Source organism: Actinomadura geliboluensis (assembly GCF_043197915.1).
Classification (GTDB): Bacteria; Actinomycetota; Actinomycetes; order Streptosporangiales; family Streptosporangiaceae; genus Spirillospora; species Spirillospora geliboluensis.
Genome location: NZ_JBICUA010000001.1, coordinates 110910 through 221980 on the forward strand (window position 1 = coordinate 110910; position 111071 = coordinate 221980).

The window sequence follows — 111071 nt, forward strand, 5'->3', positions numbered from 1 at the left end:
CTCGCCGCCGACCTGCTGCTGCTCGCCCGCATCGACGCCGGCGAGCGGCCCCCCGCCCGGCCGGTCGCGCTCGGCCGGCTCGTCCGGGACGAGCTGGACCGCCGCGCCCCCGGCGACCGCGTCGCCGTCCAGGCGTCGATCGAGGGGGACCCGCAGGTCATGGGCGTCCCGGGACGGCTGGCCCGGGTGGTGGGCAACCTGCTCGACAACGCGCAGCGGCACGCGGACGCGGCCGTCCGGCTGTCGCTGCGCGAAGAGGCGGGGTCGGCGGTGCTGCGCGTCGCCGACGACGGGCCGGGGGTGCCGCCCGCCGACCGCGAGCGGATCTTCGAGCGGTTCGTCCGGCTGGACGACGCCCGCAGCCGCGACGAGGGGGGCGCCGGGCTGGGCCTCGCCATCGCCCGGGACCTGGTCGCGGCGCACGGCGGGAGCCTCACCGTCGGCGAGGCCCCCGGCGGCGGCGCGCTGTTCGAGGTGCGGCTGCCGGCTACTTGAGGAGCTGGCGGGCCATCACCATGCGCTGGATCTGGTTGGTGCCCTCGTAGATCTGGGTGATCTTGGCGTCGCGCATCATCCGCTCCACCGGGAACTCCCGCGTGTACCCATAGCCCCCGAGGAGCTGGACGGCGTCGGTGGTCACGTCCATCGCCACATCCGACGCCAGCGCCTTACAGGCCGAGGAGACGAAGGTCAGGTCCGCGACCTTCTCACCGCTCATCGCCCGCTCGGACTTGATCGCCGCGTGGTAGGTCAGCTGCCGGGCGCCCTCCAGCCGCATCGCCATGTCGGCCAGCATGAACTGCACACCCTGGAAGTCGGCGATCGGCTTGCCGAACTGCCGCCGCTCCTTCACATACCCCAGCGCGAAGTCCAGCGCGCCCTGCGCGATCCCCAGCGCCTGCGCCGCGATCGTGATCCGCGTGTGGTCCAGCGTCGCCAGCGCCGTCTTGAACCCCGTGCCCTCCACACCGATCAGCCGGTCCGCCGGGATCCGCGCGTCCTCGAAGATCACCTGCCGGGTCGGCGACCCCTTGATCCCCAGCTTGCGCTCCTTGGGCCCGAACGACACCCCCGGATCCGACTTCTCCACCACGAACGCCGAGATCCCCCGCGCACCCGCAGAAGGGTCGGTGACCGCCATCACCGTGTAGTACTCCGACACCCCCGCATTGGTGATCCACATCTTCGCGCCGTTGAGCACCCACTGCTCCCCGTCACGCACCGCACGCGTCTTCATCCCCGCCGCATCCGACCCCGCATCCGCCTCCGACAGGGCATAGGAGAACATCGCCTCCCCCCGCGCGACCGGAGCCAGATACTTCTTCTTGAGCTCCTCACCGCCGGCCAGCAGCACCGGCACCGTGCCCAGCTTGTTCACCGCCGGGATCAGCGACGAGGACCCGCACACCCGCGCGACCTCCTCGATCACGATCACCGTCGCCAGCGCGTCCGCTCCGGCGCCCCCGTACGATTCGGGCACGTGCACCGCATGCAGATCGTTGGCGACCAGCGCCTCCAGCGCCTCCTGCGGGAACCGGGACTCCTCGTCCACCTCCGCCGCGAAAGGAGCGATCTTGGCCTCGGCCAGCTCACGCACCGTGCGCCGCAGCAGCTCATGCTCCTCCGACGGCGCATACGCCGGGTAGTCGCTCATGTTCCCTCCACCTGCCCCACCGATACTTTGACGACAAATATTTTAACGACAAAATAATTCACGGCTCGCACTCCGGTCAAGGCGCCTCAAAGATGCCGGAGCAGCTTGGCGAGCGCCGGGTTGTCGTTGCCGCGCCGCCAGGCCAGGCTCAGCTCGACGGGGTCCGGCCCGGCGAGGTCGACGGGCCGGAACCGCAGCCCCGCGTAGCGGAGCCGGGACGCCGCGGCCGGCACCAGCGCGACGCCCCAGCCGCAGTTGACCAGCGCGAGGATGCTGTGCACCTGGCTGAGGTACTGCGCGTACACCGGCGAGACGCCCGCCTGCCGGAACACGCTGATCACCAGCTCGTGGAAGTAGCGGGCCTCGACGGGCGAGTACATGATGAACGGCTGCCCGTCGAAGTCGGCCAGCGCGAGCGGGCCGTCCCCCGCGGCGAGCGGATGGCCGTTCGGGACGGCCGCGAGCAGCGCCTCCCGCTCGGCGGGGCGCTCCGCCAGGTCCGGGTCGGTCACCGGCGGCCGCAGGAGCCCGAGGTCGAGGCTCCCCTCGGCGAGGGCGCGCACCTGGTCACGCGTCACCATCTCCCGCAGGACGACGCCGACGTCCGGCAGCGCCGTCCGCGCGACCCCCAGCAGCCGGCCCAGGGTGGCGTAGGCGCTCGCCGCGGTGAACCCGACCGTGATGCTCCCGGCCTCCCCCGCCGACACCTGCCGGACCGACATCGCGACGTGGTCGGCCTGCTGGAGCAGCCGGCGCGCCTCGACGAGGAACGCCCGCCCGGCCGGGGTGAGCCGGACGGACCGGTTCGTCCGGTCGAACAGCCGCACCTTCAGCTCGTTCTCCAGGAGCTGGATCTGCCGGCTGAGCGGCGGCTGCGTCATGCGGAGCCGCTCGGCGGCGCGGCCGAAGTGCAGCTCCTCGGCGACGGCCACGAAGTTCGTGAGCTGGGTCAGCGTGAACATCGATTCCCTGCGGGTATCAGTAGATGCCTTTTTCGTGTTGGACCTGGATCAATCGGCCATCCTAGCCTCGGGGCATGACGCAGACTGCGCCCGAAGAGATCGCGACGCGGCTCGGGTCCGGGCTCCTTTCGTTCCCCGTCACGCACTTCCGCGACGACCTGTCCTTCGACGAGCCCGCCTACCGCGACAACATCGGCCGGCTCGCCGGGTACGGCGTCGCCGGCCTGTTCGCGGCGGGCGGCACGGGCGAGTTCTTCTCGCTCGCGCCCGGCGAGGTGGGCGCGGTGGTGCGCGCCGCCGTCGCGGAGGCGCCGGACGGCCTGCCGGTGATCGCGCCCGCCGGGTACGGGACGGCGGCGGCCGCGGCGATGGCGCGCGAGGCCGAGGAGGCGGGCGCCGACGGGGTGCTGCTGTTCCCGCCGTACCTGACCGAGGCGTCGCAGGAGGGCCTGATCGCGCACGTCCGCGCCGTCTGCGCCGCGACCCGCCTCGGCGTGACGCTCTACAGCCGCGCGAACGCCGTCTACCAGGACGCGACGGTCGCCGCGCTCGCCGAGGCGTGCCCGAACCTCGTCGGGTTCAAGGACGGCGTCGGCGACCTGGAGCTGATGACGCGGATCAGGTCCCGGCTCGGCGACCGGCTCGTCTACATCGGCGGGCTGCCCACCGCGGAGACGTTCGCCCTCCCCTACCTGGAGATGGGCGTCACCACCTACTCCTCGGCGGTCTTCAACTTCATCCCGGAGTTCGCGCTCGCGTTCTACGCCGCCGTCCGGGGCCGCGACCGGGACGAGGTGGCGCGGCTGCTCGCGGAGTTCGTCCTGCCGTACTGCGACATCCGCAACCGCCGCAAGGGGTACGCGGTCAGCATCATCAAGGCGGGCATGCGGATCACGGGCCATTCGGCAGGGCCCGTCCGGCCGCCGCTCACCGACCTGACCGACGAGGAGACCGCCGAACTCGCCGAACTCGTGAAGCGAGTGCGCTGAGATGACGGCCGTCCCCGCCGGCGCGGCGACGCTCGACCGGATCGCCTGGATCGAGCTGTCGTCGGTGACGCTGCCGCTCGCCGTCCCGGTCAGCGACGCCAAGGTGCTGACCGGGCGGCAGCGGCCGATGACCGAGGTCGTGTTCCTGTTCGCCGAGATCGGCACCGCGGACGGCCACGAGGGCATCGGGTTCGGCTACTCAAAGCGCGCGGGAGGCCCCGGCCAGTTCGCGCACGCCGCCGAGGTCGCGCCCGCCCTCATCGGCGAGGACCCGAGCGACATCGGCCGGCTCTGGACGAAGCTGGTGTGGGCGGGCGCGTCCGTCGGCCGCAGCGGGCTCGCCACGCAGGCGATCGCCGCGATCGACATCGCGCTGTGGGACCTGAAGGCCAGGCGGGCGGGCCTGCCGCTCGCCAAGCTCCTCGGCGCGCACCGCGACTCCGTCCGCTGCTACGACACCTCCGGCGGCTTCCTGCACGCGCCGCTGGAGGAGGTGCTGGAGAACGCGGAGGCGTCCGCCGCCGCCGGGATCGGCGGCGTCAAGATCAAGGTCGGCCATCCCGACCACGCCGAGGACCTGCGCCGCGTCACCGCCGTCCGGGAGCGGCTCGGCGACGCGTTCCCGCTGATGGTGGACGCGAACCAGCAGTGGGACCGGCCCGCCGCGCGGCGGATGGGCCGCGCCCTGGAGGCGTTCGGCCTCACCTGGATCGAGGAGCCGCTGGACGCCTACGACGCCGAGGGCCATGCCGCGCTCGCCGCCGCGCTCGACACGCCGATCGCGACCGGCGAGATGCTGACCAGCGTCGCCGAGCACTGCGAGCTCATCGCCAAGGGCGCCGCCGACGTCCTCCAGCCGGACGCCCCGCGCATCGGCGGCATCACCGGCTTCCTGAAGCTCGCGACGCTCGCCGACCACCACCATCTGCAGCTCGCGCCGCACTTCGCGATGGAGATCCACCTGCATCTGGCCGCCGCCTACCCGCGCGAGCCGTGGGTGGAGCATTTCGACTGGCTCGCCCCGCTGTTCAACGAGCGGCCGACCATCGAGGACGGCCGGATGCACGTCCCGCCGCGTCCGGGCCTTGGCATCACCCTCACCGACCGGGCCCGCGCCTGGACGACGGCCCGCGTCCGCATCGACGCGCCCGCGTAGGAGATGGCTGCCGGAGCAGGGTTCGAACCTGCATGACGTGATCCAGAGTCACGCATCCTGCCGATTGGATGATCCGGCATGGGTGCCCGCGGGCGGGCGGTGGCGTCCGCCCGCCTCGGGCACGTGCAGAACCGGCCGGGGGTCGTTACTCCCGCCGGGCCCAGTCCAGAGCCGCACCCGGGAATCGAACCCGGTTTTCCTGGGTGGAAGCCAGGTGCCTCACCATTTCGACCTGTGCGGCTTGCGGCGGAACGAGAAGCGTTCCGCCGGGGTGGATCGGGCCGGACTCGAACCGGCAACCTCCCGCTTGCAAGGCGGGCGCTCTTCCCATTGAGCTACAGACCCGTGACGAACATGAAAAGACCGCCGGAAAGGTCATCCTGGCGGCCTCCGGAGAACCTTCGCGGTCCTATCCGGAGACGCCTCCGACGGCGGCGGCGCCTCGCCGCTGCCCGGCACCGGAGCGCCGTGACACCGGCCCGCCGCTGGTCGTGGCCATCCTCACCGCTCCTTCCGCCGTTTCCGTTCGGTTTGACACTCCTAGGGTGCGGGATGTCGCGCCTGCGCGCAAAGCTTTTTTTCCGGCAAAGGCTCGCCCCGGGCCATATCGGAGGAATGGCCCGGGGCGGACGTGCGGATACCGCGGTTCTACCGGTGGGTGCGGGTGCGGCGCCCGGGGGTCAGGAGGCGCTGCAGAACCCGGAACGGGAGGGTCACGATGCTGACGATCGTGCCGATGATGGCGCTGAGCGCTGCACTGATGCGGCGCATTGTGGTTCACTCCTTCAGGTCGTCCTATACGACCCGTACCCCCCTATCGAGTTTTACACCGGCTTTGCTCCGACGATGACCGTGGCATAGAACTCCTCCGACGTCCGGACGGCGGCGGACAGCCCGCCCCGCTCGACGGCGGCGACCGCGTCCGGGACCTGGCGCTCGCTCGTCTCGAACAGCAGGTGGCCCCCGGCGACCAGCCACCGCGCCGCCTCGGCGGTGACGCGGCGCAGCACGTCCAGGCCGTCGGAGCCGCCGTCGAGCGCGACCCGCGGCTCGTGGTCGCGCGCCTCCGGGGGCATCAGCGCGACGTCGTCTGTCGGCACGTAGGGGACGTTGGCGAGCAGCACGTCGACGCGGCCGCGCAGCGCGTTCGGCAGCGGGGCGAACAGGTCGCCCTCATAGGCGTGGCCGCCGAGCGGGGCGATGTTGGCGCGGGCGCAGCGGACGGCGGCGGGCTCGACGTCGGCGGCGTGCAGGGCGTACTCGTCCAGGCCGGCGACGAGCGCGGCGCCCAGCGCGCCGGAACCGCAGCACAGGTCGACCACGACCGGGCGCGGCGGGGCGAGCGCGGCCGCCTCCCGGACGAGGAACTCGGTGCGGCGGCGGGGCACGAACACCCCCGGCTCGACGGCGATCCGCAGGCCGCAGAACTCCGCCCAGCCGAGGACGTGCTCCAGCGGCAGCCCGGCGGCGCGCCGGTCCACCATCGCGGACGCGTCGCCGGGAGTGCGGGCGGTGGCGAGGATCAGCCGCGCCTCGTCCTCGGCGAACACGCAGCCGGCGGCGCGCAGCCTGGAGACGATCGCGGACTCGGTGAGGGGTGTCGTCATGGGGTTCCGGACTGTACAACACCGCCCTCGTCCCAAGCAGGGGCCGCGTGGCCCGACAATGGAGCGTTGTCCAGGAGGCGGAGGCGCGGGGTGTCGGAGAGGGCGGACGGTCTGCGGGCCGACTGCGCGAGCTGTTTCGGCCTGTGCTGTGTCGCGCTGCCGTTCGCGCGGTCCGCCGACTTCGCGGTGGACAAGGCCGCGGGCGAGCCGTGCCGCAACCTCCTGGCCGACTTCCGCTGCGGCGTCCACGCCGACCTGCGGGGGCTCGGCTTCCGGGGCTGCACGGTCTTCGACTGCTTCGGCGCGGGCCAGAAGGTGTCGCAGGAGACCTTCGGCGGCCGGGACTGGCGCGCGGACCCCGGCGTCGCGCGCCGCATGTTCGCGGTGTTCCCCGTCATGCGGCAGCTGCACGAGCTGCTCTGGTACCTCGACGAGGCGGCGGCGCTGCCCGCCGCCGGCCCCGTCCGCGCCGAGCTGCGGCGCGCGTTCGAGGACGTCGACCGCCTCACCCGGGGGGATCCGGCCGCGCTCGCCGAGGTGGACGTCCCGGCCGTGCGGGAGAAGGCGAACGCGCTGCTGCTGCGCGCGAGCGAGCTGGCCAGGGCCGCCGCCGTGCCGGGCCGCAGGCGGGAGCGGCGGGGCGCCGACCTCATCGGGGCGCGGTTGAGGGGCGCCGACCTGCGCGGCGCGAACCTGCGCGGCGCCTACCTGATCGGGGCCGACCTGCGCGGCGCGGACCTGCGCTCGGCCGACCTGATCGGCGCGGACCTGCGGGACGCCGACCTGCGCGGCGCGGACCTCACCGGCTGCCTCTTCCTCGTCCGGGCGCAGCTGGACGCGGCGCGCGGCGACGCCGCCACGCGGTTGCCGGACGCGGTCGGACGCCCGGCGCACTGGTGACCCGCGCGCCCTGATCTTGTTTAGTTCCCGGGTCAAGGGGCATTGTCGCAGCGCACGTCATCGGGGGGTCACGTGGCGCGGGTGAGATGGTGGGGTACGGGGCTCGTGGCGCTGGCGCTGCTGCTCCTCGCCGCGGGGCTCCCGCTGCTCGACAAGGCCCTCGGCAGCGGCGGCAGGCCGGTCGCGGCGGGCACGGTGCTGTCGGTGGGGGCCGAGCGCGACGGCGTCCGGCCGGTCACGTTCACGGTCCCGTCCTCGGGCTGGGTGCTCGACCGGGCCGAGTCCTCGCTGACCAGCGACATCGAGCTCGCCAACGCCGGGGTCGGCCTGTACGTGCGGGTCGTGGTGCCGCTGGCGCCGCTGGACGCGCGCGAGCTGTGGGACGGCCTCGGCCGGATCGTCGCCGCCGGCGGGCGGTCGCGGCTGCGCGCGGGGCCCGTCCCGATCACGACCGCGCACGGGCTGACCGGGCTGACCGGGCGGCTCGCCGGACGCGAGCGCGTCGGCATGGCGACCGTGTTCGCGCGGGCCACGCTCGGCGCCACCGTGACGGCGTCGGGGCCGCCGGAGGCGTTCGCGCGGCTGGCCGCGGAGGTCGACGCCCTGGTGCGGACGCTGCGGATCTCGGCACCGCCATGACCCGCCGGCCCGCGTTCTGGCTGTGGGCGGCCGCGTGCCTGCTCGGGGCCTGGACCGCCTTCCGCGGGATCGGCGCGCAGGTCGCGGCGTTCCCGGCGGGCGCGATCCTCGGGTTCGCGCTGCTGGCCCCGGCGCTGGCCGCGGGCGTGTGGGCGCTGCGGCGGCTGCATCCGATCCGGTCGCTGCCGCTCGGCTACGCGCTCATCACGGTGGCGTGGGGCGGGCTCGCCGCGTTCGGTCTCGCGCTGCCCGCGAACTCGGCGTTCCAGGCCGTCCTCGGCAAGACGGCGGGGCCGGGGTTCACGGCGGTGTGGGGCGCGGCGATCGCCGCGCCGGTCGACGAGGAGGTCCTGAAGCTGCTCGGGGTCGTGGTGCTGGCGCTGATGGCGCCGGCCGCGGTCCGCGGGCCGCTCGACGGCTGGGGGTACGGCGCGCTCGCCGGCCTCGGCTTCCAGTTCGCGGAGAACTTCCTGTACGTGCTGAACACGATCGTGCTGACGGGCGCGACGCAGGACGCGAACGCGGCGCTGTTCACCTTCGGCAGCCGGGTGGTCGGCGGGGCGTGGTGGAGCCACTGGGCGATGACGGCGGTCGGCGGCGCGGGCCTCGGCTGCCTGCTGGGGAGGGCGACCCGGACGAGCGCCGCGATCGCGGGGGCGGCGTTCGTGCTGTCGATGGCGCTGCACTCGTGGTGGGACGCGCCCGTCCTGTCCGGGGTGGCGCTGCTGCCGGTGAAGGGGGCGCCGATCCTGCTCGCCGCCATCGTCACGTACCGGCTCGCGCGTCGCCGGTACCTGGCGCATTTCCGGCGGACGGTGCACGCGGAGACGGCCCGGGGCGTCCTCATCCCCGGCGAGGGGCACGTGCTCGCGTTCCGCAAGTGGCGCCGCAAGGAGCGGTGGGGCGTGCCGGCCGGGGAGCCGCGCCGGCTGCTCGCCCGGCTGCGCGCCGACCAGCTGGCGCTCATCGAGGACGGGCTCGGCGGGCTGGAGCCGGACCCGCTGGCGGCCGACCGGCTGCGGGCCGACATCATGCTCGCCCGGCACCAGCTCAACTCGGCCGCGAACCCGCGCGCGGCCTGACCGCGCGGTGCCCGGCCCCGCCAACGCGAGGGGCCCGCAGGCGCCCGCGCGGCGGCGTTTGCGGTAACCCCGCTCGGGTACCCGCCCAGCGAAATTGCTGCTCGGGCCTTGGGGAGAAGTGCGCGATGGCGGGACGGAACGGCCGGTCGAGGTCCGCGCGGGCCGGCGACCTGGTCCAGGGTGTCAACGACCGGCTCGGCTCCACCTCGTTCCTGAGCCAGAACATCAGGAAGGCGTTCCCGACGCACTGGTCGTTCCTGCTCGGCGAGATCGCGCTCTACTCGTTCATCATCCTGGTCCTGACGGGCGTCTACCTCACGCTGTTCTTCAAGCCGAGCGGCGGGGTGCAGGTCTACGACGGCTCGTACGCGCCGCTCAAGGGCGTGCGGATGAGCGACGCGTACGCCTCCACGCTGCACCTGACGTTCGACGTGCGCGGCGGGCTGCTGATGCGGCAGATCCACCACTGGGCGGCGAACGTCTTCCTCGCGGCGATCGTGGCGCACCTCATGCGGATCTTCTTCACCGGCGCGTTCCGCAAGCCGCGCGAGATCAACTGGGTGATCGGCGTGTCGATGTTCGCGCTGGCGCTCGCCGAGGGGTTCGCCGGCTACTCGCTCCCGGACGACCTGCTGTCCGGCACCGGCCTGCGGATCTTCCAGGGGATCCTGCTGTCCATCCCCATCGCCGGGACCTACCTCAGCCTGTGGGCGTTCGGCGGGCAGTTCCCGGCGAGCGAGGAGTTCATCCCGCGGCTGTTCACGGTGCACATCCTGCTGATCCCGGGGATCCTGATCGCGCTGGTCACCGTCCACCTGATGATCCTGTGGCACCAGACCCACACCCAGTGGCCGGGCCGGGGGCGGCGGGAGATGGCGGTGAGCGGCGAGAAGACCTTCCCGAACTTCGCCGCCCAGAGCGCGGGCTACTTCCTGTTCACGTTCGGGGTCCTGGCCGGGCTGGCGACGCTGTTCCAGATCAACCCCGTCTGGCTGTACGGGCCGTACGAGCCGAGCGAGGTCTCCTTCGGCTCGCAGCCGGACTGGTACGTCGGATTCCTCGAAGGCTCGCTGCGCATCATGGCGCCGCTGTCGACGACCGTCGCCGGGCACGACATCTCCTGGAACGTGCTGCTGCCGGCGGTCGTCCTGCCGGGGATCTTCTTCACGCTCATGGGCCTGTACCCGTTCGTGGAGCGCTGGGCCACCGGGGACGAGCGCGTCCACCACCTCCTGGACCGGCCGCGGAACGCCCCCACCAGGACGGGGATCGGCGCGGCGGCCGCCGCCTGGTACATCAACCTGCTGGCGGCGGGCGGCAACGACATCATCTCCAACACCTTCAAGATCCCGCTGTTCTGGACGACGTGGTTCTTCCGCGTCGGGTTCTTCGTCGCCCCGGTCCTCGCGTTCGTCGTCGCCCGGCGCGCCTGCCTGAGCCTGCAGCGCCGCGACCTGCAGACCCGCCGGGAGGGCGTGGAGAGCGGCCTGATCTCGCTCAGCCCGGAGGGCGGCTTCGAGGAGCGGCACGAGGTTCCGGCGCGGGACGCGGAGGCCGTGCTGCGGACCCGGCGGCCCGGCGAGCTGGTCGCCCCCTACCCGGACCACATCATCCCGCTCCCGACCCCGGACCGCGCCCGCACCCAGGTGCGGACCCGCGCCAACCGCTTCTACCTCGACTACCAGTCCGAGTCGTACGGCGGCGGCCAGGGCGACCTGGAGAAGCCGCCTCAGGAGGGCGGCGGCTCGAAGGACGGGAGCGGCTGACCCGCGGCGTCCGGCCCGCGCCGGTCAGGACTTCCCGGGCGGCGGCAGCGCGGGCTCGGCCTCCTGAGGCGGCTCCAGCGCCGGGTAGTGCAGGTCGAACGCGGGGCGCACGGAGCGGATCCGGGGCATCGACGTGAAGTTGTGGCGGGGCGGCGGGCAGGACGTCGCCCACTCCAGCGAGCCGCCGGTGCCCCACGGGTCGTCGGTGCCGACCTTCTCGCCGTGCCGCCACGTCCGCAGCACGTTCCACAGGAACGCGAACGTCGAGGCGCCCAGGATGAACGAGCCGATGGACGAGACGAGGTTCAGCGTCGCGAACTGGTCGGGGTAGTCGGCGTAGCGGCGCGGCATCCCCTCGGCGCCCAGCCAGTGCTGGACGAGGAACGTCGTGTGGAACCCGATGAACAGCGTCCAGAAGTGCAGCCTGCCCCAGCCCTCGTGCAGCATCCGGCCCGTCATCTTCGGCCACCAGAAGTAGAACCCGCCGAACATGGCGAACACGACGGTGCCGAACAGGACGTAGTGCAGGTGGCCGACGACGAAGAAGGAGTCGGTGAGGTGGAAGTCCATCGCCGGCGAGGCGAGGATGACCCCGGTCAGCCCGCCGAACAGGAACGTCACGAGGAACCCGAGCGCGAACAGCATCGGGGTCTCGAACGTGAGCTGCCCCTTCCACAGCGTCCCGACCCAGTTGAAGAACTTGATCCCGGTCGGCACGGCGATCATGAAGGAGGTGATGGAGAAGAACGGCAGCAGCACCCCGCCGGTGGCGAACATGTGGTGCGCCCACACCGTCATCGACAGCCCGGTGATCGAGATCGTCGCGGCGACCATGCCGAGGTAGCCGAACAGGGGCTTGCGCGCGAACACCGGGAGGATCTCGGTGACGATCCCGAAGAACGGCAGCGCCGCGATGTAGACCTCGGGATGGCCGAAGAACCAGAACAGGTGCTGCCACAGCAGCGCGCCGTGGTTGGAGGCGTCGTAGATGTGCGCGCCGATCTTGCGGTCGGCCTCCAGCGCGAACAGCGCCGCGGTCAGCACCGGGAACGCGATCAGCACCATCAGGCTGGTCAGCAGCACGTTCCAGGTGAAGATCGGCATCCGGAACATCACCATGCCGGGCGCGCGCATCGCGATGATCGTGGTGATGATGTTCACCGAGGTGAGGATCGTCCCGAAGCCGGACAGGATCAGCCCCATGATCCACATGTCGGGGCCGAGGCCGGGCGAGTACGCCTCCGACGTCAGCGGCGAGTAGGCGAACCACCCGTAGGCGGCGGCGCCGCCCGGCATGATGAACGACGCCATCACCATCAGGCCGCCGAACAGGAACAGGTAGTAGGTGAGCGCGTTCATCCGCGGGAACGCCACGTCGGGCGCGCCGATCTGCAGCGGCACCAGCACGTTCGCGAACCCGGCGAACAGCGGCGTCGCGAACAGCAGCATCATGATCGTGCCGTGGATCGTGAACAGCTCGTTGTAGGTGTGGTTGCTCACGACCTGCCGGCCGGGCTCCAGCAGCTCGGCCCGCATCAGCATGGCCATGACCCCGGCGGCGAGGAAGAACAGGAACGACGTCGTGAGGTACAGGTAGCCGACCATCTTGTGGTCGGTGGTGGCCAGGATGTGGCCGATCTTGGTACCCATGCGGTGGCGCGCGAGCGCCTCGGCGACGCTCGCGTCGTCCCTGCCCTGTACAGCCGTCATCGACGGCCCTCCTCCCGCGTCGGAGCCCAACGGGGCACTTGCCGCAGGGGCGCCGTTCAAACGGCCGGGCGCCGGCCGTCAGATCTCGTCGCCGCGGTCCAGCTCCTCCTCGACGGGCGAGCGCTCGGTGTGCCGCATCGGCTCGCCGAGGCCGGGCTTCTGGTGGTGGCGGCGCTGGTGGTCGCGCTCGGTCGGGGTCCGGCCGGGGTCCGGGTCGAGCGGTACCGACCGCAGCACCTCGGCCACGCTGCCGTACGTGCCGAGCGGCAGCGACGACACCGCGCGCTCGGCGTCCATCTCCGGCCGCCTCTCGTGCACGTGCTCGACGATCCGCTGCTTGCTCGCCGGGAACGGCAGGTCCCCGAGCAGCTCCTCGATCTCGCGTGCGTCGGCGAGTCCCATGGCGTGCCCCCCTGGTCCGGTGTGCTCCCCCTGATCGCGTGCGCCGCGGCGCGGTCCTGCCCGCGGAACTGCCCGCCGGGCCGCGGGCCAAACGGCGGGGACGCCGGGGCGCTCACCCGATCCGGAGCCCGGGCGCGGCGGCCCCGGACCGCAGCGGCAACGCGGCGAGCGCCGGGGTCCGGCGGGGTCCCTCCGCCAGTTCGCCCAGCCGGTCCAGCATGATGCCCTCGCGCAGCGCCCACGGGCAGATGTCGAGGCGGTCGAGGCCGAGGACGTCCATCACGCCCTCGGCCACGATCGCGCCCGCGAGGATCTGGTGGGCGCGCGACGCCTTCACGCCGCGCAGCCGCGCCCGCTCCTCGTCCGGCAGCTTCGCCAGCCGGGGGATCCAGCGGTGCAGGTCGCGGCGGTCGAGGCGGCGCTCCCGGAACGGCCCGGCCTTCGCCTTCGGCGCGCCGCACAGCCGGGCGAGCTGGGTGAAGGTCTTGGACGTCGCGACGGCCCGCACCGGGGCCGGGCGCGCGGCGATCCCGGCGGTCGCCTCGGTGAGCACCGACCGCACGTGCGCCGACAGCGCCCGGCGGACGCGCTTGCGCACCGGCGGGCGGGGCGGCAGGTGGTGCCGGGTGAGGCGGCCCGCGCCGAGCGGCAGCGACAGCGCGATGTCCGGTTCCCGGCCGGCGCCGTAGGCGAGCTCCAGGGAGCCGCCGCCGATGTCGGCGAGCAGCATCGGCCCCGCCGACCACCCGTACCAGCAGCGGGCCGCGAGGAACGTCAGCCGCGCCTCCCGCTCGCCGGTGAGGAACCCGAGCTCGACGCCGGTGGCGGCGCGGACCTCGGCGGTGACGTCGGCGCGGTTGGCGGCGTCGCGCAGCGCGGACGTCGCGAACGGGACCAGCTCGGCGACCCCGAGGGCCGCGGCGGCGGCCGCCGCCTCCCGCACCGCGGCGATCAGCCGCCCGACCGCGGGCCGCCCGATGACGCCGTGCCGGTCGGTGGCCTCGGCCAGCCGGACCGGGCTCTTCACCGACCGGACGGGCAGCGGCGGGTGCCCGGGCTCCAGGTCGGCGATCCGCAGGTGCGCCGAGTTGGAGCCGATGTCGAGCACGCCGAGACGCAGGGGGCCGTCGTCCATGCGACTGCTTTACCCCGCATTGACCTCCTCAGTCCGGCGACGTTTCGGCCCGCCCGTCGGGGTAGGGCGGCCAGGGAGACGGGGCCACCGCCGCTGAGGAGGACCAGATGAAGGCCGTCACCTGGCACGGCAAGCGCGACGTCCGCGTCGACAGCGTGCCCGACCCGGAGCTCAAGGAACCCGACGACGCGATCATCCGGGTGACCTCGTCCGGCATCTGCGGGTCGGACCTGCACCTGTACGAGGTGCTCGGGCCGTTCCTCACCGAGGGCGACATCCTCGGCCACGAGCCGATGGGCGTCGTCGAGGAGACCGGGCCGGACGTGGCGCACATCAAGCCGGGCGACCGCGTGGTGATCCCGTTCAACATCTCGTGCGGGCGCTGCCACATGTGCGGGATGCAGCTGTACGCGCAGTGCGAGACGACGCAGGTGCGCGAGCACGGGATGGGCGCGGCGCTGTTCGGCTACACCCGGCTGTACGGGCAGGTCCCGGGCGGGCAGGCCGAGTACCTGCGGGTGCCGCAGGCGCACTTCGGGCCGATCAAGGTGCCGGACGGCCCGCCGGACGAGCGGTTCGTCTACCTGTCGGACGTGCTGCCGACCGCGCGGCAGGCCGTCGAGTGGGCCGCGATCCCCGAGGGCGGGTCGGTGACGGTGCTCGGCCTCGGCCCGATCGGGCAGATGGCCGCCCGGATCGCCCGGCACCGCGGGCACCGCGTGATCGCGGTGGACCTCGTGCCGGAGCGGCTGGAGATGGCGCGCCGGCACGGCATCGAGGTGATCGACTCCGACGCAGCCGACGACGTGCCGGACGCGGTGCGCCAGCTCACCGGGGGCCGCGGCACCGACTCGGTGATCGAGGCCGTCGGGATGGAGGCGCACGGCTCGCCGGGCGCGAAGCTGGCGCAGACCCTCACCGGGCTGCTGCCGGGCAACTCCGCCGCGCCGCTGATGTCGCGCGTCGGGGTGGACCGGCTCGCCGCGCTGACCACCGCGATCGAGATCGTCCGCCGGGGCGGGACGATCTCCGTCATCGGCGTGTACGGCGGCATGACCGACCCGCTGCCGATGCTGCGGATGTTCGACAAGGGCGTCGGGCTGCGGATGGGCCAGGCGCACGTCAAGCGGTGGATCGACGAGTTGCTGCCGCTGGTGTCCGACGACGCCGACCCGCTCGGCGTGATGGACCTCGCCACGCACCGCTGGCCGCTGGAGAAGGCGCCGCGGGCGTACGAGATGTTCCAGAAGAAGCAGGACGGCGCGATCAAGGTGCTGCTGCAGCCCGGCGCGTGACCCGTCCCGCCGGAACGGTCCCGGACGGATGATCGCGGACGGGTGATCGCGGACGGGTGATCGCGGACGGGGTCCGCGCGGCCTAGGCTTTCGGGACGCCCCCGGGGGCGTGCCGATCACCCGAGCCTGGAGGTGGGCCCGATGCACCCGTTCCGCGCGGCCGTTGAGAAGGGCGACCTCGACGCCCTCCCGGCGCTGCTGGCCGAGGACGTCACGTTCCTCAGCCCGGTGGCGTTCGCGCCGTACGAGGGGCGGGCCGCCGTCTCCGCGATCCTGCGCGCGGTGACCCGGGTGTTCACCGATTTCCGCTACGTCCGGGAGATCGGCGGCGGCCGCGACCACGCGCTCATGTTCAAGGCGCGGGTGGGCGACCGGGAGGTGCACGGCTGCGACTTCCTGCACCACGACGACGCCGGGCTCATCGACGAGTTCTGCGTGATGGTGCGCCCGCTGTCGGGGGCCCGCGCCCTGTCGGACGCGATGGCGGTGGAGTTCGCGAACGTCCGGCGGGAGATGGGCCTGGCCTGATGCGGCCCGCCCCTGAGACGACTCCGCCTCACCGGACGAGTCCGAGGACGGTCCAGCTCGCGAACGCCGACAGCGTGTACAGGGCGGGCGCGGCCCACCGGGTGCGCCCGCGCGCGAACGACACGGCGGCGAGCGCCGGGACGGCGAGCGGCACGAACGCGGCGGCCGTCCACACCCCCGTCTGCGCGGAGAGGCCGAGCAGCACCGTCGACAGCACCGGCGCGGCCAGAACGCACGCCACCGCGCCGCCGAGGCCGAGCGTCGCCGTGTAGGTCCGCTCCCCCGGCCGCGGCGCGCGGGTGGTCTTTCCGGCCAGTTCCGCGTGCCCGGCCGCGAGCACCGCGACAAGCACTGCGGTTAACGCGGATGGGTCCGCGCCGTGCCCGGCCGCGTCCAGGTACCCCGCGTACAGGTAAAGGTGCAGCAGGACGGGCACGGGCAGGCTCACCAGCAGCCCCGCGAACAGCCCGTCCGGGCGGGGCCGCCCCCAACGCAGGTGGACGCCGAGCACCGCAGCGGCGTAGCCGAGCTGGGCAGCCAGAATGCAGGCCCGCCACGGCCACGCCGCGTGCGACGCGACGAGCACGACGGCGCCCGCTCCGTACAGGACGCCCAGGTCGCGGACGCGCACCGCGCCCGCCGGCAGCGGGCGACCGGGATGGAAGCGCCGGTCGTAGTCGACATCGCGGATGTCGTCGAGGGCCCGCATGAGGAGCAGGTCGGCGAACAGCGCCGCCGCCGCGCGCCACGCCAGGTCGGCCGGGTCGACGGCCAGTGAGAGGTCGCCGAACCGGCGCAGGATCGCGGCGAGGCCGGTCTGGAGCTCGGCGCGGGCGTGGTGGACGCCGAGGCAGCGGTGCCTGCCGTGCCCGAACCCCAGGTGCGGGTTCGAGGACCGGGCCGGGTCGAAGGCGCCGGCGGCGGGGAAGGCCGCCGGGTCGCGGTTGGCGGCGTCGGTGAGCGGGACGACGACGTCGCCCGGCGCCAGCGGCGTCCCCGCCAGCTCGGCGGCGGCGGTGACGACGTGCGGCCGGCCGCCGGTGCCGGCGAGCCAGGTCCAGCGCACGTACTCCTCGGCCGCGGCCGGGATCAGCGCCGGGTCGGCGCGCAGCCGGGCGGCGAGCCGGGGCCGCGCCGCGAGGTCGAGGACGCACAGCGCGAGGAGGTTCGCGGTGCTCTCGCCGCCCGCCATCAGCAGCCCGGCCCCGAACACGGCGGTCTCCTCGTCCGACAGGTCGGAGCCGTGCACGAGGGCGGTCAGCAGGTCGTCGCCGGGGAACGGCCGGCGGGCGGCGACCTGCTCGGCGAAGTAGCCGCGCATGCCCTCGTGCGCCGCCGCCACCTCGGCGTCCGGGTGGTGCCCGGCCGACATCATCGCGCTCGCCCAGGGCAGCAGCAGGCCAAGGTCGGCGGTGGGGACGCCGAGCATGCCGCAGACGACCGCGTACGGGAACGGCGTCGCGAACCGGGCGAGCAGGTCGGCGGGCGGCCCGCCCGCCGCCATGCCGTCCAGGAGGCGGTCGGCGACGGCGGCCATGCGGGGCCGGTCCGCCTCGGCGCGGCGGGCCGTGAACCACGCCCGGACGGCCCGGCGCCGCCGGGTGTGCGCCGGCGGATCGCTCGCGGCCAGCGCCAGCGACGCCGGGGTCCGCGCGAACAGGGTGCCGCCCCGCCACGCCTCCCGGCTGAACCGGTCGTCGGACAGCACCGTCCGGACGTCGGCGTGCCGGGTGGCGAGCAGCGCCTCCCGGCCCGCCACCACGGCCGGGACCAGCGGGCGCGCGTGCAGGCGCCGCAGGTGCCCGGCGTCCAGCGGGACGCCCGGGCGGTGCGGCAGGGGGAAGTCCATCGGTCTCCTTCAGGCGCTCAGCGGCGGGGGCAGCGAGGTCTCCTCGGCGCGGCGGCCCTCGCGCTCCAGCCGGCTCAGCCGCGCCGAGGTGAGGGCGGCGCGGAACAGCTGGATGCCGCGCGCCGAGCTCGGGTCGACGCCGGACAGGTCGCGGATGCGGTCCAGCCGGTAGTGCAGGGTGCGGCGGTGGATCCACAGCTCCCGGGCGGCGCGCTCCCGGTCGAGGTTGCAGGCGAGCAGCACCTCCAGCGTCCGCCGCAGGTCGGTGCCCGCGTCGAGCGGCTTCAGCACGGCGGCGAGCCGGCCGCGGATCGCGGGCTGGTCCAGGATCGCCAGCTCGACCAGCAGCTCGTCCGCCCGGTAGGGGCGGTCCTCGCCGTCCGGGATGGCCTTGACGGCGGTGAGCACCCGGGACGCCTCCTCCAGCGCGTCCGGGATGCCGGCGAGGCCGCGCCGCTGCGCCTGCGCGGCGTGCACCGGGCCGCGGGTCCAGGAGACGAGGGACGCGGTGAACTCGGCGGCCCGGCTCTCCGCGCACAGCTGGTCGGCGGCCGGGAGCAGCACGATGAGGCCGGACAGGTCGCCGGAGTACAGCACGCCGTCCCAGCCGTCCAGCCGCTCGCTCGCCCGCTCCCAGCACGCGTCCGAGGCGGGGGCCTCGCACAGCAGCACCAGGTAGCCGGGCGCGAGCCGGACCCCGGCCGCCTCGGCGATGACGCCGGCGGGCGCGCCGTCGATCAGGGTCTCGGCGAGCAGCCGGCGCAGCGGCCGCGACGCGCCGCCCGCGCGCGGCGCCTCCGCGTAGCCCTGGATGCACGCCTCCCGCGCGCCGATGGCGAGCCGCGCCGCGTGCGCGGTCAGCTCGGCCATCTCGGCGAAGTGGCCGGGCGGCGCGACCGTCCAGCAGGTGCGGGCCGCGGCGGCGAGCGCGAGGTCCCACACCTCCGACAGCACCGGCAGCGGGATCGCCTGCCGGGCGGCGAGGACGCCGAGGTCGCGGAACCGGCCGAGGTCGTCGGCGGGCAGCGGCTCGCCGGTGAGGACGAGCCCGATGAGGCGGGTGCAGGTCTGCCCGCGGCCGCCGAACATGGGGCCGGCCGCGCGCCGGATCGGCAGGTAGGCGGGGTGGCCGTGCAGGGCCTCGCCGACCGCGCCGGCGACCCGCGGGCCGGTGGAGAGGAGGATGTCGGAGAGTCCGCCGGGAGCGGTCATCGGCGTCTGCTCCCTAGGCCGCGGCCAGCCGGAACCTGGGCAGGTGGCCGACGGTCGCGTCGACCAGCCCGTGCAGCTCCCGCACGCAGCCCGGTTCGCCGCCGAGCCGGTCGAGCAGGCCGTGCGCCCGCTCGATCAGCGGCGCCACGGACGCCGCGTACCCGTCGATGACCTCCTCGTCCAGCATCCGGTCGGCCAGCTCGGCGCGCGCGGCCGCGCACCGGCGGGCCGCGGCGTGCAGTTCGAGCGCCTCGCGGCGCCGCCCGGCGGGCAGCTCGCGCAGCAGGTGGACGAGCAGGTAGGTGGCGGTGCCGTTGGCGAGGTCCTCGTGCCGCCCGGACGCGAGGTCGCGCTGGTCGTTGACGAGCTGGCGCAGCACGCCGAGCGACCGCCCGAACGCGCGCCAGCCGGCGACCCGGCCGCGGTCCGCGCCGGCCAGGCAGGCGGCGGCCGCGGCGGCCATCCCGTACGGCGCGCCCGTCTTGCCCTCGTAGCCGCGCAGCACCGACGCGGGCGTGGCGACCGCCGGGCGCTCGGTGAGGTCGCGGAGCTGGCCGTCCACGGCGTCCAGCCAGCAGCGCGACAGCTCCTCCCCCAGCGCGGCGCGGGTCGCGGCGGGCACCGGCAGCCCGGCGAGGAGCCGGGCGGGCAGGTGGCCGCCGACGGCGAACGCGGTGAGCGCCCGCTTGCCGGCGGCGACCCGGTCGGGCACGCCGGCCGGGCCGGGCGCGTCGGTCAGGTCGTCGAGGTGGCGGGCGGACGCCCACCAGAGCAGGTGGACCACCGCGATCGGCGCCGCCGGGCCCGGCTCGCCGGTCTCCGCGCCGTGCGCCAGCAGCGGCAGCGTGACCATGCCGTGCAGGCCGGGCCGCGAGCCCTTCGCGCGGACGAGGTCGAAGAACTCCAGGAGGAACTCCGACATGGCGCCGCCGACCATCTCCCGGCCGTCGTCCAGGCCCATCGCCAGGCCCTCGGCGAGCAGCTCGCACAGCCGCGCGATCTCCACCTCGACCTCGGCGATCGCCCGCTCCTGGGCGGCCTTGCCGAACACTCCTTCGTCCACGTGCCAACTCCTCTGGTGCTGCGGGGTGTGTGCGGGCCGCGCCGGGGGCCTCCGGCGCGGCCCGTCATCGGCGGGCGCGCCCGTCCAGGACCCGGACCGTGCCGGCGCGCCCGTCCAGCTCGATCCAGGCGCCGTCCGGGATGCGGGCGACGGCGCCGCCGACCGCGACCGCGGCGGGCACGCCGAGCAGCCGTCCCGTGACGGCGGTGTGCGAGAGCAGGGTGCCGCGCTCGACGACCAGGCCGGACGCGGCGATCATGAGGGGAAGCCAGCCCGGGTCGGTCTCCCGGGCGATGAGGATCCGGCCGGCGCAGCCGGCGGGCGGGACGCCGGGGTCGAGGACGACCTTGGCGCGGCCGCGGACCGTCCCGCCGCCGGAGCCGAGCCCGCGCAGCACGTCGCCGTCCCGGCTCTCGGCCTTCCCGACCGGGCGGGCGCGGGCCAGGGCCGCCGCCACGGGCACCGCCGCCGGGACCGACAGCAGCGGGGGCGGGGGCGGCGCGTCGCGGTGCCGGCCGCGTTCGGCGCGCCGCACCGCCGCGAGGCCGCGCAGGACGTCCGGGCCGGCGCCGGGCAGGGTGCCGTCGAACGCGCCGAGGACCTCCGAAGCGGTGAGGTCGAGGACGTCCATGGGGTCGTCGAGCATCCCGGCCTCGGCGAGGTCGGCGCCGAGCCGCCACAGGATCGTGCGGGACAGCCCGAACAGCTGCGTCCGGCAGAACCTGGTGTCCTCCCGGGTCCGGACCAGCGACCGCAGCAGGGCGAGCAGGGCGCCGAGGACGGCGCGGCGCGCCGGGTCGCGGCAGGCCGCCCGCAGCCGCCGCCGGGCCTCGGCCGCCGCGCGCGCCTCGTCGGCGCGGCCGCCCTCGACGGTCGCGCCCCGCCGGACGAGCGGCGCGAGCGTCGCGGCGAGCATCCAGGGCCGCTGCCGGGGCGTGGGCGCGTCGAGCTTGAGGTCGTGCACCGCGCGGTCGCCGTAGCGGCGCAGGTAGGCGCGGGCGGCGGCGGCCACGGGCGAGCCGTGCCGGCCGGCGGCGACGTCGTCCCAGACGGCGCGCAGGGCCCGCGCGTCGGCGGGGTCGGCGGCGAGCAGCGCCGCCTTCAGGCCGGGGATCCCCGCGGCGCGTTCGGCGAGGGCGATGGCGGCGCGGGCGGCGGCGAGCGAGCGGTTCTCGCGGCCGCCGCACAGCAGGCCGGGCAGCAGTTCGGGCCCGGCGTCCGCCCAGCGGCGCAGCAGCGCGGTCGTCGCGCGCAGGACGAGCAGTCCGTAGACGCCGTTGGCGAGGGTGACCCCCCAGCGGGCGGACGCCTCCGCCCACACCCGCCGGTAGAGGGCGATCAGCTCCTCCGGGGACCGCTCGGCGAGCGGCCGGGCGGCCGGGTCGTGGACGTCCGCCATGACGCCGTCCCACCAGCGCAGGAACCGCGCGGTCGCGCGGCGGTGCCCGGCCGCGCGGACGGCGAGCCCCGGCAGCGCGGCGGCGACCCGGGCCCGCGACCGGCGGCGCTCAGCGCGGACCTCGCCGGTGATGCCCATGCCCTCCTCCCAGCCGGCGCGGACCAGGTCGAACACCGGCAGCCGGCCGTGCAGCTCCTGCCAGTCGTCCAGCCGGTAGTAGACGCGCCCGCCGAGGTGCCCGACCATGCGCGGCAGCCGGTGCGCGTCGGCGCGGAGCCGCCGCGCGGGCACGCCCATGCGCCGGTACAGGTCGGTGAAGGCCAGCTCGTAGAACATGCGCGCCTGGGAGTAGGTGAGCGCGCCCGACACGCCCGGGAAGCTCTCGGTGATGTTGTGGTCGCCCCAGTGGACGCGGGGGCCGGTGTCCTCGGGGTTCGCGGCGAGCGGCCGCGCCTGGACGAGGTGGACGGCGCCGTCCGGGGTGAACGTGCCCTCGATGTCCTGCGGGCGGCCGAAGTGCGCTTCCACGCGGGCGGCGAGTCCGGCCACCCGGCGGGCCTCCTCGTCGGTCAGCACGGGGGCGTCCTTGAGCGCCGCCGGCACTTCCCCCGCCCTCGTGCCAGTCTCGCCGTCCGCCGGCGGGCCCACCATGCGCCGCTTGGCCACAACCTCGGTACGGACCTCGTCCGTCACCGGATCGACGAAGAAGTGGTCGACGTCGGCCTTCTCCTGGACGACGCCCTCGCCGATCCCGTGCGCGGCGGCGATGACGTGGAGCCGCGCCCCGTCCCGGGGGTCGCGGGTGAACGCGACGAACGAGCGGTCGCCGCGCACCATGCGCTGGACGCCCACGGCGACCCTGGCGCTCGCGGGGTCGACGCCCCGGAGCGTCCGGTACTGGACCGCCTCGGGCTTGAACGCCGACGCCCAGCAGCGCGCGACCGCCTCCAGCAGCCCGTCCCGGGGGACGTACAGGAAGCTGTCGCTCATCCCGGCGTACGGGTCGCTCTCGGAGTCCTCTCCCCCGCCGCCGCTCCCCGGCACGACGCAGGCGCGGACGGCCGCCGTGCCGCCGGCGCCGATCCGCTCGTCGAACGCCTCCAGCAGGGCGGCGGCGAGGTCGCCGTCGGGGACGGCCTCGGCCAGCGCCGACGCCGCCGAGGCGCACCAGTCGGCGACGGGCGCGGCCGAGGCCGGCGGGAGGTCCAGCGCGCCGAGCGCCCGGTCGAACTCCCCCGCGGGCAGGCAGAAGAAGTCCGGGACGGGCAGCCCCGCCGCGCGCAGCGCCTCCAGCCGCGCGAACTTGAGCCCGATCTCGCCCATCGTCACCACACTCCCGGCAGCAGGCGGGGCGTCGCGGCGGCGTACCGCGCGTAGCCCGGGACACCGCGGAGCGCCCGTTCCTCGACCCGGATCCGCCCGGCCACGGCCGCGGCGAGCAGGACGAGCGCCGGAACGGTCACCGGGCCGGGGAAGAAGGCCGTGACGCCGAGGTTGGCGAGCAGCATCCCCGCGTACGCCGGGTGCCGGACGGTCCGGTACGGCCCGCCCGTGACGACCCGGTGGCCGGCCTGCCGCGCCACGTGGTGGGAGTAGAACCGGCCGAGCGCGCGGATCGCGGCCTGCCGCAGCGCCACCCCGGCCGCGAACACCGCGCAGGGCAGGAGCAGCCACGGCGTCCAGCGGTCCCAGGGCGCGGGCCGCAGCGACGCGCCGGCGACCAGCAGGACGCGGGCCAGCGCGTACGGGAGCAGCGTGCGGGAGTCGGCGGGCGGGGCGGCGGAGCGGCGGAAGGTCACCGGCGCCTCCAGGAGCAGCCAGCCGAGGTAGCCGGCCAGCAGCCCCGCCGCGACCTGCCCCACCGCGCCGCCCCGGCCCGCGTGCAGCGCGATGCCGCAGGCCAGGACGGCGGCGCCCGCCGCGAACAGCAGGCGCGGCGCGAGCGTCACGAACCTCACGGTGCCGTTCACCGGGCCCGGGTCCGCGCGTACTGCTCCGGGTCGACCGCGTACGCCTCATAGGTGAGCGACCCCAGGACGGCGCCGGTCGCGGCGTCCGCGAGCGTCGCCGCGCAGCGCGACCGGCGGCCGGCGGGCCGCGCGCTGAGCCAGCGCAGGACGAGTGGGACGTCGCGGCCGACCCGGTACGGGACGTCCGCCCGCAGCGCCACCCACAGCAGCGTCGCGTCCATGGGCCGGCCGTGCTCCGCGTGCTCCAGCATCGTGGCGAACTGCCGGCCCGCCTCGACGATCTCCACGGGGCCGCGGGGCGCGGCGGGCGCGCCCGCCGGCTGGAGCACCGCCGACTCGACCACGGCCCGCCCACGCCGCACCGGCTCGCCGACCAGGACGTTCTCGGCGCGCTGCCGGTGCACGAGCCCGGCAGCCGCCCGCCGGGCCGGCGCCGGAGCGGGCCCATCGCCCGGAGCCGCCGGGTCCGCGTCCGTGAACGCGATGGAGCCGCCGCACACCTCCCGGCCGGCCTGCCGCGCGGCGACCGTCCAGGCGCGGTTGCGGCCGGGGACGGGACGGCACGCCAGCGTCGTGCCGCGGTCCAGCTCGCAGAAGCGGGTGAAGTCCAGGCCGGCGACGACGCGGCCCGGCGGCCGCCCGCGCGCCCGCAGCCCGTCGGCGCGGGCCGCCAGTTCCAGCAGGCCGCTGAACAGCAGCATGCCCGGCACGTGGTCGAGCGGATGGTCGAAGTAGAAGGGATCCGACTCGTCGACGACCAGCTCACGGAATCGCTCGATAACGGACGCGGTCATGGGCTCCCCTCCAATTACCCGCCCCTGGGCCTTCGGCTCCGCCTGCCGAAAACGCCACCTGACGCCGTTCTCGGGAAGGGGCGGATATGTCGACCGGACGGCCGTCATCTTGCTACAGAAATGCGCACGGCTGAACTGCACCCCTGGGCAGTCCGGGCCGCCGCGGGCTGCCCAGTCCGGCAACCCGGCGGCCCCGCGGGGGCGCCGTACACGGCCTTCCCGGGCCGGAAACCGCATGTCAGCGTCCGCTTGCAGGGCGCGCGCCGGCGGTCGGCCGGGCCGACCGCGCACGTCACCCGGCCGCAATGCGGAGCGATAGCGGCGCGTTTCACCGCGCCCGCCGAAGCGTTTTACCGGGCCGGTCGAACAAGATACATTTTCAAAACATCGTTCAAATCGGCACGGATACCGGACGCCCTGTGAGATAGCCCACAAATAATTGGCGGAATGCGGCCATGCGGAAGGCCCGGCCCGGGGGCGGCAGGAGTCCCCCGGACCGGGCCCGGTCCGTGCGGCGGGTCAGGCGGGCACGTGCGCCTTGGCCCGCGTCCAGTGCCGGTGCGCCGCGACCGCCTCGACCAGCTTGCGCGGGAACTCGGCCGACGCGCCCTCGCCCGTGACGACGCCGGCGTCGCTGACGACGTCGCCGTCGGCGAACCGCACCCCGGTGATTCCGGCGCGCTCCAGCAGCCCGATGCCCGCGTCGAGGGCGCCGACGGCCTTGCAGTGCACGAACGCCTCGGCGACGAAGTGCACGGCGTCGCCGTCCTGCGCGAGGGTCCGCACGCTCTCCTCGCCGCCCGGCACGAACACCGCGTCGTAGAGGACGGACGCGACCGTCGGCATGGCCCGGGTGACCTCGACCTGGCCGCCGTTGGCCGCCTGGACGAAGCCGTCCTCGGCGGCGAGGACGTCGCAGACCGCGCCCGCCTCGGTGAGCGCGTCCCCGACCGCGGTGACGGCGGCCGAGTCGACGCCGTCCGCCGCCAGGATCGCGACCTTGCGGCCCTGGACGGACTCCGCCGGCGAGTTCGCCTGGCTGAGCGCGGGCGAGCTGCGGCCGTGGTTGGCCGTCGCCGGCGCCTCCGGCGGCGCCACGCCGACGCCCTTGGCGACCTGGACGGCGAGGTCGTGGTCGACGTGGTTGAGGTGCGCGACGACGCCCTCCCGGATGTGCTTGTGGTCGCACTTGCCGAGCTCGAAGCGGAACGCCCCGACGATGTGCTCCTTCTCCCAGTCGGCCATGCTGTTCCAGAACAGCGTCGCCTGGGAGTAGTGGTCGGCGAAGCTCTCGCTCCGCTTGCGGATCTTTCGGCCGTCCACCCGCTCCTGGTAGTGGCTGAACGAGCCCGCGCCGCCGACCGCCGGGCACCCGCCCGACAGCGAGTTCTTGTGGTAGCTCGCCTGCCCCTGGTGCAGGTCCATCTGGTGGTAGCCGTCGCGGTGGTGGTTGCGCACCTCGGCGACCGGCCGGTTGACCGGGATCTGCGGGAAGTTCGGCCCGCCGAGCCGGATCAGCTGCGTGTCCAGGTAGGAGAACAGCCGCGCCTGCAGCAGCGGGTCGTTGGTGAAGTCGATGCCGGGCACGACGTTGCCGAGGTGGAAGGCGACCTGCTCGGTCTCGGCGAAGAAGTTGTCGGGGTTGCGGTCCAGCACCAGCGTGCCGACCGGCCGCACCGGCACCTCCTCCTCCGGAATGATCTTGGTTGCGTCGAGCAGGTCGAACCCGAACCGGTGCTCGTCCTCCTCCGGCACCAGCTGGACGCCGAACTCGTACTCGGGGAAGTCGCCGTCGTCGATCCGGTCCCACAGGTCGCGCCGGTTGAAGTCGGGGTCCTTGCCCGCGATCTTCTGCGTCTCGTCCCAGGCGAGCGAGTGGGTGCCGAGCTTCGGCTTCCAGTGGAACTTCACGAACGTCCCGGCTCCCCGCTCGTTCACCAGCCGGAACGTGTGGACGCCGAACCCCTGCATCATCGCGAAGCTGCGCGGGAGCGCCCGGTCCGACATCAGCCACATCATCATGTGCATCGTCTCGGGCTGCAGCTGCACGAAGTCCCAGAGGGTGTCGTGCGCGGACGACGCCTGCGGGATCTCGTTCGGCGGCTCCGGCTTCACCGCGTGCACGAAGTCGGGGAACTTGATGCCGTCCTGGATGAAGAACACCGGCATGTTGTTGCCGACGAGGTCGAAGTTCCCCTGCCGCGTGTAGAACTTCGTCGCGAACCCGCGGACGTCGCGCACGGTGTCGGCCGAGCCGCGTGACCCGGCCACGGTGGAGAACCGCACGAACACCGGCGTCGTCAGCGAGGTGTCGGTGAGGAACTCGGCGGTGGTGTAGTCGGCGAGCGACTCGTGCAGCGTGAAATGGCCGTACGCGCCGGCGCCGCGCGCGTGCACCACCCGCTCGGGAATGCGCTCGTGGTCGAAATGGGTGATCTTCTCGCGCAGATGGAAGTCCTCCATCAGCGACGGCCCGCGCTCCCCCGCGGAAAGCGAGTTGTCGGTGTCGTCGACCCGGATCCCCTGGTCGGTGGTGAGCGCGGTACCCTCCGGACTCACCCGCCGGCGGTCCAGCTGCTCCTGTTTCCGGTCCGCCCGGTCGGCGGGATCAGCCATGTTCCAGCTCCCTCAACGGTGAATGGACACGTGGGGGCGGCTACCCCCCGATCCGGGCGGCATGCGCGCTTTGACCGGAACTTGATTTCCGTCCTCCGCACCCCTTCCACGGCGATTCCACGGGCGCTTGTCAACGGGCTGACAAATGCGGTGGCGGACGGTGCGGGCGGCTGAGTGTCGCGGATCACGCCGGGTGCCTACGTTGGGACGACCGGGCGGTCTGACCGCCCGGAGAACGACGCTTTCGCAGCGGGTGAGCGGGAGGTGGCGAGGTGACCGCGGCATTCGAGGACGCGCACGCCGGATCACCGGTCCTGGCGGGCCTGACGGAGGAGCCGTGGCGCGACGTCCCGGCGGAGGAGGCGCGCTGGATGCGGCCCCGGCTGCCGGAGCTGCTCGGTGTGATGGTCGCGGGCGTGCTGCGGCACGTCCCCGAGTACGACCGGCCGGGCGACGCGGCCTACTGGCGGGTCGCCGAGGCCGCGGTCGCGCAGGCCATGGAGCACTTCGTGCAGATGATCGCCGACCCGGACACCTCGTGGAAGGAGGTGTACCAGGTCTTCTTCGACGTCGGCTACGGCGAGGCCGTCGAGGGGCGGAGCCTGGAGCACCTGCAGAACGCGATGCGCGTCGGGTCGCGGATCGCCTGGCGGCACCTGGCGGTCGAGGCCGAGCGGCTCGGCCGCCCCCGCGCGCTGATCACCCTGCTCGCGGAGGCGAACTTCGCCTACCTGGACGCGCTCGCGTCCGCCGCCGCGCACGGCTACGCGCGGGCCCGGGAGAAGGCGGCCGGGGAGCGCGAGCAGCGCCGCGGCCGGCTGCTGTCCCTGCTGCTGTCGGACCCGCCGGCGCCGCCGGAGGTCGCCCGCGAGCAGTCGGCGCGGGCCGGCTGGCCGCTGCCGCGCCGGCTGGCGGTGATCGTGCTGCGGCCGCGGCCGGGCAGCGGCGGCGAGGGCCCGGCCGGGCTGCCGCCGTCCCTGCTCACCGGGCTGGACCACGGCCGGCCCTGCCTGATCATGCCCGACCCGGACGGGCCGGGCCGGCTCGACGAGCTGGCCGCGACGCTCGCGGGCTGGACCGGCGCGATCGGCCCGTCGGTGCCGGTGGAGGAGGCGGGGACGTCGCTGCTGTGGGCGCGGCGCGCGCTCGACCTCGCCCCGGCCGCGCCCCACCGTCCGGCCGGGGGCGCCGGTTCCGGCGCCCGCGGCGGGCGGGCCCGGCGCGGCGGGGTGCTGGTGCGGGCCGAGGAGCACCTGCCGAGCCTGCTGCTGCGCGAGGGCGGGTCGCTCGCCGCGATCGTGGCGTCCCGGCGGCTGGCCCCGCTGGACGAGGCGGGCCCGCGGCAGGGGCTGCGCCTCGCCGTGACGCTGCTGGAGTGCATGAAGCACGGCTTCAACGCCACCGGCGCCGCCGAGGTGCTGTGCGTGCACCCGCAGACCGTCCGGTACCGGCTGGCGCAGCTCCACGGGATGTTCGGCTTCGACATCGAGGACCCGGAGATCCGGCTGGAGATGATGCTCCTCCTGCACACCTGGATCCAGCGCCGCGGCGGCTGAGCCGGCCCCGGGCGGCCGCCGCCCCCGCCCGCCGCGCTTCCGCCGCCCTCCTCCCCGTGTCCCATCCATGGCGGGGGCCCGAATCCGCTACGGTCGGGGTCGCCGCGCAGGCGAGGGGCGCCGCGCGGCGAGGGGAAGGAAGACACAGAGCACATGGCCGAGAAGGTCATTCGCGTGGACGACATCGACGGCTCCGAAGGGAGCGATGTCGTAAAGCGAGACTTCGAAGTCTTGGGTCGGACGTTCACGATCGACCTGAGCGATGACAACTACAAGCGGCTGAACGAGATGCTGGACGCCCTCGCGCCCTTCATCGAGAACGCCGCGGAGGTGAAGCCCGCCGGGAAGGGCCGCAAGTCCCGCACCGCGAAGATCAAGGGCTACACGAACGGCGATGTCCGCGAGTGGGCATTGCGTCAGCACATCGAAGTCTCCGAACGTGGCAAGATATCGGATGAGGTCTATGCTGCATTCATCGAGGCACATCCGGACGCGAAGCCGGACGCATAGCTAGAGGGAGTCCCCGCATGGCACAGAAGGTCGAAGTCCTTCTCGTCGACGACATCGACGGTGGAGAGGCTGACGAGACCGTCAGCTTTTCCCTCGATGGGACGTCTTATGAGATCGACCTGAGCAAGAAGAACGCCGCCAAGCTGCGCAACGGCCTGGAGCCGTTCGTGGCCAGCGCCCGCAAGGCGCGCAAGACCACGGGCCGCGCCGGCCGCGGGTCGCGTACCGCGGGCAGCCGCGAACGCTCCGCCGAGATTCGCGAGTGGGCGAAGAACCACGGCATCAAGGTCAATGAGCGGGGCCGTATCCCCGCCAATGTGATCGAGCAGTACGAGGCCGCGCACTAGCGGACCGCGCGCCGGCGGCGTTCCGGCACGGCACGCAGGGGCCGGGGTGGAATTCTCACCACCTCGGCCCCTTGGTTGCGCACCGGGCAAAACGCTATTAGGGGATAATGCCGGTAATAGCACAAGACATCGCAATAGGCTGCCGGCGGGCGACGACCGGCGGCCGATAGGGGGCGTACCGGTTGGCACCTGTGACGCGACGGGAGCGCATCCGCTACTGGTTCGACCGGACGATGTCGAAGGGGACGCCGGCCCTCATCGGCTGGCTCGGCCTGGCCTCGGTGGCGCTGGTGCTCGTGGTGGCGACCGCGGCGGTCGTCATCGCGCCGCGCGACACCGACGAGAACGGCGACTGGCCCGGCATGGTGTGGCGCAGCCTGCTGCGCACGCTCGACCCCGGAACCATGGGCGACGACACCGGCACGGGCCCGTTCCTGGCGCTGATGCTGACCTCCACCGTCGGCGGCATCTTCATCGTCAGCTCGCTCATCGGCGTCCTCACCACCGGCCTCGAAGCCAAGATCGGCGAGCTGCGCAAAGGCCGGTCGCGGATCGTCGAGCACGACCACACCGTGCTGCTCGGCTGGTCCGAGCAGGTCTTCACGGTGGTCGCCGAGCTGGTCGAGGCCAACCAGAGCAAGCGCAGGTCGTGCGTGGCGATCCTCGCCGACCGCGACAAGGTCGAGATGGAGGACGCGATCCGCGCCCGCGTCGGCGACCTCGGCCGCACCCGGATCGTGTGCCGCACCGGCAACCCGCTGAAGGTCGCCGACGTGGAGCTGGTCAGCCCCGGCACCGCCCGGTCCATCCTCATCGTCACCCCGGAGGTCGCGGACGCCGACACCCGCGTCATCAAGGTGCTGCTGACGCTCGGCGCCCGCACCTGGGGGCGGCACCGCCCGCACGTCGTCGCCGCCGTGCACGACTCGGCGAACCTGCCCGCCGCCCGGCTCGCCGGCGGCGAGCGCGCGCACGTCATCGACGCCGACGACGTCGCGATCCGGCTCATCGTGCAGTCGCACCGCCAGTCCGGCCTGTCCCAGGTCTGCACCGAGCTGCTGGACTTCGCCGGCCACGAGTTCTACATGCGGCCCGAGCCGGCCCTCGCCGGCGTCCCGTTCGGGGAGTCGCTGTCGGCCTACGACCTCGGCGTCCCCGCCGGGCTGCGGCGCGCCGACGGGACCGTGCTGCTCAACCCGCCGATGGACACCGTGATCCGCGCCGACGACGAGGTCATCGTGCTGGCCGAGGACGACCTGCTGATCAGGCTCGCCGGCGGCCCGCCGCCGCCGGTGCGGGAGGAGGCGATCAGCACGGCCGTCGCGCGGGACCCGGTGCCCGAGCGGACGCTGATGCTCGGCTGGAACCACCGCGCCCCGAAGATCATCGAGCTGCTGGACGAGTTCCTCGCGCCCGGTTCGGAGCTGGTCGTCGCGGCGCCGCGCGAGGACCCGACCGGGCAGCTCTCCGAGCCCGCCAACCTCAAGGTCGGCTTCGTCCGGGCCGAGCCGACCGAGCGCCCGTCGCTGGAGTCCCTCGACGTCGGCGGGTACCAGAAGGTCATCGTGCTGTCGGACGCGGGCCACGACCCCGACACCGCCGACGCCCGCACCCTCGTCACCCTGCTGCACCTGCGCGACATGGAGGACGCCCTGGGCGACCCCGGCACCCCCGGCGGCGACTCCGTCTCTCGTGGGGGGACGACCCCCCACACCCCCCGGAACGACCCGTTCGCGATCGTCAGCGAGATAAACGACGACGCGAACCGCGAGATCGCGCAGGTCACGAAGGCCGACGACTTCGTGGTCAGCGAGAAGCTGATAAGCCTGATGCTGACCCAGCTGAGCGAGAACCGGCACCTGTACGACGTGTTCGTGGACCTGCTCGACCCCGCCGGCTCGGAGATCTACCTCAAGCCCGCCTGCGACTACCTGGTGCCGGGCGCGGCGGCCGACTTCGCGACGCTGATCGAGTCGGCGCGGCGGCGCGGCGAGGTCGCGCTCGGCTACCGGCTGACCGCGCGGTTCCACGAGCCGCCCGGCTACGGCGTGGTGCTCAACCCGGACAAGACGGCCCCGCTCACCCTGGCCGCCGACGACCGCGTCATCGTGCTCGCCGAGAACTGACCCCGGCGCCCCCGGCGGGCGGGACCGGGCCGCGGCCGGCGCGCACCGCGCCGGGGCCGTCCGCGCGCAGCGCCCGCTCGGCGCGCCGGGCGTCCGCGGCCATGCCGCGGACCTCCGCCGACGCCAGCTCGTCCGCGGCGGTGCCGGCGAGCAGGTCCCGGTAGCGGGCGTTCTGCTCCGGCAGGCCGCGCAGCACCAGCGCCTCGTGGTAGGCGTCGTCGGCCTCGGCGGCGCGGCGCGCGTAGTCCTCCAGCGCCTCGATCCGCCCGGTGACCGAGCGCACCGACAGGTCCAGGGCGCGGTCCTGCGGCTCCAGCAGCGCCCGGACGCCCGGCGAGAGCCGCCCGGGCTCCTGGGCGCGGCGCTCGCGGCGCAGCCGGGTGTGCTCGGCGAGGGCGTCCGCGATGGCCCATTCCTGCCTCGGCAGTACGACCGCGTTGTTGATGTCGTCCAGCAGCCCGGCGCCGTTCGCCCGCGACCCGAGGACGGCGTCGACCGCCCGCTGGGCGCGGACGAGCAGCCCCGCGGCGGGGCGGTCGAAGTCGGCGGGCAGCAGGTAGGAGCCGTGGTGCTCGCGGGCGGCGCGCGCGGCGGGCGGCTCCCCCAGGTGCCGCAGCGCCCCGGCGACCCAGCCGGCGAAGCTGACGCCGGCGAGGACGGCGGCGGCCTGCACCTGGCCGAGCAGCAGCAGGACGACCTGCACCGCCGGCGTGAGCATCATGGCGAGGACGGGCAGCCGCCCCCACCGCCCCGCGCGGCCGAGCAGCTCGCCGTCGTCGGGCGCGTCGAGGAAGCACAGCCGCAGCCAGCCGCCCGGCAGCACGCCGTAGAAGACGGCGAACGCCGGGATCCACACCAGCCGCGCCACGACCGCGGCCGCGCTCAGCCGGGGCGGCGGGGGCGCGGGCAGGCTCGCCGGGACGAGCCGGTCGGGCGCCGCGGCGAGCAGCGCGCGGGCCTCGGTGCCGAGGGCCGGGTCGAACACCGGGCGGGGGCGGGCTTCTCCGGTCATCGTCACTTCCCTCCCTACTGTCCCGGGATCCGGACGGCCCCGGCTAGTCCTGCAGCTCCGCCCAGACCTCGCGGTCGCGTTCCGCCGTCCAGATGCGGGGGCGCTCGACGCCGTCCATCTCGTCCCAGAGCCGGGCGACGTCGAAGGGCAGGCAGTGCTCGAAGATCGGCCAGTGGCCGTAGGCGGGCGCGAGGGCGGCGCGGACCGCGGTGAAGGCGTCCTTGCGGGTGCCGCCGCCCCGCCGGACCCTGCCGACCTCGTCGAGCATCACGGCGAGGAAGTCGCGGGTCTGCGCGACCGCGGCGCGGGCGGCGTCCCGGCCGTGCGCGACGGCGCCGCGCCCGCCGACGAGGGTCTCGGCGCCGAAGGAGTCGACGTGGTCGAGGGTGCCGGCCGCCCACTCGCGGTGGAAGGCGTCGCCGGTGTAGAGCGCCGCCTGCGTCTCGACGAGGTCGCCGGCGAACAGGATCCGGTGCCGGGGCAGCCACGCGACGATGTCGCCCTCGGTGTGCCCGCGCCCGCAGTAGGCGAGGTCGAGGTCGCCGCGGCCGCCGCCGAGGTCGATGGTCAGGGTGCCGGTGAACGTCACCGACGGCCAGGTGAGGCCGGGGATGCCGTCCGGGTCCTTGAACAGCCGGGGCATCCGGCCGAGCTCGGAGGCCCAGTCCTGCTTGCCGCGCTCGGCGATCAGCGCGCGGGTCAGGTCGTGCGCGATGACCACCGGGGCGCCGAACGCGCTGGCGCCGAGCGTCCGGACGGCGTGGTAGTGCGACAGCACCAGGTAGCGGACGGGCTTGTCGGTGTGCTCGCGCAGCACCGCGAGCCAGTCGCGGGCGGCGGCCGGCGTGGCGAGCGCCTCGAAGCAGACCAGGAAGTCCTCGCCCTCGACGGCGCCGACGTTCGGGTCCCCCTCGGCGGTCAGCGCGTACACCCCGTCGGCCAGGACCTCCAGCGTCGGGGTCTTGTCGCCCAGGTCTGCGGACGACGCGAACGGTCTGGGCATCGGCCCCCCTCGCACTCGTGGCCCCGGCTCGCGCCCTCGCGGGCCGGTTCCGCCCGTGCACGGGTTCATTCCATGCAGAGGTTCATTCCACGCAGAGCGGTCGATAACCGTCCGGGAATCGGGAGAGACGGCGTCCCGCCGGGGTAGGGAAGATCGTGGACGACGGGCGCCGGACGGCGGCGCGGCGGAGGGAGGGCCGGGTGAACGGCGCGCTCGGGCTGCTGGCGGTGCTCCTGCTGACGGCCGCGACCGGCTACTTCGTGGCGCAGGAGTTCGCGTTCGTCACCGCCGACCGGCCCGTCCTCGCCCAGCGGGCGGCCGAGGGCGACCGGGCGTCGGCGCGGGCGCTGCGGGTGATGGGGCGGCTGTCGTTCATGCTCTCCGGGGCGCAGCTCGGCATCACGGTGACCGCGCTGGTCGTCGGGTTCATCGCCAAGCCCGCGCTGGCCGACCTGCTCGCCCCGGCGCTGCGCGCGGCGGGGGTGCCGGACGCGGCCGTCGGCGGCGTCGCGGTGGCGGTCGGCTTCGCGTTCGCCACCGTGATCCAGATGGTGCTCGGCGAGCTGTTCCCCAAGAACTTCGCGCTGGCGCGGGCGGAGCCGCTGGCCCGCGCGCTCGCCGCGTCCACCCTCGTGTACCTGGCGGCGGCGGGCCCGCTGATCAGGCTGTTCGACGCGTCGGCGAACCGGCTCGTCCGCGCGGTCGGCATCGAGCCGGTGGAGGAGCTGCACCACGGCGCGACGCTGGAGGAGCTCGGGCACATCATCGGCGAGTCCGGGGAGCAGCTCCCGGCGGGGCAGGTCGACCTGCTGGAGCGGGCCCTGGTCTTCTCCGACCGCGACGCCGAGGAGGTCATGGTGCCGCGGGTCGACGTGGTGACCGTGCAGGCGTCCGCGCGCGCCGCCGAGCTGAGCGACATCGTCTCGGCGAGCGGGCACACCCGGTACCCCGTCCTCGGCGAGGGCGTCGACGACGTGGTCGGCGTCGTCGGGCTGGCGGAGCTGATCACGCTCGGCACGCGGGAGGCCGCGCGGGTCCGGGTCGCGGAGATCGCGCGGCCGCCGGTGCTGCTGCCGTCCTCGCTGCCGCTGCCGGAGGTGGTGCTCCGGCTGCAGGGCGCGGCCGAGCCGATGGCCTGCGTGGTGGACGAGTACGGCGGCTTCGCCGGCATCGTCACCTGGGAGGACGTCGCCGAGGAGCTGGTCGGGGAGATCGCCGACGAGAACGAGCCGGGCGAGGAGCTGGCGATCCGGACCGGCGAGTGGTGGACGACCGACGCCGGGCTGCGGATCGACGAGGTCGCCCACGAGACCGGCATCGCGCTGCCGGAGGGCGACTACGAGACCGTGGCGGGGCTGCTGCTGAAGCGGCTCGGCCGGGTGGCGCGGCCCGGCGACGTGGTGCGGGTGGACATCCCGCCGACCCGGCTGGACGAGCCGCCCCGCACCGCGGTCGTCGAGGTGCTGACGGTCCACCGGCACGTGCCCGAGCTGATCCGCGTCCGCACCGTCGAGACCGCCGGGGAGGACCGGTGAACCTCGCGCTGGGCGCGCCGGTCACGCTGGCGCTGCTGGCCGGCAACGGCTTCTTCGTCGCCACGGAGTTCGCGCTGGTGGCGGCGCGGCGGCCGCGGCTGGAGCGGGCCGCCGCGCGCGGCGGGCGGGCGGCGGGCGCCGCGGTCGCCGGGATCGACGAGCTGTCGCTGACGCTCGCGGGCGCGCAGCTCGGCATCACGATGTGCTCGCTCGGCCTCGGCCTGGTGTCCGAGCCGGTGTTCGCGGGGGCGCTGACCCCGCTGTTCCACACCGCCGGCCTGCCGGGGGGCGCCGCGCACGCGGTCGCGTTCGTGCTGGCCCTGGCGCTGGTGACGTTCCTGCACATGGTCGTCGGCGAGATGGCGCCGAAGTCGTGGGCGATCGCCGACCCGGAGCGCTCCGCGACCGTGCTGGGGCTGCCGTTCCGCGCGTTCGCGACCGTCGCGCGCCCGCTGCTGGCGGTGCTGAACGGCGCGACGAACCTGCTGCTGCGCGCGGTGGGCGTCCGGCCCGCGGACTCGCGGGAGGTGTCGCGCACGCCGGAGCAGCTGCGCAGCATCGCGGAGGAGTCGCGGCGGCTCGGGCTGATCGCGGAGCGCGAGCTGACCCTGCTCACGACCGCGCTGGACGCGCCGCGCGTGCCGCTGGCCGGGCTCGTGGTGCCGGTCTCCGACATCGTGTCGGTGCCGGCGACCGCGTCCCCGCAGGAGGTCGTGGACACCGCCGCCCGCAGCGGCCACACGCGCCTCATGCTGCGCGACCCGGACCGGCCGGGCGCCGCCCGCATGGTGCACGTCCGCGACGCCTATCTGGCCCGCGCCCGGGGCGCGGCGACGCCGGCCGGGCGGCTGGCGCACCCGGTCCCGGCGATGCCGGTCGGGACGCCGGTCGGGGAGGCCGTCGCGATCCTGAAGTCCCACCACAGCCACCTCGGCCTGGCGGTGGCCCCGGACGGCGGCATCGCGGGCCTGGTCAGCCTGGACGACCTGCTCACCACGCTGCTGACCGTCCGCTGAACCGCCGACTCGCGTCAACATCGGTTGACACGGCCCATGATGTCAACCTACATTGACGCCATGAGCGATGGAGTGACGCTCGCCCAGGAGGCGAGCAGCCGGGACCCGGCGGTGGGCCTGCGGGCCGTGCGGGCGCTGCGCGAGCTGGCCGAGCGGCTGGAGGCGCTGCAGGTCGCCAGCGCCCGCGACCAGGGGTGGTCCTGGCAGGAGATCGCGGTCTGCCTCGGCGTGAGCCGGCAGGCCGTCCACAAGAAGCACGGCGGCGGGCGCCGCCTTCTCAAAAAGGAGCAGTGAGGGATGTTCGAGCGTTTCACCGACGGCGCGCGGGCGGCGGTCACCGGCGCCCAGGCGCAGGCGCGGGCCCTCGGCGCCCCCTTCATCGGCACCGAGCACCTGCTGCTGGCGATCGCCGACGGCGGTGACGCCATGGCGCGCCTGCTGGACGGGCACGGGCTCACGGCGGAAGGTCTGCGCGCCCGCCTCGCCGGTATGAGCCGGTCCCCACTGGACGCCGACGCGCTGAAGAGCATCGGCATCGACCTGGACGCCGTCCGCGCGGCGACGGAGGCGAGCTTCGGCGCGGGCGCGCTGGACTCCCCCGCCGGGGCCCGGTGCGGCGAGAAGGGCCATCTCCGGTTCACCCCGAGGGCCAAGAAGTCGCTGGAGCTGAGCCTGCGGCACGCGATCCGGCTCAAGCAGAAGCGCATCGAGAGCGGGCATATCCTGCTCGGCGTGCTGCACGACAAGGAGTTCATGGCCGCACGGCTGGTCACCGGGGCGGGCGTGGACGTCGGTGAACTGCGCGCCGGCGTCGAGCGCGCGCTCGCCTCCCGGGCCGCCTGATCAGCCGCCGAGGCGGCCGGAGAGGGCGGCGACGCAGGCGGCCCTGCGAGCCGGATCGTCCGGGAAGCGGCGGCGGCACTCGGCGGCGACCCAGGACGGCGTGGCCGGGCGCGCGGTGCGCGGCTTGCGCGCCTTGTGCCTCGGGTGCCGCACGGGCGGGCGGGGACGCGCCTTGCGGGGCGCCGGGCGCGGTGCGGCGGAACGGGGGCGCGCCCGCTTCGGGACGGCCCGCCCGCCGGGCGCCCGCTCGCGTTCCCGGTCGGTGGTGGTCACCGGGCCAGGCGCCGGCGCCTGCGGAGGCGCCGAAGCCGGGGGCGGGGGCGGCGGCGGTGTGGCGGCGTCCGGCACGACCGTGCGGGCCGGGGCCACCGGTTCCGTCCAGGAGCCGACCGCGAAGAACCCCGCCCCCATGGCGAGCGCGGCGACGGCGACGGGCAGCCACGGCGTCCGGAGCACCCGGCGCCGCACCGGCGGGCTCGGCTCGGCCCGGGTGAACCCGGCGGGCGGGAGGCTGGAGGAGAGGCGCACCCTCCGATGGTCACGCTGAGCAGTCGTCCGGACACGGAGAATCGCCCCGACCGTTGCCAGCTTGATACACACTCCGGCCCCGCACGTGGTCATCGCGTGACCCGGGCCGTCCGGCAGGGCACGCCGGGCGAGGCCCCTGCTAATTTCTTGGACGTGCCCAACGCTCCCGGCCGGCGGATGGGGCCGCTGTACGCGGCCGGGTTCACCACCGCGTTCGGGGCGCACGGGATCGCCGCCAACCTGGGCGGCTTCTCCGACGACGCCGTCACCTCCCTGCTCGTGCTCGGCGGGCTGCTGGCGCTGTACGACGGCGCGGAGGTGGTCCTCAAGCCGCTGTTCGGCACCCTCGCCGACCGGGTCGGCGCCCGCCCGGTGCTGCTCGGCGGCCTCGTCGCCTTCGCGGCCGCGTCCGCGCTGTACGCGGTGGCCGGCAGTCCCGGATGGCTGTGGGCGGCGCGCCTCGGCCAGGGAGCGGCGGCCTCGGCCTTCTCCCCCGCGGCCTCGGCGCTGGTTGCCCGGCTCAATCCGGACGCCAAGCTCGGGCGGGCGTTCGGGAGCTACGGCTTCTACAAGTCGATCGGCTACACCCTCGGCCCGCTCCTCGGCGGGGTGCTGGTGTGGGCCGGCGGCCTGCGGCTGCTGTTCGCGACCCTGGCGGTGCTGGGCGCCGCCGTCGCGGTGTGGGCCGCGCTCGCCGTCCCCGCCGTGCCGCCGCTGCCGAGGGCCCGGCAGACCGTTCTCGACCTCGCGCGGCGGCTGGCCGACCCCGCGTTCCTCGGCCCGACCGCCGCCCTCGCCGCCGCGACCGCCGCGCTGTCGGCCGGTGTGGGGTTCCTGCCGGTGTCCGGCCGGGCCGCCGGGCTCGGCAGCATCGCCACCGGCGCCGCGGTGTCGGTCCTCGCGGCGTGCGCGGCGGTCGTCCAGCCCTGGACCGGGCGCGCCCTCGACGCGGGGCGCGTGAGCGCCCGCACCGGCGTCCTCGCCGGGCTGGCGGTCACCGCCGCCGGGCTGGGGTGCGCCGCGCTGCCCGGCCTGCCCGGCGTCCTCGCGGCCGCGGTGCTGGTCGGCGCGGGCACCGGGCTCATCACCCCGCTCGGGTTCGCCGCGCTCGCCGCCCGCACGCCCTCCGCGCGCATGGGCCAGACCATGGGCGCCGCCGAACTCGGCCGCGAACTCGGCGACGCCGGCGGGCCGCTGCTCGTGGGGGGCGTCGCCACCGCGGCCGCCCTCGCCTACGGCTACGCCGCGCTCGCCGCCCTGCTCGCCCTCGGGGCGGTCCTCGCCCTCCTCGCCGCCGTACCGCGGCCGGCCCGGCGTGACCGCGGCTAGCCGGCCTGGACGACCGTGAAGCGGCGCAGCGCGAGCGCCGGGTTCTTGGCCCGGACGGCGGCGATCCGCTCCGCCGAGACCTCACCGGACACGACGCCCGGGTCCTCCCCCAGCCCGGCCGCGACCACGCCCATCGGGTCGGCGATCATGCTGTTGCCGGCGCCCATCGGGGCGCACTGGCCGGCGGCGGCGACGTAGACGGTGTTCTCGATCGCGCGGGCCCGGACCAGCGTCCGCCAGTGGTCCTCCTTCAGCGGCCCCGGCACCCAGGCCGCCGGCAGCGCCAGGACGTCGGCGCCCGCGTCCACGATCCGCCGCGTCACCTCGGGGAACCGGACATCGTAGCAGGTCTGCATGCCGAACGTGACGCCGTCCACGGCGAACGTCTCCGGCTCGCCGATGTCGCCCGGCCGGACCAGCGCCGACTCCTCGTACCCGAACGCGTCGTACAGGTGCAGCTTGCGGTACTCGGCCACGATGCCCCCGCCGGGGCCGACGGCGACGAGCGTGTTGGAGAAGCGGGGCGCCGGGCGGAGCTCGTCCGCTGACTCGCGGTGGGCGGGGGCCGGAGGACGGCCGGGATCGTCCAGCCGCTCGTTCACGCCCGCGACCAGGTGCACGCCGTACCGCCGCGCCAGCGCGCCGAGCCCGGTCGTGAACGGGCCGTCCAGCGGCTCGGCGGAGTCGACGAACCGGCCGTCCAGCTTCGGCGCCGTGAACATGGCGAACTCGGGGAACACCACGACCTTCGCGCCGCGCCCGGCCGCCTCGGCGGCCAGCCCGCCGATCGCCGCGAGGTTCTCGTCCTTGTTGACGCCGGGCGCGAACTGCGCCACCGCCACCTGCACCATCGCTGCCTCCCCTACATCCGGTCGACGCCGGTCACCCGGATCACGGCCTCGCCCTCCTGGTCGGAGCCCGCGAGGTCGACCTCGGCGCTGATGCCCCAGTCGTGATGCCCCTCCGGGTCGTCGAACACCTGCCGGACCCGCCACAGCGCGTCCTCCGGCACCTCCTCGATCCGCAGCAGCTTCGGGCCGCGCGCGTCGGCGCCGGTGAGCAGCTCGTCGTGCTCGGCGAAGTAGCCGTCCATCGCGTCGGCCCACGCGTCCGCGCCGAAGTCGGGGTCGAGGTCGCCGAGCTCGCCGTACCGCTCCAGCGCCGCCAGCTCCACCCGCCGGAACAGCGCGTTGCGGACCAGCACCCGGAACGCCCGCGCGTTCGCGGTCACCTTCGTGACCCGCTCCTCGATCGGCTGCTCCAGGTCGCCCTCGTCGGCGGGGTTCGCGAGCTGCTCCCACTCGTCGAGCAGGCTGGAGTCGACCTGCCGGACCAGCTCGCCGAGCCACTCGATCAGGTCGATCAGGTCATCGCTCTTGATGGACTCCGGGACGGTCTGCTGCAGCGCCTTGTACGCCCCCGACAGGTACCGCAGCACCAGGCCCTCGGCCCGCGCCAGCTCGTAGAACCCGATGTACTCGGTGAACGTCATCGCGCGCTCGTACATGTCGCGGACGACCGACTTCGGGCGCAGCGGATGGTCGCCGACCCACGGGTGCCCGGCCCGGTAGATCTCGTAGGCGGCGTCGAGCTCGTCCTCCAGCGGCTTCGGGTGGTCGACGTCCTGGAGCAGCTCCATCCGCTCCTCGTACTCGATGCCCTCGGCCTTCATCTCCTGGACGGCCTCGCCCCGCGCCCTGTTGACCTGCGCCGCGAGGATCTGCCGCGGGTCGTCCAGCGTCGCCTCGATCACCGACAGGACGTCCAGGGCGTAGGACGGCGACGCCGGGTCGAGCACCTCGAACGCGGCCAGCGCGAACGTCGACAGCGCCTGGTTGAGCGCGAAGTCCTCCTGGAGGTCCACCGTGACGCGCGCGTACCGGCCGAGGTCGTCGGGCTCGGGCAGCACCTCCACGACCCCGCCCGCGAGCAGCGACCGGTAGATCGCGATGGCCCGCGAGATGTGCCGCCGGCGCGCCGCCGGCTCCTCGTGGTTGTCGGTCAGCAGCCGCTTCATCGCCTGGAACGCGTTGCCCGGCCGCGCGATCACCGACAGCAGCATCGCGTGGCTGACCTGGAAGCGGGACCGGAGCATCTCCGGCTCGGCCTCCTGCAGCTTGGCGAAGACGTCCTCGTCCCAGCCGACGAACCCCTCGGGCGGCTTCTTGCGCTGCACCTTCCGCCGCTTCTTCGGGTCGTCGCCCGCCTTGGCGAGGGCCTTCTCGTTCTCGACGACGTGCTCGGGCGCCTGCGCGACGACGAACCCGACCGTGTCGAACCCGGCGCGCCCCGCCCGCCCGGCGATCTGGTGGAACTCCCGCGCCCGCAGCCGCCGCACCCGGTGCCCGTCGTACTTGCTCAGCGCCGTGAACACCACGGTCCGGATCGGGACGTTCACCCCGACGCCGAGGGTGTCGGTGCCGCAGATGACCTTCAGCAGCCCGGCCTGCGCGAGCCGCTCCACCAGCCGCCGGTACTTCGGCAGCATCCCGGCGTGGTGCACCCCGATCCCGTGCCGGACGAACCGCGACAGGTTCCGCCCGAACTTGGTGGTGAACCGGAAGTTGCCGATCAGCTCCGCGATCCGCGCCTTCTCCGCCTTGGTGCACACGTTGATGCTCATCAGCGCCTGCGCCCGCTCGATCGCCGCGGCCTGCGTGAAGTGCACCAGGTAGATCGGCGCCTTCTGCTCGGCGAGCAGCTCCTCGATCGTCTCGTGCAGCGGCGTCACCCGGTAGTCGTAGATCAGCGGGACGGGCCGCTCCGCCGAGGTCACCAGCGCCGTCGGCCGGCCCGTCCGCCGGGTGAGGTCCTTCTGGAAGAACGTGACGTCGCCCAGCGTCGCCGACATCAGCAGGAACTGCGCCTGCGGCAGCTCCAGCAGCGGGATCTGCCACGCCCAGCCCCGCTCGGGCTCGGCGTAGAAGTGGAACTCGTCCATCACCACCACGCCGATGTCGGCGTCGGCGCCGTCCCGCAGCGCGATGTTGGCCAGCACCTCGGCCGTGCAGCACACGATCGGGGCGTCGGCGTTCACGCTGGCGTCGCCGGTCATCATCCCGACGTTCTCGCGGCCGAACATCTCGCACAGGTCGAAGAACTTCTCCGAGACCAGCGCCTTGATCGGCGCAGTGTAGAACCCGACCTGCTCCTTGCCGAGCGCGGCGAACAGCGCCCCCGCCGCGACCAGGCTCTTGCCCGACCCGGTCGGGGTCGACAGGATCACGTTGGCGCCGGACACCACCTCGATGAGCGCCTCCTCCTGCGCCGGGTACAGGGTGATCCCGCGCCCCGACACCCACCGCTCGAACGCCTCGAAGAGCGAATCGGCGTCAATCTCGTTTCCGGAGGGAAGCTCATCGATAAGGCTCACCCCTCCATCCTGCCCCCGATCGCCCACTGCCCGTGCCGGTGGGCGTCCCGCGCTCACACCAGCGCGTGGCCGTACGCGGCCGCCAGGGGCTTGAGATCGGGTTCGCCGTACAGCGCGCGCATCTCCTGGAAGACCTGCTCCTTGCCCGCGCCGAACCGCCGCACATGGACGGCATAGGTGTCGGCCGACACGAAGACCGGCGGATTGGTCTTGCTGTGGAACTTGTCGGCGTACATCACGAGCCGCTCCTCGCCGGTCTGCGCGACATAGTCGCCCGGCGGCAGCGGGAGCGCCTGCCGCTCGATGTCGTCGCGGGTCAGCCCCATGCCGGTGTGGCAGGAGCAGAACCGGCAGATCACCTCGGGGAAGCCCTCGTCGCGCAGCAGCTCATGCCCGAGCACACCGTGCCGGACGTACCCCTTGAAGTCGATCTCCCCCGCGGCGTCGTAGAGCCGGTACACCCCGATGTCGTGCAGCAGGCACCCGGCGCGCACCAGGTCCGCGTCGGCGTCGAACCGGCCGTCGGCCATGATGCGCTCGGCGATCTCGCACACGATCGCGCAGTGCGTCCAGACCAGCTCGAACGCCTCCCGCCCCGGCGCGCACCTCTCGTGCAGCGCCCGGATCTCCGCGTCACTCGGAACCCGCATCCCGCAAGCCTAGATCGGCTCGCGCGCCGGGCCGGGCGCGCGAGCCGGGAAGCGGGGATCAGGCCGAGGTCTCGGTGCGGTCGCCGCCCCAGAGGGTGTGGAACGAGCCGTCCCGGTCGACGCGGCGGTAGGTGTGGGCGCCGAAGAAGTCGCGCTGGCCCTGGGTGAGCGCGGCCGGCAGCCGGTCGGCGCGCAGCGAGTCGTAGTAGGCGAGGGCCGTGGAGAAGCCGGGCGCCGGGATGCCGAGGCGGGCGGAGGTGGCGACGACGTCGCGCCAGGCGTCCTGCGCGTCGCCGACGGCCGCGGCGAAGTGGTCGTCGGTCAGCAGCGTCGGCGTGTGCGGGTCGGCCTCGTAGGCGGCGCGGATGCGGTCCAGGAACTCGGCCCGGATGATGCAGCCGCCGCGCCAGATGGTGGCCATCGCGCCGAGGTCGATGTCCCAGCCGTACTCGGCGCTGCCCGCCTGGATCTCGTGGAAGCCCTGCGCGTACGCGACGATCTTGGACGCGTAGAGCGCCTTCTCGACCGCGTCGGCGAAGCCGGCGCCGGCTCCGCCGGTGCGGGACGGGCCCGGCAGCCCCTGCGCGGCCTCGCGGAGGGCGGCGTGGCCGGAGACGGAGCGGGCGAACACGGCCTCGGCGATGCCGCCGACCGGGACGCCGAGGTCGAGCGCCGTCTGCACGGTCCAGCGCCCGGTGCCCTTCTGCTCGGCCTGGTCCAGCACGACGTCGACGAACGGGCGGCCGGTGGACGCGTCGGTGTGCGCGAGGACCTCGGCGGTGATCTCGATGAGGTAGGAGTCGAGGCGGCCGGCGTTCCAGGTGCGGAAGACCTCGGCGATCTCGGCGGGCGCGAGCCCGGCGGCGTGCCGGAGCAGGTCGTAGGACTCGGCGATCAGCTGCATGTCGGCGTACTCGATGCCGTTGTGCACCATCTTCACGAAGTGGCCGGCGCCGTCCGGGCCGACGTGGGTGCAGCAGGGCGTGCCGTCCACCTTGGCGGAGATGTCCTCCAGCAGGGGGCCGAGCGCGGCGTAGGACTCGGCGGAGCCGCCCGGCATGATGCTCGGGCCGTGCAGCGCGCCCTCCTCGCCGCCGGAGATGCCGGTGCCGACGAAGTGCAGGCCGCGCTCGCGGAGGGCGGCCTCGCGGCGGCGGGTGTCGAGGAAGTTGGCGTTGCCGCCGTCCACGATCATGTCGCCGGGCTCCAGCAGCGGCGCGAACTCGTCGATCACCGCGTCGGTCGGGGCGCCCGCCTTCACCATGATCACCAGCCGCCGGGGGCGCTCCAGCGACGCGACGAACTGCTCGGGCGTGTCGGCGGGCAGGAACGTCCCCTCGTCGCCGAACTCCTCGACGAGCGCCTTGGTCCGGCTCGGCGTGCGGTTGTGGACGGCGACGGCGTGCCCGTGCCGGGCGAGGTTGCGGGCCAGGTTCCGGCCCATCACCGCCAGTCCGGTGACCCCTATTCGCGCCTTCTGCATTGGCTCACTCCTCCTCGTGTGCGACCCTGACCGAGGGGTTGTACGCGGGGCATGATCCCTCTGTTCGAGTGCCGGACCGGTGTGCCCGGGCTCGGCGCGGGAACGGGTCGCGCGGTACAGATCATCGTCAACCTTCACTTCGATGGTGACATTCCAGGGGGTGCGGATGCTGGGACTGCCGGACGAGGCGGCGGCGTGTCTCTTCGATCTCGACGGGGTGCTGACCCGGACGGCGTCCGTCCACGCCGCGGCGTGGAAGGAGATGTTCGACGGCTACTTGCGGGAACGTTCCGAACGGACGGGCGAGCCCTTCACCGAGTTCGACCCGGTGCACGACTACGGCCGGTACGTCGACGGCAAGAAGCGCGAGGACGGGACGCGTTCGTTCCTGGAGTCGCGGGGCATCACCCTCCCGGAGGGCGATCCCGGCGACCCGCCGGAGAAGGAGACGGTCCGCGGCCTGGGCAACCGCAAGAACGCGCTGGTGCTGAAGCTGATCGAGGAGAAGGGCGTCGAGACGTTCGACGGGTCGATCGACTACGTCCGCGCGGCGCGCAAGGCCGGGCTGAGGACGGCGGTGGTGTCGTCGAGCGCCAACACCGTCCAGGTGCTGGCGACGGTCGGGATCGCCGACCTGTTCGACGCGCGGGTGGACGGCGTCGTCGCCGCCGAGCGGCACCTGCCCGGCAAGCCCGCCCCCGACATGTTCCTCGCGGGCGCGCGGGAGCTGGGCGTCGAGGCGGCGCGGGCGGTGGTGTTCGAGGACGCGCTCGCGGGCGTGCAGGCGGGCCGGGCCGGCGGGTTCGCCTATGTGGTGGGTGTCAACCGGGTCGGCGACGCGCACGCGAAGGCGCTGGCCGAGCACGGCGCCGACGTGGTGGTCGACGACCTCTCCGAGCTGCTGGAGGGCGAGTGACGGAGCTGAAGGGGCAGAGCGCCGCCGACCGGCCGGTGTTCATGGTGGAGCCGTGGTGCGTGCGCGAACCGGAGCTCCGGCTGGACCGGCTGGCCCAGGGCGAGTCGGTGTTCGCGCTGTCCAACGGCCATCTCGGCATGCGCGCCAACCTCGACGAGGGCGAGCCGCACGGGCTGCCGGGCACGTACCTGAACTCGTTCTACGAGCAGCGGCCGCTGCCGCACGCCGAGACCGCCTACGGGTACCCGGAGTCGGGGCAGACGGTCATCAACGTCACCAACGGCAAGGTGATCCGGCTGCTGGTGGACGACGAGCCGCTCGACGTGCGCTACGGCCGCGTCCACCACCACGAGCGGGTGCTGGACATGCGCGAGGGCACGCTGACCCGGCAGGTGGAGTGGACGTCCCCCGCCGACAAGACGATCCGGGTCACCTCGGTGCGGCTGGTGTCGCTGACGCAGCGGGCGATCGCGGCGATCTGCTACGAGGTCGAGCCGGTGGACGGCTCGGTGCGGGTGGTCGCCCAGTCGGAGCTGGTGGCCAACGAGGCGCTGCCCGGCGGCGGCAAGGACCCGCGCGCCTCGGCGATCCTGGACAGCCCCCTCGTCAGCGAGGAGCACTTCGCCAACGGCACGAAGGTGCTGCTGCTGCACCGGACGCGGCGCAGCGGGCTGCGGATGGGCGCCGGCATGTCGCACGACATCGAGGGCCCGGAGTCGATGCGGGTGGAGACCGAGAGCGCCCCCGACGTGGGCCGGTTGACGGTCGCGACCCGGCTGGAGCCGGGGCAGAAGCTGCGCATCGTCAAGTACATCGCCTACGGCTGGTCGAGCCGCCGGTCCCGGCCCGCGCTGCACGACCAGGTGGTCGGGGCGCTGGCGGGCGCGCGGCAGACCGGCTGGGAGGGCCTGCTCGCCGAGCAGCGCGCCTATCTCGACGCGTTCTGGGAGGGCGCGGACGTCGAGATCGAGGGCGACGCGGAGATCCAGCAGGCGGTCCGGTTCGGGCTGTTCCACATCCTTCAGGCGGGCGCGCGCGCAGAGCGCCGCATGATCCCGGCCAAGGGGCTGACGGGTCCGGGCTACGACGGGCACGCGTTCTGGGACACCGAGACGTTCGTGCTGCCCGTGCTGACCTACACCTCCCCCAGCGCGGCGGCCGACGCGCTGGCCTGGCGGCACATGACGCTGCCGCTGGCCTGCGAGCGCGCCCGGCAGCTCGGCCTGGACGGCGCGACGTTCCCGTGGCGGACGATCCGCGGCCAGGAGTGCTCGGGCTACTGGCCCGCCGGGACGGCGGCGTTCCATATCAACGCCGACATCTCCGACGCGATCGTCCGGTACGTGGACGCGACGCGGGACGAGCAGTTCGAGCGGGAGATCGGCCTCGACATCCTGGTGCAGACGGCGCGGCTGTGGCGCAGCCTCGGCCACCACGACGTCGGCGGCGTGTTCCGCATCGACGGCGTCACCGGCCCGGACGAGTACAGCGCGATCGTCGACAACAACGTCTACACCAACCTGATGGCGCGCCGGAACCTGCAGGAGGCCGCCGAGATGGCGATGCGCCATCCGGACGTGGCCGACCGGCTCGGGGTGAACGCCGAGGAGGCCGCGTCGTGGCGGGACGCGGCGGCGGCCATGCTGATCCCCTACGACGAGCGGCTCGGCGTCCACCCGCAGAGCGAGAGCTTCACCAACCACGCCCGGTGGGACTTCGCGTCCACCAAGCCCGACCACTACCCGCTGCTGCTGAACTACCCGTACTTCGACCTGTACCGCAAGCAGGTCGTCAAGCAGGCCGACCTCGTGCTGGCCCTGCACCTGTGCGGGGAGGCGTTCACCGACGAGCAGAAGGAGCGCGACTTCTGCTACTACGAGGGGCTCACCGTCCGCGACTCCTCGCTGTCGGCGCAGACGCAGGCGGTCGTCGCGGCGGAGGTCGGGCAGCTGGAGCTGGCGCACGACTACCTCGGCGAGACCGCCCTGATGGACCTGCACGACCTGAACCGCAACACCCGCGACGGGCTGCACATCGCCTCGATGGCGGGGGCGTGGAGCGGTCTCGTCGCCGGGTTCGGCGGGATGCGGGCCGGCAAGGGCGAGCTGAAGTTCGCGCCGCGGCTGCCGGGCGGGATCAGCCGGCTGACGTTCCGGATGCGCTACCGCGGCAACCTGATCAAGGTCGGGGTGACCGCAGAGGAGGCCCGCTACGAGCTGCTGGACGGCCCGGGCCTGCCGCTGTGGCACCACGGCGAGCGGTTCACGCTGGGCGACGACGCGGTGGACCTGCCGATCGAGCTGATCCCGGCGCGCCCGGCGCCGACCCAGCCGGCCGGCCGCGAGCCGGCGCCGCGCCGGTTCGACCCGCACGTCCGGGCCCAGCGCCGCCGCTAGCTAGCGGGCGGCCGGGTCGCTCTCCGGGGCGCAGGGCGCCGCGCACTCCGGCGGCGGCCCGTCCGGCGCGCTCCCCGCCGCGCCCGAGGGTGCGGCGGGGCCCGGGGCGTCGGCGGCGGCGGTGCGCCCGGTGAGGAGCCGGCGCGGCCCCGGCCCCTCGTCGCCGAGCCGGTCGTAGGGGTTGGCGAGGGCGCACTTCTTCAGCGACAGGCAGCCGCAGCCGATGCAGTCGGTGAGGTCGTCGCGGAGCCGTTCCAGCTGCCGGATGCGGGCGTCGAGGTCGCCGCGCCACAGCTCGGAGAGCCGCGCCCAGTCGGCGACGGTCGGAGTGCGCTCCTCGGGGAGGGTGGCGAGCGCGTCGCGGATGTCGCCGAGCGGGATCCCGACGCGCTGCGAGACCTTGATGAACGAGACCCGGCGGAGCGTGTCGCGGCTGAACCGGCGCTGGTTGCCGGCCGTCCGGCGGCTGCTGATCAGGCCCTTGGACTCGTAGAAGTGCAGCGCCGAGACGGCCACGCCGCTCCGTTCGGCGAGCTGCCCGACGGTCAGTTCGTGCACCCGGTGCTCCAGCCGCGTCATGGCCCGCATCCTATGCGGCCTCGACCGCGGTCCAGCTGCCCGGCCGGGACGGGCCCGCCGGTCAGCGCGGGTAGGGGGCGCGCGCCCCGCCCATCCGCTCGGCCGTCCGGCCCAGCTGCCGGAGCCGGAACGCGGCGCCGAGCAGGGCGGCGCCCGACAGGATCGCGAGGAGCCCGATCAGCCAGACCACCGCGATCGCGCCGGAGACCGGCCAGGCGAACAGCAGGATGCCGAACAGCAGCGAGATCGCCCCGGTCAGCACGTACGCCCATTCGCCGCGCAGCTCCCGGCGCAGCGCCACCGCGACGATGATCTCCAGCAGGCCGGTCGCGACCGCCCACGCGGCGATCAGCATCAGCAGGACGAACGCGGTGATGCCCGGCCACACCAGCGCGGCGATGCCGAGCGCGATCCCGGCGACCCCGGACACCGCCAGCAGGCCGCGCGGGCCGCCGGTGGTGCCGCGGAACGCCTGCGTCACAGCGACGACGCCGTCCGCCAGCGCGTACGCGCCGAACAGCAGCACCAGCGCGAACACGGTGATGCCGGGCCAGACCAGCGCGACGATGCCGAACAGGATCGCGAACGCGCCGCGCACCGCCAGCACCCACCAGTGGCGCGTCATGAGGTCGAACATGCGGGGCCTCCCGGGTCGGACTTCTCCCAGTGCTAGCCCCTGCACGGTCGCGGCAGCGCCAAGGCCGGGCGCGGACTGCGTAAAGTCCGCGCCCGGCCCCGGTGTCACGCGGGTGCCGTGCGGCGGGTCAGTGCTCCAGGCGGCGCACCAGGTCGTTGTACTCGTCCCACAGCGGCTGCGGCAGGTGGTCGCCGAACTTCTCGAAGAACTCCGGCACGAGCGCGGCCTCCTGCTTCCACACCTCGGTGTCGACCGACAGGAGCGTCTCCAGGTCGGCGTCGTCGATGGTGAGGCCGTCGGTGTCGAGCGCCTCCCGGGTCGGCAGGTGGCCGATCGGGGACTTGGCGGCGTCGGCCTTGCCGTTGAGCCGCTCGACGATCCACTTCAGCACGCGGCTGTTCTCGCCGAAGCCGGGCCAGATGAACTTGCCGTCGGCGTTCTTGCGGAACCAGTTGACGTAGTAGATCCGGGGCAGCTTCTCCGGGTCGGTGGCCTTGCCGATGTCGAGCCAGTGGCCGAAGTAGTCGCCCATGTTGTAGCCGCAGAACGGCAGCATGGCGAACGGGTCGCGGCGCAGCTCGCCGACGGCGCCCTCGGCGGCGGCGGTCTTCTCGGACGCGATGTTGGCGCCGAGGAACACGCCCTGCTGCCAGTCGAAGGACTCGGTGACGAGCGGGACGGCGGAGGCGCGCCGGCCGCCGAACAGGATCGCCGAGATCGGGACGCCCTTCGGGTCCTCCCACTCGTCGGCGATGATCGGGCACTGCCCGGCCGGGGTGGTGAAGCGGGCGTTCGGGTGGGCGGCCGGGGTCTGCGACTCCGGCGTCCAGTCGTTGCCCTTCCAGTCGGTGAGGTGCGCGGGCGGCTCGTCGGTGAGGCCCTCCCACCACACGTCGCCGTCGTCGGTGAGCGCGACGTTGGTGAAGATGCTGTTGCCCCACAGGGTCTTCACGGCGTTGGCGTTGGTGCTCTCGCCGGTGCCTGGCGCGACGCCGAAGAAGCCGGCCTCCGGGTTGATCGCGTAGAGCCGGCCGTCGTCGCCGAACCGCATCCAGGCGATGTCGTCGCCGATGGTCTCGACCTTCCAGCCGGGGATGGTCGGCTCCAGCATGGCGAGGTTGGTCTTGCCGCACGCGGACGGGAACGCGGCGGCGACGTAGCGGGTCTCGCCGGTGGGCGGGGTCAGCTTCAGGACGAGCATGTGCTCGGCCATCCAGCCCTCGTCGCGGGCCATCGTGGAGGCGATGCGCAGCGCGTAGCACTTCTTGCCCAGCAGGGCGTTGCCGCCGTAGCCGGACCCGTAGGACCAGATCTCCCGGGTCTCGGGGAAGTGGGTGATGTACTTGGTGGAGTTGCAGGGCCACTTGACGTCCGCCTGGCCGGGCTCCAGCGGCGCGCCGACCGAGTGGACGGCCTTGACGAAGGAGCCGCGCTCCTCGATGAGCCGCAGCGCGCCCGCGCCCATCCGCGTCATGATCTTCATCGACACGGCGACGTAGGCGGAGTCGGTGATCTCGACGCCGAGCTGGGAGATGCTGCCGCCGAGCGGGCCCATGCAGAAGGGCACCACGTACATGGTGCGGCCCTTCATGCAGCCGTCGAAGAGCCCGTTCAGGGTCTCCTTCATCTCGCCGGGCGCGATCCAGTTGTTGGTGGGACCGGCGTCCTCCTCCTTCTCGGAGCAGATGAACGTGCGGTCCTCGACGCGGGCGACGTCGGTGGGGTCGGACGCGGCGTGGAAGCTGTTCGGCCGTTTGGCCGGGTCGAGGCGGGTCAGCGTGCCCTGTTCGACGAGGAGGCCGGTGAGCCGCTCCCACTCCTCGTCCGAGCCGTCGCACCACTCGACGCGGTCCGGCCTGGTCAGCTCGGCGATCCCGCGCACCCACTCAATCAGTTCGGTGTGGCCGGTTGGGGCCTGGTCGAGGCCGGGGACCTGGATGGACACGGGCTACTCCTTCAGCTGTTCGCAGGATCTTTGCATGATGAACAAGACCCGACGTTTTTGCCATTTGGTCTGGACCAATCACGTCCGCTTTTGCGGGGCTATGCCCGCTTTGTGATTGTTCTCACGCGAAACCGGACGTGATGCCCGCCACCTCCCCGTACGTCCCCGCGAGCCGCCTCAAGCTGGGTAAACGTGGGTCTCCGTGGCCTTGACAGCGGCCCACACAGCCGTCCCCTCCGACAATTCGAGTTCCGCGACGGCGGCCGGAGTCACGTCCGCGACGGCGTCGAAAGGCGGCCCGGAGAGGCGCACCCGGACCCGGTCCCCGTGCCGTTCGACCGCGGCCACGCGGGCGCGCCACAGGTTGCGGGGGCTGCCGTCCGGACGCGTCCGGTACAGCGCCACCGAGGACGGCGCGAAGGCTATGAAGACCTCACCGCCGGGAGAGTCCACCGTGTCCAGGGTCGCGCCGCCGTCGCCGATCGCGACCGTCCCGCCCTCGGCCCGTCCCCGGTACAGGTTCAGCCCGACGAGCCGGGCCACGTAGTCGGTGCGGGGACGGCGCGCGACGTCCGCCGGCGGGCCCTCCTGGACGAGCCTGCCGCCCTCGACCACCGCGATCCGGTCGGCCAGCACCATCGCGTCCAGCGGGTCGTGGGTGACGAGCACCGCCGCGCCCGCGAACCCAGCGAGGTGGCGGCGCAGCGCGGCCCTGATCTCCAGCCGGGTGTGGGCGTCGAGGGCGGCGAGCGGCTCGTCCAGCAGGAGCAGGCCCGGGTCGACGGCCAGCGCGCGGGCGAGCGCGACCCGCTGCGCCTGCCCGCCCGACAGCGCGCGCGGGCGTGCCTGCGCGTACTCCGCCAGCCCCACCCGCTCCAGCCAGCCGGCGGCGATCCGCCGCGCGGCGCGGCGGCCGAGGCCCCGGCAGCGCGGCCCGAACGCGACGTTCTCCAGCACGGTGAGGTGCGGGAACAGCAGGTAGTCCTGGAAGACCATGCCGATGCGGCGGCGGTCCGGAGGCAGCGGGCGCAGGTCCTCGCCGTCCAGCCGGACGTGCCCGCCCGCCATCGGGACGAGCCCGGCCAGCGCGCGCAGCGCGGTGCTCTTCCCGGCGCCGTTCGGGCCGAGCAGCGCCACGACCTCGCCGGGCGCGGCGGCGAGCGGCAGGTCAAGGTCGAACGCCGCGCGCCGCACCACGAGCCGCGCGTCCAGCCCCTTCACGTGGACCCCACCCAGCGGTCCCGCAACGCAGCCAGGACGATCACCGACACCGCCAGCAGGACGAGGCTGAGCACGATCGCGGCCTGCGGATCGGTCTCCAGCGCGAGGTAGACGGCGAGCGGCATCGTCTGCGTCCGGCCCGGGAAGTTGCCCGCGAAGGTGATCGTCGCGCCGAACTCCCCCAGCGCCCGCGCCCAGCACAGCACCGCGCCCGCCGCCACGCCGGGCGCGACGAGCGGCAGGGTGACCCGGCGGAACACCGTCCAGCGGCCGGCGCCGAGCGTGGCCGCGGCCTCCTCGTAGCGCAGGTCGGCGGCGCGCAGCGCGCCCTCCACGCTGATCACCAGGAACGGCATCGCGACGAACGTCTCGGCCAGCACGACGCCGGCGGTGGTGAACGGGAACGTGATCCCGAACGCGTCGTCCAGCCACCCGCCGACCAGGCCGCGCCGCCCGAGGACGAGCAGCAGCGCGACGCCGCCGACGACCGGCGGCAGCACCAGCGGCACCGTCACCAGCGCGCGGACGAGCCGGACGCCGGGGAACCGGACGCGGGCCAGCGTCCAGGCCAGCGGGACCCCGAGCACCACGCACAGGCAGGTGGCGAGGGTGGCGCTGAGGAGCGACAGGCGCAGCGCGTCCAGCACCTGCGGCTGCGCGAGCCGGGTGCCGAGCGTCGACCAGGGCGCGCGGACGAGCAGCCCGAGCAGCGGCAGCACCAGGAACGCCAGCCCGGCGAGCGCGGGCAGCAGCAGGACCCACGGCGGCCGTCCCGGCAGCCGGTCGGCCTCCCCCGCCGGCCTCACGGCGCCTCGAAGCCCGCCCCGGCCAGTGCCGCCCGCCCCCGCTCCCCGAGCACGAGCGCGATGAACTCCTTGGCGAGAGCGGAGTTCGGCGCCTTGGCGACCTCGACGATCGGGTAGTCGTTGACGGCCTTCGCCGCCTCCGGGAACTCGATGGCCCGGACCCTGCCGCCCGCGGCCTCGGCGTCGGTGCGGTAGACGAGCCCGGCGTCGGCCTCGCCCAGCCCGACCTTGGTGAGGACGGCCTTGACGTCCTTCTCCCGCGACACCGGCCGCACCTCGACCCCGGCCGCGCCGAGCGCGGTCTTCGCGGCGGCCCCGCACGGCACCTGCACGGCGCACAGAACGACCTTCAGCCCGGGACGGGCGAGGTCGCCGACCGCGGCCACCTTGCCGGGATTGTCCGCGGGGACGGCGATGACCAGGCGGTTCCGGGTGAAGACCCGGGGCGTCCCGGCGGCGTCTCCGGCGTCGGTCACCGTCTTCATCGTGGCGGGGTTCGCGGACGCGAACACGTCCGCCGGGGCGCCCTGCGTGATCTGCTGCGCGAGCGTCGAGCTGCCGCCGAAGTTGAACCTGACCTTCGCGCCCTGATGCGCCCGCTCGAACTCCTTGCCGAGCGCGGTGAACGTCTCGGTGAGCGAGGCCGCCGCGAAGACCGTCAGCGTCCCGCCGCCCTTCCCGCCGCCGCTCGTCCCGGACGTCCCCTCATCGACGTCTCCGCAGCCCGCCAGGGCCACGAGCAGGAGGGCCGCCGCCGACAGCGTCTTCTTGATCACGATGCCCCCGGTTCCGCGACCTCGACCACGACGTTCGTCGACTTCACCACCGCCTCGGCGACCACGCCCACCTGGAGGCCGAGGTCGTCGGCGGCCTCGCGGCTCATCAGCGACACGACCCGGAACGGGCCCGCCTGGATCTCCACCTGCGCCATCACCCCGTCCCGCACGACGTCGGTGACGATCCCCCGCAACCGGTTGCGCGCCGAGGAGAACCGCTCCGGCTGGTCGGACGGCGGCGGCCCGGCCCCGCGCGCCTGGTCCCGTACGAAGGCGGCGAGCTCGGCGCCCGGCACGAGCCGGTGGCCGTGCTCGTCCCGGGACGCGGGGAGCCGCCCGCCGTCCACCCAGCGGCGGACCGTGTCCGCGCTGACGCCGAGCAGCGCCGCCGCCTCGCTGATCCTGAACGTGGTCACGGAGGCAGCCTAGCCAACCGCAGATACAAGGGGAAGCGCACCCAATGTCAGGATGTTGCGACCCGAATGGGCATTCAGGGCTTGCATCTGCGGTCAGCGTCCGTCCAGCAGGACCTCGGCGATCATTCCGAGGTTCGCCCAGTCGACCGGCGGCTCCCGCCGGAGCCGCCCGAACGTGGTGACCTCCACGTAGGTGCGCTCCCCGTCCGCCGCCACCCCGTGCGGGCCGGACGCCCGGAGCCGCTCCAGCTCGTCCGCCGTCACCTCGGCGGAGAACAGGTGCGCGCGGTGCGCCGACAGCGTCGCGTTCACCTGCCGCGCCCCGTGGGCGCGCAGCCGGCCGGGCGCCAGCGCCAGCCCGGTCTCCTCGGCGACCTCCGCCAGCGCCGTCCGCACCGGCCCTCCCCTCCCGGACCCGCCCGGCGCCTCGCGGACGAACCCGGCCGCGCACGGGCTGCGGAACTCGCGGACGAGCACCACCTCCGTGTCATCGAGCGTCGCGCCGCGCCGGTACAGGACGACGACGGAGACGTCCGGCCGCCCGATGACGACCTCGTTGTCCTTCACCCGGTCCTCGGCGGTGACGCGCACCCGGACGTGCAGGCCCCAGCACACGTCGAACCGGAACACCACCCGCGCGCCGAGCAGCACGTTGCCCGCGTCCCGCTGCCCCGCGTACCAGGACTGGAACGCCTCGTCGCGCCACAGCAGCAGCGGCACCTCCCGCTCGCCGCCCGACCGGGGCGCGCCCGCGCCGATCCGGTCGAGCGCCGCCGCGACCGTCCCGCCCAGGTCCGCCGCCGTGGGCACCCCGAACTTTGCGGCGTAGTGGAGGAGGTAGCGGTTGCCCGGCGCCTCCGGCGGTGCGCCGAACACCACCCGGCCGCTGTCGTGCCAGGCCCCCCATTCGACGTTCGTGGTGAACGCGGGCATGGTGGCCGGGTCGCGCGGCACCCAGAACACCACCTCGTCGGACAGGTGCAGGCAGCGCTCCTCCCAGTCCACCTGCCCCTCGTAGTCGGGGTAGCGGCCGCGCCGGTCCTCCGGGACGAACACCACGAGCCGCCCCGGCTCCCGCCACCGGCGGCCCAGCTCGGCGATCGCGTCCGGCCTCCAGGACGGGACGCCGGGCGAACGCGGGGTGGGGCCGGCGAGGAAGACGGCCGCGTCCCACCGGTCCGGCGGCTCCTCGCGCGCATAAACGACCGCAATGCCGCTTTCCATGGAAATACTCCCTTATTGGCCATGTATGGGTCTTTGAGCCGTGTGGGTCGCCCCCCACCGGGTAAACGGTGACTCAAACAGAATCCGGACACGCCCGGTCAGGAGGATTGATCATGACTGGGATCATGCGAGCACCTCGCACCCGGGGCGTCCTCAGCGGCGTCATGCTGATCCTGCTGGGGCTGTGGGGCGGCCTGCTGCCCTTCGTCGGCCCCTACTTCGGCTTCGGCTTCGCACCAGACAGCACCTGGGTCTACACCACCGACAGACTCGTCCTGAGCATCGCCCCGGCGGCCGCGACCGTCCTCGGCGGGCTCATCCTGCTCTTCAGCGCCAACCGCGCGGTCGCGATGTTCGGCGGCTGGCTGGCCGTGCTCGGCGGCGCCTGGTTCGCCGTCGGCCCACTGATCGCCAGGCTGTGGGACGTCACGGGCATCGGCCTCCCCCTCGGCACCGGGCGGGGCCAGATCATCGCCGAGCAGCTCGCCGGCTTCACCGGACTCGGCGTGGTCATCGTGTTCTTCGGCGCGCTCGCGCTCGGCCGGTTCGCCGTCCTCGGCGCGCGGGAGGCCGCGCGGACGGCCGGCGGGGCCGGAGCCGGAGCCGGAGCCGCCGGCGGGGCGACCGCCACGCAGCCGATCGCGCAGGGCCGCTACGCGCGGGACAACCAGACCGGCCGCGTGCCGCAGCAGCCGCAGGCAGGCCACGACGAGCCCATCGCGGGCAAGCGCCGCCACGAACGCTAACGGCGGTTGCGGCTGCGCATGTTGCGGACCGCCTTGGTGGTCTCGTAGCTCCCGCGCTCGTCGTCCGTCCGCACGTCGTCGCGGTCGGTGAACATCGCCACGAAGGCGATCAGCAGGCCGACGCCGCCGATCCACGGCTCCCGCCAGGCGAAGCTGAGCGCCACGCAGGCGACAGCAACGGAGATGAGCAGCAAGAGCTTCACGTCGCACCCCTCGACCGCGCCCTGATGCCCGGGGGCCCCGGGGCCCTCCGGACGTCCACCACGTTCCGTTGCGGATCCCCGAGTAATGGAAGACTTACTCGGCGTCCGTAGGAGCATCCTGACATGCCGCGGCCCGTCCGGGAAAGATCCTGGACGGGCCGCGCGCCGAATATTTCGCTATTTGCGGTTCTTGCCGCGCTTCTCGCGGATCTTCATCGTGATGTCGAGCGGGGTGCCGTCGAAGCCGAACTCCTCGCGCAGCCGCCGCTCGATGAACCGCCGGTAGCCCTCCTCCAGGAACCCGGAGGTGAACAGCACGAACCGCGGCGGCCGCACCCCCGCCTGCGTCGCGAACAGCACGCGCGGCTGCTTGCCGCCCCGCACCGGGTGCGGGTGGGAGTTCACCAGGTCGGCGAAGAACTGGTTCAGCTTCGACGTCGGGACCCGCATCTCCCAGCCCGCCAGGGCCGTCTCGATGCCCGGCACCAGCTTCTCCACGTGCCGGCCCGTCTTCGCGGAGATGTTCACCCGCGGCGCCCAGCGCGCGTTGTGCAGCTGCCGGTCGATCTCGCGCTCCAGGTAGTGGCGGCGCTCTTCGTCCAGCAGGTCCCACTTGTTGTAGGCCAGCACCAGCGCCCGGCCCGAGTCGATCACCATCGAGATGATCCGCAGGTCCTGCTCCGCCAGCGGCTGGTCGGCGTCCACCAGCACCACCGCGACCTCGGCGCGCTCCAGCGCCGACTGCGTGCGCAGCGTCGCGTAGAAGTCGGCGCCCTGGTTCTCCCGGTGCCGCCGCCGGATCCCGGCCGTGTCGATGAACCGCCAGGTCTCCCCGCCCAGCTCGATCAGCTCGTCGACCGGGTCGCGGGTCGTGCCCGCCACCGAGTCCACGACCGCGCGGTTCTCCCCCGCCAGCTTGTTCAGCAGGCTCGACTTGCCCACGTTCGGACGGCCGAGCAGCGCGATCCGGCGCGGCCCGCCCGCCTCGCCGAACGTCTCCGCCGGCGGCTCCGCGGGCAGCGCCTCCAGCACCGCGTCGAGCAGGTCGCCGCTGCCGCGCCCGTGCAGCGCGCTCACCGGGTGCGGCTCGCCGATGCCGAGCGACCACAGCAGCGCCGCGTCCGACTCCGCGCCCGCGTCGTCGACCTTGTTGGCGACCAGCACCACCGGCTTGCCGGCCCGGCGCAGGATCTCCACCACGGCCTCGTCCACGTCGGTCGCGCCCACGGTCGCGTCGACCACGAACATCACCACGTCCGCCAGCTCGACCGCCAGCCGCGCCTGCTCCGCGATCGCCGCGGCCAGGCCGGACGAGTCGGGCAGCCACCCGCCGGTGTCGACGACGGTGAACCGGCGCCCGCTCCACGACGCGTCGTAGGCGACCCGGTCGCGGGTCACGCCCGGGACGTCCTCCACGACGGCCTCGCGGCGGCCGAGGATCCGGTTGACGAGGGTGGACTTGCCGACGTTCGGCCGCCCGACCACCGCCACCACCGGCGCCGGCCCCGCGTCCGCGGCGACGTCCTCGACGACGTCCACCGTTTCGATCTCGTAATCGCTCACTGCCCTGTCCCCGGGGCGGCCCTCAGGCCGCCCCCTCACTCATGCTCTTTGGCGAGGCGGACGACCGCCTCGATGACCTCGGCGAGGCTCAGCTCCGTCGAGTCGATCTCATGCGCGCCCGCCGCCTTCGTCAGCGGCGACGCCTTCCGAGTGGAGTCCAGCCGGTCCCGCCGCGCCTGCTCGGCCCGCGTCACCGTCACCGACGCCCCCGGGTCGGCCGCGAGGTCCTTCGCCCGGCGCGCGGCCCGCGCCTCCTCACTGGCCGTCAGGTACACCTTCACCGCCGCGTCCGGCGCGACGACCGTGCCGATGTCGCGCCCCTCCACCACGATCCCGCCGGCCCCGATGATCTCCCGCTGCAGCTCGACCAGCCGGGCCCGCACCGCCGGGACGGCGCTGACCGCGCTGACCGCGTTCGTCACCTCGCGGGTGCGGATCGGCCCGGACACGTCCGCGCCGTCCACCATGATCGCCGGCGCGTCCGGATCGGTGCCCGACACGATCTCCGGCTCCTGGGCGCGCGCCGCCACGGCGGCGCCGTCCTCCACGGGCACGCCGTTGTCCAGCATCCACCACGTCATGGCGCGGTACATGGCACCGGTGTCCAGGTACCGCAGCCCGAGCGCGCGGGCCGCGCCCTTGGACGCGCTGGACTTGCCCGAACCGGAGGGTCCGTCCATGGCGATGACGAGCGGCACGATCGCTCCCTCTCTTCGTCGTCGGAGCACCCGCCGGCCCCGGGCCGGCGGACGAGCACGGGCGGACCCCCGCCGCACGGCGCAGAGCCCCCCGATTTCCCCCGGCGAACCAGGCTACCGGTCCCCGGAGGCCCCCGGCACCGACCAACCCCGCGCACGCAGCTCGGAGGCGAGGCGGTCGGCGGCCTCGGGGACCACCGCCAGTTCCAGGACGCCCAGCGGGCGGCCCGGTGAGTGCTCGATCGTCACGTCCTCGATGTTGACGCCCGCGATGCCCGCCGCCTGGAAGATCATCGCCAGTTCGCCGGGGCGGTCGGGGATGACGACCTGGACGGTCGCGTAGGCGGGCTGGTCGCCGCCGTGCTTGCCGGGGATGCGGGAGCGGCCCGCGTTCCCGCGCAGCAGCAGGTCCGCCACGTGGGCGGCGGCCTCCTCGCTGCCGTCGCGCAGCAGCGACGCGGCCACCGCGAGATCGGTCGCGACGGCCTCCAGCACGTCCGCGACGGGCTGGGAGTTCGCCGACAGGATGCCGATCCACAGCCGCGGGTCGCTCGCCGCGATCCGGGTGACGTCCCGGACGCCCTGCCCGGCCAGGCCAAGCGCGACGTCGTCGGCGCCCGTCAGCCGGGCCGCGACCGCCGCCGACACCACGTGCGGGCCGTGCGAGACGAGCGCCACGGCGCGGTCGTGCTCGGCGGCGTCCACCCGCACCGGCATCGCGCCGCACGCCTTCGCCAGGCCCGTGACGGCGTCGACGGTCTCCGGCGTGGCCTCGGCGGGCGCGCACAGCGCCCACGGGCGGCCGAGGAACAGGTCGGCGCGCGCCGCGCTCGGCCCGGACCGCTCGCTCCCGGCGAGGGGGTGCCCCGCCACGAACGTCGTCAGGTCGCACCCCAGCTCCGCCGCCTGCGCCAGCGGCAGCGCCTTCACGCTCGCCACATCGGTGTAGGCGGTCGCGAGACCGCGCTTCTGCGCGTCCAGCAGCGTCACCGCCACCGCGGCCGGCGGCACCGCCAGCACCGCCAGGTCGGCGGGCCCGTCGTGCGCCCCGTCCGGCAGCGCCTCCCCGGCGCCCAGCTCCACCGCCAGCGCCAGCGCCGCCGCGTCCCGGTCGGTCAGCAGCACCTCGGCGCCGCGCTCGCGCATCGCCAGGGCGATCGACGTCCCGATCAGCCCCGTCCCGACGACGACGATGCGCCGCGCCACCACGTCCTCGCTCACGCCGAAAACCCTACTGCGCCCCGCCCACTGCCTCGCTCCGCTCGGGCGCTACTGCGCCCCGCCCACTGCCTCGCTCCGCTCGGGCGCTACTGCGCGATGTCGAGCCGGAGCGCCGTCGCACCGCGCAGGTAGACGTGCTGGACGTCCGAGCGGGGGCGGGCGGTCTCGATGTGCGCCATCAGCCGGATCACCCGGGGCAGCGCGCCGGGCACGCCGATCTCGGTCGCGCACAGCAGCGGCACCTCGTGGAAGCCGAGCTTGCGGGCGGCGAGCGCCGGGAACTCCGCCGTCAGGTCCGGTGTCACCGTGAAGATGACGCTGATCACGTCGTCGGTGCTCAGCCCGTTGCGGGCCATCACCTCCGCGACCAGCTCCGTCGTCGCCTCCAGGAGCTGCTCCCGGTCGTCGGCGTCGATCTGCGTCGCCCCGCGGACCGCGCGTACCGCCACAGTCGTCCTCCCCTTCCCGTGTCCCTAGAGCCCGACGGCCTTGTAGAGCTCGCCGATCTCCCGCACGCTCAGCGCGCGCATCCCGCCCGGCTTCAGCGAGCCCAGCTTGATCGGGCCGAACTCTATGCGGGCGAGCTGCTGGACCGGGAACCCGACCTCCTTCAGCAGCCGCCGGACGATGTGCTTGCGCCCCTCGTGCAGCGTGATCTCCACCAGGACGCGCCGCCCGACCTGGTCGAAGACGCGGAACCGGTCGGCCTTGGCGGGCCCGTCCTCCAGCGTCACCCCGGCCTTCAAGCGCTTGCCGAGGTCGCGCGGGATCGGGCCGTGGATCTCCGCCAGGTAGGTCTTGTCGACGCCGAACGACGGATGCATCAGCCGGTGCGCCAGCTCCCCGTCGTTGGTGAGCAGGATCAGCCCCTCGGTGTCGGTGTCGAGCCGGCCGACGTGGAACAGCCGCTCGGGGACCTCCACGTAGTCGGCGAGGGACTTGCGGCCCCGCTCGTCCGACATCGTGGACACCACGCCGCGCGGCTTGTTGATCGCGTAGTACCGCATCTCGGCGCGGGTCTCGACGCGCTTGCCGTCCACGTGGATGACGGCGGTCCGCGGGTCGACGCGCTCGCCGAACCGGAACACCTTCTTCCCGTCGACGGTGACGCGGCCCTCGCCGATCAGCTCCTCGCAGTGGCGGCGGCTGCCGACCCCGGCCTCGGCCAGGACCTTCTGCAGCCGCACGCCCTCGTTCTCACTCACGGAAATCCTCAATCGTCCACTATGTCGTCGGGCAGGTCGTCCGGCAGGTAGGGGGCGAGCTCCGGGAGCTCGTCGAGGTCGCGGAGCCCGAGCCGCTCCAGGAAGTACCCGGTCGTGCGGTACAGGTGCGCCTGCGACTCCGGGTCCTGGCCGGCGTCCTCGATCAGGCCGCGCAGCGTCAGCGTCCGCATGACGCCGTCGCTGTTGACGCCGCGGATCGCCGACACGCGGGCGCGGCTCACCGGCTGCCGGTAGGCGACGACGGCGAGCGTCTCCAGCGCGGCCTGCGTCAGCCGCGCCTGCTGCCCGTCGGTGACGAACCGCTCCACCACCGGGGCGCACACGTCCCGGGTGTAGAACCGCCACCCGCCGGCGACCTCCCTGAGGTCGAACCCGCGGCCCTGCTCGGTGTATTCCGCGGCCAGTTCCCGGAGCGTCTCCGCGACCTCGCCGCGGGGGCGCTCCAGCAGCTGCGCCAGCATCATCTCGGTGACCGGCTCGTCCACCACCAGCAGGATCGCCTCGATCGAGGCGCGCAGCCCCGGGAGCTCCGGCGCCGGCGCGCCGGGGTCCTCACTCATCGTCTCGCCCGTCTCCCTCGTCTCGCGCGCCGTCCTTCTTCGGGGCGCCCTCGTAATCGTCGCCCACCTCGACGTCGCCGTCGTCGGCGCCCGTCCAGATCACGTGCAGCTCGCCGAGGGGCTCGTCCTGCTCGAACAGGACGGCCTGCTCCCGGTACAGCTCCAGCAGCGCCAGGAACCGCGCGACGACCTCGTAGGTGCCCTCCGCGTCGGCGGCGAGGACGCGGAACGTCGTGCGGCGCAGCCGGCGCAGCAGCGCCACGACGATCGCGGCCTGCTCCTTCACGCTGGCCTTCGGCTGGTACATGTGCTCGACCGACACCGCGGGCGGCGCCTTCGGGGCGAGGGCCTTCGCGGCGAGTCGCGCGAACTCCTCGGGGCCGAGGCCGAGCAGCACCTCCGGCAGCAGGTTCGCGAACCGCGGCTCCATCGGCACCAGCCGCGGGAAGCGCCGGCCCGCCTCGGCCATCCGCGCGGCGAGCACCTTCGCGACCTCCTTGTAGGCGCGGTACTGCAGCAGCCGCGCGAACAGCAGGTCGCGGGCCTCCAGCAGCGCCAGGTCCTCCTCGTCGTCGACCTCGCCGGACGGCAGCAGCCGGGCGGCCTTCAGGTCGAGCAGGGTCGCGGCGACCAGCAGGAAGTGGCTGGCCTGGTCGAGGTCCCACTCCCGGCCGTAGGAGCGGATGTGCGCGATGAAGTCGTCGGTGACCTTGTGCAGCGACACCTCGGTGATGTCGAGCTTGTGCTTGGAGATCAGGCCGAGCAGCAGGTCGAACGGGCCCTCGAAGTTGTCCAGGTGGACGCGGAAGCCCTGCTGCTCCCCGTCCTCCCGCCCCGGCTCGGGCGGCGTGCCGTCCACGTCGCTCACGGTGGCGGAGGACTCCTCCCGCGCTGTGCTCACCGGCCACATCGTCCCATGCCCGGCGCTGCGCTCGCACCATCGGCGGTCACGGGCGGTGACGGGGCGCTACCGCCCGGTCATCCGGCGGACGAGCCCCTCGGTGTAGGCGCGGGTGAAGGTGTCCGCGGGGCCGGTGATCTGCACCTGCCCGGCGGTGATGGCCTGCATCACCTGCGCGGGAGGGGAGATGAGCGTCCCGCCGATGAGCATGCCCATCCGGCCGCTCGGCGACTGGCTCGCGAACCCCTGCGCGGCCTTGCCGGTCAGCGCGGCGAAGCCGGGCCGATCGGCGTCGGTGAGCGTCAGCTGGACGGTCCAGCCCGTCGCGCCGCTCGCCGGGTCGGGCGCCGCCGCCTTCACCGCCTCCAGGCGGCGCACGGTCAGCTCGTCGGCGCCGAAGGCGTAGCAGGACGCGTCGCCGGCGACGGCGCTGGCACCGGGCCGGCACGGTGGCTGGGACACCTCGGCGACCAGCGAGAACGTCAGCGGCTCGCGGAGGTCGACCGGCCCGGAGGACGCGGCCGCCCCGGAGTCGTCGCCGCCGAGGGTGAGGACGTAGGCGACGGTGCCGGCGATCAGCAGCAGCGCTGCGGCGGCCGCGGCGATCAGCACGAAGACCAGCGGCCCCGACCCGCGGCGGGGCGCGGCCGGCGGCGGCGCGCCGGGCGGCGGGCCGTACGGGATGGGCGGGGGGTGTCCCATGTGCGCTCCGTCAGGGGGGTCGGGGAACGCCGGGCCGGATCACTCCGCCTCGGCCCACCGCACGAGGACCTCGCGGGCGAGGCTCCGGTAGGCGTTCGCCCCCATCGAACTGGGGTCGAAGAACGTGATCGGCTCGCCGGCGACGGTGGCGTCCGGGAACCGCACCGTCCGGTTGATGACGGTGTGGAAGACCTTGTCGCCGAACGCCTCGACGATGCGGCCGAGGACCTCGCGGGTGTGCAGCGTCCGCGAGTCGTACATCGTGCCGAGGACGCCGTCGATGACCAGCTCCGGGTTGATCCGGCCCTGGACCTTGTCGATCGTCTCCATCAGCAGCGCGACGCCGCGCATCGCGAAGTACTCGCACTCCAGCGGGATCAGCACGCCCTCGCTGGCGGCGAGCGCGTTGACCGTGAGCAGGCCGAGCGACGGCTGGCAGTCGATGAGGATGTAGTCGTAGTGCGGGATCGCCGACTTCAGCGCGCCCTGCAGGATGTACTCGCGCCCGACCTCGTGGACGAGCTGGACCTCCGCGCCGGACAGGTCGATGTTGCTCGGCAGCAGGTCCATCCCGTCGACGCCGGTCTCGATGACGACGTCCTCCCACTCGGTGTCGTGCTCGAGCAGCAGGTTGTGGATCGTCACGTCGAGCTGGCGCGGGTCGCCCTTGCCGAGGCCGACCGACAGGGCGCCCTGCGGGTCGAAGTCGACGAGCAGCACGCGGCGGCCGTACTCGGCGAGCGCCGCGCCCAGGTTGATCGTCGTGGTGGTCTTGCCGACGCCGCCCTTCTGGTTGCAGACGGCCACGATCCGCGCGGGCCCGTGCTCGGCCAGGGGTTCCGGCTCGGGGAACACCGGCACGGGTCGCTGAGTGGGCCCGAGGGCCCGGCTCGGATCGGTCTCTATGGTGGCGGAGGAAAGGACTCCCTCCGCACCGTCTGTGCTGGTCACCAGATCCCTCCCCGGCGGCCCGGAAATGCCATCCAGAACGGGGACTCTAGGGCCGTCCACCCCGGGCCACAAGCCGACGCGCGCCGAACGTCGCGATTTGTGCCGCGACCGGTCCGTCCCGTTCCTCCCCGAATGCGCACCCCCGGTCAGCTCCTCGCGCGGGGGTGCGAGGTCGCGTAGACCTCCCGCAGCAACTGCGCCGTCACCAGCGTGTAGACCTGCGTCGTCGTCACCGACGCGTGCCCGAGCAGCTCCTGCACGACGCGGACGTCGGCTCCCCCGTCCAGCAGATGCGTCGCGAACGAGTGGCGCAGCGTGTGCGGCGACACCTCCGACAGCTGCGCCCGGTCGGCGGCGGCGCGCAGCACCATCCAGGCGCCCTGGCGCGACAGCCGCCCGCCCCGCGCGTTGAGGAACAGCGCCGGGCCGCCGCGCCCCGCCCCGGCCAGCTCGGGCCGCGCCCGCACCAGGTAGGCGTCCACGGCCTCGCGTGCGTAGTCGCCGATCGGCACGACCCTGGCCTTGCCGCCCTTGCCGGCGACGCGGGCGATCCCGTCCCGCAGGTCGAGGTCGTCGACGTCCAGGCCGACGGCCTCGGAGATCCGCGCGCCCGACCCGTAGAGCAGCTCCAGCAGCGCCCGGTCGCGCAGGCCGCGCGCCGCGCCGCGGTCGCCGGACGGGCCGGCCGCCGCCGCGAGCAGCCGCTCCACCTCCGGCAGCGAGATCGCCTTCGGCAGCCGGCGCGGCGGCGTCGGCGGCTTGACGTCGTGCGCGGGGTCGCGGGCGGCGAGGCCCTCCCGCAGCGCGAACCGGTGCAGGCCCCGCACCGCGACGAGCGCCCGCGCCGCCGACCCCGCCGACAGCGGCGGATGGTCCGCGTCGCCCTCCCGCAGCCCGAGCAGGAACGCGCGGACGTCCTCCTCCGTGATGTCGCCGATGCCGGCGCGGCCGCGCGCGTCCTGCGCCCGCGCGTAGCGGCGCAGGTCGCGGCGGTAGGAGCTGAGCGTGTTCGCGGCGAGGCCCCGCTCGACGGCCAGGTGCCCCAGGTAGGACCGCACGGCCGAGTCGAGCGCGGAGGCCGTGCCCGCGCCGTGCGCGGCGCTCCGGGGGGACGGGCTCGGGGACAGTGCGGCACCTCGTTCCGGCCGGGGACTGCGGGGTCCCGCCCATCATGCCCCGTCCGGCGGCCCGAGGGGGACCTCCGCGGGCCCGGCCCCCGGGCGCGCCGCGGGCCCGGCCCCCGGGCGCGCCGCGGGCTCTGCCCCGGGCGCGCCGCGGGCTCAGGCCTCGGGCGCGTCCGCGGGCCGCAGGTCCCGGAAGCCGGTGTCGCGCGCAGCGCGCAGCGCCAGCACCCCCATGCAGGCGACCATGTTGTGCAGGTCGCCGGCCAGGACCTTGCGGACGGCCTCGTCCAGCGGCACCCACACGACCGGCATGTCGGCCTCCTCGTGCACCCGCTCGAAGTCGATCTCCTCGGCGGGCACCTCGGTCAGGCCGCGGGCCAGGAAGATCCGGACCCGCTCGTCGGCCATGCCGGGCGAGGTGAACACGTCGACCAGGGTGTCCCAGCGCTCGGCGCGGTACCCGGCCTCCTCCAGCAGCTCCCGCTCGGCGAGCGCGCGCAGCGGCTCGCCGTCGACGTCCCGCAGCCCGGCGGGCCCCTCCCACAGCAGCATCCCCACCGGGTGCCGGTACTGCCGCAGCAGCAGCACCCGGTCGCGGTCGTCGAGCGCGATGACGCCGACGGCGCCGATGTGCTCGATCACGTCGCGGCGGACGATCTCGGTGCCGTCGCCGCGCGGCATCTCCACCCGGTCCTGCCGGACGCCGAACACCGGCCCGCGGAACGCCGCCGACGACCCGGCGACGGTCCAGCGCTCGGGCCGGTCGCGGACGTCGCCGACCCCGAGGCCGCCGCTCACGCGTCGCCCGCGCGCTGCTCGGAGTAGTCCAGGGCGGCGGCGACCAGCCCGGTGAACAGCGGGTGCGGGCGCGTCGGGCGGGACCGGAACTCCGGGTGCGCCTGCGTGCCGACGAAGAACGGGTGCCGCTCGCGCGGCAGCTCCACGTACTCCACCAGGCGGCCGTCCGGGGACAGGCCGGAGAACCGCAGCCCCGCCTCCTCCAGCCGGTCGCGGTAGGAGTTGTTGACCTCGTAGCGGTGCCGGTGCCGCTCGGACACCTTCGCCTCGCCGTACAGCTCCCGCACGACCGAGCCGTCGGCGAGGTCGGCCGGGTACAGGCCGAGCCGCATCGTCCCGCCCATGTCGCGCTCCCCGGCGACGACGTCGAGCTGGTCGGACATCGTCGCGACGACCGGGTGCGCGGTGGTGGCGTCGAACTCGGCGCTGCCCGCCTCGGCGAGCCCGCCGAGGTTGCGCGCCGCCTCGATCACCATGCACTGCAGGCCGAGGCAGATGCCGAGCAGCGGGATCCGGTTCTCCCGGGCGTGCCGCACCGCGCCGAGCTTGCCCTCGATGCCGCGCACCCCGAACCCGCCGGGGATGAGCACGCCGTCGACGCCGTCCAGCTCCCGCTTGGCGCCCTCGGGGGTCTCGCAGTCGTCGCTCTTCACCCAGCGGATGCGGACCCTGGCGTCGTTGCCGAACCCGCCGTGCCGCAGCGCCTCGGTCACCGACAGGTAGGCGTCGGGGAGGTCGATGTACTTGCCGACCAGCGCGATCGTGACCTCGCGGGCGGGCTTGTGGACGCGGCGCAGCAGCTCGTCCCAGGCGCCCCAGTCGACATCGCGGAACGGCAGGTCGAGCCGCCGCACCACGTAGGCGTCCAGGCCCTCGGAGTGCAGCACCTTCGGGATGTCGTAGATGGACGCCGCGTCCACGGCCGACACCACGGCCTCGCGGTCCACGTCGCACATCAGGCTGATCTTGTGCTTGAGCCCGTCGGTGATCGGCCGGTCCGACCGGCACACGATCGCGTCGGGCTGGATGCCGATGGAGCGCAGCGCGGCGACCGAGTGCTGCGTCGGCTTGGTCTTCAGCTCCCCGGACGGGCCGATGTAGGGCAGCAGCGACACGTGCAGGAAGAAGCAGTTCTCGCGGCCGATCTCGTGCCGGATCTGGCGGACCGACTCCAGGAACGGCAGCGACTCGATGTCGCCGACCGTCCCGCCGACCTCGGTGATGACGATGTCGACCTCGGTGTCGTCCGCCATCCCGCGGATCCGGTCCTTGATCTCGTTGGTGATGTGCGGGATCACCTGCACGGTGTCGCCGAGGTACTCCCCGCGCCGCTCCTTGGCGATCACGTTGGAGTAGACCTGCCCGGTGGTGACGTTCGCGGACCCGTGCAGCTCGGTGTCGAGGAACCGCTCGTAGTGCCCGATGTCGAGGTCGGTCTCGGCCCCGTCGTCGGTGACGAACACCTCGCCGTGCTGGAACGGGTTCATGGTGCCGGGGTCGACGTTGAGGTACGGGTCGAGCTTCTGCATGGTGACCCGGAGGCCGCGAAGCGTGAGAAGCCGCCCCAGGCTGGACGCCGTCAGTCCCTTGCCGAGGCTGGAGGCGACACCGCCGGTGACGAAGAGATGCTTGGTAGGACGTGATCTACCAGTGGCTGCCGAAGGCAAGAAGGCGCTCCCGTGGTCGTGATGAGGCGGACGAGCTCATCGTCCACGGGCCACCAGGATAACAAGTGTCCAGGCCTGGGCGGGCGCGACCCTGGAGAACTCCCCGCCCCGCAGGGCACGAAGCGCCCCGACCCGGGCCGGGTCGGGGCGCCGTCGCGTGCTGGAGGGCCCTACAGGCGCGGGGTGGCGGCGCTGGGCATGATCGTGCGGAGCTGGCGGGTCAGCTCGTCGATCAGGGAGCGGGCCTGGTCGGCGGCCTGGCGGGCGGCGTCGCGCTCCTGGGACAGCTCGGCGATCTGGGCGCGCTGCTCGGTGACGGCCTGGGCGAGCTGGTCGACCCACTGGTCGCGTTCGGCGAGCTTCTCGGCGATGGCGTCGCGCTCGGCGGCCATCTGCCGCATCCCGGTCACGGCCTTGTCGCGCTCGCGGCCGGCCTGGTCGGCGCGGCCGCGGGCGAGGGTCAGCTCGGACTCGGCGCGCGCCTGGGCCTGGACGGCGGCCTCGCGGGTGCGCTCGGCGGCCTCCCTGGCCTTGGCTCCGGCGTCGCGCTCGCGCTCGGCCTTCTTGGCGGCCTCCAGGGACTGCGCGGCCGTGTCGAGGGCCTGCTGGCGCTCGGCCTCGGCGGCCTCGGCGCGGCCGGCGGCCTCCTGGACGCGGCGTTCGGCGTCCTGCGCGCGGCGCTCGGCCTCCTGGGCGCGGCGCTCGTTCTCCTGGGCGCGGCGCTCGGCGACCTCGGCGCGGCGCCGCGACTCGTCGGCCTCCTTGCCGGCGGCGACGACCGCGTGCTGGAGGTTCTGCGCGGTCATCTCGGCGTCGGTGACCTTGGCGCGCAGCTGCGCCAGCTCCGCGTGCGCGTTCTCCAGCGCGCGGGACAGCTCGGCGGCCTGCTCGGCGACGCGGTCGCGCTCGGCCTCGGCGGAGCGGCGCCCGCCGACGGCGTCCTCGACGGCGCGCAGCGCGTCGTCGCGGGCCTCGCTCATGGCGTCGCGCTGCTGAATCGCCTGGCGGACCGTGGCCTCGGCCTCGGCGACGCGGCGCTCGGCCTGCTCGATCTGGGCCTGGACCTGCTCCATCTGCGCGCGCGCCTGGTCGGCCTGGGCGCGGGCCTGGTCGGCCTGGACCCGGCCCTGCTGGGCCTGGTTCCACGCCGCGGCGGCGTCGCGCTGCGCGTTCTCCTTCTCGGTCTGGAGCGCGGCGATCTGCGTGACGGCCTCGTTCTGGACCTCGGCGGCGCGGCGTTCGGCCTCGGCGACCTGGCGCTCGGCCTCGACGGCGCGGCGCTCGGCCTGCTCGGCCTGGCCGCGGGCGCGCTGCACCTCGCCCCAGGCGGCGGCCGCGTCGCGCTGCGCCGACTCCTTCTCCTGCTGGACGGCGGCGACCTGCGCGGCGGACTCGTTCTGGGCCTCGGTGACGCGGCGCTCGGCCTCGACGGCGCGGCGGTCCGCCTGCTCGGCCTGGCCGCGGGCGCGCTGCACCTCGCCCCAGGCGGCGGCCGCGTCGCGCTGCGCCGACTCCTTCTCCTGCTGGACGGCTGCGATCTGCGCGGCCGTCTCGGTCTGCGCCTCGCTGACCTTGCGCTCCCCGGCGGCGAGCGCGTCGCCGATGAGGTCGGCCATCTGGCGCAGCCGCTCGACGATGTCCCAGGGCTGGGCCTCGGGCTGCTCGGCGTCGGGGCGCACCATCTCGCCGGTCTGGCCGTGGCGGCCGCCGCCCTGCCCGGGCTTGGCCATCTGGATCGGCTGCTGCGCGGCCGGCAGGGCCGGCGGCGCGGCCTCGTGCGGGCGGCCCGGGTCGCGTCCCATGGCGGGCCAGGGCGCCGCCGCGTCCGGGACGCCGCGGTTGCCGCCCGATCCGTTCAGCTCGCTCACCGTTCTCCTCGCCTCACGGCCGGGAGCCCGGCGACCGGCATGGCGCCGCCCGGCCTGCTCGCCGCTTTCCTCGGACGGCTCGTCACTTCGCTCACGTGTCTCCTCGCCCGGCGGCGCGGGGCCGCGTTCGCGGGGGTCGTTGTGCACATCTCGTTCGCTCCGCTGCCGGCCCTGTGGCTCCTCGCTTCGCTCACTGAAGGCACTCTAGTCCCGACCAGCGGAGCGTTTGCCCAGTTTGGGGTTTACTTTCTCGACTCCCCTGCGGCGTTCCCGCACGAAGACGCCCAGATGGCGGCCGGTACGAGCCGTCCCACGGTGCCGCGGGTCACATCGGGCGGACGGGCGGGGCGGGTGGGACAATCGCGCCTCATGGAGCTTCGCACCCTGTATCCGCCGATCGAGCCGTACGACTCCGGGCTGCTCGACGTCGGCGACGGCGACGAGATCTACTGGGAGGTCTGCGGGAACCCGGACGGCAAGCCCGCGGTCATGGTCCACGGCGGCCCGGGGGCCGGGTGCAGCCCGGCGCACCGCCGGCAGTTCGACCCGGAGGCGTACCGGATCGTCCTGTTCGACCAGCGCAACTGCGGGCGCAGCGTGCCGCACGCGAAGGACCCGGAGGTGTCGCTGGAGGCGAACACCACCTGGAACCTCGTCGCGGACATGGAGCGGCTGCGCGAGCACCTCGGCATCGACCGCTGGCTGGTGTTCGGCGGGAGCTGGGGCAGCGCGCTGTCGCTGGCCTACGCCCAGACCCATCCGGACCGGGTGAGCGAGCTGGTGCTGCGCGGCATCTTCACCCTGCGCCCGTTCGAGTTGTACTGGTTCTACCAAGAAGGCGCGTCCCTGCTGTTCCCCGACCTGTGGGAGAAGTACGTCGAGCCGATCCCCGAGGACGAGCGGGAGGACCTCATCTCGGCGTTCAACGAGCGGCTCAACTCCCCCGACCGGGAGGTGCGGGTCGCGGCGGCGAAGGCGTGGGCGACCTGGGAGGGCTCGACGATCACGCTGCGCCCCGACGCGGAGCTGGCGGCGGGGTTCGGCGAGCCGGACTACGCGGTGGCGTTCGCCCGCATCGAGAACCACTACTTCGTCAACGAGGGGTTCTTCGAGGACGAGCAGCTGATCCGGGACGTGGACAAGATCCGCCACATCCCGGCGGTGATCGTGCAGGGCCGCTACGACGTGTGCACGCCGGCGGCGACGGCGTGGGACCTGCACCGCGCGTGGCCGGAGGCCGACTTCCACCTCGTGGACGACGCGGGCCACGCGTTCAGCGAGCCGGGAATCCTGCACCGGCTGATCGAGGCGACCGACCGCTTCGCCGCGCGGCACGGTAAAGACACGGTTTAGAACGAAATGAGCCGGTCAAGATAGCGGCTTGCCCGGCAAAAAGAACGGCACGACGGTCCCGCGAGAAGCGGCCACTCCCTAACGTGGCAGTCAACCGGGCCGATATGCGGCCGGGGTCGGCCCCCCACGGCGGGCCCCGGCCGGCGCCTCCTCAGTCCGAAACCCGCGATCTCTTACTCATCGGCAACCCACTCCTTACCGCGTGGTCAGTGATCCTGCCCCTTGAAGGCAACCAGGTGCGGCCTCCCAGGGCCCGCCCCAACGCCGTGGTCCCCATCCGCCCCAGAACGCCCGCGACCGGACGACCTCTGGCGATGCGACGTGACGCCCGCCGCACCCCGCGCGTTGACACCGAATCTAAGTGACTTACCTCACACAACCGATACACAAAACCCCTCCCGGGGCGACGCCGGAACATTAAGCTGACGTTCAGGAAGCGTCCTGGGTGCTTCCGCGATCAGTTCGGCAGTACCTCCTGCGTATCAGCGGGAAAGGCCGACCACCGCCCGCGCGGCGCCCATTCGAATTGCACCGAATTCGGCAAAGCCCTTAACCCTACCCAGCGCGATGCGCGGCTAAACATCCCGCCGATAACATTCCTCTGCGATCACGGCGCGAGATTCGCTAAGTTGCCTGGACATGGCAGCGCAACCCCTGGAATCACCGACCCGACGCCCGGACGCGAACGAGACGAACGCGGAAGTGCAACTCCAGGAGCCGAGCCTCTCCGATGGCCCGCGGCTGTGGCGGATCGCCCGGGACTCACAGGTCCTGGACGTCAACTCGCCGTACAGTTACACGCTTTGGTGCCGCGATTTCGCGGACACTTCCGTGGTGGCGCGCGACGGCGCCGGCCCGTGCGGTTTCATCACCGGCTACGTCCGCCCGTCCCGGCCGGACACGTTCTTCGTGTGGCAGGTCGCCGTCGACCGCGAGCACCGCGGCCAGGGCCTGGCCCGCCGCATGCTGGACCGCCTCGCCGACCGGCTCGCGCCACGCGGGCACCGGTACATGGAGGCCACGGTGACCCCGGACAACACCGCTTCCACCGCGATGTTCGAATCGTTCGCCCGGGACCGCGGGTGCGAGGTCGCCCGCAGCCCGCTGTTCGGCGCGGAGCACTTCCCCGATGGGGGACACGAGCCCGAGGTGCTCTTCAGGATCGGCCCGATCGCCGCCGCGAACTGACCCACTCCACCCCCCATCCGCTCCCCCACTCCGACTGCCTGGGAGGCAGACATGGACGCTTTCGCCCGCCTGGAATCGGAAGTCCGCGGCTACTGCCGAGGGTGGCCCACGGTGTTCACCACCGCGCAGGGCAGCCACATGACCGACGAGAACGGTAAAACGTACCTCGATTTCTTCGCCGGTGCCGGCACCCTCAACTACGGGCACAACAACCCGCAGCTGAAACGCCGGCTGCTGGACTATCTCGCCAGTGACTCCATCGTGCACAGCCTCGACATGTACACCGCCGCGAAACGGGAGTTCCTGGAACGATTCAGCGAGTACGTCCTGCAGCCGCGGGGGCTGGACTACAAGGTCCAGTTCCCGGGCCCGGCGGGCAACAACTCGGTCGAGGCCGCGCTGAAACTCGCGCGGAAGTACACCGGCCGCGAGACCGTCGTCAGCTTCACCAACGCCTTCCACGGGATGACGCTCGGCGCGCTCGCCGTCACCGGCAACTCGATGAAGCGCACCGGCGCCGGCGTGCCGCTCGGCCACGGCGTGGCCATGCCGTACGACAACTACCTGGACGGCCGCACCCCGGACTTCCTGCTGTTCGACACGATGCTCGACGACAGCGGCAGCGGCCTGGACAAGCCCGCCGCCGTCATCGTCGAGACCGTGCAGGGCGAGGGCGGCATCAACGTCGCCACCGCCGAGTGGCTGCGCGGCCTGCAGGACCTGTGCCGCCGGCACGACATCCTGCTCATCGTCGACGACGTCCAGATGGGCTGCGGCCGCACCGGCCCGTTCTTCAGCTTCGAAGAGGCCGGGATCACCCCGGACATCGTCTGCCTGTCCAAGTCGCTCAGCGGCTACGGGCTGCCGTTCGCGGTCACGCTCATGAAGCGGGAGCTGGACGTGTGGGACCCGGGCGAGCACAACGGCACCTTCCGCGGCTTCAACCCCGCGTTCGTCACCGCCGTCGCCGCGCTGGAGGACTACTGGACCGGCGACGACATGGAGAAGCAGACCCTCGCCAAGGGCCAGCAGGTCGAGCGCGCGCTGCAGGACATCGCGCTCTCGCACGCCGGCGCGGTCGACTCCGTCCGCGGCCGGGGCCTCGCGTGGGGCCTGGTGATGAAGGACCCCGAGACGGCCCCGAAGGTGTGCGGCGAGGCGTTCGCCCGCGGCCTGCTGATGGAGACCTCCGGCCCCGAGGGCGAGGTCGTCAAGCTGCTGCCGCCGCTCACCACGACCGAGGCCGAGCTGGCGCACGGCCTGGAGATCATCGCGGACTCGGTCGAGGCCGTCCGCACGAAGGTCGCGGTCTGACCGCGCCGTAGCGCCCGGCACCGCACCGCACCCGGAACCACCGCCGCGCCCCCGGCACCACTGGAAAGAGGAGTTTCATGATCGTTCGTTCCCTTGACGAGATCGTCGGCACCGAGCGCGACGTGCAGGCGCCGACCTGGTGCAGCCGCCGGTTCGTGCTCGCCAAGGAGGGCGTCGGATTCTCGCTGCACGAGACGATCCTGTACGCGGGGACCGAGACGAAGATGTGGTACGCCAACCACATCGAGGCCGTCTACTGCATCGAGGGCCAGGGCGAGCTCACCAACGACGAGACCGGTGAGAAGCACGACATCAGGCCCGGCGTGATGTACCTGCTCAACGGCCACGAGCACCACACGCTGCGCGCGCACACGGACGTCAAGACGGTGTGCGTCTTCAACCCGCCCTGCACCGGCCGGGAGGTCCATGACGAGAACGGTGTCTACCCCCTGCTGACTGAGGAGGACGCATGAGCATCATCGAGTCCCATCCGACCATCGACGACGCCTACCCCACCCGGAAGGCCGCCGAGGCGGCGCTGCTGTACCGGCAGGACCCGGTCGTGCACGGCGGCCCCGAGGACGGGCCCATCGACGGCGCCACCCTCGACGCGTTCGAGGCCAACGGCTTCCTGTCGGTCGACCAGCTGCTCGCGCCGGAGGAGGTCGAGGACTACCGCGCCGAGCTGCGCCGGCTGTCCTCGGACCCGGAGGTCCTGGCCGACGAGCGCACGGTCACCGAGCGCGGCTCCGACGAGGTCCGCTCCATCTTCGAGGTCCACCGGATCAGCGAGGTGTTCGCCGGCCTCGTCCGCGACCCCCGCGTGGTCGGCCGGGCCCGGCAGATCCTCGGCTCGGACGTCTACGTGCACCAGAGCCGGGTCAACTACAAGCCGGGCTTCACCGGCAAGGACTTCTACTGGCACTCCGACTTCGAGACCTGGCACGCCGAGGACGGCATGCCGCGCATGCGCGCGGTGAGCATATCCATAGCGCTCACCGAGAATTTCGTGCACAATGGCGGGCTAATGATTATGCCTGGCTCGCACAAGACCTTCGTGGCCTGTGTCGGGGAGACCCCGGACGACCACTACAAGGAGTCGCTGCGCGGCCAGGAGATCGGGACGCCCGACCCGAACAGCCTGTCGATTCTCGCGGACAAGCACGGAATCGAGCTGTTCACCGGCCCGGCGGGCTCCGCGACCATGTTCGACTGCAACTGCATGCACGGCTCGAACGGCAACATCACCCCCTTCCCGCGCTCCAACGTGTTCATCGTGTTCAACAGCGTTGAGAACACGTGCGTCGAGCCCTTCTCGGCTCCCGCTCCCCGGCCGACGTTCATCGGCGCACGCGATTTCAGCCCGGTGCTCGACTGACCGGCTGACAACAATTCGATAACCCCGACCGTTCGCCCCGCGCACGCGGGGGGCCGTTTACCACCGGCCCCCCGCGTGCGCGTGGCACACCCGACAGGAGTTCAACGATGACTTCTTCGAGACGAGACTTCCTCCGCACCGCCGTGCTGCTGTCCGCCGCGGCGCCGCTTGCCGCGGCGGGCTGCTCCACGACGGATCCGGAGAAGGAGAAGGCGGGCGGCGGCACGCTGCAGAAGGCCAAGGACTCCGGAACCATCACGGTGGGCTTCGCCAACGAGGCGCCGTACGGCTTCACCGACAAATCCGGGAAGCTGACCGGTGAGGCGCCCGAACTGGCCCGCGTCATCTTCAAGAACCTCGGCATCGACGAGATCAAGGGCGTGCAGGTCGACTTCGGCGGGCTGATCGCCGGGCTCAACGCCAAGCGGTTCGACGCGATCGCCGCCGGCATGTTCATCAACCCGGAGCGGTGCGCGTCCGCGGCGTTCGCGAACCCCGAGTACGTCGCCAAGAGCGCCTTCATGGTCAAGGAGGGCAACCCGAAGGGGCTGAAGAACGAGAAGGACCCGGCGGCCAAGGGCGTCAAGGTCGGCGTCCTCACCGGCGCGGTCGAGGCCGGCTACGCCGAGAAGAGCGGCGTGAAGAAGGGCGACATCAAGACCTACGCCGACCAGGCGAGCGCCTACGAGGGCCTCAAGGCCGGCCGCGTCGACTGCATCTGGCTGACCCGCATCTCGCTGGCCGACCTGCTGTCCAAGCACCAGGGCGAGGGCTTCGAGGTGACCGAGGCGTTCATCCCGGTCATCGACGGCAAGGAGCAGTTCGGCGCGGGCGCGTTCGCGTTCCGCAAGGCCGACTCGGACCTGCTGACCGCCTGGAACGGCGAACTCGACAAGCTCAAGCAGCAGAACGGGCTGCTTCCGGTCCTGCAGCCCTTCGGTTTCACCCAGGCCGACATGCCCGGCCCGGACGACACCGCCGCCAAGTTCTGCAAGGGCTGATCGCGCGTGTCCGACGTCCTCGACAGCTACCCCCAGTGGCTGGACGGCGCGTGGGTCACGGTCCGGCTCACCCTGCTCGGCGGCGCGCTGGCGCTGGTGCTCGCCCTGCTGTTCGGCATGGCGGGCACCTCGCGCCACGCGTGGGTGCGCGTGCTGAACCGGTTCTACGTGGAGTTCTTCCGCGGCAACGCCACGCTGGTGCTGCTGTTCTGGTTCTTCTACGCGCTCCCGCTCATCGGCCTGCGGTTCACCACGATGTTCGCGGCCGTGCTGGCCCTCGGCCTGAACGTCGGCGCCTACGGCGCGGAGGTGGTGCGCGGCTCGATCAACGCCGTCCCGAAGGCGCAGTACGAGGCCACGATCGCGCTGAACTTCACCCCGTTCCAGCGGATGCGGCGCGTGCTGCTGCCGCAGGCGTTCGCGCTGATGCTGCCGCCGTTCGGCAACCTGCTCATCGAGCTGATGAAGGGAACGGCGATCGTGTCCCTGGTCGGTCTCGTCGACCTGACCCGCGTGTCGAAGAACATCCAGGGCAGCACCGGCGAGACCGTCGCGGCGTTCACGATGGTGCTGGTCCTGTACTTCGTCATCGCGCAGGTGCTGCAGCTGTTCGTCCGGTACGCCGAGCGCCGCGTGGACCGCATGCTCGGCCGCCGGCTGCCCGCTGAGCCGTCCCTCGGGACGGTCGCGGCGGGCGCCCCCGGAGCGGGGGTGGCCGGCTGATGAGCTGGGACTGGCAGTACTCCGGGGACATCCTCCCCGACCTGCTGAGCGGGCTGCGCTACACGGTCGTCGCGACGCTCGGCGGCTATGTGATCGCGATCGTCCTCGGGCTGGTGTGGACGCTGCTGCGCCGCACCCCGAGCAGGGTCTTCAACCAGACGATCCGGTGGATCACCGAGTTCATCAGGTCGACCCCGCTGATCCCGCAGCTGTACTTCGTGTTCTTCGTGCTGCCCGCGTGGGGCATCACGATCGGGTCGCTGACCGCGGGCATCATCACGCTCGGGGTCCACTACTCGACCTACACCGCCGAGGTGTACCGGGCCGGGATCGCGGACGTGCCGAAGGGGCAGTGGGAGGCGTGCACCGCGCTGAACCTGCCGAAGTCGCGGGTGTGGCTGGACGTGATCCTGCCGCAGGCGATCCGCCGCGTGATCCCGACGCTCGGCAACTACCTGATCGCGATGTTCAAGGACTCGCCGATGCTGCTGGCCATCAACGTCGCGGAGCTGCTGTTCTCGGCGTACAAGGTCGGTTCGCAGAGCCTGCAGTTCCTGGAACCGATCACGATGGTCGGCCTGTTGTTCGTCCTCGTCAGCGTCATATCCTCGATACTCGTCCGCCGCTTGGAGAGGCGTTATGCCACCACCTAACACACCGGAAGTGCCGAAGGACGCAGCGGCAGACACCGCGTCCGACGTCGTCCTGGAGAAGGGCGCCTCCACCGGGAAGGACGCCGCGCCCGAGGGCGTGCCCGCCGCGGACCTGCCGCACGGCGCCGCGCCCGGAATCCGCTTCGAGAAGGTGGTCAAGCGGTTCGGCCCCAACGTGGTCCTGCGCGAGCTGGACTTCACGGTGGCGCCGGGCGAGCGCGTGACGCTGATCGGGCCGAGCGGTTCGGGCAAGACCACGATCCTGCGGCTGCTGATGACGCTGGAGAAGCTCGACGAGGGCCTCATCTGGATCGGCGACGAGACGCTCTGGCACATGGAGCGGGGCGGCAGGCGCGTCCCGGCGAACCAGAAGCACCTGCACGAGATGCGCAAGCAGGTCGGCATGGTGTTCCAGCAGTTCAACCTGTTCCCCAACATGAACGTGCTGCGCAACCTCACCGAGGGGCCGGTGCGGGTGCTGGGGGTGCCGAAGGACGAGGCGGTCGAGCGCGCCAAGGGCCTGCTCGACATGGTCGGCCTCGCCGACAAGGAGAACGCGCACCCGACCCAGCTGTCGGGCGGCCAGCAGCAGCGGGTGGCGATCGCGCGGGCGCTCGCCATGCAGCCGAAGGTGCTGCTGCTGGACGAGGTCACCTCCGCCCTGGACCCCGAGCTCGTCGTCGGCGTCCAGGACCTGCTGCGCGACATCGCGCGGCAGAGCGACCTCACGATGCTGTGCGTCACGCACGAGATGGCCTTCGCCAAGGACATCTCCAACCGGGTCCTGATGTTCGACCAGGGCCAGATCGTCGAGGAGGGCCCGCCGGAGCAGATCTTCGGCGAGCCGTCCGAGCAGCGCACCCGGGACTTCCTCCAGGCCGTCCTGGCGTCCTGAGCGGATCTCCGGCCCGCCGCCCGCGTCCCCGTCGCCCCGGGGACGCGGGCGGCACTTGTTTCGGCCGTACTCGTTTCGGCCGTAGGCGTCTCGGCGGTGCCCGTCTCAGCGGACGCCGGGCCAGGCACCGGCGACGAGCCGCGCCCAGTCGAGGGCAGAGGCGCCGGCGCCGTACTGGCGGGCGATCTCGGCCGGGAAGCTGCCGAGCGGGGCCTTGGCGGGCTCGCGGGCGATCTGCTCGACCATGGTCTCGGTGAGGCCGGCGCCCGGTGCGAGGCGCGGGAACGCGGTGTGCGCGCGGTCGGTAAGGCCGCCCGGGAGGGCGTCCGCGCCCATGCCGACGACGTCGGCGCCGCTGCCGGCGTGGGTGAGGGCGATCTCGGGGCGCATCCGCTCGGCGATGCCCCTGCTGGTGTGCAGGGCGATGGCCTCCCAGACGACGCGGGCCCGCTCGCCGTCCAGGCCGTGGCCGGTGAGGAACCGCGCGGCGGTGTCGGCGCCGTCCACTTCGAAGCGCCCGCCGCCGTCGCCCTGCTCGGTGAGGCCCATGTCGTGCAGGACGGCCGCGAGGAACAGCACCTCGTCGTCGTAGTCGGCGCCCGGCCGCACGCCCCGCGCCTCCCCGAGCGCGCGGCCGAACAGGTAGGTGCGGACGCTGTGGTTGGCGAGCGCGGCGGGCGCCGTCGCGAACACCAGGTCGTAGGCCATGCGGGTCAGGTCGGTGTCGGGCAGTGCGAACTCGGCGAAATGGTCGGACACGAAGACTCCTTCTTAGCTGCCGCTGGGGAACGCCACTGATCGTCCGCCGCCGGGCGGCGGCCCGGCCAGTGTCCGGATTGCCGATATGCGCTACGTTCTGGCCATGCATGTGGTGGCGGTGCTCGCGCTGGACGGTGTCGTGGCGTTCGACCTCGCCGTCCCGGGCCAGGTGTTCGGCGTGACCACCGCGTCCGGGGGCGCTCCGCTCTACGAGACGCGGGTGTGCACGCCGCCGGGCGGCGCGGCGACGTCCGCGGCGCTGGGGCGGATGCGGGTGGACGCCCCGTTCGGCCTGGACGCGCTCGCCGCCGCCGACACGGTCGTCGTCCCCGGGCACGAGGACGTGCGGTCCGACCCGCCCGCCGAGGTCCTGGACGCGCTGCGCCGCGCGGCCGGGCGCGGCGCGCGGATCGCCTCGATCTGCGTCGGCGCGTTCGTGCTGGCCGCGGCCGGGCTGCTGGACGGCCGCCGCGCCACCACGCACTGGCGGTACGCCGGGGCGATGGCCCGGCGGTTCCCGGAGGTCGAGGTCGATCCGTCGGTGCTGTACGTGGACGGCGGGCAGGTCCTCACCTCGGCGGGCGTCGCGGCCGGGATCGACCTGTGCCTGCACCTCGTCCGCCGCGACCACGGCTCGGCGGCGGCGGCGCGCACCGCCCGCCGGATCGTGATGCCGCCGCAGCGGGACGGCGGCCAGGCGCAGTTCATCCGGCACGAGGACCCGCCGGACGGGGGCGCCGCGCTCCAGCCGACGCTGGCCTGGCTGGAGGCCAACCTGCACCGGCCGCTGACGCTGGACGACATCGCGCGGCAGGCGTCGGTGAGCGTCCGGACGCTGACCCGGCGGTTCCGCGAGCAGGCGGGGACGACGCCGCGGCAGTGGCTCGCGCGCGCCCGCGTGCACCGGGCGCAGCAGCTCCTGGAGAGCACGGACCTGCCGGTCGAGCGGGTCGCGGCCGAGGCCGGGTTCGGCTCGCCGGTGACGCTGCGCGCCCATTTCGCCCGGCAGGTCGGCGCGTCCCCGCTGGCCTACCGCGGCGCGTTCCGCGCCCGCTCCTGATCACCCCGCCCGGTTCCATACCGAACGTCGTTCTGTACGGTGGCACTTACGGACGAGGAGAGCGAGGCGATGGGCACTTCGAGGGGCACTTCGATCGCCGGGCTCGGGATGACCGAGCTCGGCAGGGTGTACGGGCGCAGCCCGCGGCGGCTGGCCGCGGACGCGGTGCGGCTCGCCGCCGCCGACGCGGGCCTGGCGCTCGGCGACCTGGACGGGCTGCTGGTCAGCCACGGCATGGGCGGCTCCCCCGGCATCGAGCTGGCCGGCACCCTCGGGCTGCGCGACCTGCGGCTGCTGTCGCAGGTCAACGCGTTCGGCGCGACGGCCGGGGCGATGGTGTCGTATGCGGCGTCGGCCGTGCTCAGCGGCACCGCGACCACCGTGGCGTGCGTGTTCGCGGACGCACCGCTCAAGCCGAAGCAGTCGGCGGGCTCGGCCTACAACCGCGACGCCCGTGAGTGGTACGGGTTCGGCGGGATGACGGCGGCGCTCGGGCTGCGCAGCGTCAACTCCTACTACGCGCTCGCCGCGCAGCGCCACATGGCCCGGTACGGGACGACCAGCGAGCAGCTCGGCGCGATCGCGGTGGCAACGCGGGAGTGGGCGTCGCGCAACCCGCTCGCGCAGATGCGCGACCCGATCACGCTGGCGGACCACCAGAACTCGCGGTGGGTGTCCGAGCCGCTGCACCTGCTGGACTGCTGCCTGGTCTCCAACGGCGCCGTCGCGGTCATCGTGACGAGCGACGACCGGGCCCGCGACCTGGCCCGGCCGCCCGTCCACCTGTGGGGCTGGGGGCAGGGGCACCCCGGGCACCGCAAGGAGCGCGGCAGCGACTTCGGCCTGACGACCGGCGCGGCCTCCTCCGGGGCGACGGCGATGAAGATGGCCGGGATCACCCCGTCCGACGTGGACGTGTGCGAGCTGTACGACTGCTACACCTACACGGTCCTGGTGTCGCTGGAGGACTACGGGTTCTGCGCCAAGGGCGAGGGCGGCGCGTTCGCCGCGTCGGGCGCGCTCGGGCCGGGCGGGTCGCTGCCGACCAACACCGGCGGCGGGCAGCTGTCGGCGTACTACATGTGGGGCATGACGCCGCTGTCGGAGGCCGTGATCCAGGCGCGCGGGGACGGCGGGGAGCGGCAGGCGCCGGCCACCGACGTGATCCTCGTCAGCGGGAACGGCGGCATCCTCGACCACCACTCCACGCTGATCGTCAGCCCGCACCGGAAGGGGGCCTAGCCGATGGAGATCGGCGTTCTGCGGCGGGACGGGCGCACCGACCCGTTCTTCGACGGCACCGCGTCCGACCGCCTCGTGATCAAGCGCTGCGAGGCGTGCGACCAGTGGTTCGCGCCGGACGCCGCCGGCTGCCCCGGGTGCGGCGAGGAGGACCTCGGCTGGGCCGAGGCGAGCGGCGCCGCGACCCTGGTGACCTGGACCGTCCTGCCCAAGGACCCGCCGGCCTTCCTGGCGCTGGTCGAGCTGGCCGAAGGGCCGTGGCTGCACGCCCGGCTGGACGGCGTGGCGGGGGCGGACCTGCGCGAGGGGCTGCCGCTGTGGGCCGTGTTCGAGCATCCGGACGAGGGCGAGTCCTACATCCTGTTCCGGCCCTGACCGGCACCGGCCTCCCGGGCCCCGGCCGGCACTGGACCGAATGACGTTCGGTCCATTAGCGTCGGGGCATGAACACCGAGGTCTGCGAACGGTTCGGCATCGAGTTCCCGCTGTTCGCCTTCAGCCACTGCCGCGACGTCGTCGCCGCCGTCACCAACGCCGGCGGATTCGGCGTCCTCGGGGCCGTCGCCTACACCCCCGAGCGGCTGGAGGAGGAGCTGCGCTGGATCGACGACCACGTCCACGGCCGCCCCTACGGGGTGGACGTGCTGGTCCCCGGCAAGATCGACAAGGCGGCGGAGAGCGGCGGCGGCCTCGACGCGATGCTCGCCGCGGTCCCGGACGAGCACTGGACGTTCCTCACCGGCCTGTTCGAGAAGTACGACGTGCCGCTGCCCGACTTCGACAAGGCCAGGCGGTCCAACTCGCGCGGCGGCACGCAGGTCACCAAGAAGGGCGCCACCGAGCTGATCGACGTGTCGCTCGCGCACCCCATCGGGCTCATCGCCAGCGCCCTCGGCACCCCTCCCCCGCTCATGGTGGACAAGGCCCGGGAGGCGGGCGTCCCCGTCGCCGCGCTGGTCGGCACGTCCGAGCACGCCCGCCGCCAGGTCGCCGCCGGCGCCGACCTGATCATCGCGCAGGGCGGCGAGGCCGGCGGGCACACCGGCGAGATCTCCACGATGGTGCTCGTCCCCGAGGTCGTCGACACGGTCGCGCCGGTGCCCGTCCTCGCGGCGGGCGGCATCGCCACCGGCCGGCAGATGGCCGCCGCGCTCGCGCTCGGCGCGTCCGGCGTCTGGTGCGGCTCGGTCTGGCTCACCACGGAGGAGGCGGAGACGTCCCCGGCCGTCAAGGAGAAGATGCTCGCCGCCACGTCCCGCGACACGATCCGGTCGCGGTCGCGCACCGGCAAGCCCGCCCGGCAGCTGCGCTCCGCCTGGACCGAGGAGTGGGAGGGCCCCGCGTCCCCCGGCCCGCTCGGCATGCCGCTGCAGATGATCGTCGCCGAGGGCGCGATGCGGCAGATCACCAAGGTGGCCGAGTCCGGAAACCCCGGCGCCCGCGCGCTCGCCAACTACTTCGTCGGCCAGTGCGTCGGCCTGATGAACACCGTCAAGCCCGCCCGCCAGGTCGTCTACGACATGGTCGAGGACTTCGCGAACGCCGTGGAGCGCCTCAACCGCATCACGAGCGAGGACTGACCGGGGACGCCCCTTGGCGTCGACGGTGGTCATGGTCGCGTACACGATGTCGCCGATGCAGGCGTCGAACTGGTCCTTGATCTCGGCGAACAACGTCGCTTTCGTGGCCACTGCTCTTCCCTTCCTGCTCAGGCGGCGGTCTTGGCCGGCTCTGCGCGCGTGCTTCCGCTGGTGGACGCTTCGTCCGGGGCGGCGGGTGCACGGAGGCCGAACGCGATCACGACCGCGCCGAGTGCCGCCGCCGCGGCCGGGACGGCCAGGGCGGTCCGCAGCGCGTCCAGGCCCGTGCCGGCGGCGACGCTGACGGCGGTGACGGCCGACAGCCCGAGCGCCGTCCCGAACTGGAAGGACGTGTAGAGCAGGCCGCCCGCCAGGCCGTGCTCGCCCTCCTCGACACCCTCGGTCGCCGCCATCGTCAGCGGCCCGTAGCACAGCGAGAAGGCCAGGCCGAGCAGGACCAGCGACGGCAGCATGGCGGTGTAGGCCCAGTCGGCGCCGACGGGCAGGAACAGTGCGTACCCGGCCGCCGCGAGCAGCATCCCGCCGAACAGGACGCGGGTGTTGCCGAAGCGGTTCACCAGTCGCGGGGTCAGCGTGGGCGCGAGCACCGTGTCGACGCCGATCACCAGCATGGCGAGGCCGGTCTGCATCGTGCTCCAGCCGCGCACCTCCTGGAAGTACAGGGTGGCGAGGAACTGGAAGCCCGCGAACGCACCCAGGAACAGCAGCGCGGCCACGTTCACCCGCACCAGCGGGACCGTCCGCAGGATGCCGAGCCGCACCAGCGGCGACCTCGACCGCCGCTCGACCGCGGCGAACAGCCCGAGCAGCGCCGCGCCCGCCGCGAAAACGGCGGCTGTCGGCCATGCGCCCTCGCCGGGATTCTCCAGCCGGACCACCCCGTACGCCAGCAGCAGCATCGCCCCCGTGACGGCCAGCGCTCCCGCGATGTCGAATCCGCCCTCGGCGCGCGCCGCATCCGTGCCGCGGAGCAGGACCAGCGCCGCCACCAGGATCAGCGCCGCCATGATGACCGGCGCGAAGAACACCCACCGCCAGCCGAAGGACGCGAGCACGCCGCCGGCGACCAAGCCCAGCGAGAACCCGCCCGCCGCCGTCCCCGCGTACACTCCGAGCGCCCGGGTGCGCGCCGGGCCCTCGGGGAAGGTGGAGGTGACCAGCGCCAGCCCGGCAGGCGCCATGAAAGCGGCGGCGACGCCCGTGACGAACCGCGCGGCCAGCAGCATCCAGCCCCCGGTGGCGAATCCGCCGACGCCGGAGAAGACCAGGAACACCGCCAGCCACAGCAGGAACATCCGCCGGTGCCCCAGCAGGTCGGCGGCCCGGCCGCCCAGCAGCATGAATCCGCCGTAGCCGAGCACGTACGCGCTCACCACGCCGCTCAGCATCCCGGTGGACAGCCCCAGGTCGGCGCGGATCGACGGCAGCGCCACGTTCAGCATCGCGACGTCGATCCCCTCCAGGAAGATCGCGCCGCACAGCACCATCAGGACGCCCCACGCGCGTCCGCTCATCCGCACACTCGAATCGGACATCGTCGCCCGGCTCTCCTTCGACGGGGAACCGGTCCCGGAGCGGTTCCCCGAGTGCCCGCCGGTTCCCTCTTGTAACCGGCAACATCGTCGGGCACCATCGGTGAGCATGGAAGACGGCACTTCCGGGTCCCTCGGTTACTGCGGGGATACCGGCATCGACGACGACGTTCTCCAGTGGGACCAGCGCGCCGACTGCGAGGTGCGGCAGATCCTCGACCGCGTCGCCGACAAATGGTCGCTGCTGGTGATCGCGCTGCTCGACAAGCGGAGCCTCCGCTTCACCGAGCTGCGCCGCGCGATCGACGGTGTCAGCCAGCGGATGCTGACCCGCACGCTCCGGCACCTGGAACGCGACGGCCTGGTGAGCCGCACGGTTCACGCGACCGTCCCGCCGCGCGTGGACTACCGGCTGACGCCGATGGGCGCGACCCTGCACAGCACCATCAACGCGCTGGTCGTCTGGACGGAGGAGCACCAGAACGCCATCGCCGCGGCCCGCGCCGCCTACGACGAGCGCGCCGCCGCCGAACAGGCCGCCGCCGAACGCGAAGCGGCCGAACGCGACGCCATCGCCCGCGCCGCGCTGCCGACCCGGCGCTAGTCCAACCGGAGGGGCGGCGGCCCGGGGAACCGCATCCACACCACCGTCCGCTCCCCGTCCGGCCGCACGCCCCACTCCAGGCTCAGCGCGTCGATGATCCGCAGCCCCCGCCCGTCCTCGGCGAGCGGATCGTCCCGCATCACCGGCCGCGTCCCGCCCGCCCCGTCATCGGCGACCTCGGCGACGACGTCCCCGTCCATCACGGAGAACAGCACCGTCACCCTCCCCCGCCGCCCCGACGCGGTGTGCTCGACCGCGTTCGTGAACGCCTCGTTCACGCACGTCTGGACGTCCCCGAGCGACGGATGCCCCTCCCCCAGCATGTCCCGCGCGAAGAGGCGCACATGCTTCGCCGACCGCTCCACGCCCGGCAGCGTGAGCGCCGCGATGACCTCGCTGATCGCCATGAAGATCCCTTCTCTCGGGACTCAGGCTCCAAGCACGGCGCGACGGCCGCACCACGTTCCGTGTTCTCCGAAAGGACCCCTCACTGAAAATTCAGCGCTCTCCCGTTTTCCGGACATCCGACTCCGTAGCGTGACACTCTGATCACATGTCGGAAGCGACCCTGTCCACGACGCGCCGCCGCAAGATCGGACGAGTGCTCCGCCGACTGCGTGAGGAGTCCGGATACACCCTCAAGACCGCCGGCGCGCACCTCGAACGCTCCCCCTCGTCCCTGAGCCAGATCGAGAACGGCGTGCAATGGCTGCGCCTCCGCGACCTCGGCTTCATCCTCGACCGGTACAACGTCCCCACCGACCTCCGCGCCGCCCTCATGACCCTGGCCGAACAAGACCGCCAACCGGGCTGGTGGGACGCCTACCGAGACCTGGTCAGCCCCGAGGCCCTCGACCGGGTCTCCCTGGAATACGACGCCTCCCGCATCATCACCACGGAGACCACGTTCATCCCCGGCCTCCTCCAGACCGAAAGCTACGCCCGCGCCGTCATCCGAGGTCTCACCCCCAAGCACCCGGACGCCACCTTGGAGCGCTACGTGGAATTTCGTCTGGCAAGGCAGCAGATACTGTTCGGCGGATCACCGGCAATTCTCGAGGTCATCCTCGACGAAGCAGCGCTTCGCCGGATGCGCGGCGGCCGCAATGTGATGCGCTCTCAACTTCGGAGACTGTTGAACCAGGCGGAACTCGACAACGTGCTACTCCACGTCCTGCCTCTGGCCGTTGACGCAGGTCCGGCGTATGTCGGCCAGTTCCAACTGCTGGACATCGGCGCGCCGATACTCAGCACGACGCTAACGGATCACCCCACTGGCCAATGGCTCATAGAGGACGACGAGCAGGTCGATCAGTACCGGAGAATCTTCGAGGAGGTCCGGTCGGCCTGTCTTCCAGAAGCGGCCTCGCTCGACATGATCCACAGCATAATGTCGGAGCTATGAGAGGCTCAGATCTTCCGCACACGACCTGGCGCAAGAGCAGCCGCAGTGGTTCCCAGGGAGGCGACTGCGTCGAGATAGCGGGCGCCGACCAGGGGGTGGCGGTGCGGGACTCCAAGGATCCGGACGGCCCCGTCCTCACCTTCGCTCCCCGCGCCTGGAACGATTTCCTCACCAAACTCAAGGACCGGCATTCCTCCTTGTAGATGCGGGTGGCGGGGGCGCTTTACCGGGTGTCCTCCGCCAGGTGCACGAGAGCCGGCCCCCGCGAAGCCGGCGCTCCACCTGCGTGTTCCCGACCTGCAATCAGCCCTCGCACCGGTGCGACCACGCACCATACGGTCCCCTGGCGGACGGGCATCACGTGCCGCCGTGGCCGGCGTCCGCCTTAGGCCGGTCGGCCTGGCGGGCGAGCTGGACGGTGGTCCAGGCCAGGCCCATGAGGGCGAGCGCGGTCACGAGCATCCATTCGTCGATGAGGTCGACGGTGACCGGGGCCAGGTTGACCGACCTGCCCAGGGCCCCGAAGGCGATCACCGGCCACAGCACCGCGACGAAGCCCTCAAGGACGACGGCCGGCCCGAGCAGTGCCCCGAGCGGCCTGCGGGACGGCGTTCCGGCGAGCAGTGGCCTGTTCACCGCCGTGAAGGCGAGCATGAGCGCGGCCGCGCCCGCCAGCCAGGCGAAGACCATGCCGTACCCGACGTCGGCGGTCCCGGAGTACCACAGGTCCGCCGCGATGGGGATCCGTCCCACCGGCGCCGCGAGGAGGGCCGCCAGGTCGACGACGACCACACCGGCGAGGACGAGCACGGGCCGGTGCGGGAGGCTCCACAGCCATGCCGAGAGGGCGATCAGAAGCACCAGCAGCCCCATCAGCCAGTACGGGCCTTCCTCCAGCACGACTTTCGCCCCCATCCCGTCGTGGAGCTGGAACGGCAACAGGAGGGTGCCGGCGACGGCGGTCCAGGCGCAGGCGAGAGCGCCCCTGGCGGCGACCGGACGGCGGCTTTCGTGCGCGGGCCCCGGAGCTGACGGACGATTAGGGGCAGTAGGCCGTTCGCCGCCATCGGCCACGGCGGTGAGCAGGGCGCGGGCCTGTGCGGGAGTCAGCCGGGCGGCGGGATCTTTGCGGAGCAAGCCGGTCAGGAGTCGCGCGAGCGGCCCGCCGCACGCGGGTGGGGGCGGCTCCTGTGTGGCGATGGCGATGAACAGGGCACTGTGGGTGGGGGCGGTGAACGGCGGGCGGCCCTCCACCGCCGCGTACAGGGTCGCGCCTAACGACCACAGGTCAGAGGCGGGCGTGGCAGGGTGGCCGTGCACCTGCTCGGGCGACATGTAGGCGGGCGTGCCCAGCACCGCGCCCGAGCGGGTGAGCGTGGCGTCGCCCTCCACCGCGGCGATGCCGAAGTCGGTGAGGACGACCCGCTCCCCCTCCAGCAGCACGTTGGCGGGCTTGACGTCGCGGTGCACGATTCCCTGCGCGTGCGCGGCCGACAGGGCGTCCAGCATCGCCAGGCCGATTGCGGCCACCTGCCGCGCGGGTAACCGCCCCTGTTCCGCCAGCAGCCGCTCCAGCGACCAGCCCCGGATCAGCTCCATCACGATCCACGGGCGGCCGTCCTCGCCCATGACCCGGTCGTAGACGGTGACGATGGCCGGGTGCCGCAGCCGGGCGGCGGCCCGGGCCTCGCGCTCCATCCGCGCGTACCACACCGCCCGCTCCTGCTCGGTGACCTGCTCGGGCACCCGCAGTTCCTTGATGGCGACCTCGCGGTCGAGGTCGGCGTCATGGGCCCGCCACACCGACCCCATGCCGCCCTGCCCGATCCGCCCGAGGTTGCGGTAGCGGCCCGCCAGCACCCCTTCACGGTCCCAGCTCACGATCAGAATTTACCGCGCCCTCCCCGACGGGACCGGGTCGAAGGCGCGCTGCCGTGGGCGGGGCGGTGCCAGGATTGCCGGTGCGGGACCGGACGACCGTCGAGGAGGCGCCATGGCCGAGGATGCTCAGGGGTGGGGCGGGGAGCTGTGGGCGGCCGCCGATCTGCTCACTCCGATGGCGATCCGGGTGGCGGCGACGCTGCGGCTGGCCGACCACATCGCGGGCGGCGCGCGGACGGTCGAGGCGCTCGCCGCGGCGGCGGGCGCCGAAGCCGACGCGCTGGGACGGCTCATGGGGCATCTGGTGACCGCCCGTGTGCTGGTTCGCGAGGACGACGGCGCCTATGAGCTGACTGACCTGGGCGAGCAGCTTCGCGATGACCATCCAGGGGGCCTGCGGGTCTGGCTCGACCTGGAAGGGGCCATCGGGCATGCCGATCTGTGCTTCACCGAACTGCTCCACACCGTGCGCACCGGGGAGCCCGCCTTCCCGCGTCGTTTCGGCCGGACGTTCTGGGAGGACCTGTCGGCCGACGCGCGGCGTGCGGCGTCGTTCGACGCGTTGATGGGCGGGCGGCTGGCGGAGGAGGCGCCCGTGCTGGCCGCCGCCTACCCCTGGGGCGGCCTCGGTCGCGTGGTCGACGTGGGCGGCGGCGACGGGAGCCTGCTGATCGCCCTCCTTCGCGCCCACGAAGACCTGCGCGGAACGGTGATCGACCTGGCCGGGCCGATCGCGCGCGCCAAGGCGGCCATCGCCGGGGCCGGGCTGGACGACCGGGCCGACGCCGAGGCGGGCAGCTTCTTCGACCCCCTTCCCGCCGGGGCCGGCGGATACCTGCTCTCGGGCGTCCTCCACGACTGGGACGACGAGCAGGCCGCGCGGATCCTGCGGCGGTGCGCCGAGGCGGCAGCGGGGACGGGGAAGGTGCTCGTGGTGGAGCACGTCGCCAACGTCGAGGGCGACACGCGGGACACCGAAGGCGACCTGCGGATGCTGTGCTACGTCCGCGGCAGGGAGCGCACCCTGGCCGAACTGGGCGAGCTGGCCGCGTCGGCCGGTCTGCGGGTCGGCTCGGTCAGGCCGGGCGGGCTGCACTCGATCGTCGAGCTGGAGCCGTCCGGCTGACCGGAGGAACGCTCCCACGCGGACCGGCGGGTGATCGCCGGCGCGGCGCCGTCCGGGTCCAGGGGAGCCCTGGCAAGCGTCCGGCCGGAGGGGTCGTGGGACGATGGCGCCGTGTCCGTGATGCCGGAGCCCATTGCGGCCGACGCGCCGGGAGTGATCTCCCGGCCACTGCTCACGCAGTGGTGGCTCGACCTGGCGTTCGTCCACTGGGCCGTGGAGCCGCGGCGGGTCGCGCCGCTGCTGCCGGACGGCGTCGAACCCGACACGCTGGACGGGGTCACCTATGTCGGCCTCGTCGCCTTCTGGATGGACCGGGTCGGGTGGCTCGGGCTGCCCGGCGTCCCCTACCTCGGGACGTTCCCGGAGACGAACGTCCGGCTGTACTCGGTGGACGCGCGGGGGCGGCGGGGCGTGGTGTTCCGGTCGCTGGACGCCTCGCGGCTGCTGCCCGTGGCGATCGCGCGGGCGGTGTTCCGGATGCCGTACCAGTGGTCGCGCATGTCCGTCCGGGCCCGCAAGGACGTCGTCAGCTACACCAGCTCACGGCGGTGGCCCGGGCCGCGCGGCGCCTACAGCCGGATCGACGTGCGGATCGGCGAGCGGGTGGCGAAACCGTCCGAACTGGAGCATTTCCTCACCGCGCGCTGGGGCATGCACAACGAGGTCTTCGGGCGGGTGCGGTTCCTGCCGAACGTCCACCCGCGTTGGCCGCTGCACCGGGCGACGCTGCTGCGCTGCGAGCAGGACCTCGTGGCGGCGGCGGGGCTGCCGGGGCCGCTGGGCGAGCCGGTCAGCGTGCTGTACTCGCCGGGCGTGCCGGTGCGTTTCGGCCTGCCCGACGGCTGATCACTCGACCGGAGGGCCGGGGAAGCGCATCACCGGGTTGCTGCGGCCCGCGAGCAGCAGGACGAGCACAATCCCCGCGGCGGCGTAGCAGCCGAGCACGATCAGAGGCCGGGCCAGGTCGTTGCCGTCGAAGTAGACGGCGTTCCGGACCGCCTCCGTCCCGGCCCAGTTGGGCAGCCACGGGCCGACATCCCGCCAGAACCCCGGCAGCATCTGCAGCGGCCACGGCCCCCCGGCGGCCGGGTTGCCGAGCACGACGAACACCACGATCGCCAGTGCCGTCCCGATGATGCCGAGCAGGCTCTCGGCGGCGGCCGTCGCGACCGCGATGGCGAACACGCAGAGCGCGCCGACGCCGGTGAGCAGCCAGGGGTGGCCGGGCAGGTAGCCGTAGCCGGTCTCCACGATCAGCGTCCCGGCGGCGCCGACGGCCGCCGAGTACACCGCGAAGGCCAGCAGGCGGACGACCGCGTCGCGCGGCGTCCGGGCCGCCATCCCCCGGTAGAGGCCGACGATCGCGGCGACGAGGTAGCCGCTGACGATCCACGCGATCACCAGGTAGAACGGGACGAGCCCTTCGGAGTCCCCGGGGTCGGCGGGCACCACGTCCTGCACGGCCAGGGTCTGCCCGCTGGACGCCGCGACCTGCGCGAACGCGCCGCGCAGCAGGCCGCTGGTGGCCGGGCCGAAGGCGGTGGTGACGAGCAGCCGGCCCTGCTGCGGCACGTAGGCGCCGTAGACGTCGCGGTGGCGGATCGCCCGCCGCGCGGACTCGGCGGTCGGGTACGCGCGCGTGTCGAACTGGTCGCCCCGGCGGTCCAGCGCGGCGCCGACACGGGCCGCGGCGTCCGGCGGGCCGACCACGGCCACCGGCAGCCGGTGCGGGTGCGGCGCGTGGAGCCCGCCCACGTAGGACGCGATGAACGCCGCGCCGAGCAGGAAGACGGCCGCCATGAACAGGGCGGTGACCGGATAGGAGACACCGCGTTCGGGCTGAGGCGAGCCGGTCATTGCCTATGGCTACCCTGCCGTCACGATACGTAACTGCGGTTGCGCGCGCGGGGTGCGGATGCTTTTATAAATGCACATTCATTTATTAATGGGGGTGCGATGGCGGGGCGGCCGAGGGGCGTCGGCGACGCGGCGATCCTGCGGGCGGCGGTCGAGGTGATCGGACGGGTCGGACCGGCCCGGCTCACCCTCGCCGCCGTGGCAGGCGAGGTGGGGGTGGTGCCGGGCACGCTCGTCCAGCGGTTCGGGTCCAAGCGCGGGCTGCTGGTGGCGCTGGCCGCGTCCGCCGTCCGGGACGCCGACGCGCTGCACGAGCGGGCGAGGGCGGGGCACGCGTCGGCGCTCGCGGCGCTCGACGCCTTCGCGGTCGAGGGGATGTCCGAGATGTCCACGCCGGAGCGGTTCGCGAACCACCTGGCCTTCCTGTGCGCGGACCTCACCGACCCCGAGCTGCACGAGCACGCCCTGGCCGTCCACCGGGCGCAGTGCCGCGTGATCGAGCTGCTGCTCGGCGAGGCGGCGGCCGGCGGCGAGCTCCGCCCCGGCACCGACACCCGCGCCCTGGCCCGGACGATCCGGGCCGTCGTCGCGGGAACCGGCCTGAGCTGGGCCCTCGACCGCGAGGGGACGCTGCCGGAGCGGCTCCGCCAGGAAATCCGCGCCGTCCTCGCACCGCACGTCCGCGAGGACGCGCCGCACCTCCGCACGGGCAGGGAGGAACCATGGGGATACTGACCGGGCGTACTCGGAGTCCCCCGCCTATCTCGGACGGGCGGTCGCCGCCCTGGCCGCCGACCCGAACATCATGGACAAGTCGGGCCGGGCGCTGGCCACCTGGGGTCTCTACGAGGAGTACGGCTTCACCGACGCCGACGGCACGCGACCGGACTTCGCCGCCCACTGGGCCGAGGCGCTGGTGGACGAGTACGGGCCGCTCGGCGACCCGCTATAGCCCGCCGATGACGAGGCGGCCGCCCCGCACGGCGACGTCCGTCCCGAAGGCGCGGCAGGCGGCGGTGAACCGCTCGGTGATCCAGGCGTGGTCGGCGCCCTCCGCGCACTCCGTGCGGGCGAAGTCCAGCCGGAGCGGCACCGCCTCGAACCGGGAGGGCCGCCCTTCGTCCACGGTGACCAGGAACAGCAGGCCCAGGTCGTTGCGGAGCATCGGATCGACGATGTAGTCGTCGATGAAGTCGCCCATGTCGAACACGACCGGCGGGGCCGCACCGTGGAACACGTGCGCCGAACTGCCCGCGACGAGCGACGCGCCGGCGTCCACGAGGCTCCGGGCCGCCCGGCGGACGTAGCGCGGCGGCTCCGAGGTCATGTTCGGGCCCCAGTGCGGCATGACGAGCACGGTGCCGACGCCGTCCCGCAGCTCGCGGATCCGCCGCGCCAGGTCGTCCGGGACGCCCTCGCGCAGATCGGTGAAGGCGACACCGGGGCGGTCGGGCCCCGCGGCGAAGTCGGCCGGGTGGTCGGTGACGCCCACCACCGCCACCCGCGTGCCCCGCGCCTCCAGCACGGCCGGCTCCTCCGCCGCCGCGAGATCCTCTCCGGCGCCGATCGTGCGGATGCCCGCCCGCTCCAGGAGATCGACCGTGTCCGCCAGCGCGTCGGCGCCGTAGTCGAGGGCGTGGTTGTTGGCGAGCGTCACGCAGTCGACGCCCAGCTCGGCGAGGACGTCGACCGCGTCCGGCGGGGCCCGGAAGTGGAAGGGCTTGCCCGGGGCGTCCCAGGGCCGCCCCCGGTCGGAGACGCAGCACTCCAGGTTCAGCAGCGCCAGGTCCGCCTCCGCGAACGCGTCGCGCACACCGCCGGAGAACAGGCCGTGCGGGCCGGACTCGGCGATCCGGATCCCCACACCGCGCCCGAGCATGGTGTCCCCGGCGAGCGCCACCGTGATGGCCATCGGGTCCTCCCTCGACGGGACGTCCCCTCCCAGCCTACGAACCGCGCGCTCCCCCGCTAGGACAGCGGGCGGCCCGGGCCCTTCTTGATCTGCTCGATGAACAGCTGCGCGAGGGCGTGCTGGCCGGAGACCGTCGGGTGGTAGCTGCGCGGCTCGGCCTCCAGGGCGGGCAGCTTCAGCGCCAGGCCGTTCATGTAGGCGTTCTGGCTGCCGACCTCGTGCCCGGCGAACGCGCCGTAGGCGTCGACGAACTCGACGCTGCCGGGGGCGCGCGTGGCCGCCTTGCGGGCGTCGGCCTCCGCGACCGACTGCCGGATCAGCTGCCCCAGCTCGTAGGCGCGGGCGTTCAGCCAGCGCTGGTCCGACACCGTGATGTTGTCCGCGTCCACGCCGCTGACCTCGGAGAACGCCTTGGGGTACCCCATCACGACCACCCGGGCGCCGGGGGCCCGCGCGGTGATGTCGGCGAGCAGGGACGGCAGGCTCTGGCGCAGCTCGGCCATCTTCCCGGCGATCTCCTCGCCCTGCCGGGTGCAGCTCTTGCTCCACGGCAGCTTCACCACGCAGCCGGCGAGCACCTTGGAGAACCCGACGTCGTTGCCGCCGATGCTGAGGGTGATCAGGCTGGTGTCGCGCCCGATGCGCCCGATCTGCGGTGGCTCGCCGTGCCGTCCCTTCAGGACGTCGCGGGTCGTGGCGCCCGAGCAGGCCCAGAACGAGGTGCCCTTCGCGAACCGGAACGCCTGGGAGACCTCGTGGTAGTACGCCTTGGACGTCCGGTGGCAGCGGGCGAGCGGGTTGTGGTCGGCCGGGGTCGCCTCCGCGCCGACGCCCGCCGAGTAGGAGTCCCCGAGCGCGACGTAGGCGCCGCGCGTGGCCGCCTCCAGCGGCGTCGGGGCCCGCTCGGCGGCGACCGGGTCGGCGCGCTGCTCCGGGACGGGCGTCCGGCATCCGGCGCCGAACACCTCGCAGCGCGCGGCGGGCAGCGCCACCACCGGGACGACGGCCAGTGCCAGCAGGACGGCGAGGAGGACGAGCGCGGCGCGGCGCTCGCCGAGACGGTCCCGCAGCCGTGCGACCGGGCTGATCAAGCGTCCTCCTCCACGTCCCTCAGGCAGACGTCCGCGCGCCGCCGCCGGTTCCCGCCTTTACATTGTAGATCCGTTATTGGGGGCAGGGCGCCCACATGGCGACGCGCGGCCCGAGGTCGTGCAGGCCCGCCTCGATCTCGGCGGCCCAGTAGGACCCGAGCCCCGGGCCCCACCGCTCCTCCGGCAGCTCCGCGAAGCCGTGCCGGGCGTACCAGGGGCCGTTCCACGGGACGTCCCGGTACGTCAGCAGGCTGACGCCGGGCGCCCCGGACGCCGCCGCCCCCGCCATGACCTCCGCGAGCAGCGCGGCGCCGATCCCCCGCCCGGTCAGGTCGCCGCGCACCGAGATCTGCTCCAGGTGCGCGGCGCCGTCGACCTCCTCGACCGCCGCGAAGCCCACCGCCGGGTCGCCCGCCACCACGATCCGGGCGGCGCCGTCACCGATCAGCTGCTCGATCACGGTCGGGCCGGGCGGGAACACGATCCCGATCTCCCGGAACATCGCGTCGCCCGAGTTCTCGATGTCCGCCAGCCGCGGCAGGTCCGCCGGCCGCGCCGGCCGCACCTCGTACCCCATGCCGCGATCGTAGGCGGCGCGGCCGCGTGCCGCCGCCCATTTAGCCGCCGTCCGGGCGCGCCGCCGCCGGCGCGAGCGACAGGTCCCAGAACTCGGCGTAGCGGCCGCCGCGCTCCAGCAGCTCGTCGTGGGTGCCCTCCTCCACGATCCGGCCGCCGTCCAGGAACGCGATGCGGTCGGCGCGGCGGACCGTCCGCATCCGGTGCGCCACCATCACCACGGTCCGGCCCGCCATAAGGCGCTCGATGCCCGCGTGGACCGCCGCCTCGTTCACCGGGTCCAGCGCGGAGGTCACCTCGTCCAGCAGCACGATGGGCGCGTCCTTCAGCAGCGCCCGCGCGATCGAGACCCGCTGCCGCTCGCCGCCCGACAGCAGCGCACCGCCCTCGCCGACGTTCGCGCCCCATCCGCCGGGCAGCCGCTCGACCACCTCGTCCAGCCGGGCCGCGGTCGCCGCCGCCCGTACCTCCGCGTCGCCCGCGCCGGGACGGCCGAGGCGCACGTTCTCCTCGATCGTGCCGTCGAACAGGTAGACGTCCTGGAAGACGACGGCGATCTGCTCCATCAGCACGTCGGTGCTGATCTCGCGCACGTCCACCCCTCCGACGCGGACCGCCCCCTCGTCCACGTCGTAGAAGCGGGCGAGGAGCTGGAGCAGGGTGCTCTTGCCCGCGCCCGACGGGCCGACGACGGCGAGCCGCCGCCCCTCCGGCACCGCCAGCGACAGGCCGCGGATCACGGTGCGGTCGTCCCGCCGGAAGGTGACGGACGCGAACTCCACGTCGCGGCGCACCGGCCGGACCGGTTCGGCAGGCTCCGGCAGCGGCTCGGTGCGCAGCACCTCGTCCAGCCGCGCCAGCTGGGAGCGCGCCGCGCGCATCCGGCCGGCGAACTCCGACAGCGCCAGCAGCGGGTCGGCGCAGCGGGCGGCCAGCACCAGGACCGCCAGCAGCTCCGCCGCGCCGACGTCCCCGCCGAGCGCAAGGTGGGCGCCGAGGACCAGCATCCCGGTGAACACCGCCTGCACCGCGAGGGACAGGCCGAGGGCGCCGGGCAGCGCCGACAGCGTCGTGCGGCGGGACGCGCGCCGCAGCTCCGCGAGGGCGTCGTCGAGCAGCCGGAAGCGCTCGGTGGTCCGGCCCCCGGCCCGCAGCACCGGCTGGGCCTGTAGGTACTCGATGACGCGCCCGGTCGCCTCGTGGGCGCGCCGGTGGCGGTCCTCGTCGGCGGCGGCCGTCGAGCGCCCCGCCCACACCTGGATCAGCGCGACGAGCGGGACGGCGGCGAGCGCCGCCAGCCCGAGCTGCCAGTTGCAGGCGAGCATCACGGCGACGATCGTCAGCGGGGTCGCGCAGGCGGAGATGTACGGCGCCAGCAGGTGGGCGATCACGCTCATCGCCTGCAGCACGCCGGGCCCGGCCAGGACCGACACCTCCCCGACGCGGCCCGGCCCGTACCAGCCGACGGGCAGCCGGGCGAGGTGGTCGCCGAGCCGGTGGTACATGCCGTCCAGCAGCGTGGTCCCGGCGCGGAAACCGGACAGGTCGCTGACGTAGCGCAGCACCGCGTACCCCGCGACCGCCGCGCCGAACGCGATCAGCCACGGGCGGGCGTCGCCGGGCGTGCCGCCGAACAGCTCCCGCAGGACGGGGACCAGCAGCGCGCAGGCCAGCCCCTCGACCACCGCGGTCGCCGTCATCAGCGCCACCGTGCGGCGCACCGGCGGGGCGTACTCGGGTCCCAGCACGCGCAGCAGCAGTCGGATCATCGGGGCATGCCTCCCTGTGGCACGGCGTCGTTCCCGTCGGCGGCCGCCGACCGGTGGGCGTCCCAGAGCGCGGCGAACCGCCCGCCGCGGGCGAGCAGGTCGGCGGGCCGGCCGCGCTCGGCGACCGCCCCGTCCTCCAGGACCACGACGGTGTCGGCGTCGGCGATCGTCTCCATGCGGTGGGCGATGACCAGGACCGTCCGGTCGCCCTTCAGCGCGGCGAGGGCGCGGCGGACCGCCCGCTCGGTCCGCGGGTCGGCGAACGCGGTCGCCTCGTCCAGCACCAGGACGGGGGTGTCGGCGAGCAGCGCGCGGGCGAGCGCGATCCGCTGCGCCTCGCCGCCCGACAGCCGCGCCTCATCGCCGATCACGGTGTCGTAGCCGCGCGGCAGCTCCATGATCCGGTCGTGGACGTCGGCGAGCCGCGCGGCGCGGACCACGTCGTCGCGCCCGGCCCCCGGTACGGCGAGCGCGATGTTGTCGGCGACCGGCGCGCGCAGCAGCCGGACGTCCTGGAACACGAAGGAGACCGCCCGGTACAGCTCGCGGCTCCCGATCTCGCGCAGGTCCGCGCCGCCGAGCAGGACGGCGCCCTCGTCCGGGTCGAAGAACCGCGGCAGGAGCTGGACGAGCGTGGACTTCCCGCTCCCCGACGGCCCGACGACGGCGGTGACCGTCCCCGGTTCGAGGACCAGGTCGACGCCGCGCAGCACCTCCCGGCCCGGGTCGTAGCCGAACCGGACGCCGCGCAGCTCCACCCGGTGGCCGCGCGGCGCGACCGGGCGGGCCGGCTCCGGCAGCGCCGGCACGTCGAGCACGTCCCGGATCCGGCCGACCGCGCGGCGGGCGGCCTGCATGTCGTCGAAGCCGTGGCCGAGGGCCTCCACGGGCGCGGTGAGCCCCAGCCCGAGCAGCAGGAAGGGCAGCAGGTCCGCGGCGGGCATGCCGCCCTCGCTGATCAGCACCGCGCCGCCGGTCAGCACCACCAGCAGCACGAACGGCGGCGACAGCACCACCTGCATCGCGGCGGCGGTCCCGGCGAGGCCGCGCACCATCCGGTAGAAGGAGGTGGTGAAGGCGTCCACGGCGGTGAAGAACGCGCGGTGCGCGCGCTCGCCACCGCCGAACGTCTTCACCACCGCGATGCCCTGGACGAACTCCACGACGGAGTCGGAGATCCGCCCCATCGCCGCGTCGAACTCCTTCTGCTCGCGCAGCCGGGCGGGGGTCATCATCAGCGGCACCGTCGCCACCGCCAGCGCCACCGGGATCAGCGTGATGAGCGTGAGCCGCCAGTCGACGGTGAACAGGTAGGCCAGCGACACCGCCGGCACGACGAACGCGGAGACCAGCTCGCCGGGGGTGTGGGCGATGAACGGGTGGACGGCGCTCACGTCCTCCCCCGCGACCTTCGCCAGCTCGCCCGTCCGGCGGCGCGACAGCCAGCCGATCGGCACGAGCCCGAGCCGGGCGGCCAGCCGGCGGCGGAAGTCCAGCTGCACCCGGTCGTCGAGGAGGTGCCCGAGCGCCGACGCCGCGCCCGTGGCCAGAAGCCGGACGAGCAGCCCGGCCGCGCCCGCGACGACGGCGGTCCAGACGTGGCCGCGGTCGAGCGGGCCGGGCGACAGCAGGGCGCGGCCCAGCTCGACGACCGCCAGCAGCGGGGCCAGCCCCGCGACGGCGCCGACCACCTGGAGGGCCACGACTGCGGTGAAGCTCCACCGGTAGGGGCGCAGCAGCCCCGGCGCGCTCACCGCTCCCCCGTCGCGCCGGACCGCTTCTCCCGGCGGCTGCCGCGCGGCAGGGTCGCGGCCATGATCGTGCTGGGGGTGTCCAGCTCGATGCGGTGCCAGCGCCCGCGCGGGACGACGGCGGCGGTCCCGGCCGTCAGCCGGATCTCCTCCTCCCGCTGCCCCGCCCGCTCCGGGCGCAGGTAGAGGCGGATCTTCCCGATGAGGCAGGACACGACCTCGTCGGCCTCGGGGTGGACCTCCCAGTGGTCGGCGTGGACGTCGGCGGCGGTCTTGGCATGGAACGTCCGGAGCTGCCAGCCGTCCAGGTCGAGGGGCCCCGCCGCACTCCCGGTGCGGACGGTGCCGCCCCGCTGGAGGTGCACGGGTGCCCCGAAGAGGTCGATCGGCGCGACGGTCATGCGGAGGTTCCTTCCTGCTGCGGCGGGCTCGTCCTGGGCAGGACGGTGAGGGCGATGAGGGCGGCGGCGGCCAGCAGGACCGCGGCGAGGGTCAGGCCGAGCGCGTACCCGTCGTTGAGGGCCGCGGGCGTGGCGGCGCCGCCGGCGCGGTCGCTCGCCGCGGTGCCGAGCGCGGCCAGGCCGAGCGACGCGCCGATCTGGCGGGAGCTGTTGAGCAGCCCGGAGGCGACCCCGGTCTCGGCCGGGGCGACGCCGCCGGTGGCGATGGAGACGATCGGCCCCAGGCACAGCCCGAAGCCGGTGCTGGCGACGACCGCGGGGCCGAGGACGTCCACGCCGTACGAGCCGTCCGGGCTGATGAGGCCGAACCAGGCGAACCCGGCCGCGCCCAGCGCCGCGCCGGCGGCCAGGAGGCGGCGGGGCGCGAAGCGGTAGCCGAGCTTCACGGCGAGCACGGAGCCCGCGATCACCCCGAGGGCGAACGGCACGAACATGACGCCGGTCAGCGCCGCGCCGTGCCCGAGGACCCGCTGGAGGTACAGCGACATGAAGTAGAACGCCGAGGCCATGGCGGCGCCGGTCAGCAGGATGAAGGCGTTGGCGCCGGCGACCGAGCGGTTGGCGAACAGGCCGAGCCGCACCAGCGGGTCGCGGGTGGTGCGCCGCTCGACCAGGACGAACGCGGCCAGCAGCACGGCGGCGGACACCAGGCTCGCCATCGTCGGGGCCGACGTCCACGCGTGCTGGTCCGCGCGGACGACCCCGAACACCAGCAGGGTCAGCCCGCCCGTGGCGAGGACGGCGCCGAGCACGTCCGGGCGTCCCCCGCGCACCGGCGGCGGGGCGGCGGCGACGCCCCGCCAGGCCATGCCCAGCGCGACCGCGGCCATCGGCACGTTCACGAACATCACCGCGCGCCAGCTCGCGTACTCGGTGAGGACCCCGCCGATGAGGACGCCGAGGGCGCCGCCGGCGGCGTTCACCGCGCTCCAGATCCCGAAGGCCCGCACGCGCGCGCGGCCCGAGGGGAAGGCGTCGGCCAGCAGCGCCAGCGCGGCCGGGGCCAGCGCGGCGGCGCCGATGCCCTGCGCGGCGCGCGCCGCCACCAGGTGGCCGGGCGCCTGCGCGAAGCCGCCGAGCAGGGACGCGAGGCCGAACAGGCCGAGCCCCGCCAGCAGGACCCGCTTGCGCCCGTACCGGTCGGCGGCCTTCCCGCCGAGCAGCAGCAGCCCGCCGAAGGTGAGCGCGTAGGCGTGGATCACCCAGGTCAGCCCGGCCGGGCCGAAGCCGAGCCCGGCGGCGATCTCCGGGAGCCCGACGTTCACCACCGACAGGTCCAGCGACACCATGAACTGCACGACGGCGACCGCGGCGAGGACGAGCCCCGCCCGCGCCTCCGGGGCGGCGGCCGGTGCCGTCCGCGCCGATTCCCTGATCGTCATCGCCGCCCTCCTGGGGCCGCGCGGGACTGCCTTCGTTGACTCGTGCGCATGCCGGACATCGTCGTGTCCGGGCCGGTCCGCGGTCGTCCTGCCGGGGAAGACTCCTCCGTCCGGTACCCGGGGAGCAGGAACCGCCGGCCTACTTCCCCGGGAGTAGCCGGGTTCTGCGACGTGCGGCGGAGGCACACCGCCCGGAAAGCGCCATAATCTACGCAGATGAGTTTCTTGGACGGGTGGCGGCCGCTCGCCCAGGACGCCCTGCTCGCCGCGGTGGTGGCGGTCCTGCCGGTGGTCTTCGTCGTGGCCGCGCCGGACGCGGGCCCCGCCGACGTCGCGCTCGCCCTCGCCGGCTGCCTCGCGCTCGTCGCGTGGCGGCGGGCGCCGCTGGCGGCGCTGCTGGTCAGCACGGCCTGCATGCTCGCGGTCATGGTGCACGCCCAGCCGGGCCCGTCGCCCGTCTTCCCGGTGCTGGTGGCGGTGTTCGCCGCGGTGCGGGCCGGCCACCGGGCGGCCCCGGCGCTCGCGGGCGCGGCCTTCCTCGGCGCCGACCTCGCGGCCCGGCTGCCCGGCGACGGCGGGCCGATCGACGACCTGGAGAGCACGTCGCTGATGCTCGGCTGGTTCGTCGCGGCCGGCGTGGCCGCGACGGTCGCCCGGCACCGGCAGGCGTACCTGGAGGAGGTCGAGCACCGCGCCGCCGAGGCCGAGCGGACCCGCGAGGAGGCGGCGCTGCGCAGCGCGAGCGAGGAGCGGCTGCGCATCGCCCGGGAGCTGCACGACTCCCTCACCCACAGCATCTCGATCATCAGGGTGCAGGCCGGGGTGGCCGTGCACGTGGCGCGGCGGCGCGGCGAGGACGTGCCGCCCGCGCTGCTGGTGATCCAGGAGGCCAGCGGCGAGGCGATGCGCGAGCTGCGCGCCACCCTGAAGGTGATGCGCGGCGACGCCGGGTCCGACGGCCCGGCCACCGGGCTCGACCGGCTGGACGACCTGGTGGAGCGGGCCCGCTCCACCGGGCTCCCGGCCACCCTGACGATCTCCGGCGTCCGCCGCGACCTGCCGGACGAGGTGGACCGGGCCGCGTACCGGATCGTCCAGGAGGCCCTCACCAACGTCTCCCGGCACGCGGGCGGCGCGGCCGCCGCCGTGCGCATCGACTACGCCGACGGCGGCCTGGTGGTGCGCGTCGACGACGACGGCAAGGCCGACCCGGACGCGCCGCCCGTCCCCGGCACCGGCCTGCTCGGCATGCGCGAGCGGGTCACCGCGCTCGGCGGCCGGCTGCGCGCCGAGCCCCGCCCCGAGGGCGGCTTCACCGTGTGCGCCGAGCTCCCGCTGGGAGAGCCGGCGTGATCCGCGTGCTGCTCGTGGACGACCAGGCGCTCATCCGCGGCGGCTTCCGGGCCCTGCTGGAGATCGAGGACGACATCGAGGTGGTCGCCGAGGCCGCCAACGGCGAGGAGGCCGTCGCGCTCGCCGCCGAGCACCGGCCCGACGTCGCGCTCGTCGACGTCCAGATGCCGGTGATGGACGGCATCGAGGCGACCCGGCTGATCGCGGCCGACGAGCGGCTGAGCGGCGTCCACGTCGTGATCCTCACCAACTACGGCCTCGACGAGTACGTCTTCAACGCGCTCCGCGCCGGCGCCTGCGGCTTCATGGTGAAGGACACCGAGCCCGCCGACCTGGTGCAGGGCGTCCGGGTCGCGGCCCGCGGCGACGCGCTGCTGTCCCCCGCGATCACCCGCCGGCTGATCGGCGAGTACGTCGCGCGCCGCCCCGGCCCCGCGCCCGGCGCGCTCGGCGTGCTGACCAACCGGGAGCGGGAGGTCACCGCGCTGGTGGCGCGCGGGCTGTCCAACGACGAGATCGCCGCGCACATGGTGATCAGCCCGACCACCGCGAAGACGCACGTCAGCCGGGCGATGATCAAGCTGGGCGCGCGGGATCGCGCGCAGCTCGTCGTGTTCGCCTACGAGTCCGGGCTCGTCGCCCCGCGCACCGCCTGACCCGGCCCGCGTCAGGAGTAGTAGCGCATGTGCCAGTCCATCGGCGGCTCACCGTAGGCGTCGGCGGGCGGCCGCGGGCCGAACTCGACCGCGGAGCCGTGGGCCAGCTCGGCGATGACCGCCGCCGCCTCGACGCCCGCGCGCCAGTGCTCGGGGACGGCCCGCGCCCCGTACCGGGCGCCGAGGAGGCCGCCGCAGACGGCGCCGGTGGCGTCGCTGTCGCCGGAGTGGTTGACGGCGAGCAGCAGCCCGCGCGGGACGATCTCCAGCGGGTACCCGCCCGCGGCCTCCGCCGCCAGCGCCGCGTAGACGGCGATGGCGAGGGCCTCCGGGCCGGTGAAGCCGCGGCCGAGGCCCTCCAGCCGCGCGGCGTCCGGCGGACCGCCGCGCACCAGGCCGACCGCCTGCTCCAGCGCGGCCGTCGTCTCCTCGTGGCCGCGGTGCTCGCGCAGTTCCGCCATGGCGTGCTCCACGGCGTCGCCGAGGGACGCGCCGTGGACGAGTGAGGACACCGCGACGGCGAACGCTCCGGCGGGCAGGTGGCCCGAGGGGTGGCCGTGGGTGAGGGCCGCCGTGCCCTGCCCCCGGGTGAAGACGGCCGCGCGGTCGGGGTGGCCGAACCCCGCCGCGGCGGCGCGGATCGTCCCGCCGCAGCCCTTGGAGTCGTTGACGGGCTCGTCGACCCGGCCGAGCGGCCAGCCGGGCTTGCCGCGTGCCGCGGCCTTGCGGAGGGCGGCGAGGGTGGTGCGGCCCGCGCCGCGGCGGGCCGTCACCGCCGGGTCCCGCAGGGCGGGGCCGCTCACGTGCAGGTCCTGTTCGGGGAGCGGCTCGCCCTGGGCGCGCAGCCACGCGAGGTAGTTGGACTGGACGAGGCCGAAGTACGCGCCGCCGATGCCCCTCGCGCGGGCCCGGATGGACGCCTGGACGCCCGCCTGCGCGGTGAGCAGCCCCAGCTGCGTCGCCTCCCCGATCTCGCCCCGCCCCGCGAACCCGGTGACGCCGGCCGGGCCGTGCGCGGCGCGGATCTCGGCGAGCGCCATGCCCTCGACGGGGCGTCCGAGCGCGTCGCCGACCGCGCCGCCGAACAGGCAGCCGAGCATCCGGTCGCCGGTCTTGTCCGTCATGCCGGTCACGCTACCGGTGCGGCGCGCTCGGTCACCGCCGATTGGCCTCCCTCGGCACGGCGCGCAAATGAGCACGGGCCGTGCCATCTCCCTGGCGCGCGGTCGACCTTGTGATGTACCGGAAAGCCACCGAAGAATGTCCGCGCGGCTAGCCCGCGCGCATTATCGGACGGTCGGCCGCCGGACAACCTGCTCGACTTATTCGTATTTGGTCCGATTCTCCGGACACGCCCGCTCCCCCGGCATTGCGGCGGGTACAGGAATTCACCAAGTGGCGCGGCACGCATTCGCGGTGCCATACTCCGCTCGTTTCGCCTTTCGCGAGGGCGGAATTGGGAGCTCCTCCAAGGAAATGCACGCCCCGGCACAGGGAGAGAAGATGAAGCCGTACGAAACCCCCGTCCTGGTGGCGGCCGGCTCGTTCCGCAAGGTGACCGGCCTGCTCGGCCGGCACGGCAACGACCGCGTCGTGCTCAGCAAGAACTGACGAGCGGCCCCTTGACGCACATGCCCGAACCGAACGGCATGCCGGGCCGCGGCGAGGCGTTCTTCGTGGTCCTGCCGGACCACCCGGCCGCCCTCGCCGTGGCCTCGGCCATCCCGCACGACCGGACGCTGCGGTACGCCTCCGGACGGCCCTGGCTGATCGGGAACTGGCCCGGCGCCGCGATCACCGCGGCGCAGGCCGGCCCCGCCCGGATCGCCGTCCTCGGCACCCCGGCCCCCGCCGACCGGCTCCGCCGCGAGGCGGGGCGGCTCACCGGCCTCACCGCGCTGGACCGGCTCGCCCGCACCCTCCCCGGCAGCTTCCACCTCGTGGCCGCGCTGGACGGCCGCACCCGCGTCCAGGGCGACGCGGCCGGGCTGCGGCTGCTGTTCCACGCCCGGGTCGGCGGCGTGACCGTCGCCGCCGACCGCGCCGACGTCCTCGCCGCGCTGGCCGGCGCCGGCCTCGACGAGCGGCAGGTCGCGGCGCGGCTGCTGTGGCCGCTCCCGCATCCGCTGCCGCACACGCCGATGTGGCGCGGCCTCACCGCCGTGGAACCCGGCGAGCAGCTGAACCTGGAGCCGGACGGCGGCGCCCGCGTGCGCCGCTGGTGGACGCCGCCTGAGGCCGAGCGCTCCCTGGCCGCAGGCGCCACCGACCTCGCGGACGCGCTCACCGCGGCCGTCGACGCGCGCACGGCCGGCGGCGGGACGGTGAGCTGCGACCTGTCCGGCGGCCTCGACTCGACCTCGGTGTGCTTCCTCGCCGCGCGCGGCGAGGCGCGGGTCGTCGCGAGCACCTGGCCCGGCCGCGACCCCGCCGACGAGGACCTGGAGTGGGCGCGCCGCGCCGCCGCCCGGCTGCCCGGCGTCGAGCACGCCGTCTGGCCCGCCGAGGAGTCGCCGCTGGTGTACGCGGGGCTCCTGGACATCGACGACGCCCTCGACGAGCCGTCCATCGGGATGATGGACCGGGCCCGGGTCCTCAGCCACGTCCCCCGGCTGCTGGCGAAGGGCAGCCGGCTGCACCTGACCGGCATCGGCGGCGACCACGTCACCTGGTGCTCCGAGGCCCACTACCACGGGCTGCTGCGCCGCCGGCCGCGGCTCGCGCTGCCGCGGCTGCGCGGCTTCCGCGCGCTGTTCGACTGGCCGCTCGGCCCGATGGCGGCGGCGCTGGCCGACGGCCGCACATACCGCCGCTGGCTCGCGGACGCGGCGGCCGGGCTGCGCCTCCCGCCGGCCCCGCCCGCCGCCGGGGCGCTCGGCTGGGACGACCCGCCCCGGCTGTTCGGCTGGGTCACCCCGGACGCCGAGCGGATGGCGGCGGACGTGCTGCGGGAGGCCGCCCGCGCCGCCGAGCCGCTCGCGCCCGACCGGGGCCGGCACGCCGACCTGCACGCCATCCGCGCCTGCGCCCGCATCGTCCGGCAGTGGGAGCGGATGAGCGCCCGCGCCGGGCTGCCGACGGCCTCCCCGTTCCTGGACGACCGGGTGATCGACGCGTGCCTGGCCGTCCGCCCGGAGGACCGGGTCACCCCGTGGAAGTACAAGCCGCTGCTGGTCGCGGCGATGCGCGGGACCGTCCCGGACGCCTGCCTCACGCGGTCGACCAAGGCGGAGGCGTCCATGGACGCCGCCGACGGGCTGCGCGTGCACCGCACCGACCTGATGGCCCTGTGGGAGGACTCGCGGCTCGCCCGGCTCGGGCTCGTCGACGCGGCCCGGCTGCGCGACCTGGCGTCCCGGCCGGCCGTCCCCGCGCTCCGCGAGGCGATCCTGTACTCCACCGTCGGCTGCGAGGTGTGGCTGCGGACCCTCGACGGCGGCCCCCGCGCGGCGGCCGCCGCCCCCTCAGTGAAGGAGACCGGATGACCCTGCGGCTGCGGCCCGGCGTGTCCACCGCCGACACCGGGTACGGGACGGTGCTGCTCGACGAGGGCAGCGGGGACTACTGGCAGCTCAACCCGACCGCGGCGCTGGTGCTGCGGCTGCTGGCGGAGGGGTGCGGCGCCGCGGGGGCCGCCGCGGCCCTCGCCGCGGAGTTCGACGTCGACCCGGCGCGGGCGCTGGCGGACGTGGCGGCGCTGGTCGAGCGGCTGCGCGCGGCCCGGCTGGTGACGCCGTGACGGTCCCGAGCGCGCTGCGCCGCCCGGCCGGGGTGCCGCCGGCGCGGCGCGCCGCGGCCCGCGCCGCGGTCCTGCTGGCCCGGCTGCTGGCGCTGCTGCCGCCCGGCCGCATCCGGGCCGTGCTCGGCGTCCTGCGCCGGGGCGCCCGCCCCGCCCGCCGCGACCAGGCGCTGGCGGCGCGGGACGCCGTGCGCGCCGTGAGCCTCGCCTGCCTCAGCCCGCGCGGCTGCCTGCCGCGCTCGCTGGCGACCGTCCTGCTCTGCCGGATGGGCGGCGGATGGCCCACCTGGTGCGCGGGCGTGCGGACGCTGCCGCCGTTCGGCGCGCACGCCTGGGTGGAGGCCGAGGGCCGGCCCGTCGGGGAGGACGTCCCGGACGGCTACCTCACCCCGCTGATCACCGTCCCGCCGCCGGGCGCGGAGCGCCGCGCGCGCTGAGCGCGGCGGGCGGCGCTTCGGAAAATGGGATGCGGGCGGGGGCGGGGAGTGCCCATCCTCGACCATGGGATGGACGCTGAGCGATGATCACGAGGAGTTCACCGGCCGGGCGGGCGCCTTCCTGCGGAGCGACCCCGTCCGCAACACCGTGACGCTGACCCTGACCGAGTCCATGCGGCACCGCGACCTCTACCCGCACGCGCTGTTCGGGTGGTGGACGGAGGGCGCGGACATCGCGGGCACGTGCCTGTGGACGACGGACCGCTATCCGCCGCTCCTGAGCGCGATGCCGGAGCGGGCCGCGCGGGAGCTGGCGGACGTGCTGGCCGAGCGCGCCCCGGTGGTCGGGGCCGTCAACGGCACGCCCGAGACGGCGGCGGCGTTCGCGGCCGCGTGGACGCGCCGCACCGGGGCGCCGAGCCGGGTCGCGCTGCGGCAGCGGCTCCACCGGCTGGCCCGGCTCGAACCGCCCGACCCTGCGCCCGGCGGCGCCGCCCGCACCGGCGGCGACGCCGACCGCGAGCTGGTCACCGACTGGTCCCGGGCCTTCCACCGGGACACCGGCGGGCACGGCGATCCGAACCCGGCGGTGCTCCTGAGCAGGCTCGACGACGGCCTCATCACGCTGTGGGAGGACGGCGGGCTCCCGGTGGCGCTGGCGGGCCGCACGGCGACCGCCGCGGGCGTCGCCCGGATCGCGCCCGTCTACACGCCCGACGAGCACCGCCGCCGCGGCTACGGCGCCGCCGTCACCGCGGCCGCCACGCGGGCGGCGCTGGACGCGGGCGCCGAGGACGTCGTGCTGTTCACCGACCTCGCCAACCCGACGAGCAACGGCGTGTACCGCCGCATCGGCTACCGCCCCGTCGAGGACCGCGTCGTCCTGTCCTTCACCTGACCCGCCGCGGGCACCGACCCGCGACCGCCCGTCTGATCGCCGGCCCGGCGCCCCCGCCATGATCGCGCCCGGGTCGGCGAGCGCGGCGCGGGCTACTACTTGACGCCGGCCTCGCGCATGTCGCGGAGCTCGCGCTTCAGCTCCTTGATCTCGTCGCGGAGGCGGGCGGCGAGCTCGAACTGCAGGTCGGTGGCGGCCTGGTGCATCTGGTCGGTCATCTGCTCGATGAGCGCCTCCAGCTCCTCGCGGGGGCGCTCGCCGACCAGGTCGGCGGCGTGCCGGCCGACCTCCTTCGTCCGGGACGCGAGGCCCGGGACGGGCGCCTTGCCGCGGGACTGCTGGCGCCCGCCGCCGCCGATGAGGGTCTCGGTGTCGGCGTCCTCGCGGACGAGGGAGTCGAGGATGTCGGCGATGCGCTTGCGGAGCGCCGTCGGCTCGATGCCGTGCTCGGTGTTGTACGCCTGCTGCTTGGCGCGGCGCCGGTTGGTCTCGTCGATCGCCCGCTCCATCGACGGGGTGACCGTGTCGGCGTACATGTGGACCTGGCCGGACACGTTGCGCGCCGCGCGGCCGATCGTCTGGATGAGGGACGTCTCCGAGCGCAGGAAGCCCTCCTTGTCGGCGTCCAGGATCGCGACGAGCGACACCTCGGGCAGGTCGAGGCCCTCGCGGAGCAGGTTGATGCCGACCAGGACATCGAACTCGCCGGCGCGCAGCTCGCGCAGCAGCTCGATGCGGCGCAGCGTGTCGACCTCGCTGTGCAGGTACCGCACCTGGATGCCGAGCTCCAGGAGGTAGTCGGTGAGGTCCTCGGCCATCTTCTTGGTGAGGGTGGTGACGAGGACCCGCTCGTCGCGCTCGGTGCGTTCGCGGATCTCGTGGACGAGGTCGTCGATCTGCCCCTTGGTGGGCTTGACGACGATCTCGGGGTCGATGAGCCCCGTCGGGCGGATCACCTGCTCGACGACGTCGCCCTTGACCCGGTTCATCTCGTAGGTGCCGGGCGTCGCGGACAGGTAGACCGTCTGGCCGATGCGGTCGAGGAACTCCTCCCACTTCAGCGGCCGGTTGTCCATCGCGGACGGCAGCCGGAACCCGTGCTCGACCAGCATCCGCTTGCGGGACGCGTCGCCCTCGTACATGGCGCCGATCTGCGGGACGGTCTGGTGGGACTCGTCGATGACGAGGAGGAAGTCCTCCGGGAAGTAGTCGAGGAGGGTGTTGGGAGCGGTGCCGGGGCCGCGGCCGTCGATGTGCCGCGAGTAGTTCTCGATGCCGGAGCAGGTGCCGACCTGCCGCATCATCTCGATGTCGTAGGCGGTGCGCATGCGCAGCCGCTGCGCCTCCAGCATCTTGCCCTGCCGCTCCATGACGGCGAGGGTCTCCTCCAGCTCGGCCTCGATGTCGCGGATGGCGCGCTCCATGCGCTCGGGGCCGGCGACGTAGTGCGAGGCGGGGAAGACGTACAGCTCGTCGTCCTCGGTGATCAGCTCGCCGGTGAGCGGGTGCAGGGTGGCGAGCTTCTCGATCTCGTCGCCGAACATCTCGATCCGGACGGCGAGCTCCTCGTACTGCGGGATGATCTCGATGGTGTCGCCGCGGACCCGGAACGTGCCGCGGGTGAAGGCGAGGTCGTTGCGGGTGTACTGCATGCCGACGAGCTGCCGGAGCAGGTCGTCGCGGTCGATCTCCTGGCCGACGTGCAGCCGGACCATCCGGTCGACGTACTCCTGCGGGGTGCCGAGGCCGTAGATGCAGGACACCGACGCGACGACGACGGTGTCGCGGCGGGTGAGCAGCGAGTTGGTCGCCGAGTGCCGCAGCCGGTCGACCTCGTCGTTGATCGAGGAGTCCTTCTCGATGTAGGTGTCGGTCTGCGGGATGTACGCCTCGGGCTGGTAGTAGTCGTAGTACGAGACGAAGTACTCGACGGCGTTGTTCGGCAGCATCTCGCGCAGCTCGTTGGCGAACTGTGCGGCGAGGGTCTTGTTCGGCTGCATGACGAGGACGGGCCGCTGGAGCTTCTCCACCAGCCACGCGATCGTGGCGGTCTTGCCGGTGCCGGTGGCGCCGAGGAGCACCGCGTCCTTGTCGCCGCCCTGGACGCGGGCGGTCAGCTCGGCGATCGCCTGCGGCTGGTCGCCCGACGGCGTCATCTCGGTGACGACCTCGAACGGCGCCACGCGGCGCCGCAGGTCGGTGACTGGGCGCATCGGCGGCTCCCCCTGCTCGGCGTACTCCCTGCTTCCCCACAACTGTATTCAGGGCCTCCGACATTCCGCGTCCGCGCCGGTCGGCGGGCCGCCGGCGGGCGGGTCAGGAGGCGGCCGGGTCAGGAGCCGGGCGGATCAGGAGGCGGGCGGATCAGGAGGCGGGCGGATCAGGAGGCGGGCAGCGGGATCCGCGCCTGGACGGCGTAGCCGCCGCCGTGCGGCCCGGCCTCGAAGCTGCCGCCGAGCGCGGTGACCCGCTCGCGCAGACCGACCAGGCCGTTGCCGCCGCTCGGCAGCCGGTGCTCGGGCCCGGCGGTGGGCGGGGCGTTGATGATCTCCACCTCGATCGCCTCGGGCAGCAGCCCCAGGTCGACGCGGGTGTCGGCGGCCCCGGCGTGCTTGTGGACGTTGGTGAGGGCCTCCTGGACGAGGCGGTACACCGTCCGCCCGACGGCGATCGGCATCGGCCGCTCCTCGCCGCGGACGGCCAGGTCGACGCGGAGCCCGGCGGCGCCGGACTGGCCGACCAGCTCGCGGACGTGGGCGAGCGTCACCGCCTCCTGGGGAAGGGCCTCCTCGCCCTGCCGCAGGACGCCGACGACGTGGCGGAGCTCCTCCAGGGCCTGCCGGCCCATGTCGCCGATCACGGTCGCGGTCTCCGCGGCGCGGACCGGGTCGCGGCCGGCGATCGCCTTGAGCGCGCCCGCGTGGACGACGATGACGCTGATCCGGTTGGCGACCACGTCGTGCATCTCCCGCGCGATGCGGGTGCGTTCCTCGCCCCGCGCGCGCTCTGCGAGGAGGTGCTGTTCACGTTCCAGCCTGGCGGCACGCTCCTGGAGAGAGGCCAGCAGCTGCTTGCGCGCGCCCATGTAAAGGCCGAGCAGCACGGGGACGGCGATGAACGCGATGCCGAACACGGCCTGCGCGATGAAGGTCTCGGTCCTCGCCGTCGGCCCCGGGAACGCCAGACCGGCGGCGTAGCCGACGACGGCGATCGTCAGGACCGTCCTGCGGGACGACGCGTACGCGGCCAGGGAGTAAAGGATGATCAGGCCGGCGAAGGCGCCCGCCCCGGTCACCGTCGAGAAGACGACCGCGAACAGGGCGAGGCCGACGGGGTGGGAGCGCCGCACGACCAGCGCCAGGCCGAGGACGACGCTGCACGCCGACACCACGGACGGCGGCAGCCAGAACCGCTGGTCGGCGAACCACAGGAACACGCTGTCGCCGCAGGCGAGGGTCACGGCGAGGAAGACGTCGAGCGCGCGGGAACGCCGGGTCGGCCATGCCCCCGTCCACCAGCCCCTCACGCGCATGCGAGGAGTCTATGGCGACCGGAAGCACACCCGGGCGCGCGAGACACCGAACCCCTTACCTGCGGAGCTTTTCCGCGGTCCGGACCCTGTGGTTACGATGACGGCGCCGACTAGGACGGGGTGCGACCGGAACATGACCCGATTCGCCAACTGGCTCGGGAAGAACGCCGACGCGGTGATCGCGCTGGTGCTGGCGATCGTGGTCGCGGTGCTGGGGCTCGGCGTGAACCTGCCGAACGAGGACGAGATCACCAACAGCGGGATCCTCGCGGTGATCGGCCTGCTGGCGACGTCGATGCTGCGGGACCGGGGCCGGCGCATCCCGGTCGAGCTGGAGGTCCGCGACACGCTGCGGTCGTCGTCGGTGACGCTCGGTGAGCTGAGCGACAAGCTGACCCACATCCAGGGGTTCGAGACCGTCCTGTCCGACACCCAGCGCGCGCTGGACGAGAGCACGGTCGTCCGGGTCATCAGCGGGGCGCAGGTCGCGCAGGTCCTGGCGGAGGCCCGCCGCGACACCGACCGGTGGTTCTTCAAGGGCGGCACCGGCACCTACATCCGCGCGCGGACGCTGCCCGAGTGCGTGGCGGCGGCGCGCCGGGAGCGGCGCACGCTGCTGTTCCGGGTGGAGATCCTCGACCCCACCAACGTGGAGGTCTGCGAGGCGTACGCGCGCCACCGCCGCTCGGTGTCGGACGGCCCGGACGCGACGGGCGAGCCGTGGACGCTGGAGCGCACCCGCAAGGAGGCGTACGCGAC

General features: G+C 73.9%; 107 protein-coding genes and 3 tRNA genes (2 of these 110 cut by a window edge). 49 read left to right on the plus strand and 61 right to left on the minus strand.

Annotated features, from left to right (window positions below; genetic code table 11):
• On the plus strand, positions 1-495 hold the 3' portion of the coding sequence (locus tag ACGFI1_RS00555; protein ID WP_392781658.1) for a sensor histidine kinase. 924 nt of this gene lie to the left of the window's left edge; the window shows 495 of its 1419 coding nt (coding positions 925-1419); its start codon lies off the left edge, out of view; it ends in the stop codon at positions 493-495.
• Here the strand turns inward: ACGFI1_RS00555 and ACGFI1_RS00560 are convergent.
• The gene (locus ACGFI1_RS00560) at positions 488-1654 is read right to left on the minus strand and encodes an acyl-CoA dehydrogenase family protein (protein ID WP_392781660.1); all 1167 of its coding nucleotides are present in this window, start codon (positions 1652-1654) and stop codon (positions 488-490) included. The genes ACGFI1_RS00555 and ACGFI1_RS00560 overlap by 8 nt on opposite strands.
• 86 nt (positions 1655-1740) lie before the next feature.
• The gene (locus tag ACGFI1_RS00565; RefSeq protein ID WP_387068562.1) at positions 1741-2616 is read right to left on the minus strand and encodes a LysR substrate-binding domain-containing protein; all 876 of its coding nucleotides are present in this window, start codon (positions 2614-2616) and stop codon (positions 1741-1743) included.
• Between the two features lie 74 nt (positions 2617-2690).
• On the opposite strand from ACGFI1_RS00565, the gene kdgD reads away from it, so the two are divergent.
• Positions 2691-3605 (plus strand): 5-dehydro-4-deoxyglucarate dehydratase, encoded by a 915-nt coding sequence (gene kdgD, locus ACGFI1_RS00570; protein ID WP_301177539.1) that lies wholly within the window; start codon positions 2691-2693, stop codon positions 3603-3605.
• A 1-nt stretch (position 3606) separates the two neighbouring features.
• Entirely contained in the window at positions 3607-4761 is a 1155-nt protein-coding gene (locus ACGFI1_RS00575; protein ID WP_386868489.1) for an L-talarate/galactarate dehydratase, read from the plus strand.
• A gap of 4 nt (positions 4762-4765) precedes the next feature.
• Here the strand turns inward: ACGFI1_RS00575 and ACGFI1_RS00580 are convergent.
• The 5 genes from ACGFI1_RS00580 to ACGFI1_RS00600 form a co-directional block, all read right to left on the minus strand.
• Positions 4766-4840: transfer RNA gene (locus ACGFI1_RS00580), tRNA-Gln, on the minus strand.
• A 90-nt stretch (positions 4841-4930) separates the two neighbouring features.
• Positions 4931-5002 (minus strand) — tRNA-Gly (locus ACGFI1_RS00585).
• A gap of 31 nt (positions 5003-5033) precedes the next feature.
• A tRNA-Ala gene (locus ACGFI1_RS00590) sits at positions 5034-5106 on the minus strand.
• A 303-nt stretch (positions 5107-5409) separates the two neighbouring features.
• Positions 5410-5532, minus strand: a complete 123-nt coding sequence (locus ACGFI1_RS00595; protein ID WP_254715223.1) for an LPFR motif small protein — start codon at positions 5530-5532, stop codon at positions 5410-5412.
• 53 nt (positions 5533-5585) lie between these two features.
• Entirely contained in the window at positions 5586-6368 is a 783-nt protein-coding gene (locus ACGFI1_RS00600) for a putative protein N(5)-glutamine methyltransferase (RefSeq protein WP_387068571.1), read from the minus strand.
• 90 nt (positions 6369-6458) lie between these two features.
• Here ACGFI1_RS00600 and ACGFI1_RS00605 point away from each other — a divergent pair, with 90 nt between their 5' ends.
• From ACGFI1_RS00605 to qcrB, 4 genes are all read left to right on the plus strand, one after another.
• Positions 6459-7268: a pentapeptide repeat-containing protein gene (locus ACGFI1_RS00605; RefSeq protein ID WP_392781665.1), complete on the plus strand. Its 810-nt coding sequence runs from the start codon at positions 6459-6461 to the stop codon at positions 7266-7268.
• Between the two features lie 81 nt (positions 7269-7349).
• Positions 7350-7907, plus strand: a complete 558-nt coding sequence (locus ACGFI1_RS00610; RefSeq protein ID WP_301177542.1) for a hypothetical protein — start codon at positions 7350-7352, stop codon at positions 7905-7907.
• Positions 7904-8989: a PrsW family glutamic-type intramembrane protease gene (locus tag ACGFI1_RS00615; protein ID WP_138636445.1), complete on the plus strand. Its 1086-nt coding sequence runs from the start codon at positions 7904-7906 to the stop codon at positions 8987-8989. The genes ACGFI1_RS00610 and ACGFI1_RS00615 overlap by 4 nt, the downstream gene beginning before the upstream one ends.
• 125 nt (positions 8990-9114) lie before the next feature.
• Positions 9115-10755 (plus strand): cytochrome bc1 complex cytochrome b subunit, encoded by a 1641-nt coding sequence (gene qcrB, locus ACGFI1_RS00620; RefSeq protein WP_387068576.1) that lies wholly within the window; start codon positions 9115-9117, stop codon positions 10753-10755.
• Positions 10756-10779: 24 nt separating this feature from the next.
• Here the strand turns inward: qcrB and ctaD are convergent, their stop codons facing one another.
• The 3 genes from ctaD to ACGFI1_RS00635 all read right to left on the minus strand — a co-directional run bounded on the left by ctaD (position 10780) and on the right by ACGFI1_RS00635 (position 14002).
• Complete coding sequence (gene ctaD, locus ACGFI1_RS00625; RefSeq protein WP_138636447.1) at positions 10780-12465, minus strand: aa3-type cytochrome oxidase subunit I; 1686 nt, start codon at positions 12463-12465, stop codon at positions 10780-10782.
• A 78-nt stretch (positions 12466-12543) separates the two neighbouring features.
• Positions 12544-12867, minus strand: coding sequence for a DUF2795 domain-containing protein (locus ACGFI1_RS00630; protein ID WP_138636448.1), 324 nt, complete (start codon positions 12865-12867; stop codon positions 12544-12546).
• Between the two features lie 112 nt (positions 12868-12979).
• Positions 12980-14002 (minus strand): Ppx/GppA phosphatase family protein, encoded by a 1023-nt coding sequence (locus tag ACGFI1_RS00635; RefSeq protein ID WP_392781670.1) that lies wholly within the window; start codon positions 14000-14002, stop codon positions 12980-12982.
• A 107-nt stretch (positions 14003-14109) separates the two neighbouring features.
• Here ACGFI1_RS00635 and ACGFI1_RS00640 point away from each other — a divergent pair, with 107 nt between their 5' ends.
• Both ACGFI1_RS00640 and ACGFI1_RS00645 read left to right on the plus strand, forming a co-directional pair.
• Positions 14110-15297 (plus strand): zinc-dependent alcohol dehydrogenase, encoded by a 1188-nt coding sequence (locus tag ACGFI1_RS00640; RefSeq protein ID WP_392781673.1) that lies wholly within the window; start codon positions 14110-14112, stop codon positions 15295-15297.
• A 141-nt stretch (positions 15298-15438) separates the two neighbouring features.
• Positions 15439-15825 carry a nuclear transport factor 2 family protein gene (locus tag ACGFI1_RS00645; protein WP_386868509.1) on the plus strand — a complete coding sequence of 129 codons (387 nt, stop codon included), beginning with the start codon at positions 15439-15441 and terminating at the stop codon, positions 15823-15825.
• 28 nt (positions 15826-15853) lie between these two features.
• On the opposite strand, the gene ACGFI1_RS00650 is transcribed toward ACGFI1_RS00645, so the two are convergent.
• From ACGFI1_RS00650 to ACGFI1_RS00680, 7 genes are all read right to left on the minus strand, one after another.
• The gene (locus ACGFI1_RS00650; protein ID WP_392781676.1) at positions 15854-17674 is read right to left on the minus strand and encodes a cytochrome P450; all 1821 of its coding nucleotides are present in this window, start codon (positions 17672-17674) and stop codon (positions 15854-15856) included.
• Positions 17675-17683: 9 nt separating this feature from the next.
• Positions 17684-18886, minus strand: a complete 1203-nt coding sequence (locus ACGFI1_RS00655; protein ID WP_386868515.1) for a PucR family transcriptional regulator — start codon at positions 18884-18886, stop codon at positions 17684-17686.
• 13 nt (positions 18887-18899) lie between these two features.
• Complete coding sequence (locus tag ACGFI1_RS00660; RefSeq protein WP_386868517.1) at positions 18900-19949, minus strand: polyprenyl synthetase family protein; 1050 nt, start codon at positions 19947-19949, stop codon at positions 18900-18902.
• A 64-nt stretch (positions 19950-20013) separates the two neighbouring features.
• Positions 20014-22671 (minus strand): PEP/pyruvate-binding domain-containing protein, encoded by a 2658-nt coding sequence (locus ACGFI1_RS00665; protein WP_392781680.1) that lies wholly within the window; start codon positions 22669-22671, stop codon positions 20014-20016.
• 2 nt (positions 22672-22673) lie between these two features.
• Complete coding sequence (locus ACGFI1_RS00670; RefSeq protein WP_392739151.1) at positions 22674-23297, minus strand: methyltransferase family protein; 624 nt, start codon at positions 23295-23297, stop codon at positions 22674-22676.
• 17 nt (positions 23298-23314) lie between these two features.
• Complete coding sequence (locus ACGFI1_RS00675; RefSeq protein WP_392781683.1) at positions 23315-24112, minus strand: AfsA-related hotdog domain-containing protein; 798 nt, start codon at positions 24110-24112, stop codon at positions 23315-23317.
• Between the two features lie 519 nt (positions 24113-24631).
• On the minus strand, positions 24632-26728 hold the full coding sequence (locus ACGFI1_RS00680) for a catalase (protein WP_386868525.1): 2097 nt from the start codon (positions 26726-26728) through the stop codon (positions 24632-24634).
• Positions 26729-27000: 272 nt separating this feature from the next.
• On the opposite strand from ACGFI1_RS00680, the gene ACGFI1_RS00685 reads away from it, so the two are divergent.
• The 4 genes from ACGFI1_RS00685 (at position 27001) to ACGFI1_RS00700 (ending at position 31267) form a co-directional block, all read left to right on the plus strand.
• Positions 27001-28284, plus strand: a complete 1284-nt coding sequence (locus ACGFI1_RS00685; RefSeq protein ID WP_392781686.1) for a PucR family transcriptional regulator — start codon at positions 27001-27003, stop codon at positions 28282-28284.
• 153 nt (positions 28285-28437) lie between these two features.
• A complete protein-coding gene (locus ACGFI1_RS00690) occupies positions 28438-28794 on the plus strand; it encodes a histone-like nucleoid-structuring protein Lsr2 (protein WP_392781688.1) in 357 nt (118 codons plus the stop codon).
• Positions 28795-28811: 17 nt separating this feature from the next.
• A complete protein-coding gene (locus tag ACGFI1_RS00695) occupies positions 28812-29141 on the plus strand; it encodes a histone-like nucleoid-structuring protein Lsr2 (protein ID WP_138636842.1) in 330 nt (109 codons plus the stop codon).
• 182 nt (positions 29142-29323) lie between these two features.
• A complete protein-coding gene (locus ACGFI1_RS00700; protein ID WP_449201318.1) occupies positions 29324-31267 on the plus strand; it encodes a CASTOR/POLLUX-related putative ion channel in 1944 nt (647 codons plus the stop codon).
• On the opposite strand, the gene ACGFI1_RS00705 is transcribed toward ACGFI1_RS00700, so the two are convergent.
• Together ACGFI1_RS00705 and ACGFI1_RS00710 are read right to left on the minus strand one after the other, a co-directional pair.
• On the minus strand, positions 31245-32279 hold the full coding sequence (locus tag ACGFI1_RS00705) for a hypothetical protein (protein WP_387068601.1): 1035 nt from the start codon (positions 32277-32279) through the stop codon (positions 31245-31247). The genes ACGFI1_RS00700 and ACGFI1_RS00705 overlap by 23 nt on opposite strands.
• A 43-nt stretch (positions 32280-32322) precedes the next feature.
• Positions 32323-33282, minus strand: a complete 960-nt coding sequence (locus ACGFI1_RS00710) for an MBL fold metallo-hydrolase (RefSeq protein WP_386868532.1) — start codon at positions 33280-33282, stop codon at positions 32323-32325.
• Between the two features lie 155 nt (positions 33283-33437).
• Between ACGFI1_RS00710 and ACGFI1_RS00715 the strand changes: the two genes are divergently transcribed.
• From ACGFI1_RS00715 to ACGFI1_RS00730, 4 genes are read left to right on the plus strand one after another with little or no spacing between them, the layout of a single operon-like run.
• On the plus strand, positions 33438-34817 hold the full coding sequence (locus tag ACGFI1_RS00715) for a hemolysin family protein (RefSeq protein WP_240807645.1): 1380 nt from the start codon (positions 33438-33440) through the stop codon (positions 34815-34817).
• A complete protein-coding gene (locus ACGFI1_RS00720; RefSeq protein ID WP_392781695.1) occupies positions 34814-35833 on the plus strand; it encodes a hemolysin family protein in 1020 nt (339 codons plus the stop codon). Before ACGFI1_RS00715 ends, ACGFI1_RS00720 begins: the two co-directional genes overlap by 4 nt.
• Positions 35834-35893: 60 nt before the next feature.
• Positions 35894-36127, plus strand: a complete 234-nt coding sequence (locus ACGFI1_RS00725) for a helix-turn-helix domain-containing protein (protein WP_067794089.1) — start codon at positions 35894-35896, stop codon at positions 36125-36127.
• A gap of 3 nt (positions 36128-36130) precedes the next feature.
• On the plus strand, positions 36131-36676 hold the full coding sequence (locus ACGFI1_RS00730) for a Clp protease N-terminal domain-containing protein (RefSeq protein WP_387068605.1): 546 nt from the start codon (positions 36131-36133) through the stop codon (positions 36674-36676).
• Here the strand turns inward: ACGFI1_RS00730 and ACGFI1_RS00735 are convergent, their stop codons facing one another.
• On the minus strand, positions 36677-37204 hold the full coding sequence (locus ACGFI1_RS00735; protein ID WP_392781698.1) for a hypothetical protein: 528 nt from the start codon (positions 37202-37204) through the stop codon (positions 36677-36679). It abuts the gene before it with no gap.
• A gap of 153 nt (positions 37205-37357) precedes the next feature.
• On the opposite strand from ACGFI1_RS00735, the gene ACGFI1_RS00740 reads away from it, so the two are divergent.
• On the plus strand, positions 37358-38533 hold the full coding sequence (locus ACGFI1_RS00740) for an MFS transporter (protein WP_392781701.1): 1176 nt from the start codon (positions 37358-37360) through the stop codon (positions 38531-38533).
• On the opposite strand, the gene ACGFI1_RS00745 is transcribed toward ACGFI1_RS00740, so the two are convergent.
• The 4 genes from ACGFI1_RS00745 to gndA are packed head-to-tail and all read right to left on the minus strand — an operon-like array spanning position 38530 to position 44039.
• Positions 38530-39384: a carbon-nitrogen hydrolase family protein gene (locus ACGFI1_RS00745; RefSeq protein WP_386868542.1), complete on the minus strand. Its 855-nt coding sequence runs from the start codon at positions 39382-39384 to the stop codon at positions 38530-38532. The genes ACGFI1_RS00740 and ACGFI1_RS00745 overlap by 4 nt on opposite strands.
• An 11-nt stretch (positions 39385-39395) precedes the next feature.
• The gene (locus ACGFI1_RS00750) at positions 39396-41906 is read right to left on the minus strand and encodes a DEAD/DEAH box helicase (RefSeq protein WP_386868544.1); all 2511 of its coding nucleotides are present in this window, start codon (positions 41904-41906) and stop codon (positions 39396-39398) included.
• A gap of 53 nt (positions 41907-41959) precedes the next feature.
• The gene (locus ACGFI1_RS00755; RefSeq protein WP_392781704.1) at positions 41960-42556 is read right to left on the minus strand and encodes an HD domain-containing protein; all 597 of its coding nucleotides are present in this window, start codon (positions 42554-42556) and stop codon (positions 41960-41962) included.
• 58 nt (positions 42557-42614) lie between these two features.
• On the minus strand, positions 42615-44039 hold the full coding sequence (gene gndA / locus ACGFI1_RS00760; RefSeq protein ID WP_386868548.1) for an NADP-dependent phosphogluconate dehydrogenase: 1425 nt from the start codon (positions 44037-44039) through the stop codon (positions 42615-42617).
• 142 nt (positions 44040-44181) lie between these two features.
• Between gndA and ACGFI1_RS00765 the strand changes: the two genes are divergently transcribed.
• Both ACGFI1_RS00765 and ACGFI1_RS00770 read left to right on the plus strand, forming a co-directional pair.
• Positions 44182-44955, plus strand: a complete 774-nt coding sequence (locus ACGFI1_RS00765; protein WP_240807648.1) for an HAD family hydrolase — start codon at positions 44182-44184, stop codon at positions 44953-44955.
• Complete coding sequence (locus tag ACGFI1_RS00770; protein ID WP_386868552.1) at positions 44952-47351, plus strand: glycoside hydrolase family 65 protein; 2400 nt, start codon at positions 44952-44954, stop codon at positions 47349-47351. Before ACGFI1_RS00765 ends, ACGFI1_RS00770 begins: the two co-directional genes overlap by 4 nt.
• Here ACGFI1_RS00770 and soxR read toward each other — a convergent pair whose 3' ends face one another.
• The 8 genes from soxR to ACGFI1_RS00810 all read right to left on the minus strand — a co-directional run bounded on the left by soxR (position 47352) and on the right by ACGFI1_RS00810 (position 54955).
• Positions 47352-47930, minus strand: a complete 579-nt coding sequence (soxR, locus tag ACGFI1_RS00775) for a redox-sensitive transcriptional activator SoxR (protein ID WP_392739172.1) — start codon at positions 47928-47930, stop codon at positions 47352-47354. It lies immediately after the preceding gene.
• 61 nt (positions 47931-47991) lie between these two features.
• Positions 47992-48567: an HdeD family acid-resistance protein gene (locus ACGFI1_RS00780; RefSeq protein WP_386868556.1), complete on the minus strand. Its 576-nt coding sequence runs from the start codon at positions 48565-48567 to the stop codon at positions 47992-47994.
• A gap of 127 nt (positions 48568-48694) precedes the next feature.
• Positions 48695-50512: a phosphoenolpyruvate carboxykinase (GTP) gene (locus ACGFI1_RS00785; RefSeq protein ID WP_138636855.1), complete on the minus strand. Its 1818-nt coding sequence runs from the start codon at positions 50510-50512 to the stop codon at positions 48695-48697.
• Positions 50513-50689: 177 nt separating this feature from the next.
• Positions 50690-51733 carry an ABC transporter ATP-binding protein gene (locus ACGFI1_RS00790; protein ID WP_392781707.1) on the minus strand — a complete coding sequence of 348 codons (1044 nt, stop codon included), beginning with the start codon at positions 51731-51733 and terminating at the stop codon, positions 50690-50692.
• Positions 51730-52539: an ABC transporter permease gene (locus tag ACGFI1_RS00795; RefSeq protein ID WP_138636857.1), complete on the minus strand. Its 810-nt coding sequence runs from the start codon at positions 52537-52539 to the stop codon at positions 51730-51732. Before ACGFI1_RS00795 ends, ACGFI1_RS00790 begins: the two co-directional genes overlap by 4 nt.
• Positions 52536-53312 (minus strand): molybdate ABC transporter substrate-binding protein, encoded by a 777-nt coding sequence (modA, locus tag ACGFI1_RS00800; protein WP_392783199.1) that lies wholly within the window; start codon positions 53310-53312, stop codon positions 52536-52538. The genes ACGFI1_RS00795 and modA overlap by 4 nt, the downstream gene beginning before the upstream one ends.
• Entirely contained in the window at positions 53312-53731 is a 420-nt protein-coding gene (locus ACGFI1_RS00805) for a TOBE domain-containing protein (protein WP_386868561.1), read from the minus strand. Before ACGFI1_RS00805 ends, modA begins: the two co-directional genes overlap by 1 nt.
• A gap of 93 nt (positions 53732-53824) precedes the next feature.
• A complete protein-coding gene (locus ACGFI1_RS00810; protein WP_392781712.1) occupies positions 53825-54955 on the minus strand; it encodes a nucleoside 2-deoxyribosyltransferase domain-containing protein in 1131 nt (376 codons plus the stop codon).
• A gap of 125 nt (positions 54956-55080) precedes the next feature.
• Here ACGFI1_RS00810 and ACGFI1_RS00815 point away from each other — a divergent pair, with 125 nt between their 5' ends.
• Positions 55081-55701 (plus strand): hypothetical protein, encoded by a 621-nt coding sequence (locus ACGFI1_RS00815; RefSeq protein WP_392781715.1) that lies wholly within the window; start codon positions 55081-55083, stop codon positions 55699-55701.
• Here ACGFI1_RS00815 and ACGFI1_RS00820 read toward each other — a convergent pair.
• The 14 genes from ACGFI1_RS00820 to ACGFI1_RS00885 all read right to left on the minus strand — a co-directional run bounded on the left by ACGFI1_RS00820 (position 55698) and on the right by ACGFI1_RS00885 (position 69183).
• On the minus strand, positions 55698-55904 hold the full coding sequence (locus ACGFI1_RS00820) for a hypothetical protein (RefSeq protein ID WP_387068629.1): 207 nt from the start codon (positions 55902-55904) through the stop codon (positions 55698-55700). The genes ACGFI1_RS00815 and ACGFI1_RS00820 overlap by 4 nt on opposite strands.
• A 177-nt stretch (positions 55905-56081) precedes the next feature.
• Entirely contained in the window at positions 56082-57467 is a 1386-nt protein-coding gene (gene der, locus ACGFI1_RS00825; protein WP_386868567.1) for a ribosome biogenesis GTPase Der, read from the minus strand.
• Between the two features lie 35 nt (positions 57468-57502).
• On the minus strand, positions 57503-58165 hold the full coding sequence (gene cmk, locus ACGFI1_RS00830) for a (d)CMP kinase (RefSeq protein ID WP_392781718.1): 663 nt from the start codon (positions 58163-58165) through the stop codon (positions 57503-57505).
• Between the two features lie 114 nt (positions 58166-58279).
• Positions 58280-59386, minus strand: a complete 1107-nt coding sequence (locus tag ACGFI1_RS00835; RefSeq protein ID WP_301175761.1) for a prephenate dehydrogenase — start codon at positions 59384-59386, stop codon at positions 58280-58282.
• Between the two features lie 86 nt (positions 59387-59472).
• A complete protein-coding gene (aroH, locus tag ACGFI1_RS00840) occupies positions 59473-59835 on the minus strand; it encodes a chorismate mutase (protein ID WP_392781720.1) in 363 nt (120 codons plus the stop codon).
• Positions 59836-59859: 24 nt separating this feature from the next.
• The gene (locus ACGFI1_RS00845) at positions 59860-60591 is read right to left on the minus strand and encodes a pseudouridine synthase (RefSeq protein ID WP_386868571.1); all 732 of its coding nucleotides are present in this window, start codon (positions 60589-60591) and stop codon (positions 59860-59862) included.
• Positions 60592-60599: 8 nt separating this feature from the next.
• A complete protein-coding gene (gene scpB / locus ACGFI1_RS00850; RefSeq protein ID WP_301175758.1) occupies positions 60600-61172 on the minus strand; it encodes an SMC-Scp complex subunit ScpB in 573 nt (190 codons plus the stop codon).
• The gene (locus ACGFI1_RS00855; RefSeq protein WP_387068667.1) at positions 61165-62040 is read right to left on the minus strand and encodes a segregation and condensation protein A; all 876 of its coding nucleotides are present in this window, start codon (positions 62038-62040) and stop codon (positions 61165-61167) included. The genes scpB and ACGFI1_RS00855 overlap by 8 nt, the downstream gene beginning before the upstream one ends.
• 99 nt (positions 62041-62139) lie before the next feature.
• Positions 62140-62775 carry a hypothetical protein gene (locus tag ACGFI1_RS00860; protein WP_386868573.1) on the minus strand — a complete coding sequence of 212 codons (636 nt, stop codon included), beginning with the start codon at positions 62773-62775 and terminating at the stop codon, positions 62140-62142.
• A 39-nt stretch (positions 62776-62814) separates the two neighbouring features.
• Positions 62815-63681, minus strand: a complete 867-nt coding sequence (locus ACGFI1_RS00865) for a ParA family protein (RefSeq protein WP_386869063.1) — start codon at positions 63679-63681, stop codon at positions 62815-62817.
• Between the two features lie 191 nt (positions 63682-63872).
• Positions 63873-64784, minus strand: a complete 912-nt coding sequence (locus ACGFI1_RS00870) for a site-specific tyrosine recombinase XerD (protein ID WP_392781723.1) — start codon at positions 64782-64784, stop codon at positions 63873-63875.
• 222 nt (positions 64785-65006) lie between these two features.
• A complete protein-coding gene (locus ACGFI1_RS00875; RefSeq protein ID WP_386868584.1) occupies positions 65007-65648 on the minus strand; it encodes an NUDIX domain-containing protein in 642 nt (213 codons plus the stop codon).
• Positions 65645-67315: a CTP synthase gene (locus ACGFI1_RS00880; RefSeq protein ID WP_138641437.1), complete on the minus strand. Its 1671-nt coding sequence runs from the start codon at positions 67313-67315 to the stop codon at positions 65645-65647. The genes ACGFI1_RS00875 and ACGFI1_RS00880 overlap by 4 nt, the downstream gene beginning before the upstream one ends.
• Positions 67316-67485: 170 nt before the next feature.
• The gene (locus tag ACGFI1_RS00885) at positions 67486-69183 is read right to left on the minus strand and encodes a hypothetical protein (protein ID WP_386868588.1); all 1698 of its coding nucleotides are present in this window, start codon (positions 69181-69183) and stop codon (positions 67486-67488) included.
• A 369-nt stretch (positions 69184-69552) separates the two neighbouring features.
• Here ACGFI1_RS00885 and pip point away from each other — a divergent pair, with 369 nt between their 5' ends.
• The 9 genes from pip to ehuA all read left to right on the plus strand — a co-directional run bounded on the left by pip (position 69553) and on the right by ehuA (position 77688).
• Complete coding sequence (gene pip / locus ACGFI1_RS00890) at positions 69553-70536, plus strand: prolyl aminopeptidase (RefSeq protein ID WP_392781726.1); 984 nt, start codon at positions 69553-69555, stop codon at positions 70534-70536.
• 639 nt (positions 70537-71175) lie between these two features.
• Complete coding sequence (gene ectA, locus ACGFI1_RS00895; RefSeq protein WP_138639676.1) at positions 71176-71724, plus strand: diaminobutyrate acetyltransferase; 549 nt, start codon at positions 71176-71178, stop codon at positions 71722-71724.
• Positions 71725-71775: 51 nt separating this feature from the next.
• A complete protein-coding gene (gene ectB / locus ACGFI1_RS00900; protein ID WP_386868592.1) occupies positions 71776-73038 on the plus strand; it encodes a diaminobutyrate--2-oxoglutarate transaminase in 1263 nt (420 codons plus the stop codon).
• Positions 73039-73115: 77 nt separating this feature from the next.
• The gene (locus tag ACGFI1_RS00905; RefSeq protein WP_176196534.1) at positions 73116-73511 is read left to right on the plus strand and encodes an ectoine synthase; all 396 of its coding nucleotides are present in this window, start codon (positions 73116-73118) and stop codon (positions 73509-73511) included.
• Positions 73508-74416, plus strand: coding sequence for an ectoine hydroxylase (gene thpD, locus ACGFI1_RS00910; RefSeq protein WP_138639678.1), 909 nt, complete (start codon positions 73508-73510; stop codon positions 74414-74416). The genes ACGFI1_RS00905 and thpD overlap by 4 nt, the downstream gene beginning before the upstream one ends.
• A gap of 107 nt (positions 74417-74523) precedes the next feature.
• Entirely contained in the window at positions 74524-75417 is an 894-nt protein-coding gene (gene ehuB, locus ACGFI1_RS00915; protein ID WP_301175753.1) for an ectoine/hydroxyectoine ABC transporter substrate-binding protein EhuB, read from the plus strand.
• A 6-nt stretch (positions 75418-75423) separates the two neighbouring features.
• The gene (gene ehuC / locus ACGFI1_RS00920) at positions 75424-76140 is read left to right on the plus strand and encodes an ectoine/hydroxyectoine ABC transporter permease subunit EhuC (RefSeq protein ID WP_301175752.1); all 717 of its coding nucleotides are present in this window, start codon (positions 75424-75426) and stop codon (positions 76138-76140) included.
• The gene (gene ehuD, locus ACGFI1_RS00925; RefSeq protein WP_171069284.1) at positions 76140-76793 is read left to right on the plus strand and encodes an ectoine/hydroxyectoine ABC transporter permease subunit EhuD; all 654 of its coding nucleotides are present in this window, start codon (positions 76140-76142) and stop codon (positions 76791-76793) included. Before ehuC ends, ehuD begins: the two co-directional genes overlap by 1 nt.
• Before the next feature lie 10 nt (positions 76794-76803).
• A complete protein-coding gene (gene ehuA, locus ACGFI1_RS00930; protein ID WP_387073896.1) occupies positions 76804-77688 on the plus strand; it encodes an ectoine/hydroxyectoine ABC transporter ATP-binding protein EhuA in 885 nt (294 codons plus the stop codon).
• A 105-nt stretch (positions 77689-77793) separates the two neighbouring features.
• On the opposite strand, the gene ACGFI1_RS00935 is transcribed toward ehuA, so the two are convergent.
• Positions 77794-78447, minus strand: coding sequence for an HD domain-containing protein (locus ACGFI1_RS00935; protein WP_392781729.1), 654 nt, complete (start codon positions 78445-78447; stop codon positions 77794-77796).
• Between the two features lie 103 nt (positions 78448-78550).
• Here ACGFI1_RS00935 and ACGFI1_RS00940 point away from each other — a divergent pair, with 103 nt between their 5' ends.
• The 4 genes from ACGFI1_RS00940 (at position 78551) to ACGFI1_RS00955 (ending at position 82329) form a co-directional block, all read left to right on the plus strand.
• Entirely contained in the window at positions 78551-79507 is a 957-nt protein-coding gene (locus tag ACGFI1_RS00940; protein WP_392781732.1) for a GlxA family transcriptional regulator, read from the plus strand.
• Positions 79508-79576: 69 nt separating this feature from the next.
• Positions 79577-80749 (plus strand): thiolase family protein, encoded by a 1173-nt coding sequence (locus ACGFI1_RS00945; RefSeq protein ID WP_386868600.1) that lies wholly within the window; start codon positions 79577-79579, stop codon positions 80747-80749.
• 3 nt (positions 80750-80752) lie between these two features.
• Positions 80753-81124, plus strand: coding sequence for a Zn-ribbon domain-containing OB-fold protein (locus ACGFI1_RS00950; protein WP_392781735.1), 372 nt, complete (start codon positions 80753-80755; stop codon positions 81122-81124).
• A 68-nt stretch (positions 81125-81192) separates the two neighbouring features.
• Positions 81193-82329, plus strand: a complete 1137-nt coding sequence (locus tag ACGFI1_RS00955; RefSeq protein WP_138639686.1) for an NAD(P)H-dependent flavin oxidoreductase — start codon at positions 81193-81195, stop codon at positions 82327-82329.
• 128 nt (positions 82330-82457) lie between these two features.
• On the opposite strand, the gene ACGFI1_RS00960 is transcribed toward ACGFI1_RS00955, so the two are convergent.
• Positions 82458-83885 (minus strand): MFS transporter, encoded by a 1428-nt coding sequence (locus ACGFI1_RS00960; protein WP_392781738.1) that lies wholly within the window; start codon positions 83883-83885, stop codon positions 82458-82460.
• Positions 83886-83991: 106 nt separating this feature from the next.
• Here ACGFI1_RS00960 and ACGFI1_RS00965 point away from each other — a divergent pair, with 106 nt between their 5' ends.
• Positions 83992-84486: a winged helix-turn-helix transcriptional regulator gene (locus ACGFI1_RS00965; RefSeq protein WP_386868606.1), complete on the plus strand. Its 495-nt coding sequence runs from the start codon at positions 83992-83994 to the stop codon at positions 84484-84486.
• Here the strand turns inward: ACGFI1_RS00965 and ACGFI1_RS00970 are convergent.
• The gene (locus ACGFI1_RS00970) at positions 84483-84893 is read right to left on the minus strand and encodes an ATP-binding protein (RefSeq protein WP_392781741.1); all 411 of its coding nucleotides are present in this window, start codon (positions 84891-84893) and stop codon (positions 84483-84485) included. The two genes, ACGFI1_RS00965 and ACGFI1_RS00970, sit on opposite strands and share 4 nt — an antisense overlap.
• Positions 84894-85039: 146 nt before the next feature.
• Here ACGFI1_RS00970 and ACGFI1_RS00975 point away from each other — a divergent pair, with 146 nt between their 5' ends.
• Positions 85040-85891: a helix-turn-helix domain-containing protein gene (locus ACGFI1_RS00975; protein WP_392781744.1), complete on the plus strand. Its 852-nt coding sequence runs from the start codon at positions 85040-85042 to the stop codon at positions 85889-85891.
• Positions 85888-86094, plus strand: coding sequence for a DUF397 domain-containing protein (locus ACGFI1_RS00980; protein ID WP_392781746.1), 207 nt, complete (start codon positions 85888-85890; stop codon positions 86092-86094). Before ACGFI1_RS00975 ends, ACGFI1_RS00980 begins: the two co-directional genes overlap by 4 nt.
• Positions 86095-86248: 154 nt before the next feature.
• Here ACGFI1_RS00980 and ACGFI1_RS00985 read toward each other — a convergent pair whose 3' ends face one another.
• Positions 86249-87772: a serine/threonine-protein kinase gene (locus tag ACGFI1_RS00985; RefSeq protein WP_392781749.1), complete on the minus strand. Its 1524-nt coding sequence runs from the start codon at positions 87770-87772 to the stop codon at positions 86249-86251.
• Positions 87773-87884: 112 nt separating this feature from the next.
• On the opposite strand from ACGFI1_RS00985, the gene ACGFI1_RS00990 reads away from it, so the two are divergent.
• Both ACGFI1_RS00990 and ACGFI1_RS00995 read left to right on the plus strand, forming a co-directional pair.
• A complete protein-coding gene (locus ACGFI1_RS00990; protein WP_392781752.1) occupies positions 87885-88898 on the plus strand; it encodes a methyltransferase in 1014 nt (337 codons plus the stop codon).
• Positions 88899-89018: 120 nt separating this feature from the next.
• Positions 89019-89744, plus strand: coding sequence for a YqjF family protein (locus tag ACGFI1_RS00995; RefSeq protein WP_392783202.1), 726 nt, complete (start codon positions 89019-89021; stop codon positions 89742-89744).
• Here ACGFI1_RS00995 and ACGFI1_RS01000 read toward each other — a convergent pair whose 3' ends face one another.
• The gene (locus tag ACGFI1_RS01000; RefSeq protein ID WP_386868616.1) at positions 89745-90755 is read right to left on the minus strand and encodes a hypothetical protein; all 1011 of its coding nucleotides are present in this window, start codon (positions 90753-90755) and stop codon (positions 89745-89747) included.
• Between the two features lie 99 nt (positions 90756-90854).
• Here ACGFI1_RS01000 and ACGFI1_RS01005 point away from each other — a divergent pair, with 99 nt between their 5' ends.
• Complete coding sequence (locus ACGFI1_RS01005; protein WP_392781755.1) at positions 90855-91490, plus strand: TetR/AcrR family transcriptional regulator; 636 nt, start codon at positions 90855-90857, stop codon at positions 91488-91490.
• A gap of 70 nt (positions 91491-91560) precedes the next feature.
• A complete protein-coding gene (locus ACGFI1_RS01010) occupies positions 91561-91707 on the plus strand; it encodes a hypothetical protein (RefSeq protein ID WP_392781758.1) in 147 nt (48 codons plus the stop codon).
• Here the strand turns inward: ACGFI1_RS01010 and ACGFI1_RS01015 are convergent.
• The 7 genes from ACGFI1_RS01015 to ACGFI1_RS01045 all read right to left on the minus strand — a co-directional run bounded on the left by ACGFI1_RS01015 (position 91702) and on the right by ACGFI1_RS01045 (position 99697).
• Complete coding sequence (locus ACGFI1_RS01015; RefSeq protein WP_392781761.1) at positions 91702-92667, minus strand: CapA family protein; 966 nt, start codon at positions 92665-92667, stop codon at positions 91702-91704. The genes ACGFI1_RS01010 and ACGFI1_RS01015 overlap by 6 nt on opposite strands.
• A 56-nt stretch (positions 92668-92723) precedes the next feature.
• Positions 92724-93758, minus strand: a complete 1035-nt coding sequence (locus ACGFI1_RS01020; RefSeq protein WP_392781764.1) for an SGNH/GDSL hydrolase family protein — start codon at positions 93756-93758, stop codon at positions 92724-92726.
• Between the two features lie 73 nt (positions 93759-93831).
• The gene (locus ACGFI1_RS01025; protein ID WP_392781766.1) at positions 93832-94335 is read right to left on the minus strand and encodes a GNAT family N-acetyltransferase; all 504 of its coding nucleotides are present in this window, start codon (positions 94333-94335) and stop codon (positions 93832-93834) included.
• 40 nt (positions 94336-94375) lie between these two features.
• A complete protein-coding gene (locus ACGFI1_RS01030) occupies positions 94376-96103 on the minus strand; it encodes an ABC transporter ATP-binding protein (protein ID WP_392781769.1) in 1728 nt (575 codons plus the stop codon).
• Positions 96100-97857, minus strand: a complete 1758-nt coding sequence (locus ACGFI1_RS01035) for an ABC transporter ATP-binding protein (RefSeq protein WP_392781772.1) — start codon at positions 97855-97857, stop codon at positions 96100-96102. The genes ACGFI1_RS01030 and ACGFI1_RS01035 overlap by 4 nt, the downstream gene beginning before the upstream one ends.
• Positions 97854-98255, minus strand: coding sequence for a cupin (locus ACGFI1_RS01040; RefSeq protein WP_392781775.1), 402 nt, complete (start codon positions 98253-98255; stop codon positions 97854-97856). The genes ACGFI1_RS01035 and ACGFI1_RS01040 overlap by 4 nt, the downstream gene beginning before the upstream one ends.
• Positions 98252-99697: an MFS transporter gene (locus ACGFI1_RS01045; protein WP_392781778.1), complete on the minus strand. Its 1446-nt coding sequence runs from the start codon at positions 99695-99697 to the stop codon at positions 98252-98254. Before ACGFI1_RS01045 ends, ACGFI1_RS01040 begins: the two co-directional genes overlap by 4 nt.
• 216 nt (positions 99698-99913) lie before the next feature.
• Here ACGFI1_RS01045 and ACGFI1_RS01050 point away from each other — a divergent pair, with 216 nt between their 5' ends.
• Both ACGFI1_RS01050 and ACGFI1_RS01055 read left to right on the plus strand, forming a co-directional pair.
• Entirely contained in the window at positions 99914-101050 is a 1137-nt protein-coding gene (locus ACGFI1_RS01050; protein ID WP_386868635.1) for a sensor histidine kinase, read from the plus strand.
• Complete coding sequence (locus ACGFI1_RS01055; RefSeq protein WP_392781781.1) at positions 101047-101706, plus strand: response regulator; 660 nt, start codon at positions 101047-101049, stop codon at positions 101704-101706. Before ACGFI1_RS01050 ends, ACGFI1_RS01055 begins: the two co-directional genes overlap by 4 nt.
• An 11-nt stretch (positions 101707-101717) precedes the next feature.
• Here ACGFI1_RS01055 and ACGFI1_RS01060 read toward each other — a convergent pair whose 3' ends face one another.
• Positions 101718-102830: an ADP-ribosylglycohydrolase family protein gene (locus ACGFI1_RS01060; protein ID WP_392781784.1), complete on the minus strand. Its 1113-nt coding sequence runs from the start codon at positions 102828-102830 to the stop codon at positions 101718-101720.
• Between the two features lie 379 nt (positions 102831-103209).
• On the opposite strand from ACGFI1_RS01060, the gene ACGFI1_RS01065 reads away from it, so the two are divergent.
• The 5 genes from ACGFI1_RS01065 to ACGFI1_RS01085 all read left to right on the plus strand — a co-directional run bounded on the left by ACGFI1_RS01065 (position 103210) and on the right by ACGFI1_RS01085 (position 106780).
• A complete protein-coding gene (locus ACGFI1_RS01065) occupies positions 103210-103317 on the plus strand; it encodes a keywimysin-related RiPP (RefSeq protein WP_138636238.1) in 108 nt (35 codons plus the stop codon).
• Between the two features lie 20 nt (positions 103318-103337).
• Positions 103338-105191, plus strand: a complete 1854-nt coding sequence (locus ACGFI1_RS01070; protein WP_392781787.1) for a lasso peptide isopeptide bond-forming cyclase — start codon at positions 103338-103340, stop codon at positions 105189-105191.
• Positions 105188-105445, plus strand: coding sequence for a lasso peptide biosynthesis PqqD family chaperone (locus ACGFI1_RS01075; RefSeq protein ID WP_138636236.1), 258 nt, complete (start codon positions 105188-105190; stop codon positions 105443-105445). Before ACGFI1_RS01070 ends, ACGFI1_RS01075 begins: the two co-directional genes overlap by 4 nt.
• Positions 105442-105882: a lasso peptide biosynthesis B2 protein gene (locus ACGFI1_RS01080; protein WP_392781789.1), complete on the plus strand. Its 441-nt coding sequence runs from the start codon at positions 105442-105444 to the stop codon at positions 105880-105882. Before ACGFI1_RS01075 ends, ACGFI1_RS01080 begins: the two co-directional genes overlap by 4 nt.
• Before the next feature lie 64 nt (positions 105883-105946).
• Positions 105947-106780 carry a GNAT family N-acetyltransferase gene (locus tag ACGFI1_RS01085; RefSeq protein ID WP_392781792.1) on the plus strand — a complete coding sequence of 278 codons (834 nt, stop codon included), beginning with the start codon at positions 105947-105949 and terminating at the stop codon, positions 106778-106780.
• Between the two features lie 95 nt (positions 106781-106875).
• Here ACGFI1_RS01085 and uvrB read toward each other — a convergent pair whose 3' ends face one another.
• Both uvrB and ACGFI1_RS01095 read right to left on the minus strand, forming a co-directional pair.
• Positions 106876-108993: an excinuclease ABC subunit UvrB gene (gene uvrB / locus ACGFI1_RS01090; protein ID WP_386868646.1), complete on the minus strand. Its 2118-nt coding sequence runs from the start codon at positions 108991-108993 to the stop codon at positions 106876-106878.
• Between the two features lie 167 nt (positions 108994-109160).
• A complete protein-coding gene (locus ACGFI1_RS01095) occupies positions 109161-110312 on the minus strand; it encodes a sensor histidine kinase (RefSeq protein WP_392781795.1) in 1152 nt (383 codons plus the stop codon).
• 133 nt (positions 110313-110445) lie between these two features.
• On the opposite strand from ACGFI1_RS01095, the gene ACGFI1_RS01100 reads away from it, so the two are divergent.
• Positions 110446-111071, plus strand: the 5' portion of a protein-coding gene (locus tag ACGFI1_RS01100) for a hypothetical protein (protein WP_138636231.1). 388 nt of this gene lie beyond the right edge of the window; the window shows 626 of its 1014 coding nt (coding positions 1-626); the start codon lies at positions 110446-110448; the stop codon falls past the right edge of the window.

Bases quoted from the DNA above. Each gene is read 5' to 3' on its own strand.
- ACGFI1_RS00560 (WP_392781660.1), bottom strand. From the start codon at position 1,654: ATGAGCGACTACCCGGCGTATGCGCCGTCGGAGGAGCATGAGCTGCTG.
- ACGFI1_RS00565 (WP_387068562.1), bottom strand. From the start codon at position 2,616: ATGTTCACGCTGACCCAGCTCACGAACTTCGTGGCCGTCGCCGAGGAG.
- kdgD (WP_301177539.1), top strand. From the start codon at position 2,691: ATGACGCAGACTGCGCCCGAAGAGATCGCGACGCGGCTCGGGTCCGGG.
- ACGFI1_RS00575 (WP_386868489.1), top strand. From the start codon at position 3,607: ATGACGGCCGTCCCCGCCGGCGCGGCGACGCTCGACCGGATCGCCTGG.
- ACGFI1_RS00595 (WP_254715223.1), bottom strand. From the start codon at position 5,532: ATGCGCCGCATCAGTGCAGCGCTCAGCGCCATCATCGGCACGATCGTC.
- ACGFI1_RS00600 (WP_387068571.1), bottom strand. From the start codon at position 6,368: ATGACGACACCCCTCACCGAGTCCGCGATCGTCTCCAGGCTGCGCGCC.
- ACGFI1_RS00615 (WP_138636445.1), top strand. From the start codon at position 7,904: ATGACCCGCCGGCCCGCGTTCTGGCTGTGGGCGGCCGCGTGCCTGCTC.
- qcrB (WP_387068576.1), top strand. From the start codon at position 9,115: ATGGCGGGACGGAACGGCCGGTCGAGGTCCGCGCGGGCCGGCGACCTG.
- ctaD (WP_138636447.1), bottom strand. From the start codon at position 12,465: ATGACGGCTGTACAGGGCAGGGACGACGCGAGCGTCGCCGAGGCGCTC.
- ACGFI1_RS00630 (WP_138636448.1), bottom strand. From the start codon at position 12,867: ATGGGACTCGCCGACGCACGCGAGATCGAGGAGCTGCTCGGGGACCTG.
- ACGFI1_RS00635 (WP_392781670.1), bottom strand. From the start codon at position 14,002: ATGGACGACGGCCCCCTGCGTCTCGGCGTGCTCGACATCGGCTCCAAC.
- ACGFI1_RS00640 (WP_392781673.1), top strand. From the start codon at position 14,110: ATGAAGGCCGTCACCTGGCACGGCAAGCGCGACGTCCGCGTCGACAGC.
- ACGFI1_RS00645 (WP_386868509.1), top strand. From the start codon at position 15,439: ATGCACCCGTTCCGCGCGGCCGTTGAGAAGGGCGACCTCGACGCCCTC.
- ACGFI1_RS00650 (WP_392781676.1), bottom strand. From the start codon at position 17,674: ATGGACTTCCCCCTGCCGCACCGCCCGGGCGTCCCGCTGGACGCCGGG.
- ACGFI1_RS00655 (WP_386868515.1), bottom strand. From the start codon at position 18,886: ATGACCGCTCCCGGCGGACTCTCCGACATCCTCCTCTCCACCGGCCCG.
- ACGFI1_RS00665 (WP_392781680.1), bottom strand. From the start codon at position 22,671: ATGGGCGAGATCGGGCTCAAGTTCGCGCGGCTGGAGGCGCTGCGCGCG.
- ACGFI1_RS00675 (WP_392781683.1), bottom strand. From the start codon at position 24,112: ATGACCGCGTCCGTTATCGAGCGATTCCGTGAGCTGGTCGTCGACGAG.
- ACGFI1_RS00680 (WP_386868525.1), bottom strand. From the start codon at position 26,728: ATGGCTGATCCCGCCGACCGGGCGGACCGGAAACAGGAGCAGCTGGAC.
- ACGFI1_RS00690 (WP_392781688.1), top strand. From the start codon at position 28,438: ATGGCCGAGAAGGTCATTCGCGTGGACGACATCGACGGCTCCGAAGGG.
- ACGFI1_RS00695 (WP_138636842.1), top strand. From the start codon at position 28,812: ATGGCACAGAAGGTCGAAGTCCTTCTCGTCGACGACATCGACGGTGGA.
- ACGFI1_RS00705 (WP_387068601.1), bottom strand. From the start codon at position 32,279: ATGACCGGAGAAGCCCGCCCCCGCCCGGTGTTCGACCCGGCCCTCGGC.
- ACGFI1_RS00710 (WP_386868532.1), bottom strand. From the start codon at position 33,282: ATGCCCAGACCGTTCGCGTCGTCCGCAGACCTGGGCGACAAGACCCCG.
- ACGFI1_RS00725 (WP_067794089.1), top strand. From the start codon at position 35,894: ATGAGCGATGGAGTGACGCTCGCCCAGGAGGCGAGCAGCCGGGACCCG.
- ACGFI1_RS00730 (WP_387068605.1), top strand. From the start codon at position 36,131: ATGTTCGAGCGTTTCACCGACGGCGCGCGGGCGGCGGTCACCGGCGCC.
- ACGFI1_RS00745 (WP_386868542.1), bottom strand. From the start codon at position 39,384: ATGGTGCAGGTGGCGGTGGCGCAGTTCGCGCCCGGCGTCAACAAGGAC.
- ACGFI1_RS00755 (WP_392781704.1), bottom strand. From the start codon at position 42,556: ATGCGGGTTCCGAGTGACGCGGAGATCCGGGCGCTGCACGAGAGGTGC.
- gndA (WP_386868548.1), bottom strand. From the start codon at position 44,039: ATGCAGAAGGCGCGAATAGGGGTCACCGGACTGGCGGTGATGGGCCGG.
- ACGFI1_RS00765 (WP_240807648.1), top strand. From the start codon at position 44,182: ATGGTGACATTCCAGGGGGTGCGGATGCTGGGACTGCCGGACGAGGCG.
- soxR (WP_392739172.1), bottom strand. From the start codon at position 47,930: ATGACGCGGCTGGAGCACCGGGTGCACGAACTGACCGTCGGGCAGCTC.
- ACGFI1_RS00780 (WP_386868556.1), bottom strand. From the start codon at position 48,567: ATGTTCGACCTCATGACGCGCCACTGGTGGGTGCTGGCGGTGCGCGGC.
- ACGFI1_RS00810 (WP_392781712.1), bottom strand. From the start codon at position 54,955: ATGGAAAGCGGCATTGCGGTCGTTTATGCGCGCGAGGAGCCGCCGGAC.
- ACGFI1_RS00815 (WP_392781715.1), top strand. From the start codon at position 55,081: ATGCGAGCACCTCGCACCCGGGGCGTCCTCAGCGGCGTCATGCTGATC.
- scpB (WP_301175758.1), bottom strand. From the start codon at position 61,172: ATGAGTGAGGACCCCGGCGCGCCGGCGCCGGAGCTCCCGGGGCTGCGC.
- ACGFI1_RS00860 (WP_386868573.1), bottom strand. From the start codon at position 62,775: ATGGGACACCCCCCGCCCATCCCGTACGGCCCGCCGCCCGGCGCGCCG.
- pip (WP_392781726.1), top strand. From the start codon at position 69,553: ATGGAGCTTCGCACCCTGTATCCGCCGATCGAGCCGTACGACTCCGGG.
- ectA (WP_138639676.1), top strand. From the start codon at position 71,176: ATGGCAGCGCAACCCCTGGAATCACCGACCCGACGCCCGGACGCGAAC.
- ectB (WP_386868592.1), top strand. From the start codon at position 71,776: ATGGACGCTTTCGCCCGCCTGGAATCGGAAGTCCGCGGCTACTGCCGA.
- ACGFI1_RS00905 (WP_176196534.1), top strand. From the start codon at position 73,116: ATGATCGTTCGTTCCCTTGACGAGATCGTCGGCACCGAGCGCGACGTG.
- thpD (WP_138639678.1), top strand. From the start codon at position 73,508: ATGAGCATCATCGAGTCCCATCCGACCATCGACGACGCCTACCCCACC.
- ehuB (WP_301175753.1), top strand. From the start codon at position 74,524: ATGACTTCTTCGAGACGAGACTTCCTCCGCACCGCCGTGCTGCTGTCC.
- ehuD (WP_171069284.1), top strand. From the start codon at position 76,140: ATGAGCTGGGACTGGCAGTACTCCGGGGACATCCTCCCCGACCTGCTG.
- ACGFI1_RS00940 (WP_392781732.1), top strand. From the start codon at position 78,551: ATGCATGTGGTGGCGGTGCTCGCGCTGGACGGTGTCGTGGCGTTCGAC.
- ACGFI1_RS00945 (WP_386868600.1), top strand. From the start codon at position 79,577: ATGGGCACTTCGAGGGGCACTTCGATCGCCGGGCTCGGGATGACCGAG.
- ACGFI1_RS00950 (WP_392781735.1), top strand. From the start codon at position 80,753: ATGGAGATCGGCGTTCTGCGGCGGGACGGGCGCACCGACCCGTTCTTC.
- ACGFI1_RS00955 (WP_138639686.1), top strand. From the start codon at position 81,193: ATGAACACCGAGGTCTGCGAACGGTTCGGCATCGAGTTCCCGCTGTTC.
- ACGFI1_RS00960 (WP_392781738.1), bottom strand. From the start codon at position 83,885: ATGTCCGATTCGAGTGTGCGGATGAGCGGACGCGCGTGGGGCGTCCTG.
- ACGFI1_RS00965 (WP_386868606.1), top strand. From the start codon at position 83,992: ATGGAAGACGGCACTTCCGGGTCCCTCGGTTACTGCGGGGATACCGGC.
- ACGFI1_RS00970 (WP_392781741.1), bottom strand. From the start codon at position 84,893: ATGGCGATCAGCGAGGTCATCGCGGCGCTCACGCTGCCGGGCGTGGAG.
- ACGFI1_RS00975 (WP_392781744.1), top strand. From the start codon at position 85,040: ATGTCGGAAGCGACCCTGTCCACGACGCGCCGCCGCAAGATCGGACGA.
- ACGFI1_RS00980 (WP_392781746.1), top strand. From the start codon at position 85,888: ATGAGAGGCTCAGATCTTCCGCACACGACCTGGCGCAAGAGCAGCCGC.
- ACGFI1_RS00990 (WP_392781752.1), top strand. From the start codon at position 87,885: ATGGCCGAGGATGCTCAGGGGTGGGGCGGGGAGCTGTGGGCGGCCGCC.
- ACGFI1_RS00995 (WP_392783202.1), top strand. From the start codon at position 89,019: ATGCCGGAGCCCATTGCGGCCGACGCGCCGGGAGTGATCTCCCGGCCA.
- ACGFI1_RS01000 (WP_386868616.1), bottom strand. From the start codon at position 90,755: ATGACCGGCTCGCCTCAGCCCGAACGCGGTGTCTCCTATCCGGTCACC.
- ACGFI1_RS01005 (WP_392781755.1), top strand. From the start codon at position 90,855: ATGGCGGGGCGGCCGAGGGGCGTCGGCGACGCGGCGATCCTGCGGGCG.
- ACGFI1_RS01010 (WP_392781758.1), top strand. From the start codon at position 91,561: ATGGACAAGTCGGGCCGGGCGCTGGCCACCTGGGGTCTCTACGAGGAG.
- ACGFI1_RS01015 (WP_392781761.1), bottom strand. From the start codon at position 92,667: ATGGCCATCACGGTGGCGCTCGCCGGGGACACCATGCTCGGGCGCGGT.
- ACGFI1_RS01025 (WP_392781766.1), bottom strand. From the start codon at position 94,335: ATGGGGTACGAGGTGCGGCCGGCGCGGCCGGCGGACCTGCCGCGGCTG.
- ACGFI1_RS01030 (WP_392781769.1), bottom strand. From the start codon at position 96,103: ATGATCCGACTGCTGCTGCGCGTGCTGGGACCCGAGTACGCCCCGCCG.
- ACGFI1_RS01040 (WP_392781775.1), bottom strand. From the start codon at position 98,255: ATGACCGTCGCGCCGATCGACCTCTTCGGGGCACCCGTGCACCTCCAG.
- ACGFI1_RS01045 (WP_392781778.1), bottom strand. From the start codon at position 99,697: ATGACGATCAGGGAATCGGCGCGGACGGCACCGGCCGCCGCCCCGGAG.
- ACGFI1_RS01050 (WP_386868635.1), top strand. From the start codon at position 99,914: ATGAGTTTCTTGGACGGGTGGCGGCCGCTCGCCCAGGACGCCCTGCTC.
- ACGFI1_RS01060 (WP_392781784.1), bottom strand. From the start codon at position 102,830: ATGACGGACAAGACCGGCGACCGGATGCTCGGCTGCCTGTTCGGCGGC.
- ACGFI1_RS01065 (WP_138636238.1), top strand. From the start codon at position 103,210: ATGAAGCCGTACGAAACCCCCGTCCTGGTGGCGGCCGGCTCGTTCCGC.
- ACGFI1_RS01070 (WP_392781787.1), top strand. From the start codon at position 103,338: ATGCCCGAACCGAACGGCATGCCGGGCCGCGGCGAGGCGTTCTTCGTG.
- ACGFI1_RS01075 (WP_138636236.1), top strand. From the start codon at position 105,188: ATGACCCTGCGGCTGCGGCCCGGCGTGTCCACCGCCGACACCGGGTAC.
- ACGFI1_RS01085 (WP_392781792.1), top strand. From the start codon at position 105,947: ATGGGATGGACGCTGAGCGATGATCACGAGGAGTTCACCGGCCGGGCG.
- uvrB (WP_386868646.1), bottom strand. From the start codon at position 108,993: ATGCGCCCAGTCACCGACCTGCGGCGCCGCGTGGCGCCGTTCGAGGTC.
- ACGFI1_RS01095 (WP_392781795.1), bottom strand. From the start codon at position 110,312: ATGCGCGTGAGGGGCTGGTGGACGGGGGCATGGCCGACCCGGCGTTCC.